100 protein-coding genes (1 of these 100 only partly in view) are annotated in these 114,204 nt (G+C 74.5%); 40 read left to right on the plus strand and 60 right to left on the minus strand.

What is annotated here, in order from left to right; genetic code table 11:
* The 5 genes from KC207_RS08970 to KC207_RS08990 all read left to right on the plus strand — a co-directional run.
* The coding region (locus KC207_RS08970; protein ID WP_211602683.1) for an IS30 family transposase at nt 1–486 on the plus strand (486 nt) is incomplete at its 5' end.
* A gap of 105 nt (nt 487–591) precedes the next feature.
* Entirely contained in the window at nt 592–1,266 is a 675-nt protein-coding gene (locus tag KC207_RS08975; protein ID WP_211602684.1) for an AIM24 family protein, read from the plus strand.
* 51 nt (nt 1,267–1,317) lie between these two features.
* A complete protein-coding gene (locus KC207_RS08980) occupies nt 1,318–1,560 on the plus strand; it encodes a hypothetical protein (protein WP_211602685.1) in 243 nt (80 codons plus the stop codon).
* A 156-nt stretch (nt 1,561–1,716) separates the two neighbouring features.
* Entirely contained in the window at nt 1,717–2,763 is a 1,047-nt protein-coding gene (locus tag KC207_RS08985) for a M14 family zinc carboxypeptidase (protein ID WP_211602686.1), read from the plus strand.
* Between the two features lie 164 nt (nt 2,764–2,927).
* On the plus strand, nt 2,928–3,317 hold the full coding sequence (locus tag KC207_RS08990; RefSeq protein WP_211602687.1) for an OsmC family protein: 390 nt from the start codon (nt 2,928–2,930) through the stop codon (nt 3,315–3,317).
* A 131-nt stretch (nt 3,318–3,448) separates the two neighbouring features.
* On the opposite strand, the gene KC207_RS08995 is transcribed toward KC207_RS08990, so the two are convergent.
* Both KC207_RS08995 and dxs read right to left on the minus strand, forming a co-directional pair.
* The gene (locus KC207_RS08995) at nt 3,449–4,096 is read right to left on the minus strand and encodes a class I SAM-dependent DNA methyltransferase (RefSeq protein ID WP_249138657.1); all 648 of its coding nucleotides are present in this window, start codon (nt 4,094–4,096) and stop codon (nt 3,449–3,451) included.
* Nucleotides 4,097–4,100: 4 nt separating this feature from the next.
* On the minus strand, nt 4,101–6,005 hold the full coding sequence (gene dxs / locus KC207_RS09000; RefSeq protein ID WP_211602688.1) for a 1-deoxy-D-xylulose-5-phosphate synthase: 1,905 nt from the start codon (nt 6,003–6,005) through the stop codon (nt 4,101–4,103).
* A 152-nt stretch (nt 6,006–6,157) separates the two neighbouring features.
* On the opposite strand from dxs, the gene KC207_RS09005 reads away from it, so the two are divergent.
* A complete protein-coding gene (locus KC207_RS09005) occupies nt 6,158–7,498 on the plus strand; it encodes an alpha/beta hydrolase family protein (RefSeq protein WP_211602689.1) in 1,341 nt (446 codons plus the stop codon).
* A 50-nt stretch (nt 7,499–7,548) separates the two neighbouring features.
* Here the strand turns inward: KC207_RS09005 and KC207_RS09010 are convergent, their stop codons facing one another.
* Nucleotides 7,549–7,881: a hypothetical protein gene (locus KC207_RS09010; RefSeq protein ID WP_211602690.1), complete on the minus strand. Its 333-nt coding sequence runs from the start codon at nt 7,879–7,881 to the stop codon at nt 7,549–7,551.
* 230 nt (nt 7,882–8,111) lie between these two features.
* On the opposite strand from KC207_RS09010, the gene KC207_RS09015 reads away from it, so the two are divergent.
* Nucleotides 8,112–9,818 carry a nitrite/sulfite reductase gene (locus KC207_RS09015; protein WP_211602691.1) on the plus strand — a complete coding sequence of 569 codons (1,707 nt, stop codon included), beginning with the start codon at nt 8,112–8,114 and terminating at the stop codon, nt 9,816–9,818.
* Nucleotides 9,815–10,531 carry a phosphoadenylyl-sulfate reductase gene (locus tag KC207_RS09020; protein WP_211602692.1) on the plus strand — a complete coding sequence of 239 codons (717 nt, stop codon included), beginning with the start codon at nt 9,815–9,817 and terminating at the stop codon, nt 10,529–10,531. Before KC207_RS09015 ends, KC207_RS09020 begins: the two co-directional genes overlap by 4 nt.
* Before the next feature lie 91 nt (nt 10,532–10,622).
* Here KC207_RS09020 and KC207_RS09025 read toward each other — a convergent pair whose 3' ends face one another.
* The 6 genes from KC207_RS09025 to KC207_RS09050 form a co-directional block, all read right to left on the minus strand.
* Nucleotides 10,623–11,894 (minus strand): NupC/NupG family nucleoside CNT transporter, encoded by a 1,272-nt coding sequence (locus tag KC207_RS09025; RefSeq protein WP_249138658.1) that lies wholly within the window; start codon nt 11,892–11,894, stop codon nt 10,623–10,625.
* A 129-nt stretch (nt 11,895–12,023) separates the two neighbouring features.
* Nucleotides 12,024–14,807 (minus strand): aconitate hydratase, encoded by a 2,784-nt coding sequence (locus KC207_RS09030; RefSeq protein ID WP_211602693.1) that lies wholly within the window; start codon nt 14,805–14,807, stop codon nt 12,024–12,026.
* Nucleotides 14,808–14,949: 142 nt separating this feature from the next.
* Nucleotides 14,950–15,798, minus strand: a complete 849-nt coding sequence (locus tag KC207_RS09035) for an alpha/beta hydrolase family protein (protein WP_211602694.1) — start codon at nt 15,796–15,798, stop codon at nt 14,950–14,952.
* A complete protein-coding gene (locus tag KC207_RS09040; protein WP_211602695.1) occupies nt 15,795–16,634 on the minus strand; it encodes a hypothetical protein in 840 nt (279 codons plus the stop codon). Before KC207_RS09040 ends, KC207_RS09035 begins: the two co-directional genes overlap by 4 nt.
* A complete protein-coding gene (locus KC207_RS09045) occupies nt 16,631–17,959 on the minus strand; it encodes a class I SAM-dependent RNA methyltransferase (RefSeq protein ID WP_211602696.1) in 1,329 nt (442 codons plus the stop codon). Before KC207_RS09045 ends, KC207_RS09040 begins: the two co-directional genes overlap by 4 nt.
* Nucleotides 17,956–19,977, minus strand: coding sequence for an APC family permease (locus tag KC207_RS09050; RefSeq protein ID WP_211602697.1), 2,022 nt, complete (start codon nt 19,975–19,977; stop codon nt 17,956–17,958). The genes KC207_RS09045 and KC207_RS09050 overlap by 4 nt, the downstream gene beginning before the upstream one ends.
* Before the next feature lie 71 nt (nt 19,978–20,048).
* Between KC207_RS09050 and KC207_RS09055 the strand changes: the two genes are divergently transcribed.
* Together KC207_RS09055 and KC207_RS09060 are read left to right on the plus strand one after the other, a co-directional pair.
* The gene (locus KC207_RS09055; RefSeq protein ID WP_211602698.1) at nt 20,049–20,711 is read left to right on the plus strand and encodes a potassium channel family protein; all 663 of its coding nucleotides are present in this window, start codon (nt 20,049–20,051) and stop codon (nt 20,709–20,711) included.
* Between the two features lie 19 nt (nt 20,712–20,730).
* Nucleotides 20,731–21,426 carry a potassium channel family protein gene (locus tag KC207_RS09060; protein WP_211602699.1) on the plus strand — a complete coding sequence of 232 codons (696 nt, stop codon included), beginning with the start codon at nt 20,731–20,733 and terminating at the stop codon, nt 21,424–21,426.
* A gap of 29 nt (nt 21,427–21,455) precedes the next feature.
* Here the strand turns inward: KC207_RS09060 and KC207_RS09065 are convergent, their stop codons facing one another.
* The 7 genes from KC207_RS09065 to KC207_RS09095 form a co-directional block, all read right to left on the minus strand.
* Nucleotides 21,456–22,169: a DUF3159 domain-containing protein gene (locus KC207_RS09065; protein WP_211602700.1), complete on the minus strand. Its 714-nt coding sequence runs from the start codon at nt 22,167–22,169 to the stop codon at nt 21,456–21,458.
* Entirely contained in the window at nt 22,166–22,525 is a 360-nt protein-coding gene (locus KC207_RS09070; protein ID WP_211602826.1) for an OB-fold nucleic acid binding domain-containing protein, read from the minus strand. The genes KC207_RS09065 and KC207_RS09070 overlap by 4 nt, the downstream gene beginning before the upstream one ends.
* Nucleotides 22,525–23,283 (minus strand): DUF3710 domain-containing protein, encoded by a 759-nt coding sequence (locus tag KC207_RS09075; protein ID WP_211602701.1) that lies wholly within the window; start codon nt 23,281–23,283, stop codon nt 22,525–22,527. Before KC207_RS09075 ends, KC207_RS09070 begins: the two co-directional genes overlap by 1 nt.
* Nucleotides 23,284–23,323: 40 nt before the next feature.
* The gene (dut, locus tag KC207_RS09080) at nt 23,324–23,794 is read right to left on the minus strand and encodes a dUTP diphosphatase (RefSeq protein ID WP_211602702.1); all 471 of its coding nucleotides are present in this window, start codon (nt 23,792–23,794) and stop codon (nt 23,324–23,326) included.
* A gap of 10 nt (nt 23,795–23,804) precedes the next feature.
* The gene (locus KC207_RS09085) at nt 23,805–24,104 is read right to left on the minus strand and encodes a DUF4193 domain-containing protein (RefSeq protein ID WP_211602703.1); all 300 of its coding nucleotides are present in this window, start codon (nt 24,102–24,104) and stop codon (nt 23,805–23,807) included.
* 158 nt (nt 24,105–24,262) lie between these two features.
* A complete protein-coding gene (locus KC207_RS09090; RefSeq protein WP_211602704.1) occupies nt 24,263–25,135 on the minus strand; it encodes an inositol monophosphatase family protein in 873 nt (290 codons plus the stop codon).
* Complete coding sequence (locus KC207_RS09095; protein WP_211602705.1) at nt 25,135–26,244, minus strand: ferrochelatase; 1,110 nt, start codon at nt 26,242–26,244, stop codon at nt 25,135–25,137. Before KC207_RS09095 ends, KC207_RS09090 begins: the two co-directional genes overlap by 1 nt.
* A gap of 110 nt (nt 26,245–26,354) precedes the next feature.
* Here KC207_RS09095 and sepH point away from each other — a divergent pair, with 110 nt between their 5' ends.
* The gene (sepH, locus tag KC207_RS09100; protein ID WP_211602706.1) at nt 26,355–27,383 is read left to right on the plus strand and encodes a septation protein SepH; all 1,029 of its coding nucleotides are present in this window, start codon (nt 26,355–26,357) and stop codon (nt 27,381–27,383) included.
* 15 nt (nt 27,384–27,398) lie between these two features.
* Here sepH and KC207_RS09105 read toward each other — a convergent pair whose 3' ends face one another.
* Genes KC207_RS09105 through KC207_RS09120 form a run of 4 tightly spaced genes read right to left on the minus strand, consistent with a single transcriptional unit; the run spans nt 27,399 to nt 32,528 of the window.
* Nucleotides 27,399–28,076 (minus strand): thymidine kinase, encoded by a 678-nt coding sequence (locus KC207_RS09105; RefSeq protein ID WP_211602707.1) that lies wholly within the window; start codon nt 28,074–28,076, stop codon nt 27,399–27,401.
* 10 nt (nt 28,077–28,086) lie between these two features.
* The gene (locus KC207_RS09110) at nt 28,087–29,232 is read right to left on the minus strand and encodes an alkaline phosphatase family protein (RefSeq protein ID WP_211602708.1); all 1,146 of its coding nucleotides are present in this window, start codon (nt 29,230–29,232) and stop codon (nt 28,087–28,089) included.
* 4 nt (nt 29,233–29,236) lie between these two features.
* Nucleotides 29,237–29,827, minus strand: coding sequence for a DUF5998 family protein (locus tag KC207_RS09115; protein WP_211602709.1), 591 nt, complete (start codon nt 29,825–29,827; stop codon nt 29,237–29,239).
* A 34-nt stretch (nt 29,828–29,861) separates the two neighbouring features.
* Nucleotides 29,862–32,528 carry a bifunctional acetate--CoA ligase family protein/GNAT family N-acetyltransferase gene (locus tag KC207_RS09120; RefSeq protein WP_211602710.1) on the minus strand — a complete coding sequence of 889 codons (2,667 nt, stop codon included), beginning with the start codon at nt 32,526–32,528 and terminating at the stop codon, nt 29,862–29,864.
* 53 nt (nt 32,529–32,581) lie between these two features.
* On the opposite strand from KC207_RS09120, the gene KC207_RS09125 reads away from it, so the two are divergent.
* From KC207_RS09125 to KC207_RS09135, 3 genes are all read left to right on the plus strand, one after another.
* Nucleotides 32,582–33,196 (plus strand): nitroreductase family protein, encoded by a 615-nt coding sequence (locus tag KC207_RS09125; RefSeq protein ID WP_249138659.1) that lies wholly within the window; start codon nt 32,582–32,584, stop codon nt 33,194–33,196.
* Nucleotides 33,197–33,274: 78 nt separating this feature from the next.
* On the plus strand, nt 33,275–35,716 hold the full coding sequence (locus KC207_RS09130) for a DNA gyrase/topoisomerase IV subunit A (RefSeq protein ID WP_211602711.1): 2,442 nt from the start codon (nt 33,275–33,277) through the stop codon (nt 35,714–35,716).
* Nucleotides 35,717–35,969: 253 nt separating this feature from the next.
* Complete coding sequence (locus KC207_RS09135) at nt 35,970–37,352, plus strand: ABC transporter substrate-binding protein (RefSeq protein WP_211602712.1); 1,383 nt, start codon at nt 35,970–35,972, stop codon at nt 37,350–37,352.
* Nucleotides 37,353–37,622: 270 nt separating this feature from the next.
* On the opposite strand, the gene KC207_RS09140 is transcribed toward KC207_RS09135, so the two are convergent.
* The 6 genes from KC207_RS09140 to KC207_RS09165 are packed head-to-tail and all read right to left on the minus strand — an operon-like array spanning nt 37,623 to nt 44,440.
* Nucleotides 37,623–38,588 carry a DNA-3-methyladenine glycosylase family protein gene (locus tag KC207_RS09140; RefSeq protein WP_249138660.1) on the minus strand — a complete coding sequence of 322 codons (966 nt, stop codon included), beginning with the start codon at nt 38,586–38,588 and terminating at the stop codon, nt 37,623–37,625.
* Between the two features lie 2 nt (nt 38,589–38,590).
* Nucleotides 38,591–39,469, minus strand: coding sequence for a class I SAM-dependent methyltransferase (locus KC207_RS09145; RefSeq protein WP_211602713.1), 879 nt, complete (start codon nt 39,467–39,469; stop codon nt 38,591–38,593).
* Nucleotides 39,466–40,401, minus strand: a complete 936-nt coding sequence (locus KC207_RS09150; protein ID WP_211602714.1) for a lysylphosphatidylglycerol synthase domain-containing protein — start codon at nt 40,399–40,401, stop codon at nt 39,466–39,468. Before KC207_RS09150 ends, KC207_RS09145 begins: the two co-directional genes overlap by 4 nt.
* 5 nt (nt 40,402–40,406) lie before the next feature.
* The gene (locus tag KC207_RS09155; protein ID WP_211602715.1) at nt 40,407–42,323 is read right to left on the minus strand and encodes a glycosyltransferase family 4 protein; all 1,917 of its coding nucleotides are present in this window, start codon (nt 42,321–42,323) and stop codon (nt 40,407–40,409) included.
* Complete coding sequence (locus KC207_RS09160) at nt 42,316–43,398, minus strand: glycosyltransferase family 2 protein (RefSeq protein WP_211602716.1); 1,083 nt, start codon at nt 43,396–43,398, stop codon at nt 42,316–42,318. The genes KC207_RS09155 and KC207_RS09160 overlap by 8 nt, the downstream gene beginning before the upstream one ends.
* A gap of 37 nt (nt 43,399–43,435) precedes the next feature.
* Complete coding sequence (locus KC207_RS09165; RefSeq protein WP_211602717.1) at nt 43,436–44,440, minus strand: DNA topoisomerase IB; 1,005 nt, start codon at nt 44,438–44,440, stop codon at nt 43,436–43,438.
* 102 nt (nt 44,441–44,542) lie between these two features.
* Here KC207_RS09165 and KC207_RS09170 point away from each other — a divergent pair, with 102 nt between their 5' ends.
* Nucleotides 44,543–45,340, plus strand: coding sequence for an inositol monophosphatase family protein (locus KC207_RS09170; protein ID WP_211602718.1), 798 nt, complete (start codon nt 44,543–44,545; stop codon nt 45,338–45,340).
* Between the two features lie 23 nt (nt 45,341–45,363).
* On the opposite strand, the gene KC207_RS09175 is transcribed toward KC207_RS09170, so the two are convergent.
* Entirely contained in the window at nt 45,364–47,412 is a 2,049-nt protein-coding gene (locus KC207_RS09175) for a hypothetical protein (RefSeq protein WP_211602719.1), read from the minus strand.
* 37 nt (nt 47,413–47,449) lie between these two features.
* On the opposite strand from KC207_RS09175, the gene KC207_RS09180 reads away from it, so the two are divergent.
* Nucleotides 47,450–48,163 (plus strand): TIGR03089 family protein, encoded by a 714-nt coding sequence (locus KC207_RS09180; protein ID WP_211602720.1) that lies wholly within the window; start codon nt 47,450–47,452, stop codon nt 48,161–48,163.
* Here KC207_RS09180 and KC207_RS09185 read toward each other — a convergent pair.
* Nucleotides 48,150–48,665 (minus strand): nuclear transport factor 2 family protein, encoded by a 516-nt coding sequence (locus tag KC207_RS09185; RefSeq protein WP_211602721.1) that lies wholly within the window; start codon nt 48,663–48,665, stop codon nt 48,150–48,152. The genes KC207_RS09180 and KC207_RS09185 overlap by 14 nt on opposite strands.
* A gap of 98 nt (nt 48,666–48,763) precedes the next feature.
* Between KC207_RS09185 and ftrA the strand changes: the two genes are divergently transcribed.
* On the plus strand, nt 48,764–49,744 hold the full coding sequence (gene ftrA / locus KC207_RS09190; RefSeq protein WP_211602722.1) for a transcriptional regulator FtrA: 981 nt from the start codon (nt 48,764–48,766) through the stop codon (nt 49,742–49,744).
* A 78-nt stretch (nt 49,745–49,822) separates the two neighbouring features.
* On the opposite strand, the gene KC207_RS16900 is transcribed toward ftrA, so the two are convergent.
* The 3 genes from KC207_RS16900 to KC207_RS09215 all read right to left on the minus strand — a co-directional run bounded on the left by KC207_RS16900 (nt 49,823) and on the right by KC207_RS09215 (nt 56,662).
* Complete coding sequence (locus tag KC207_RS16900) at nt 49,823–51,700, minus strand: peptidoglycan-binding domain-containing protein (RefSeq protein ID WP_249138661.1); 1,878 nt, start codon at nt 51,698–51,700, stop codon at nt 49,823–49,825.
* Between the two features lie 235 nt (nt 51,701–51,935).
* Nucleotides 51,936–54,164, minus strand: coding sequence for a cell wall-binding repeat-containing protein (locus KC207_RS09210; RefSeq protein ID WP_211602723.1), 2,229 nt, complete (start codon nt 54,162–54,164; stop codon nt 51,936–51,938).
* On the minus strand, nt 54,161–56,662 hold the full coding sequence (locus KC207_RS09215; RefSeq protein WP_211602724.1) for a cell wall-binding repeat-containing protein: 2,502 nt from the start codon (nt 56,660–56,662) through the stop codon (nt 54,161–54,163). Before KC207_RS09215 ends, KC207_RS09210 begins: the two co-directional genes overlap by 4 nt.
* Before the next feature lie 214 nt (nt 56,663–56,876).
* Here KC207_RS09215 and KC207_RS09220 point away from each other — a divergent pair, with 214 nt between their 5' ends.
* Nucleotides 56,877–57,656, plus strand: a complete 780-nt coding sequence (locus KC207_RS09220; RefSeq protein WP_211602725.1) for a CoA transferase subunit A — start codon at nt 56,877–56,879, stop codon at nt 57,654–57,656.
* 1 nt (nt 57,657) lies between these two features.
* The gene (locus KC207_RS09225) at nt 57,658–58,296 is read left to right on the plus strand and encodes a 3-oxoacid CoA-transferase subunit B (protein WP_211602726.1); all 639 of its coding nucleotides are present in this window, start codon (nt 57,658–57,660) and stop codon (nt 58,294–58,296) included.
* A 25-nt stretch (nt 58,297–58,321) separates the two neighbouring features.
* Here the strand turns inward: KC207_RS09225 and KC207_RS17080 are convergent, their stop codons facing one another.
* Genes KC207_RS17080 through KC207_RS09240 form a run of 3 tightly spaced genes read right to left on the minus strand, consistent with a single transcriptional unit; the run spans nt 58,322 to nt 62,179 of the window.
* On the minus strand, nt 58,322–60,046 hold the full coding sequence (locus KC207_RS17080; protein ID WP_211602727.1) for a cell wall-binding repeat-containing protein: 1,725 nt from the start codon (nt 60,044–60,046) through the stop codon (nt 58,322–58,324).
* Nucleotides 60,033–60,911, minus strand: a complete 879-nt coding sequence (locus KC207_RS09235; protein ID WP_249138662.1) for an ABC transporter permease — start codon at nt 60,909–60,911, stop codon at nt 60,033–60,035. The genes KC207_RS17080 and KC207_RS09235 overlap by 14 nt, the downstream gene beginning before the upstream one ends.
* A gap of 5 nt (nt 60,912–60,916) precedes the next feature.
* The gene (locus KC207_RS09240) at nt 60,917–62,179 is read right to left on the minus strand and encodes a nucleotide sugar dehydrogenase (RefSeq protein ID WP_211602729.1); all 1,263 of its coding nucleotides are present in this window, start codon (nt 62,177–62,179) and stop codon (nt 60,917–60,919) included.
* A 125-nt stretch (nt 62,180–62,304) separates the two neighbouring features.
* Here KC207_RS09240 and KC207_RS09245 point away from each other — a divergent pair, with 125 nt between their 5' ends.
* Complete coding sequence (locus tag KC207_RS09245) at nt 62,305–64,413, plus strand: glycosyltransferase family protein (protein WP_211602730.1); 2,109 nt, start codon at nt 62,305–62,307, stop codon at nt 64,411–64,413.
* Here the strand turns inward: KC207_RS09245 and KC207_RS09250 are convergent.
* Nucleotides 64,391–64,795: an FAD synthase family protein gene (locus KC207_RS09250; RefSeq protein ID WP_249138663.1), complete on the minus strand. Its 405-nt coding sequence runs from the start codon at nt 64,793–64,795 to the stop codon at nt 64,391–64,393. The two genes, KC207_RS09245 and KC207_RS09250, sit on opposite strands and share 23 nt — an antisense overlap.
* A 130-nt stretch (nt 64,796–64,925) precedes the next feature.
* Here KC207_RS09250 and KC207_RS09255 point away from each other — a divergent pair, with 130 nt between their 5' ends.
* The 5 genes from KC207_RS09255 (at nt 64,926) to KC207_RS09275 (ending at nt 71,409) form a co-directional block, all read left to right on the plus strand.
* A complete protein-coding gene (locus tag KC207_RS09255; protein ID WP_211602836.1) occupies nt 64,926–66,227 on the plus strand; it encodes a CDP-glycerol glycerophosphotransferase family protein in 1,302 nt (433 codons plus the stop codon).
* On the plus strand, nt 66,224–68,353 hold the full coding sequence (locus tag KC207_RS09260; protein WP_211602732.1) for an acyltransferase family protein: 2,130 nt from the start codon (nt 66,224–66,226) through the stop codon (nt 68,351–68,353). The genes KC207_RS09255 and KC207_RS09260 overlap by 4 nt, the downstream gene beginning before the upstream one ends.
* A gap of 85 nt (nt 68,354–68,438) precedes the next feature.
* Nucleotides 68,439–69,308 carry a coiled-coil domain-containing protein gene (locus tag KC207_RS09265; protein ID WP_211602733.1) on the plus strand — a complete coding sequence of 290 codons (870 nt, stop codon included), beginning with the start codon at nt 68,439–68,441 and terminating at the stop codon, nt 69,306–69,308.
* The gene (locus KC207_RS09270; RefSeq protein WP_211602734.1) at nt 69,305–70,363 is read left to right on the plus strand and encodes an ATP-grasp fold amidoligase family protein; all 1,059 of its coding nucleotides are present in this window, start codon (nt 69,305–69,307) and stop codon (nt 70,361–70,363) included. The genes KC207_RS09265 and KC207_RS09270 overlap by 4 nt, the downstream gene beginning before the upstream one ends.
* Nucleotides 70,360–71,409, plus strand: a complete 1,050-nt coding sequence (locus KC207_RS09275; protein WP_211602735.1) for an ATP-grasp fold amidoligase family protein — start codon at nt 70,360–70,362, stop codon at nt 71,407–71,409. Before KC207_RS09270 ends, KC207_RS09275 begins: the two co-directional genes overlap by 4 nt.
* Here KC207_RS09275 and KC207_RS09280 read toward each other — a convergent pair.
* From KC207_RS09280 to KC207_RS09310, 7 genes are all read right to left on the minus strand, one after another.
* Nucleotides 71,399–73,627 (minus strand): CDP-glycerol glycerophosphotransferase family protein, encoded by a 2,229-nt coding sequence (locus KC207_RS09280; protein ID WP_211602736.1) that lies wholly within the window; start codon nt 73,625–73,627, stop codon nt 71,399–71,401. The genes KC207_RS09275 and KC207_RS09280 overlap by 11 nt on opposite strands.
* Before the next feature lie 53 nt (nt 73,628–73,680).
* Nucleotides 73,681–75,390 (minus strand): CDP-glycerol glycerophosphotransferase family protein, encoded by a 1,710-nt coding sequence (locus tag KC207_RS09285; protein ID WP_211602737.1) that lies wholly within the window; start codon nt 75,388–75,390, stop codon nt 73,681–73,683.
* Nucleotides 75,391–75,411: 21 nt separating this feature from the next.
* A complete protein-coding gene (locus KC207_RS09290; protein WP_211602738.1) occupies nt 75,412–76,275 on the minus strand; it encodes a glycosyltransferase family 2 protein in 864 nt (287 codons plus the stop codon).
* Nucleotides 76,272–77,060, minus strand: coding sequence for a CDP-alcohol phosphatidyltransferase family protein (locus KC207_RS09295; protein ID WP_211602739.1), 789 nt, complete (start codon nt 77,058–77,060; stop codon nt 76,272–76,274). Before KC207_RS09295 ends, KC207_RS09290 begins: the two co-directional genes overlap by 4 nt.
* Nucleotides 77,057–78,253 (minus strand): CDP-glycerol glycerophosphotransferase family protein, encoded by a 1,197-nt coding sequence (locus KC207_RS09300; protein ID WP_211602740.1) that lies wholly within the window; start codon nt 78,251–78,253, stop codon nt 77,057–77,059. The genes KC207_RS09295 and KC207_RS09300 overlap by 4 nt, the downstream gene beginning before the upstream one ends.
* A 94-nt stretch (nt 78,254–78,347) precedes the next feature.
* On the minus strand, nt 78,348–79,352 hold the full coding sequence (locus KC207_RS09305) for a glycosyltransferase family 2 protein (protein WP_249138664.1): 1,005 nt from the start codon (nt 79,350–79,352) through the stop codon (nt 78,348–78,350).
* Between the two features lie 5 nt (nt 79,353–79,357).
* Nucleotides 79,358–80,899, minus strand: a complete 1,542-nt coding sequence (locus tag KC207_RS09310; RefSeq protein ID WP_211602741.1) for an LCP family protein — start codon at nt 80,897–80,899, stop codon at nt 79,358–79,360.
* Between the two features lie 120 nt (nt 80,900–81,019).
* Between KC207_RS09310 and KC207_RS09315 the strand changes: the two genes are divergently transcribed.
* Together KC207_RS09315 and KC207_RS09320 are read left to right on the plus strand one after the other, a co-directional pair.
* Entirely contained in the window at nt 81,020–82,276 is a 1,257-nt protein-coding gene (locus KC207_RS09315; RefSeq protein ID WP_211602742.1) for an LCP family protein, read from the plus strand.
* An 87-nt stretch (nt 82,277–82,363) separates the two neighbouring features.
* Nucleotides 82,364–83,878, plus strand: a complete 1,515-nt coding sequence (locus KC207_RS09320) for an LCP family protein (protein WP_211602743.1) — start codon at nt 82,364–82,366, stop codon at nt 83,876–83,878.
* A gap of 54 nt (nt 83,879–83,932) precedes the next feature.
* Here KC207_RS09320 and KC207_RS09325 read toward each other — a convergent pair whose 3' ends face one another.
* Nucleotides 83,933–85,099 carry an acyl-CoA dehydrogenase family protein gene (locus KC207_RS09325; protein WP_211602744.1) on the minus strand — a complete coding sequence of 389 codons (1,167 nt, stop codon included), beginning with the start codon at nt 85,097–85,099 and terminating at the stop codon, nt 83,933–83,935.
* Nucleotides 85,100–85,233: 134 nt separating this feature from the next.
* Between KC207_RS09325 and KC207_RS09330 the strand changes: the two genes are divergently transcribed.
* Nucleotides 85,234–85,716, plus strand: a complete 483-nt coding sequence (locus tag KC207_RS09330) for a hypothetical protein (RefSeq protein WP_211602745.1) — start codon at nt 85,234–85,236, stop codon at nt 85,714–85,716.
* 90 nt (nt 85,717–85,806) lie between these two features.
* On the opposite strand, the gene KC207_RS09335 is transcribed toward KC207_RS09330, so the two are convergent.
* The 3 genes from KC207_RS09335 to KC207_RS09345 all read right to left on the minus strand — a co-directional run bounded on the left by KC207_RS09335 (nt 85,807) and on the right by KC207_RS09345 (nt 88,817).
* Nucleotides 85,807–86,328, minus strand: coding sequence for a putative immunity protein (locus tag KC207_RS09335; protein ID WP_211602746.1), 522 nt, complete (start codon nt 86,326–86,328; stop codon nt 85,807–85,809).
* A 34-nt stretch (nt 86,329–86,362) separates the two neighbouring features.
* Nucleotides 86,363–87,424: an LLM class F420-dependent oxidoreductase gene (locus KC207_RS09340; protein ID WP_211602747.1), complete on the minus strand. Its 1,062-nt coding sequence runs from the start codon at nt 87,422–87,424 to the stop codon at nt 86,363–86,365.
* A 64-nt stretch (nt 87,425–87,488) separates the two neighbouring features.
* Nucleotides 87,489–88,817 carry an MFS transporter gene (locus tag KC207_RS09345; RefSeq protein ID WP_211602748.1) on the minus strand — a complete coding sequence of 443 codons (1,329 nt, stop codon included), beginning with the start codon at nt 88,815–88,817 and terminating at the stop codon, nt 87,489–87,491.
* Between the two features lie 63 nt (nt 88,818–88,880).
* Here KC207_RS09345 and KC207_RS09350 point away from each other — a divergent pair, with 63 nt between their 5' ends.
* Nucleotides 88,881–90,050 (plus strand): nucleotide sugar dehydrogenase, encoded by a 1,170-nt coding sequence (locus KC207_RS09350; RefSeq protein WP_211602749.1) that lies wholly within the window; start codon nt 88,881–88,883, stop codon nt 90,048–90,050.
* Between the two features lie 85 nt (nt 90,051–90,135).
* Nucleotides 90,136–90,591 carry a CoA-binding protein gene (locus tag KC207_RS09355; RefSeq protein WP_211602750.1) on the plus strand — a complete coding sequence of 152 codons (456 nt, stop codon included), beginning with the start codon at nt 90,136–90,138 and terminating at the stop codon, nt 90,589–90,591.
* Between the two features lie 20 nt (nt 90,592–90,611).
* On the opposite strand, the gene purE is transcribed toward KC207_RS09355, so the two are convergent.
* Complete coding sequence (gene purE, locus KC207_RS09360) at nt 90,612–91,133, minus strand: 5-(carboxyamino)imidazole ribonucleotide mutase (protein ID WP_211602751.1); 522 nt, start codon at nt 91,131–91,133, stop codon at nt 90,612–90,614.
* Complete coding sequence (locus KC207_RS09365; protein ID WP_211602752.1) at nt 91,130–92,341, minus strand: 5-(carboxyamino)imidazole ribonucleotide synthase; 1,212 nt, start codon at nt 92,339–92,341, stop codon at nt 91,130–91,132. Before KC207_RS09365 ends, purE begins: the two co-directional genes overlap by 4 nt.
* Nucleotides 92,342–92,380: 39 nt before the next feature.
* On the opposite strand from KC207_RS09365, the gene KC207_RS09370 reads away from it, so the two are divergent.
* Nucleotides 92,381–92,857: a GtrA family protein gene (locus KC207_RS09370; protein WP_249138665.1), complete on the plus strand. Its 477-nt coding sequence runs from the start codon at nt 92,381–92,383 to the stop codon at nt 92,855–92,857.
* 40 nt (nt 92,858–92,897) lie between these two features.
* Here KC207_RS09370 and KC207_RS09375 read toward each other — a convergent pair whose 3' ends face one another.
* From KC207_RS09375 to KC207_RS09390, 4 genes are read right to left on the minus strand one after another with little or no spacing between them, the layout of a single operon-like run.
* Nucleotides 92,898–93,887 (minus strand): sensor histidine kinase, encoded by a 990-nt coding sequence (locus tag KC207_RS09375; protein WP_249138666.1) that lies wholly within the window; start codon nt 93,885–93,887, stop codon nt 92,898–92,900.
* A gap of 3 nt (nt 93,888–93,890) precedes the next feature.
* On the minus strand, nt 93,891–94,571 hold the full coding sequence (locus tag KC207_RS09380) for a response regulator transcription factor (protein ID WP_211602753.1): 681 nt from the start codon (nt 94,569–94,571) through the stop codon (nt 93,891–93,893).
* A 13-nt stretch (nt 94,572–94,584) separates the two neighbouring features.
* Nucleotides 94,585–95,679 carry an adenylate/guanylate cyclase domain-containing protein gene (locus KC207_RS09385; protein ID WP_211602754.1) on the minus strand — a complete coding sequence of 365 codons (1,095 nt, stop codon included), beginning with the start codon at nt 95,677–95,679 and terminating at the stop codon, nt 94,585–94,587.
* Between the two features lie 17 nt (nt 95,680–95,696).
* Nucleotides 95,697–96,461, minus strand: coding sequence for a biotin--[acetyl-CoA-carboxylase] ligase (locus tag KC207_RS09390; protein WP_211602755.1), 765 nt, complete (start codon nt 96,459–96,461; stop codon nt 95,697–95,699).
* Between the two features lie 24 nt (nt 96,462–96,485).
* Here KC207_RS09390 and KC207_RS09395 point away from each other — a divergent pair, with 24 nt between their 5' ends.
* The gene (locus KC207_RS09395) at nt 96,486–98,114 is read left to right on the plus strand and encodes an acyl-CoA carboxylase subunit beta (RefSeq protein WP_211602756.1); all 1,629 of its coding nucleotides are present in this window, start codon (nt 96,486–96,488) and stop codon (nt 98,112–98,114) included.
* Between the two features lie 37 nt (nt 98,115–98,151).
* On the plus strand, nt 98,152–98,355 hold the full coding sequence (locus tag KC207_RS09400; RefSeq protein ID WP_211602757.1) for an acyl-CoA carboxylase epsilon subunit: 204 nt from the start codon (nt 98,152–98,154) through the stop codon (nt 98,353–98,355).
* 32 nt (nt 98,356–98,387) lie between these two features.
* On the opposite strand, the gene KC207_RS09405 is transcribed toward KC207_RS09400, so the two are convergent.
* The 3 genes from KC207_RS09405 to KC207_RS09415 all read right to left on the minus strand — a co-directional run bounded on the left by KC207_RS09405 (nt 98,388) and on the right by KC207_RS09415 (nt 102,047).
* Complete coding sequence (locus tag KC207_RS09405) at nt 98,388–99,749, minus strand: type III PLP-dependent enzyme domain-containing protein (RefSeq protein WP_211602758.1); 1,362 nt, start codon at nt 99,747–99,749, stop codon at nt 98,388–98,390.
* Entirely contained in the window at nt 99,746–101,317 is a 1,572-nt protein-coding gene (locus KC207_RS09410) for a hypothetical protein (RefSeq protein WP_211602759.1), read from the minus strand. Before KC207_RS09410 ends, KC207_RS09405 begins: the two co-directional genes overlap by 4 nt.
* Before the next feature lie 73 nt (nt 101,318–101,390).
* On the minus strand, nt 101,391–102,047 hold the full coding sequence (locus KC207_RS09415) for an MOSC domain-containing protein (protein WP_211602760.1): 657 nt from the start codon (nt 102,045–102,047) through the stop codon (nt 101,391–101,393).
* Between the two features lie 85 nt (nt 102,048–102,132).
* Here KC207_RS09415 and KC207_RS09420 point away from each other — a divergent pair, with 85 nt between their 5' ends.
* The 5 genes from KC207_RS09420 (at nt 102,133) to KC207_RS09440 (ending at nt 106,190) form a co-directional block, all read left to right on the plus strand.
* Complete coding sequence (locus KC207_RS09420) at nt 102,133–103,821, plus strand: DUF885 domain-containing protein (RefSeq protein ID WP_249138667.1); 1,689 nt, start codon at nt 102,133–102,135, stop codon at nt 103,819–103,821.
* A gap of 187 nt (nt 103,822–104,008) precedes the next feature.
* Complete coding sequence (locus KC207_RS09425) at nt 104,009–104,647, plus strand: TetR/AcrR family transcriptional regulator (protein WP_211602762.1); 639 nt, start codon at nt 104,009–104,011, stop codon at nt 104,645–104,647.
* Nucleotides 104,648–104,670: 23 nt separating this feature from the next.
* Nucleotides 104,671–105,330: a Maf family protein gene (locus tag KC207_RS09430; protein WP_211602763.1), complete on the plus strand. Its 660-nt coding sequence runs from the start codon at nt 104,671–104,673 to the stop codon at nt 105,328–105,330.
* A gap of 54 nt (nt 105,331–105,384) precedes the next feature.
* Nucleotides 105,385–105,876 carry a hypothetical protein gene (locus KC207_RS09435; RefSeq protein ID WP_211602764.1) on the plus strand — a complete coding sequence of 164 codons (492 nt, stop codon included), beginning with the start codon at nt 105,385–105,387 and terminating at the stop codon, nt 105,874–105,876.
* A complete protein-coding gene (locus KC207_RS09440; protein ID WP_211602765.1) occupies nt 105,873–106,190 on the plus strand; it encodes a winged helix-turn-helix domain-containing protein in 318 nt (105 codons plus the stop codon). Before KC207_RS09435 ends, KC207_RS09440 begins: the two co-directional genes overlap by 4 nt.
* Nucleotides 106,191–106,232: 42 nt before the next feature.
* Here the strand turns inward: KC207_RS09440 and KC207_RS09445 are convergent, their stop codons facing one another.
* On the minus strand, nt 106,233–107,789 hold the full coding sequence (locus KC207_RS09445) for an acyl-CoA carboxylase subunit beta (protein WP_211602766.1): 1,557 nt from the start codon (nt 107,787–107,789) through the stop codon (nt 106,233–106,235).
* Nucleotides 107,786–108,979: an acyl-CoA dehydrogenase family protein gene (locus KC207_RS09450; protein ID WP_211602767.1), complete on the minus strand. Its 1,194-nt coding sequence runs from the start codon at nt 108,977–108,979 to the stop codon at nt 107,786–107,788. Before KC207_RS09450 ends, KC207_RS09445 begins: the two co-directional genes overlap by 4 nt.
* Nucleotides 108,980–109,077: 98 nt before the next feature.
* Between KC207_RS09450 and KC207_RS09455 the strand changes: the two genes are divergently transcribed.
* Nucleotides 109,078–109,503, plus strand: coding sequence for a MerR family transcriptional regulator (locus KC207_RS09455; RefSeq protein ID WP_211602768.1), 426 nt, complete (start codon nt 109,078–109,080; stop codon nt 109,501–109,503).
* A gap of 148 nt (nt 109,504–109,651) precedes the next feature.
* Here KC207_RS09455 and KC207_RS09460 read toward each other — a convergent pair whose 3' ends face one another.
* Both KC207_RS09460 and KC207_RS09465 read right to left on the minus strand, forming a co-directional pair.
* The gene (locus KC207_RS09460; RefSeq protein WP_211602769.1) at nt 109,652–110,572 is read right to left on the minus strand and encodes a PfkB family carbohydrate kinase; all 921 of its coding nucleotides are present in this window, start codon (nt 110,570–110,572) and stop codon (nt 109,652–109,654) included.
* 63 nt (nt 110,573–110,635) lie between these two features.
* Nucleotides 110,636–111,496: a tryptophan 2,3-dioxygenase gene (locus KC207_RS09465; protein ID WP_211602770.1), complete on the minus strand. Its 861-nt coding sequence runs from the start codon at nt 111,494–111,496 to the stop codon at nt 110,636–110,638.
* Nucleotides 111,497–111,641: 145 nt separating this feature from the next.
* On the opposite strand from KC207_RS09465, the gene KC207_RS09470 reads away from it, so the two are divergent.
* Nucleotides 111,642–113,882: a putative bifunctional diguanylate cyclase/phosphodiesterase gene (locus tag KC207_RS09470; RefSeq protein ID WP_211602771.1), complete on the plus strand. Its 2,241-nt coding sequence runs from the start codon at nt 111,642–111,644 to the stop codon at nt 113,880–113,882.
* A 105-nt stretch (nt 113,883–113,987) separates the two neighbouring features.
* On the opposite strand, the gene KC207_RS09475 is transcribed toward KC207_RS09470, so the two are convergent.
* Nucleotides 113,988–114,204: the end of a GDYXXLXY domain-containing protein gene (locus KC207_RS09475; RefSeq protein ID WP_211602772.1), read on the minus strand. The gene runs 260 nt beyond the window's last position; only the last 217 of its 477 coding nucleotides appear in the window; its start codon lies beyond the right edge, outside the window; it ends in the stop codon at nt 113,988–113,990.

The following is a 114,204-nucleotide window of genomic DNA, read 5'->3' on the forward strand; positions in this document are numbered from 1 at the left end:
CCCAAGGACATCGACGGGCGCACCGTGCCCGGGCACTGGGAAGGAGACCTGGTCATCGGCAAGAACGGCCGCTCCGCCATCGGGACACTGGTCGAGCGCACCACCCGCTTCGTGATCCTGCTGCACCTGCCAGGCCGGCACGACGCCGAAGCCGTCGCCGACGCGATCGCCACACAGATCACCCGCCTTCCCGAGCACCTGGCCCGGTCCCTGACCTGGGACCAAGGCACCGAGCTGACCGCCTCCCACCGGCGCGTGCGCGCCGAAACAGGCCTGACCGTGTGGTTCTGTGACCCCGGCGCTCCCTGGCAGCGCGGGACCAACGAGAACACCAACGGCCTCCTGCGCCAGTACTTCCCCAAAGGCACCGACCTGTCCAAGCACACCCAGGAAGACCTCGACACCGTCGCCGACGGCCTCAACAACCGCCCCCGGATGACCCTCGGCTGGCACACCCCCGCCGAAGCCCTCGCCGACGTAGCCTGAAACCCCCCGTTGCACTCACCGATTGAATCCGCCCGCCGTTTCCCTGCGTGTCGCCCGATCTCGAGGGCGTGCGCCCGGCCCACCCGTCGGTCTACCCTCGGCGACATGCGCGGAGAGCTCCTCGACCGGTCCGAGCGCGAGGGCGAGCCCGGACGCTTCATGATGCAGAACCCCCGGATGCTCAAGGTGGACCTCGCCGGCACCGGCGGGTTCTTCTACGCCGTCCAGGGCTCGATGGTCGCCTACCAGGGCGACGTCGACTTCGCCTACGAGGGCTCCGGAGGGATGTCGCGCTTCCTCAAGAAGGCGTTCACCGGTGAGGGCATGTCCCTCATGAAGGTCTCCGGCAGCGGCGACGTCTTCCTCGCCCAGGACGCCGACGAGGTCTTCGTCCTCGAGCTCGAGGACGAGTCGGTCACCGTCGGCGGCAAGAACGTCCTCGCCTTCGAGAGCACGCTGACGTGGGACATCAACCGCGTCGAGGGCGCGTCGATGATGAGCGGCGGCCTCTTCAACACGACGTTCACCGGGTCCGGGATGATCGCCGTCCTCGCGTACGGCAACCCCGTCGTCCTGCGGGTCGACGTGCCCACCTTCGTCGACATGCAGTCGGCCGTGCTGTGGTCCGGCGGGCTGCGGTCCTCGGTGCGCCGTACGGCGAAGCTCGGCGCCGTCGTCGGCCGCGGGTCCGGCGAGGCCTTCCAGCTCGCCCTCGAGGGCGAGGGCGTCGTCGTCGTGCAGGCCTCCGAGGGTCACCCCCCGCCGGCCACCGCCGGCTGAGCGTCCGTCCCGGGTCTCGACAGCGGGGGTCCCCCGGCGCACACTGGGTCGATGGAGCGGCCCCGCGCGGTGGGTCGCCGCGGCGTCGTCACCGACGTCCGGGGCGACGGCCGGGCGCTGCGCGCGACGTGGCACGACGACGCGGGGGTCCTCGTCCTCTCGGTCTGGCGCGACAACGTGTGCGTCGCGACGACGCGGGTGGCGCCCGCGGACGTCCCGGCCCTCGTCGAGGTCCTCGTCGGCGGGCTCGCGGACGTCGCCACCGCGTCCGGCGCGGAGCGCGACGCCGGCTGAGTCCGCCGGGAGCGCCCCCGGAGACCGGCCCCGGTCAAGGGCTACCGATGCGTAGCCCGGGGCCGGGTCAAGTGCCGGTCAGGATTGCCCCAGAACCGGCGTCCCCCGCGTGCCGGAGCCCCCGTCCGAGGGCGCCCGTCCCTACGGTCGAGCCGCATGGGACACCTCCGACGCACCGCCATCGCCGCCCTCGCGGCCGCCCCGCTCGTCCTCGCCCCGGCGCTACCCGCCGCGCAGGCCGTGGGCAACGGGCCGAACTACGACGGCCACGGCCAGATCACGACGAGCAGCCTCACGACGTACGACGAGCTCGCCGACTTCCTCCGGAAGCAGGACGCCAGGCAGGACGCCATGGAGCTCGACGTCATCGGGCAGAGCGTCAAGGGCCGCGACCTCTACCTCGCCTCCTGGGTCAGCGACCCGGACAACCCGACGATCCTCTACCTCACCCAGCAGCACGGCAACGAGCAGCTGACGACCGAGGGCGCGATGCAGTTCATCAAGCACCTGGGGACGGGCAAGGGCTCCGGCGTCCTGGACGGCGTCAACGTCCTCGTCGTGCCGATGCTCAACCCCGACGGCGCGATGGGCGACGTCGACTTCGACCTGTCGGGCTACATCGCCAAGGGCGACCGCCACCTCACCCGGTACAACGCCAACGAGGTCGACCTCAACCGCGACCACGTCGTCCGTGAGCAGCCGGAGACCCAGGCGCTGCACGAGAACGTCCTGCAGGCCTACGACATCGACTACATGATCGACCTGCACCACCAGGGCGCGTACAGCGCGATCGACGAGGGCTTCGTGTCCGGCTCGATCCTGCACCCGACGACCCCGAACGTCGACGCCGACGTCCTCGAGGGCTCCAAGCGGCTCGGCTCGGTCGTGTACGACGCGGTCGACAGCAAGGGCTGGGGCCTGCTCGGCAAGTACAGCGGCGGCAGCGCCGAGACCATCAGCCGCAACGGACTGGCCGTCGAGTACGGCATCTCCACCCTGCTGTTCGAGATGCGCGGGATGGCCGACCACGCCGCCGAGAACGGCGACTACGTCCTCGGTGCCCGCAGCAGCGGCTACCTCGTCCAGCAGACCGTCGTCACGCTGTCCGAGACCGCGGCGGCCATCGCCGACGGATCGATCGAGACCGCCGACACCTCGTTCTGGGACACCCTGCAGACCCAGTACTGGAACGAGCCGAACTGACCGCAGGCTCCGTCGTCCTCCCCGGCGCGGCCCCCCCCCCCCCCCGGGGGGGGGGGCGGCCCCCCCGGCCCCCCCCCCCCGCCCCCCCCCCCCCCCCGCCGGCCCCGCCCCCCCCCGGCGCGGCGGCACTGGTGGCGCGCCGGCCTCGGCGGCACACTCCCTCCATGCAGCTCTCCCCGCTCGGTGTGCGCGCCACTGCAGGCACGCTTCTTGCGCCCTCGGGCATCGTGCTCCGACACCAGTGGACCGACGACGGCCTGACCGTCTCCCAGGTGTCCAACGGGGCGCACGTCCTCCACCTCGCGGTTGCGGTGTGCGTCCTGAACGACACCTACCGTGAGGCGGAACGGCTCGGCATCGTCGTGGAGGGGGTCGCGGTCGACGCGGACGGTGGCTTCGACGATGACTGGAGGTCAACCGGCGTCGAGTACTCCGTGACGGTCGACTCCTCGGCCTCGCCGGACTCGTTGGCGCTTCTCGCGTCGGTCGTCGACGACGCGGCGGAGATCCCGCGTGCCCTCAGGGCCGGCGTCCCCGTGGCACGAGCGACCTGACCCAGAACGTCGAGCCCTCGGCAACGAGCCTCCTGTGGGCGCACGAGCCTGCTGAAGGAGGCTCGCCGCTCGGAAGGAGGCTCGTGCGCGAGGTGCCTCCTCCGGGCAGGAGACCACGGGTCGCCGGGGGCTCAGGCGCGGCGGGCGAGGACGAAGGCCTGGCCGTGCTGCTCCCGTCCGAGCGGGTCGCGGACGAGGCGGGCCTCCCGCTCGAGCCCAGCGGCGGCCAGCGCGTCCATCATCTGCTTCGGGCCACGGTGGTACCGGACGAGGCGGACGTCGTGCCCGCGCTCGCGTAGCCGCCGACCGACGTCCCACTCCCCCGTGCCCGTCTGGAACGCGACGAGGACGAGCCCACCGGGGCGGAGCACCCGGGACACCTCCGCGAGGGCGCCCGGGAGCTCGTGGTCGGGCAGGTGGATGAGCGAGTACCACGCGAGGACCCCGTCGACGCAGGCGCCCGGCAGCGGGAGGGCCGTGAGGTCACCCTCCAGCACCTCGAGGTCCGGGTGGTCCCGACGGGCCGTCGCGAGCATCCCGGGCGAGAGGTCGACGCCGACGACGGAGCACCCCCGGTCGGTGAGGTAGCGGCCCATCCGACCCGTGCCGCAGCCCGCGTCGAGCACCCGCGTCCCCGGACCCGACCGGAGCCGGTCGACGAGGTGGTCGACCATCGCGAGGTCGACGGCCGCCTCGGGCTCGGTCGTCGGGAAGGCGGCGGCATAGTCCTCGGCGGTCGCGTCGTAGGCGTGCCGGACCTCGTCGCGCCCGCCGTCCACGGGGTCAGGCCAGGCGGGCGCGGAGGCGGTCGGCGACGGCGTCCGGCGTGAGCCCGACGGCGTCGAGCACCTGCCCCCGCGAGGCGTGGTCGAGGAAGCGTTTCGGCAGACCCATCGTGTCGACGGGCACCTCGACGTCGGCCTCCCGCAGCGCGGCCGTGACCTGCGAGCCGATGCCCCCGGCGACGACGTTGTCCTCGACGACGGCGACCCGCGACGCCGCCCGCGCCATCGTCACGACGGCGTCCGGCACCGGCAGCGCCCACACCGGGTCGACGACCCGGACCCGGTGACCCTCGGCGGCGAGCTTCTCGGCCGCCGTGAGGGCGGTCGCGGCCATGGAGCCGACGCCGACGAGGAGGACGTCGACGTCGCCCTCGTCCGGCTCGGCGAGGACGTCGACGCCGCCCTCGACCCGCACGGCCTCGATCGGCTCGGCGACGCTGCCCTTCGGGAAGCGGACGACCGACGGGGCGTCGTCGATCGCGACGGCCTCCCGGACCGCACGCGAGACCTGCTGTCCGTCCCGCGGGGCCGCGAGGTGCAGCCCGGGGACGACCCCGGTGATCGTCATGTCCCACATGCCGTGGTGCGACGCACCGTCCGGGCCGGTGACCCCGGACCGGTCGAGGACGATCGTCACGCCGGCCCCGTGCAGGGCGCAGTCCATGAGCAGCTGGTCGAAGGCGCGGTTGAGGAACGTCGCGTAGACGGCGACGACGGGGTGCAGCCCGGAGAACGCGAGCCCGGCGGCCATCGTCATCGCGTGCTGCTCGGCGATGCCGACGTCGAACGTGCGCTCCGGGTAGTTCGTGCAGAACGGCTGGAGCCCGACGGGGATCATCATCGCCGCGGTGATCGCGACGACGTCCTCCCGCTCGCGGCCGATGTCGACCATCGTGTCGGCGAACTCGTCGGTCCAGGACCGGCCGGCGATCTCGAGCGGCAGACCGGTCTCGGGGTTGATGACGCCGACGGCGTGGAACTGGTCGCCCTCGTCGTTGACGGCGTGCTCGTACCCCCGGCCCTTCTGGGTGAGGACGTGGACCAGGACCGGTCCGCCGTACGAGCGGGCCCGGCGCAGCGCCACCTCGACCGCCTGCTCGTCGTGGCCGTCGACCGGCCCGACGTACTTGAGGCCGAGGTCCTCGAACATCCCCTGCGGCGCGACGATGTCCTTCAGGCCCTTCTTCATGCCGTGGAGCGTCTCGTACATCGCGCCACCGAAGACCGGGGCGCGCGACACCGTCGACTTGCCCCAGCCGAGGAAGCGCTCGTAGCCGCGGGTCGTGCGCAGGGTCGTGAGGTGGTCGGCGAGCCCGCCGCGGGTCGGGGCGTAGGAGCGCTCGTTGTCGTTGACGACGAGGACGAGCGGCAGGTCGTCCTCGGCGGCGATGTTGTTCAGGGCCTCCCAGGCCATCCCGCCGGTGAGTGCCCCGTCGCCGATGACGGCGACGGTGTGCCGGTCCCGCTCACCGCGCACGACCCGCCCGGCGGCGATGCCGTGCGCCCAGGACAGCGACGTCGAGGCGTGCGAGTTCTCGACGACGTCGTGCACGGACTCGGCGCGGCTGGGGTAGCCGGACAGGCCGCCCTCCTTGCGCAGGGCGGAGAAGTCGTGACGCCCGGTGAGCAGCTTGTGCACGTAGGACTGGTGACCGGTGTCGAAGACGATCGCGTCGCGCGGGCTGTCGAACACGCGGTGCAGTGCGATTGTCAGCTCGACGACGCCGAGGTTCGGCCCGAGGTGCCCGCCGGTCCGGGAGACCTCGTCGACGAGGAACCCGCGGATCTCCTCGGCGAGCTCCGGCAGCCGCGCCGCGGGCAGCGCCTTGAGGTCCGCGGGACCGCCGATCCCGTGCAGCAGGCCCACGCGGCCCTCCTCGTCGTCGTCTCCGGCAGCGTGCATCCCACCGATTCTAGGCGCCGCCCCACGGGTCGCGGCACTCCCCCGGCCCCCGGCAGGGCGATCTGCACAACACCTTCAGGGCGCTCTCACCCGTCGACCTGGAGGCCCCGCCCTGGCAGACTCCGTCCATCCACCCGGTCGAAGGAGCTCGGATGCGACGGTCGATCCTGGCGGCGTGCGCCGCGACGGCACTGGTCCTCACGACGGCGGGCTCGGCGGTCTCCGCCCCCCGACCGACGTACGAGGTCGACGAGGAGGACCTCGCGGCGACCGTCGCCGAGGTCGAGCAGGCCACCGGCGAGGACGCGACGTCCGGTGTCATCGCGGGCGCCGCCTGGGTGGCACAGGTGCCGGAAAACTGGAACGGCGACCTCGTCGTCTACGCCCACGGCTACCGCGGCACCGGCACCGACCTCACCGTCGACCCGCCGCCCGCCTACCAGGCGCTCGTCGCCCAGGGGTACGCCTGGGCCGCGTCGAGCTACCGGCGCAACGACTACGACCCCGGTGTGGGGATGCTCGACACGAAGAACCTCACCCAGCACATGCGCTCGGTGCTGGGGCGCCGGCTCGACAAGACCTACCTCGTCGGGTTCTCGATGGGCGGGCACGTCACGGCGGCCGCGATCGAGAAGTACCCCTCGCTCTACGACGGCGCGCTGCCGGCGTGCGGGGTGCTCGGCGACGTCGAGCTCTTCGACTACTTCCTCGACTACAACCTCGGCGCGGCGGACTTCGCCGGGCTCGACGCCGTCGACGTCGACTACCCGAGCGAGGACTGGCTGCAGGACACGGTCCCGGACATCCAGGCGGGGCTGTCCGTCGCCCCCGGGCCGACGTGGGCCTACGCCCTCACCCCGCAGGGGCAGGACTTCAAGGACTTCGTCGAGGTCGGCTCCGGCGGGGAGCGGGTCACCTTCGACACCGCGTGGCAGTACTGGCACGCCCCGCAGAACGAGGCCGGGAACTTCCTCTTCGGGCTCGGTGCGGGCGACGGGACGATCGCGAACCGGTCCGGCGGCGTCGGGCAGAACAGCGACACCGACTACGGGCAGGAGTACGGCCCGCGGTTCGCCGGCCTCGACGACTCGGTCCTGCGGGTCGAGGCCGCGAACCGGGTGCGCCGCTCCCAGGGCGTGCAGCCCGCGCCGATCGTCGACGGCACGCCGTCGGTCCCGGTGCTGACCCTCCACACGACGGGCGACCTCTTCGTCCCCATCGAGATGGAGCAGATCTACGCGGACGAGGTCCGGGCCAACGGGCTCGGGGACCTGCTCGTCCAGCGCGCCGTCCGCGACGTCGGGCACTGCACCTTCACCGGCGAGGAGATCGTCACCGCGTACACCGACCTCTTCCGCTGGGTCGAGACCGGCGTCCGGCCGGCCGGCGAGGACCTCGTCGCCGACATCTCCTCCCCGACCCTCGGCTGCGCCTTCACCCGCGGCACCGGCGGTAGCGGGCTACGGGCGGCCCTGGAGCCCTGCCCCCGGTGACACCGCCGCCGGCGACGTCGCGCTGAGCACGTCCCGCTGACGACGCCCCGTCACAGTCGTGGGACGAACTCGAGCCCGCGGAGGGCGTCGAGCAGCAGCCCCGCGCCCCGGCGTGCCGCGACGAGCCGGACGCCCTCGCACTCGAGGTCGGCGAGGACCTGCGCGACCCCCTCGGGGCCGATGTCGTCGACGAGGGCGACCCGGATCTCGCGGTAGGAACCGCGCATCCCCTCGAGCTGGGCGTCGAGGTGGCGCACGGTGAGCCACGCGAGGGCGACGGGGTGGCGCCGCCACGCCGGGTAGAGCCGGTAGTCGGGCGGGCAGTGGTCGAGCAGCCAGCCGCTCGCCCGGTGCTCCCAGCCGCGCACCCCGGGGGGCGGCACGCCTTGCGGCCACCCGGGCGGACCCCCGGCCCCGGTGGCCCCCGCGCTCGACCGACGCCGGGCCGGCGCCGCCGGGGTGGGCCGCCGGAGCGGAGGCTCCACCGGGGCCGGATCGTCGAACACGTGTTCGATCATAGGGGGTCGGATCACATCGTGGACCGCGCCTCGGGGAATAACCAGGAGTTATACATTGCAGAATGTTCCGTGACTCCCAACGGAAGGCAGCACGCATGACGACCTCCACCGCGTCCTCGCGGACCCTCCGCGCCCCACGAGGCGGCCGACCCAACGGCCAGTGGGCCGTGGACGGCCGCGCGCCGCTCAACGGCAACGAGGAGATGAAGCAGGCCGGCGACGGCCTCGAGGTCCGCGAGCGGATCGAGCAGGTGTACGCCAAGGAGGGCTTCGCCTCCATCCCGGACGACGACCTGCACGGGCGGATGCGGTGGTGGGGCCTGTACACCCAGCGCCGCCCCGGCATCGACGGCGGCCGCACGGCGACGCTCGAGCCGCACGAGCTGTCCGACGAGTACTTCATGCTCCGGGTCCGGCTCGACGGCGGGGCCCTGTCCCTCGCCCAGCTGCGCGTCCTCGCCGACATCTCGACCGAGTTCGCCCGCGGCACCGCCGACATCAGTGACCGGCAGAACATCCAGTACCACTGGATCCGCATCGAGGACGTCCCGGAGATCTGGCGCCGCCTGGAGTCCGTCGGGCTGCAGACGACGGACGCGTGCGGCGACACCCCGCGCGTCGTCCTCGGCAGCCCGCTCGCGGGCATCGCCGCCGACGAGGTCATCGACCCCACCCCCGTCATCGACGAGATCGTCTCCCGCTTCGTCGGCGACCCCGAGCTGCAGAACCTGCCGCGCAAGTTCAAGTCGGCCGTCACCGGCCACCCGAGCCTCGACGTCGTCCACGAGATCAACGACATCTCCCTCGTCGGCGTCGTCCACCCCGAGCACGGCCCCGGGTACGACCTGTGGGTCGGCGGCGGGCTGTCGACCGCCCCCCGGCTCGCGGAGCGGCTCGGCACCTTCGTGTCCGAGGAGCGCGCCGCCGAGGTGTGGCACGCCGTCGTGCGGATCTTCCGCGACTACGGCTACCGCCGGCTGCGGACGAAGGCGCGGCTGAAGTTCCTCCTCTCCGAGTGGGGTGCCGCCGAGTTCCGCCGGGTCCTCGAGGAGGACTACCTCGGCTACGCACTGCCGGACGGCCCTCCCCCGCCGCGGGCGACCTCGCCCGGCGACCACGTCGGCGTCCACGCCCAGAAGGACGGCCACCGCTACGTCGGCGCCGCGCCGGTCGTCGGCCGGGTCAGCGGTGACGTCCTCACCGGGCTCGCCGACCTCATGGCCGCCGCCGGCAGCGACCGGATGCGCCTCACCCCGCACCAGAAGCTCGTCGTCCTCGACGTGCCGCAGGACCGGGTCGACACGCTCGTCGCCGGGCTCGAGGACCTCGACCTCTCGGTCACCCCGAGCCTCTTCCGGCGGCACACGATGGCGTGCACCGGCATCGAGTACTGCAAGCTCGCCATCGTCGAGACGAAGGTGACCGCGGCCGAGGCCGTCGCCGAGCTCGAGCGCCGGCTCGCGGACGTCGCCCCGCAGCTGGACACCCCGATCAGTCTCCACGTCAACGGGTGCCCGAACTCCTGCGCCCGCATCCAGGTCGCCGACATCGGCCTCAAGGGCCAGATCATCACCGTCGACGGCGAGCAGCAGCCGGGCTTCCAGGTCCACCTCGGCGGTGGCCTGGCGTCCGCCGACCGCGACGAGGCCGGGCTGGGCCGGACCGTCCGCGGGCTCAAGGTCACCGCGGCGGACCTCCCGGACTTCGTCGAGCGACTCGTGCGTCGGTTTATGGAATCCAGAACTCCCGGTGATACGTTCTCCAGTTGGGTCCACCGTGCCGACGAGGAGGAGCTGCGATGACCGCCGTGGCCACACGGACGCGCCGCACGCCCGACCAGCTGCGTGCGCTCGCCGAGGAGGGCGAGCGTCTCGTCGGCGACGGCACCGCCGACGAGATCGTCGCCTGGGTCGCCGAGACCTTCCCCGAGCGGATCGCCGTCGCGAGCAGCATGGAGACCGGCGTCCTCTGCCACCTCGTCTCCCAGCACGTGCCCGGCGTCGACGTCCTCTTCCTCGACACGGGATACCACTTCGCCGAGACCCTCGAGGCCCGCGCCGACGTCGAGGACCGGATCGACGTGAACGTCGTCGACGTCAGGGCCCGGATGTCCGTCGCCGAGCAGGACGCCGCCTACGGGCCCCGCCTGCACGACCGCGACCCCGAGGCCTGCTGCCGGATGCGCAAGGTCGAGCCCCTGCGCGAGGCGCTCACCGGCTACGAGGTGTGGATGTCCGGCGTCCGCCGCGACGAGTCCCCCGACCGGGCCGACACCCCGGCGGTGACGTTCGACGAGACGAACGGCATCGTCAAGGTCAACCCACTCGTCTCCTGGTCCCAGGACACGATGACCGGGTACGGACTGCGCCACCGGGTCCCGACGAACCTGCTCCTGTCGCCGATGTACCCCTCGATCGGCTGCGAGCCGTGCACCTCCCCCGTCGCCCCGGGCGACGACCCGCGCTCGGGCCGCTGGGCCGGCCGCGGCAAGACGGAGTGCGGTATCCACCGCTGACGACGTCCCACCCGGCGTCGGCACCCGACGTCACGTCCGCACGGGCGGCCGGCTGCGCGCCGGCCGCCCGTGACGTGGTTCCGGGGGTCGGTCAGCCGACGAGGATGCCGGCGATGGCCGCGCTCATGAGGTTCGCCAGCGTCGCCGCGGCGATGGCCCGCACGCCGTAGCGCGCGATCTCGGGACGCCGCTCCGGGGCCAGCCCGCCGAGGCCGCCGAGGAGGATCGCGAGCGAGCCGAGGTTGGCGAAGCCGGTGAGGGCGAACGTCACGACGGCCTGGGTCTTGGCGCTGAACTGGTCGGCGACCGGACCGAAGTTGCTGAAGGCGACGAACTCGTTGACGACCGTCTTCTGCCCGACGAAGCTGCCGGCCTGCACCGCCTCGGCCCACGGCACGCCGATGACGAACATCACCGGGGCGAAGACGTAGCCGAGGATCCGCTCGAAGGTGAGGTCCTCGAGCCCGACCCAGCCTCCGGCGGTGCCGAGCAGCAGGTTGAGCAGGGCGATGAGCGAGATGAACGCGAGGAGCATCGCGCCGATGTTGGCGGCGAGCTTCAGGCCCTGCGCGGCGCCGTTCGCGGCGGCGTCGATGACGTTGACGTGCTGCTCCTCGTCGGGGACCTCGTCGCGCTCGTCGTCGGACGCCTCCTCGCCCTCCGTCGAGCCCTCGACCGCGGCGACCGGCACCCCGTCGGCGTCCACCTCGTCGGTCTCGGGCACGACGATCTTCGCCATGAGCAGCGCCCCCGGCGCGGCCATGAACGCCGCGGCGATGAGCTGGTCGAGCTCGGCGCCGAGCAGGGAGTAGCCGACGAGGACCGACCCGGCGACGGTCGCCAGGCCCCCGGTCATCACGGCGAAGAGGCTCGAGGTCGAGATCCGCCGCACGAACGGCTTGATGACGAGGGGGGACTCGGTCTGCCCGAGGAAGATGTTCGTCGCCGCGTTGACCGACTCCGCCCGGGAGGTGCCGAGCAGCACGTGCAGCCCGGCACCCAGGACGGCGACGACCCGCTGGAGCACCTTCCAGTGGTAGAGCACCGAGGTGAGCGCCGCGAAGAAGACGATGATCGGCAGGACCTGGAGGGCGAAGATCACCCCGTCCTCGGGGACGAGGGAGCCGAAGAGGAACGAGATGCCCTCGGTCGAGGAGTCGATGACCGCCTGGACGCCCTCGGTCGCGGCACTCAGCGCGGCGCGCCCGGGCGGGACGTAGAGGACGAGCACCCCGAAGACGACCTGGAGCGCCAGCGCCGCCCCCACGGTGCGCAGCGCGATGGCCCGCCGGTCGGTGGAGATCGCCACCGCCGCGGCGAGCAGCACCGCCATGCCGCCGATGCCCCACAGGACGTCCAGCACGTGAGCCTCCTCGCTCGGGAGGCGGCCGACCCTGACGTCGCCCGCCGGACCCGTCACGCTATCGGACGGGCGGGGGGGCGGCCCCCCCCCGGGGGGGGGGGGCCCCCCCGCCGGCGCCTCGTGCGCGGGTCAGCGCACGAGCGAGCGGAGCACGTACTGGAGGATGCCGCCGTTGCGGTAGTAGTCCGCCTCGCCGGGGGTGTCGATCCGCACCACCGCGTCGAACGTCGTCTCCGAGCCGTCCTCGGACGTCGCGACGACGGCGACGGTCGACGGCACGGCGCCGCCGTCGTTCATCGCCTCGACCCCGGTGACGGAGAAGGTCTCCGTCCCGTCCAGCCCCAGCGAGTCGGCCGACTCGCCCTCGGGGAACTGCAGCGGCAGCACGCCCATCCCGATGAGGTTGCTGCGGTGGATCCGCTCGTAGGACTCGGCGATCACGGCGCGCACGCCGAGCAGCGCGGTGCCCTTGGCGGCCCAGTCCCGCGAGGACCCCGAGCCGTACTCCTTGCCGGCGAGGACGACGAGCGGGACGCCCGCCTCCTGGTAGGCGGCGGACGCGTCGAAGATCGTCGTCTGCTCACCCCCGTCGAGGAAGTTGCGGGTGAAGCCGCCCTCGACCCCGTCGAGGAGGAGGTTCCGCAGCCGGATGTTGGCGAAAGTACCCCGGATCATCACCTCGTGGTTGCCGCGCCGCGAGCCGTAGGAGTTGAAGTCCTTGCGCTCGACGCCGTGCTCGGCGAGGTAGGTGCCGGCCGGGCTGTCGCCCTTGATCGAGCCCGCGGGGCTGATGTGGTCGGTCGTCACCGAGTCACCGAGCAGCGCGAGCACCCGGGCGCCCGAGATGTCCGAGACCGGCTCCGGCTCGGCGCCCATCCCGTCGAAGTACGGGGGCTTGCGGACGTAGGTCGACCCGCCGTCCCAGTCGAAGGTGTCGCCCTCGGGGGTCGGCAGGCCCTTCCACCGCTCGTCGCCGGCGAAGACGTCGGCGTAGTCATCGGTGAACATGTCCTGGCTGATCGCCTGCTGGATCGTCGCCTCGACGTCCGCGGGGGCGGGCCAGATGTCCTTGAGGAAGACGTCGGCACCGGACTCGTCCTGGCCGAGCGGCTCGCTGTCGAAGTCGTGGTCCATCGTCCCGGCGAGGGCGTACGCGATGACGAGCGGCGGCGAGGCGAGGTAGTTCATCTTCACGTCCGGGTTGATCCGGCCCTCGAAGTTGCGGTTGCCCGACAGGACGGAGACGACGGCGAGGTCGTTGTCCTGGATCGCCTGGCTGATCTCGTCGTTGAGCGGACCGGAGTTGCCGATGCACGTCGTGCAGCCGTACCCGACGAGGTGGAAGCCGAGCTTCTCGAGGTAGGGCCACATGCCGGCCTTCTCGTAGTAGCCGGTGACGACCTTGCTGCCCGGCGCCATCGAGGTCTTGACCCACGGCGGGACCGTGAGGCCCTTCTCGACGGCGTTCTTCGCGAGCATCGCGGCCGCCATCATGACCGACGGGTTCGAGGTGTTCGTGCACGAGGTGATCGAGGCGATCGAGACGATGCCGTGGTCGATCTCGAACGACGCACCGTCCGGGGTGGTCACGGTGACCTTCGTCGACGGGCGCCCGGAGCCGTTCCCCGAGTGCGCGGGGGCGGACCCGCCCTCGAAGCCCTCGGGGGTGCCCTGGGGGCTGGGGTCGGAGGCCGGGAAGTCGGAGGCGTTGCCGTCCTCGCCCTCCTCGTGGCCGACGTAGGTCGGCAGGACCTGGCGGAAGGCGCGCTTGGCGTCGGTGACCTCGATGCGGTCCTGCGGGCGCTTCGGGCCCGCGATGGACGGCACGACGGTCGACAGGTCGAGCTCGAGGTACTCGCTGTAGCGGGCCTCGGTCGAGGCGTCGAGCCACATGCCCTGCTCCTTGGCGTAGGCCTCGACGAGCGCGACCTGCTCGTCGGACCGGCCGGTGAGGCGCAGGTAGTCGAGGGTGACGTCGTCGATCGGGAAGATCGCGCACGTCGAGCCGAACTCGGGGCTCATGTTGCCGATCGTCGCGCGGTTGGCGAGCGGGACGGCGGCGACGCCCTCGCCGTAGAACTCGACGAACTTGCCGACGACCCCGTGCTCGCGGAGCATCTCGGTGATCGTGAGGACGACGTCGGTGGCCGTCGCGCCGTCCGGGATGGACCCGGAGAGCTTGAAGCCGACGACCCGCGGGATGAGCATCGAGACCGGCTGGCCGAGCATCGCGGCCTCGGCCTCGATGCCGCCGACGCCCCAGCCGAGGACGCCGAGGCCGTTGACCATCGTCGTGTGGCTGTCGGTGCCGACGCAGGTGTCGGGGTAGGCGACGCCGTCGCGGACCATGACGGCCCGGGCCAGGTGCTCGATGTTGACCTGGTGGACGATGCCGGTGCCCGGCGGGACGACCTTGAAGTCGTCGAAGGCCGTCTGGCCCCAGCGGAGGAACTTGTACCGCTCGCCGTTGCGCTCGTACTCGATCTCGACGTTGCGCTCGAAGGCGTCGGAGCGGCCGAAGACGTCGATCTGCACGGAGTGGTCGATGACGAGCTCGGCGGGGGCGAGCGGGTTAATCTTCGTCGGGTCGCCGCCGAGGTCGGCCATCGCCTCGCGCATCGTCGCGAGGTCGACGATGCACGGCACTCCGGTGAAGTCCTGCATGATGACCCGCGCCGGGGTGAACTGGATCTCGGTGTCGGGGGCGGCGTTCTCGTCCCACCCGCCGAGGGCGCGGATGTGGTCGGCGGTGATGTTCGCGCCGTCCTCGGTGCGCAGGAGGTTCTCGAGCAGCACCTTGAGGCTGTACGGGAGGGTCTGGCTCCCCTCGACCGCACCGAGCCGGTAGATGTCGTAGGACGCCTCCTCCACCTCGAGCGTGCCGTGGGCGTCGAAGCTGTTCGTGCTGGCCACCGGGTCTCCTTCGTGTCTCGGGCGTCGTCGCGCCGATGTCCGGTCGATATATCTTGATGTCAAGATATCTAACCACACCGGCCGTTGCACCGTCGAGCCTATGCCCGTCGTCCGCGCGTCGCGAGGGGCCGGCGCCGTCCCGTCAGGAGGGGACCGGAGCGATCGCCTCGAGCACCTCGACGGTGCGTGTCCATGCCGGGGTGTCGACGTCGACGAGGTCGAGGTGTCCGCCGTCGACCTCGACGAGGGTCGCCCGACCGCCGGCCGCGCCCGCCGCGTCGACGTACCGGACCGACTGCTCGAACGGGACGAGGTCGTCGCCGCTGCCGTGGACGCACCACACCGGCTGGTCCAGCGGGACGGCGGCGAGCGGGTCGGCCGCCGCGTAGGCGTCCGGGACCTCCTCGGGCGAGCCCCCGAGGAACTCCGTCGTGGCCCCGGCCCCGAGGCCCTCCTCGGCCGCGGCGACGAGGTCCAGGACGCCCGCCTGGGCGACGACGTGGGTCGGCAGGACCCGGGCCGCGGACCAGCGCTCGAGGCGGTCCCGGCCGGCCGCCCAGGCCGCGAGCTGCCCGCCGGCGGAGTGCCCGAGGGCGACGACCGGCCCCTCGAGGAGGTCGGTGCCGTCGAGGAGGTCGAAGGCCGCGGACACGTCGTCGAGGGTCGCGGGGAACCCGCCCCCGCCGCCGACCCGCCGGTACTCGACGGTGAGGGCGGCGAAGCCGCGGCCGACGAGGTCCTCGGCGAGCGGTCGCCCGAGCGACAGGTCGTAGGTCTCCAGCCAGAAGCCGCCGTGCAGCACGACGACGACGCCGCGCGGGGTGCCCGCCGGCCGGGTCAGCTCCGCGAAGCGGCTCGGTCCCTCGCCGTACTCCAGGCGTCGGGCGCCCTCGGGTGGGTCGGGATCCCGTCCGGGTGTGCCGCACGCGGCGAGGAGCGGCAGCCCGGCGAGGCCGAGCACCGCTCGGCGGGCAGGTCGGCCGGCGGTCATCGGGACATCCGGTAGTGCAGCCGCATCGCGCGGGCCGGACCGATCCGCAGGTCGTGGTCGGTGCGCAGGACTCCCTCGTCGTCGACGAAGACGAAGAAGCGCTCGTGGACGGGAACCCGGGCGACGTGGTGCCCACCGCCCTCGTGGACGAGGACGTAGGCACCGGGAGCGCCGAACGGGCCCGGTCCGCTGTCGAGGACGAGCGCCCCGTCGGCGCGGGCGCTCGGGGCGAGGAACACCTGGACGTTGCCCTCCTCGAGCGGGAAGGCGACGTGGACGCTCGGCCGCCCCTCACCGGGCAGGGCCGTCGCCCGGTAGGCACCGCTGAAGACCGTGTCACCCGTGCTCCGGAGGCGACGCAGCCAGCCCGCCCAGCGCTGCTCCCCCGCGCCGTCCCTGACGGGCAGCACCCGGCTGTCGATGCCGCGGGAGACCTCGAGGGGACGGACCGGCAGGGCCAGCTGCTGCACCCGCCGGCCGAAGGCCCAAGCGATCGCCGCCCCGCCCGGGGCGAAGACCGGGGACCACTGCGACCAGGCGTCCATCCGCCAGCCCGCGGTGTGCTCGTAGAAGTCGCGGACGAGCGGGTGGAGGTCGGCGGCCACGAACCCGGGTCCGTCGAGCACCGACAGGTCCGGCAGCAGCCCGGCGTCCGGGTCGTCCCGCACGACGACACCGTCCAGTCGCCCGGCGACCGCCTCGAGCCACCCCTCGCCGACGGGTCCCGCGGTGTGCATGGGGGCATCGAGCCACGAGTCGACCGCGAGGTCGACCGGCCGTCCGAGCGCCCGCCACCCCACCCGGGTGCCGCGGTCGACGAGCGGCCAGAGCCTCATGCGTCGGTCCGCTCGAACACGGCCACGCACTCGACGTGGTGGGTCATCGGGAAGACGTCGAACGCCCGGAGCGACGCGAGCCGGTAGCCCTGCTCGACGAGGGTCCGGGTGTCCCGGGCGAGGGCCGCGGGGTCGCACGCGACGTAGGCGACCGCTCGCGGCCGCAGGTCGGCGACGGCCCGCACGACCCCGGCCCCGGCGCCCGTACGGGGCGGGTCGAGGACGACGACGTCGGCGCTCGTCGGGACGAGCGGGGAGCGCGCCGGGCGGCGGGGTCGCCCCCGTCCGCGCCGGCCGCCCTTCGTGGGGCGGGCGACCCCGAAGGCGTCGTCGACGCGGGCCGCGACCGGCAGCACCCACGGCAGGTCGGCGAGGTTGTCGCGGGCGTGCTCGACGGCCCGGGCGTCGGCCTCGACGGCGACGACCTGCCCGCCCGGCCCGACCGCCTCGCCGAGTGCCGCGGCGAACACCCCGACCCCGGCGTAGAGGTCGAGGGCCCGCTCGCCCGGCCGGACCGCGAGCCCGGCCATCGTCGCGCCGACGAGGGCGGCGACGGCCCCCGGGTGGACCTGCCAGAAGCCCCGGGCGGCGACCGTCATGTCCCGGGCGAGCGTGTGCGTCCCGTGGTCGTCGGACCACGTGGCCTCCAGCCGCTCCCGGACGTCGGGGTCGTCCTCGACGGAGCCCCGCTCCCCCACGGCGAGCGCGACCGGGTCCGACGCCGACGGGGTGACGGCGTCGACGGCCCGGGCACCGGGCCAGGTCGCGTCGGTGACGGCGAGGTCGCGCACCCCGGGGGCCGCGATCCGGCAGTCGTCGACGGGGACGACGTCGTGCGAGCGGTGCCGCCGCAGGCCGGGACGACCCGCGTCGTCGAGGGCGTACTCGACCCGGGTGCGCCAGCGCAGGCCGTCGTCGTCGCCGGGGACGGCCTCGACCTCGACGGCGACGTCGAGCCCGGCGAGCCGCCGGAGCTGCTCGCGGACGACCTCGGCCTTGAGCGAGCGCTGGCGCGGTGGGGCGACGTGCTGCAGGTCGCAGCCGCCGCACATTCCCGGGCCGCTCCACGGGCACGGCGCGGTGACCCGGTCCGGGGACGCCTCGAGCACCTCGACGGCGTCGGCCCGCAGGAAGCGGCCTCCGGACCCGATCTCGGTGACCCGCACGAGCGCCCGCTCCCCCGGGATCGCGTGGCGGACGAAGAGCACCCGGCCGTCGGAGCGGGCGACGCAGTGCCCGCCGTGCGCGACCGGTCCGACGTCGACGACGACCTCGGAGCCGACGTCGAGCGCGTCCCCGTCGGGGCCTGCCGGGACGTCGGTCATCCGCGTCGCACGTCGCCGGCGACCGGCCCCTCGAACCGCTCCTCGGTCCCTGCCGACGACGCGAGCTGCCACGGCACCGACGCCACCATGACGCCGGGGGTGAAGAGCAGCCGGGTGCGCAGCCGCAGCGCGCTCTGGTTGTGCAGGACCTGCTCCCACCAGTGCCCGACGACGTACTGCGGGATGTAGACGACGACGAGGTCGCGGGGGCTGTCGGTGCGGATCGAGCGGACGTAGTCCAGGACCGGCCGGGTGATCTCGCGGTACGGGCTGTCGAGCGCCTTGAGCGGCACGGGGATGTCGCGGCGGTCCCACTCGTCCTGCAGGGCGCGGGTCTCGTCCGCGTCGACCGCCACGGTGACCGCCTCGAGGACCGAGGGCCGGGTGGCCCGCGCGTACGCGAGCGCCCGCAGGGTGGGCTTGTGGACCTTGGCGACGAGGATGATGGCGTGCACCCGCGAGGGGAGCATCGAGGACCTGGTGTCGCCGGGCGCGACGTCGAGCTCGTCGCTCACGTGGTCGTAGTGCTTGCGGATCCCCGTCATGAGGAAGAACAGCAGGAGCATCGCGGCGACGGCGAAGCCGGCCCCGTGGACGAACTTCGTGACGAGCACGACGACGAGGACGAGCCCCGACATCGCGGCGCCGATGGCGTTGATGACCCGGCTGCGCATCATCCGGCCCCGCTCGGCCTGGTTCCGCTCGACCCGCAGGTGCCGGTTCCAGTGCCGGACCATTCCGATCTGGGAGAGCGTGAACGACACGAACACCCCGACGATGTACAGCTGGATGAGGCTCGTGACCTTCGCGTCGTAGACGACGACGAGGAAGGCGGCGCCGCCGGCGAGGATGAGGATGCCGTTGGAGAAGGCGAGCCGGTCCCCGCGGGTGTGCAGCTGGCGGGGCAGGAAGCCGTCGCGGGCGAGGATCGAGCCGAGGACGGGGAAGCCGTTGAAGGCGGTGTTCGCGGCGAGGACGAGGATGAGGCCGGTGACGATCGAGACGAGGACGACGCCGGGGTGGAACCCGTCGAAGACCGACTTCGCGACCTGTCCCATGACGGTGTCCTGGACGTAGTCCTCCGGGACGAGCACCCCGTCACGGGCCAGCTGGAGGTGCGGGTCCTCGGCGTACTTCACGCCCGTCCACTGCGCGAGGGCGATCATCGACAGGAGCATCGTCACCGAGATCGTGCCCATGAGCAGCAGCGTCGTCGCGGCGTTCTGGCCCTTCGGCTTGCGGAAGGCGGGGACGCCGTTGCTGATCGCCTCGACCCCGGTGAGCGCCGCGCAGCCGGAGGAGAAGGCCCGCAGGAGGAGGAAGACCATCGCGAAGGAGCCGATCGCCTCGTAGCCGGCCTCCGGCAGCAGCTCGAGCTCGGCGCTCTCGGCCTGCGGCAGCGTGCCGGTGATCTCGCGGAAGAAGCCGACGGCGGCCATCCCGATGATCGTCAGCATGAAGAGGTAGGTCGGGACCGCGAAGGCGCGTCCGGACTCGCGGACGCCCCGCAGGTTCATCGCGGTGAGCAGGACGATGATGCCGACCGCCCACACGGCCTCGTGGCCGCGGACGAAGGAGAAGGCGTTGGCGGCGTTCTGGACGCCCGCCGACACCGACACCGCGACCGTGAGGACGTAGTCGACGAGCAGCGCGCTCGCGACGCCGAGCCCGGCCCTGGGCCCGATGTTGACGCTCGCGACCTCGTAGTCGCCGCCCCCGGACGGGTAGGCCCGGACGTTCTGGCGGTAGCTCGCGATGACGACGGCCATGACGACGACGACGGCGAGCGCGATCTCCCACGAGTGGGTCATCGCGAGCGCACCCCCGGCGAAGCCGAGGGTCAGGAGGATCTCGTCGGGTGCGTAGGCGACGGAGGACAGCGCGTCGCTGGCGAACACCGGGAGCGCGATCTTCTTGGGCAGCAACGTCTCACCGAGACGGTCGCTGCGCATCGCACGCCCCAGGAGCACGCGCTTGGCGAGACGACCCGGACTGGACACGGGGAACACTGTAGGCATGCGCGGCACCCCCGCGGTGCACCTTCCGGGCAGCGGCCCCCGCGGCCGCGCCGCGTAGTACCGTCGGCGCCGTGCACTTCGTGATCATGGGCTGCGGCCGCGTCGGTGCGTCGCTCGCCCGTGCCATCGAGGCCGCGGGCCACGAGGTCGCCGTCATCGACCAGGACGAGGGGTCCTTCCGCCGGCTCGGGGCCTCGTTCGACGGCCGGACCGTCCAGGGCGTCGGCTTCGACCGCGACACCCTGCGCCGGGCGGGCATCGAGGACGCCTACGCCTTCGCCGCGGTGTCCAGCGGCGACAACTCGAACATCCTCGCCGCGCGGGTGGCCCGCGAGAAGTACGGCATCGAGAACGTCGTGGCCCGGATCTACGACCCGGGCCGCGCGGAAATCTACCAGCGGCTCGGCATCCCCACCGTGGCGACGGTGAAGTGGACGAGCGACCAGATGCTGCGCCGGCTGCTGCCCCAGGGTCACGTCCCCGAGTTCACCGACCCGTCCGGACGCGTCGTCATCGCCGAGATGCCGGTGTCCTCCGGGTGGATCGGGCACCGGATCACCGACCTCGAGGCCGCCGTCGACGGCCGGGTCGCGTACCTCACCCGGCTCGGTGAGGGCCTGCTGCCCGGACGGGACACCGTCTACCAGGACGGCGACCTCGTCCACGTCGCCCTCGAGCGCGACCACCTCGCCACCGCGGAGCGGGTCCTCGACGCCCCGCCCCCGTCCTCCTGACCGAAAGGCCGCCGACCTCATGCGCGTCGTCATCGCCGGAGCCGGCAGCGTGGGCCGTTCCATCGCCCGCGAGCTGCTGCGCAACGGGCACTCCGTGCTCCTCGTCGACCGCGAGGCCGACGGCGAGCGCGTCTCGAAGGTCCCCGACGCGAGCTGGCTGCAGGCCGACGCGTGCGAGATCGAGGCGCTGTCCGAGGCCGGGCTCGCGGACTGCGACGTCGTCGTCGCCGCCACCGGGGACGACAAGGTCAACCTCGTCCTGTCGCTCCTGGCCAAGACCGAGTTCGGCGTGCCGCGCACGGTCGCCCGGGTCAACAACCCCAAGAACGAGTGGATGTTCGACGAGGCGTGGGGCGTCGACGTCGCCGTGTCGACGCCGCGCCTGATGACGGCGCTCGTCGAGGAGGCCGTGAGCGTCGGCGACCTCGTGCGGATCTTCGAGTTCCAGCAGGGGCGGGCGATGATGGTCGAGATGACCCTGCCGGTCGGCAGCCCGCTGTCCGGGTCGCGGGTCGGCGACATCCCCTTCCCCGGTGACACCGTGCTCACGGGCATCATCCGCGACGGCTCCCCCATCGCCCCGAGCCGCGACGACGCGCTCGAGCCGCTCGACGAGCTGCTCTTCATCACGACGCCCGAGGCGGAGGCCGAGCTGGAGTCGATGCTCAGCCCCGGCCACCGCAGCCCCCGCGAGGACGACCTCGACGAGGGCTGAGACCTCCGGCGAGGGCCCGGACGCCCGGGTCAGCGCGAGGGCGGCACCGGCAGGTCGTCGACGTCGGCGCCCGGACCCTCCCCCGGCTCGACGGGCGTGCGTCCCGAGACGAGCATCCAGCCCATGACGGCGATGCCGCCCACCCAGAGCGGCCAGCCGAGGGCGATCTTCGCCACCCCCAGCCACGTGACCTCCGCGGCGAGGTAGAGCGGCACCATGACGACGAGCCGGACGGCGAAGACGGCGACGACGACCCACGTGAGCCGCGCGCAGACCCGCACCATGCCCCGGTCCCGCCGCCAGGCGAACGGGTCCTCGGCGGCTCGCGGGTCGCCCGCCCCGACGAGGAACCCGACGAACGGCCACCGCGAGGCGATGGAGACGAGCGCGACGACGAGGTAGGCCCCGCTCGTGAGGATGCCCGGGAGGAACGCGTCCTCGGCACGCCCGGAGCGCAGCGCGAAGAACGCGGCGACCCCGGTCGCGAGGACGGCGCCGAGCACGTGCTGGAGCGAGGAGCGCTGCACGACACGGACGGCGGCGAGGACGAGCGCCACGGCGATCGCGGCGATCGCGGCCGGCTGCACGTCGTTGCCGTTCGCCGTCCACACGACGACGAAGACGACGGTGGGGACGGCGGTCTCGAGCGAGCCGCGCCAGCCCCCGAGGGCCCGGGAGAGCCGCTCACGGATGAGGGCCTCGACCGTGCGGGCGGCCGGGGCCGCGGTCTGCTCGGCGCTCACTGCTTCGGGATGATCTCGTAGGAGGGGTTGAAGATCGTCGGGACGCCCTTGGTCACCGCGACCCGGCCCCGGGCCCGCACGAAGGTGCCGGGCTCGATGCCGCCGATCGCCCGCCGCCCGACCCACACGAGGTTGACGGTGCCCTTGCCGTCCCACACCTCGGCGACGAGCGCGGGGACGCTGCGCCGGGGCGGGAGGGTGACGGTCCGCACGGTGCCGCACACGCAGGCGGGGTGCCGGGGCGCCAGCGCCGTGAGGTCGTCGCCGCCCTCGTCGTGGGACTGCTCGCGCAGGTCGTCGGCCTGCTCCTCGATGGGGGTCCGCGCGAAGTCACGCAGCCGCTCGCGCAGCCCCATCACCGGACCTCGGTGATCTCGGGGCCGCGCTCGAAGGGGTCGAGGTCGTCGCGGCGCTCGCCCGCGTCGTCACCCTCGGCGTCGTCCCCGCCGGGGCCGGAGCCCTCGGCCGCCCGGGCGTCCTGGGGCAGCTGCAGCGGGAGGAGCTCGCGGGGCGCCATCGGCTCGACGCCGCGGACGACGACGGTGCGCGCGAGGACGTCGAGCAGCGGTGCGGCCGCGTCGGCGTCGATCGCCCCGCGGCCGGAGAGGACGGCGCGCAGGAACCAGCGCGGCCCGTCGACGCCGACGAAGACGGCCGGGGCGAAGACGGTGCGGCCGTCCGGGCCGGCCGAGGGCATCCGCGTCCGCAGCTCGGGGCCGAAGCGGCCCTCGGCCTCCTCGACGGTCCCGCCCTGCTTCTCGACGGACGCGGAGATCTCCTCGCGGATGCCCTCCCACAGCCCGGAGGAGCGGGGGGCGGCGAAGGGCTGCACCTGCAGCGCCGAGTCGCCGATGATCATCGTCACGGCCGTCACCTGCTGGGTGGACTGCTGGACCTCGAGACGCAGCTCCATCCCCGCGACCGGCGTGACCCACAGGGCCCCGAGGTCGACCCGGCCGTCCCTGCCCTCGACGTCGGCGACGTCGTGCGGGCCGCCGTCCCGCGCGGTCGCGGGGGCGTCGTCGGCGGCCTGGTCCTGCTGCTCGGCCTCGGTGTCGGGGGTCGTCCCGGAGGGCTCGGTGGAGGCGTTCTGGCGCCTGCGGAAGATGCTCACTACGGCTCGGTCCTGACGTGTCGGAGGAAGGGGCAGCGTCTCACACCGGGTCGGGAGCGCCGAAGCCCCCGGTGGACCCGTGCCCGCCGGTGCCCCGGACGCTGCCGGGGAGCTCGCCGACCTCGGTGAAGTCGCCGTGGAGGTACTCCTGGACGACGAGCTGGGCGATGCGCTCCCCCACCCGCACCGTGTACGTGGCCGCCGGGTCGAGGTTCACGAGGTTGACGAGCACCTCGCCGCGGTAGCCCGAGTCGACGGTGCCGGGGGCGTTGACGACGCTGATCCCGTGCCGGGCCGCCAGGCCCGAGCGGGGGTGCACGAGCCCGACGGTGCCGGGCGGCAGGGCCAGGGCGACCCCGGTGGGCACGAGGGCCCGCTCGCCGGGCCCGAGGACGACCTCGGCCACGGCCGTGAGGTCGGCCCCCGCGTCACCGTCGGTGCTGTAGGCCGGCAGCACCGCGTCGGGGTGCAGTCGGCGCACGGCCACGGCGACGCGGGCGGGGACGCTCACCGGCCGGGGCTCAGGCCGCGCACTCGGTGCAGACGTAGACGCCGCCCTTGTCGCTGGCCAGCTGGCTCACGTGATGCACGAGGAAGCAGCGCGAGCACGTGAACTCGTCCTGCTGCCGGGGCAGCACGCGGACCGACAGCTCCTCGCCGGAGAGGTCCGCACCGGGGAGCTCGAAGCCCTCGGCCTGCTCGGTCTCGTCGACGTCGACGCTCGACGCCCGCGAGTCCACGCGCCGCGTCTTCAGCTCCTCGATCGAGTCCTCGGAGGACTCGTCGTCGGTCTTGCGCGGTGCGTCGTAGTCGGTTGCCATGTGGTGTCCACCCTTCGTCGTGCTGGTCGGCCCGTGACAACGCACGACAACCCGAGAACATGCCCCGCTGCCGATCGTGCGAGGCATCGTGCGCGGCAGATTGTGCACCATCGCCGGACCCCCTCGCCACGCGGGTCCACGAGGCGGTGCCGGCGAGGTCAGGCGCGGCCGCTCGCGGGGATCCCGTGACGGGTCGTGAGGTCCCGGACGAGGTCGCCGAAGGCCCCGGCGACGCCGGGCGCGGCGGCCCACGCGAGGTCGCCGTCCGGCACGTCGGCGAGGCCGCCGAGCACGGCCCCCGCCTCCGCGGCGACGAGCTGACCGGCGGCCCGGTCCCACGGGTTGAGCCCCGTCTCGTAGTACGCGTCGAGCCGCCCGCACGCGACGGCGCACAGGTCGAGCGCCGCGCTGCCCATCCGGCGGATGTCGCGGACGTGCCCGAGGAGGTCCGCGACCGCCCGGCCCTGCCGGGTGCGGCGCTCGGCGACGTAGCCGAAGCCGGTGCCGACGAGGGTGAGGCCGAGGTCGTCGACGTCGGTGGTGCGTAGCGTCCGCGTCCCGTCGGCGGTCGTCAGCCGCGCGCCGCCGCCCTCGTGGGCGTGGAAGAGCTCGCCCCGGGCGGGCCCGAGAACGGCGCCGGCGACCGGACGCCCGTCGGGCCCGGCGGGGTCCCCGACGACCGCGGCGACCGACACGGAGTACTCGGGGATGCCGTAGAGGTAGTTGACCGTGCCGTCGATGGGGTCGACGACCCACGTGATGCCGCTCGTCCCGCTCGTGCCGCCCTCCTCCTCGCCGAGCACGGCGTCGTCCGGGCGCAGGGCCGCGAGCCGCTCGAGGATGAGCTCCTGGCTGCGCTGGTCCATCTCGGTGACGACGTCGGTGCGGCTCGACTTCACCGTCGTGCCGAGCTCCGCGGGACGCTCGTCGAGGACGAGCCGGCCGGCCGTCCCGGCGACCTCGCAGGCGACCCGCTCGAGGGCCGCGAGGTCGACGCCGTCGGGGACCGGGACGTGGGGGGTGCCCGCCATCAGTCGCTCCCGCAGAGCGCGGGCTTGGCGACGCGCAGGTTGGGGCAGCAGCCGGGGGCGCACACCGACGGGCGGACGTCCCCGGGCAGCCAGGTCTCGGGGGCGACGACCTCACCCCGGGCCTCCGCCGCCCGCTCGAGGAGCAGGTCGACGAGCCCCTCGACGAACCGGTCGGCGGCGTGCGGCGTCGGGACGCGCACGAACGGGACGCCGACCCGGGCGGCGGTCTCGGCCGCCTCGGTGTCGAGGTCGTGGACGACCTCCATGTGGTCGGAGACGAAGCCGATCGGGGCGACGACGACGGGGTCGGTGCTCGACGCGCGGGCCAGCTCCTCGATCCGGTCGTTCACGTCCGGCTCGAGCCACGGCACCGACGGCGGACCGGACCGGGAGCAGAAGACGAGCTCACCCTCGACCGAGGTGCCGAGCGCGGCGTTCACCTCGTCGGTGAGCCGCCGGCCGAGCCGCAGGTGCTGGTCGACGTAGAGGTTGCCCTCGCCGTCCCCGGGGCCCGAGGTGTCGTCCATCGCGTCGGGGATCGAGTGCGTGACGTAGAGGATGCGCGCCCGCCCTGGGTCCGGCAGGCCGCGCAGCGCCGCGAGCAGCGCGTCCCGCCAGGCGAGGCCGAGCGAGGGGTGGTGGACGTACTGGCGCACCTTGTCGACGACGAGCCCGTCGGCGGCCGGGCCGACCTCCTCGTACGCGGCGGCGAGGTCCTCGCGGTACTGCCGGCACGAGGAGTAGCAGGAGTAGGCGCTCGTGAGGAGGGCGACGACCCGGGTCGCGCCCGCGTCGAGGCACTCGTGCAGGGCGCCCGCGAAGAAGGGCTCCGAGTTGCGGTTGCCCCACACGACCGGGACGTCGAGGTCGCGGCGTGCGAGCTCGGCCCGCAGCCGCTCGAGGAGGTCGCGGTTGAGGTCGTTGATGGGGCTGCGCCCGCTGCGGGCGTAGTAGTGCTCACCGACCTCGACGAGACGCTCGTCGGGGATGTCGCGCCCGGCGGTGACCCGGCGCAGGAAGGGCATGACCTCGTCCTCGGTCTCCGGGCCGCCGAAGGACCCGAGGAGGACGGCGTCGTAGGGGGCGAGGTCCGCCGACGGGGTGCTCATGCGCCCACGGTATCCGGGCAATCCGGCGCGTCCCGGCGTGGGCTGCACGGTGCGGGGCCCGGACGGTGGCATCGTCGTGGGACGACAGGACCGCGACCCGGGAGCCCACCATGCAGGACCTGCGCCTCATCGGCGTCCACGAGGACGGCCGGCACCTCCTACTCGCGGACGCCGAGGGCGGGCGCTTCCGCCTCCCCCTCGACGAGCCGCTGCGCGCCGCCGCCCGGCGGGACCGGCCCCGGCTGGGCCAGCTGCAGATCGAGATCGACGGCGCGATGCGCCCGCGCGAGGTCCAGGCGCTCATCCGCCGCGGGATGAGCGCCGAGGAGGTCGCCGACCGTGCCGGATGGACCGTCGAGAAGGTCCGCCGCTTCGAGGGCCCGATCCTCGCCGAGCGCGAGCACGTCGCCCGCAAGGCCCGTGCGTGCGCGGTCGGCACCCGGGGCAGCGGCCCGCTCACCCTCGAGACCCGGGCCACCGAGCGCCTGCGGGACCGGGGCGTCGAGGCCGACGCGATCGAGTGGGACTCCTCGCGCGACGCCGACGGTGTCTGGCAGCTGACGCTCGTCTTCGCCGCCGGGGGCCGCCAGCGCACCGCGGCCTGGACGTACGAGCCGCTCGGCGGGTCGGTGTCCGCGACGAACGACGAGGCGCGGTGGCTCGGCGACGAGTCCTCCCCCGGTCTCCTCGAGGCACCGCACCGGGCCCCGTCCCCCGAGGACCACGACGTCTACGACGTCGACGCCGACGGGGGAATCGAGCGGCCCGCCGCGCGCGGGGCCACCGAGCCGATCGACCTCATGGCGGCGATGCGCCAGCAGAGCGCCCGCGGCCGCCGCAGCCGGCGCCGGGTCTCCCCCACCGGCGTCCCCGGGGACGACAGCCCGCGCGAGGACGCGCTGCCCATCGAGGAGCTCGCCCTCGACCCCACGACGGTGCCCCCGCCGCCGGCCTCGCGCACCTGGCCGCAGGAGCAGCGGTCCGACGACGACTCCGGGACGGCGACGCCGGACGAGGGGTCGGACGACGGACCCGCCGAGGGCACCCGCCGGCGCTCCGGCGCGGCGCGCAAGGGGCGCCCGAGCGTGCCGAGCTGGGACGACATCGTCTTCGGCACCAAGGGCGGCGGCTCCGCCTGACGGCTCGCGCCGGGCTCAGAGGGGCGGCGGGACCGGGCAGGCGTCGAGGTCGAACGGCAGCGTGTCGGGCGTCGGTGACGCCGCCCGCGCCGCCGCGCTGTTCATCCGGCGCATGTGGTGGCGACGGCAGAGCACCTCGTACTCGACGAGCCCCTCGCGGGCGCTCGCGGTGTCCCCGACGACGACCTGCTCGCCCTCCACGACCATGACGCCGTCGACGATCCGGGCGTTGTGGGTGGCCCGGCGGCCGCACCAGCACAGGGCCTCGACCTGCAGCACCTCGACCCGGTCGGCGAGCTCGATGAGCCGCCGGGAGCCGGGGAAGAGCGCGGTACGGAAGTCGGCGGTGATCCCGAAGGCGGTGACGTCGATGCGCAGCTCGTCGACGACCCGGGCGAGCTGCTCGACCTGGACCGGGGTGTAGAACTGCGCCTCGTCGCAGATGACGTAGTCGACCCGGGCGCCCTGGACGAGGCTGCCGGCGACGACGTCCCAGAAGTCGAGCGCGTCGTCGACCTCGACGGCGCGCGTCTCGAGACCGAGCCGCGAGGAGAGGACCGACTGCCCGGCGCGGTCGAGCTTGGTGAAGATGAGCCCGTGCCGGCCGCGGGCCCGCTGGTTGTGGTCGATCTGGAGCGCGAGGGTCGACTTCCCGCAGTCCATCGTGCCCGAGAAGAAGACCAGATCCGCCACGGCGGACACCCTAGGCGACGACCCGGGCGGGGACGTGGAGGACCGGCACCTCGAGCTCCTCGGCGGTGAGCGCGCCGTGCATCCCGAGGAGGGCGAGCAGCTGCGGGCGCATCCGGCGCGAGTCGACGATCGTGAAGTCCCCGCCCGCGACCGCGACGACGTCGCCGACCCGGGCGAGGTGCTCGGGGGCCACGCGGCCGAAGAGGCCCGCGCGCACCGCCTCGTCGCGGCCGACGACGTGGGCCCGGTCGCCGAGGACCTCGCGCCAGGCGTCCGCGACGTCGCCGGCGGCCCCCGGCTCGCAGTAGACGTGGGTGACCCGGGGCTCGCCGCCGAGGTGGCGCACGCCAGCGCGCAGGGCCGGCTCGTCGGCCACGTCGACCCGGCCGTCGTGCGGGCACGCGAGCATCCCGTGGTCGGCCGTCATCGTGAGCGAGGCGTCGTCCGGCAGGCCGGCCGCGAGCCGCGCGAGCTCGCGGTCGACGGCCTCGAGCTCGGCGGTCCACTCCAGCGACTCCGGGCCGTGGACGTGGCCGAGCTTGTCGACCTCGCCCCAGTAGAGGTAGACGAGGGTGCGCGGACCGGAGCGGACGGCGCGCAGGGCGGCGTCGACCCGGGCGGCGAGGAGGTCGGCGGCGAGGAAGCGCCCGCCGCGCAGTGCCGCCTGGGTCAGCCCGGAACCGTCGAAGAAGCCGGGCCCGATGCGGGCGACGTCGACGCCTTCGGCCTCGGCCCGCTCAAACCACGTCGGGCGGGGCTGCCAGCGCTCGGGGTCGGGGCCGCCCTCCCAGGACAGCTCGTTGAAGACCCGGTCCTCGTCCGGGACGAGGACCTCGTAGCCGAGCATCCCGTGCTGCCCCGGCGTGAGGCCGGTGCCGAAGGTCCCCATCGACGTCGCCGTCGTCGACGGGAACCCGGCCGGGACCGTGCGGGTGCGCTCGCGGTGGGCCCGCAGGAACGGGGCATGGCCGTAGCGGCGGGACAGCTGCCGGGCGCCGAGGCCGTCGACGAGGACGACGACCCCCCGCCGGGCGGGCGGCATCGCGAACGGCCCGTCGCCACCGGGACGTCCGGGCACCCCGAGGCTCGCCGCGACCGACGGGAGGACGTCGGCGAGGCTGCCGTCGGCGTAGCCCGGCGGACTCGGCAGGGGCACGGGGTCAGCCCTGGCCGATGGCGGTGGAGACGTCGTGGGCGAAGGCGAGGGCCCGGGCGAGCTTGTCGTCACCGTCGGCCGTGGCCGAGATCCGCAGCGCGATGTCGTCGCCGGTGATCGTGCCCTCGTAGCCGTGGTCGGCGTCGCAGTCCGGGTCGCTGCACGACGCCGGCAGCAGGTCGACCCGGGCGACGGTCCCCCAGCCGAGGGTGAGGGTGACCTCGCGGCCGAGGCTGCCCGGCACGTAGCGGTCCGGGGACTCCACGACGTGGGTGAGCATCACGCCGCGGACGGCGGACAGGGGGATGGCCTCGGTCGTGGCCGTCGCGACCTCCTGCGGGGCCGGCGGGTCGTCGGCGTGATCGTCGGCGTGCGCGATGACCAGGCGGCTCCCCGTGAGGACGAGGACGGTGATGTGCCGCTTCACGGCGTCGTGGTCGAAGGTCGTCTCGAGGTGGACGAGGTGGTTCTCGACCCGCTCCCGGCCGAGGGCCGCCGCGACGACGTCCGCAACGAGGGCCGGGTAGTAGCCCGCCTGCTCGATCGAGGCGGTGAGGTCGTGCGGCAGCGGGGGTGCCTGGTGGGCGCGGGTCATGGGGACATCATGCCGCGCGCCGGGGGCTCCCCGGTCACGGGAGGGCGCGGCGGCCCGGGTCCATCCGGCGGGACGCCGGGGCAACGGTCACCTCGACGCCGAGGACCTCGACCCCGCTCGGGTGCGCGTTCACGGGGTTGAGGACGAGCGAGACGACCTCGGGCATGTCGTCGGCGAGGACCGAGACCCGGCCGACGAGGTCGGCGAGCGCCGCGCGGTGCACCGGGGTCCGCCCCCGGTAGCCGTGGAGGACCGGGGCGGCCTTGACCGACGACAGCAGCTCGGAGACGGTGACGTCGGTGAGCGGCGGGATGCGGTGCGAGACGTCGCCGAGCAGCTCGGTCGGCAGACCGGCGACGGAGAAGCCGATGACCGGCCCGAAGAGCGGGTCCTCGGTGCTCGTCACGACGCAGGCGACCCCCGTCGTCGCCATCCGCTGCACGACGAACCGGTCGGCGTGCAGCGGGGCGAGCACGGCGCTCAGCGAGTCCCACGCGCGCCGAAGGGCGTCGGCGTCGCCGAGGTCGAGGCGGATGCCGCCGCTGCCGGACTGGTGGCGCACCATCGGGGCCGTGGACTTCAGGACGACGGGGTAGCCGAGCTCCTCGGCGGCGGCCACCGCGTCCTCGACGTCGGTCACCGACCGCGAGGGCCAGACCTCCACCCCGTAGGCCGCGAGCAGCGAGCGCGCCTCGTCGTGGGTGAGCCGGCGGCCGTCCGGCGACTCCCCGAGCACCGTCTGGACGACGTCCTCGGCGACCCGCCGGTTGATGCCGGCCGGGGCGACGGGGACGCCGTGGTCCCGCGAGCGCCACCGGCCGTACTTCGTCGCGGCCGCGAGGGCCCGCACGGCGTCCTCCGGCATCGCGTACACCGGGATGGGCCGGGTCGCTCCCCCGGTCCCCGTCATCGCCCCGTGCCCGTCGTCGACCCCCCGCAGCTCGAGGAAGGTCGCGACGCACGGCTTGTCCGAGGCCGCCGCGGCGGCACGGACGGCGTCGGCCACCTCGGCGTCCCCCGTCGCGAGGGGCGGGATGAAGCACACGACGACGGAGTCGACGTCGTCGTCGGCGAAGGCGCGGTCGAGAGCGCCGCGGAAGTCCTCGGCGCTCGCCTCGCTCGGCAGGCTCACCGGTCCGTGGGTCACGGTGAGGTCCCACGAGGAGCACGCGTCGGCGGTGAGGGCCCCGAGGGCCCCGGAGTTCGCGACGACCGCCACCCGCGGCCCGCGAGGCAGCGGCTGGTGGACGACGAGCTGGGCGACGTCGAAGAGCTGGTGGACGTTCTCGACGCGGATGACGCCCGCCTGGCGCAGCATCGCCGAGAACACCTCGGGCCGCGCGTGGGTCTCCCGGACGGTGTGGCCGGGGACCGCCGCCTCGCTGGACACCCCGGACTTGACGACGATGACCGGCTTGGTGAGGGCGAGCTTGCGGGCGATCCGGGAGAACTTGCGCGGGTTGCCCATCGACTCGAGGTAGAGCCCGACGGCGTCGGTGTCGTCGTCGTCGATCCAGTACTGCATGAAGTCGTTGCCCGAGACGTCGGCCCGGTTGCCGGCGGACCCGAAGGTGGAGATGCCGAGGTTGCGGCGGGCCGCGGAGGCGAGGACGGCGATGGCCAGCGCCCCGGACTGGGAGAACAGCCCGAGCCGGCCGCTCGGCGGCAGCGTCGGGGCGACCGAGGCGTTGAGCCGGACCTGCGGGTCGTTGTTGATGAGCCCGAAGGAGTTCGGCCCGACGACCCGCATCCCCGCCGCGCGCGCCCGGCGGACGAGCTCGGCCTGCCGTTCGGCGCCCTCGGGCCCCTCCTCGGCGAACCCGGCGGAGACGACGAGCAGGCCGCGCACCCCGGCCTCGGCGCACTCGTCGACGACGTCGAGGACGGCGGCCGCCGGGACGGCGACGATCGCGAGGTCGACCCGGTCCGGGACGTCCCGCACCGAGTCGTGGGCCTTCAGCCCCCGGATCTTTGAGACGTTCGGGTTGACCGGGTGCACGGTGCCGGTGAAGCCGGCGTCGAGGAGGCGGGCGAGGAGACGTCCGCCGAAGGAGTCCTCGTCCCGGCTCGCCCCGACGACGGCGACGACGGACGGGTGGAGGAGCGCCCGCAGGCTGAGCGACTCGGCCCGGTGCTCGCGGGCGAGCTCGACGGCGCGGGAGCGGTCGGTGGGCTCGATGTCGAAGCCGACCTCGACGACCCCGTCCTCGACCCGGCGGGCCACCTCGTAGCCGGCGTCGGCGAAGACGGCGAGCATCTTGCGGTTCTGCGGCAGGACCTCGGCGGTGAACCGGGTGATCCCGAGGTCGCGGGCGATCGCGGCGAGGTGCTCGAGCAGCACCGACCCGATGCCCTTGCCCTGGTAGCCGTCGGCGATGTTGAAGGCGACCTCCGCGGAGTGCCGCTCGATCCGGTCGAAGCGGCCGATGCCGATGATCTCGTCCCGGGAGACGACGACGAGGGCGACCCGGTCGGTGTAGTCGACGTGCGTGAAGCGGTGCACGTCGGAGTCGCTGAGCCGGCGGAGGAAGGCGAAGAATCGCAGGTAGATGGACTCCTCGGACTGCGCCGCGTGGAAGCGGTGGATGCCCTCGGCGTCGTCCGGGCGGATCGGACGGACCCCCGCCACCGTGCCGTCGCGCAGGACGACGTCGGCCTCCCACTGCACCGGGTAGCCGGGCGGTCGTCCCTCGTCCACCATGCGCCCCATCATCCCACCGCCGGGTGAACGGCAGGTGACGGCACACTGGGCCCGTGGAGCTACGCGACGCCGTGCGGCGCAGACGGATGGTCCGACGCTTCGACGCCGGCCGGCCGGTCCCGGAGGAGGTCGTCCGCGACCTCGTCGGCCTGGCCGTGCGCGCCCCGAGCGCGGGCTTCAGCCAGGGGTGGGACTTCGTCGCCCTCCTCGACGATGCCGAGCGCGACCGTTTCTGGGCCGCGGCGGCCGAGCCGGGACCGCCGGACGCCTGGCTCCGCGGGGTGTCGGCCGCGCCGGCGCTGCTCGTCTGCTGCTCGGACCCCGGCGCCTACCTCGACCGGTACGCCCGCCCGGACAAGGGCTGGACCGACCGCGACCCCGCCCGCTGGCCGGTGCCGTACTGGGACACCGACGTCGCGATGGCCGCGATGCTCGTGCTGCTGGGCGCCGAGGACGCGGGCCTCGGCGCGCTCTTCTTCGGGGTGCCCGCACCGCGGCACGACGACGTCGTGGCCGCCCTCGGCCTCCCCGACGGGCGGCGCGTCGTCGGCGTCGTCGCCCTCGGGCACGAGGCGCGGCGGGTGTCCGGGTCGGCCGCGACCCGGCGTCGCCGCCCGCTCGAGGAGGTCCTGCACCTCGGCCGGTACGGAGTGTCGGTTCGGCCCTGACGGGGTCCCTGTGGAGGATGGAGGCCGCCGGACGCCTGCCCGGCCCCGTCGACCGACCCGAGGACAGTCCCCGCCCCCATGGCCACGCGCAACAGCCCCACCCCGCCCGAGGACGTCGCCGAGCGGATCGTCGACATCGACGTCGAGGACGAGATGCGCACGGCCTTCCTCGAGTACTCCTACAGCGTCATCTACTCGCGGGCGCTGCCGGACGCCCGGGACGGGCTGAAGCCGGTGCAGCGGCGGATCCTCTACGGGATGTCCGAGCTCGGGCTGCGCCCGGACCGCCCGCACGTGAAGTCCAGCCGTGTCGTCGGCGAGGTCATGGGCAAGTACCACCCGCACGGCGACGGCGCGATCTACGACGCCCTGGTCCGCCTCGCCCAGCCGTTCACGATGCGCCTGCCGCTCGTCGACGGGCACGGCAACTTCGGCTCCCTCGACGACGGCCCCGCCGCCTCCCGGTACACCGAGGCCCGGATGGCCCCGGCGGCGATCCCGATGGTGACGAGCCTCGACGAGGACACCGTCGACTTCGTCCCGAACTACGACGACTCCCTCACCCAGCCGGGCGTGCTGCCCGCGGCCTTCCCGAACCTCCTCGTCAACGGGGCGAGCGGCATCGCCGTCGGGATGGCGACGAACATGGCCCCGCACAACCTCGTCGAGGTCGTCGGCGCCGCCCGCCACCTCATCGACCACCCGGACTGCTCCCTCGACGAGCTCATGCGCTTCGTCCCCGGGCCCGACCTGCCCGGCGGCGGGCGGATCGTCGGCCTCGAGGGCATCCGCGACGCCTACCTCACCGGCCGCGGCTCGTTCAGGACGCGCGCGACCGCCCGGGTCGAGAAGGTCACCGCCCGCAAGCAGGGCATCGTCGTCACCGAGATGCCCTACCTCGTCGGCCCCGAGAAGGTCATCGAGCGGATCAAGACGCTCGTCCAGGGCAAGAAGCTGCAGGGCATCTCCGACGTCAAGGACCTCACCGACCGCAAGAACGGCATGCGCCTGGTCATCGAGGTCAAGAACGGGTTCAACCCCGAGGCCGTCCTCGAACGGCTCTACAAGCTGACCCCGCTCGAGGACTCCTTCGGCATCAACGCCGTCGCCCTCGTCGACGGCCAGCCGCAGACCCTCGGCCTCGAGGACCTCCTGCGGGTCTTCGTCGACTTCCGGATCGACGTGGTCCGCCGCCGCACCGAGCACCGGCTGGCCAAGCGCAAGGACCGCCTCCACCTCGTCGAGGGCCTGCTCGTCGCGATCCTCGACATCGACGAGGTCATCCAGCTCATCCGCTCCAGCGACGACGCCGCCGCCGCCAAGGAGCGCCTCACGACGGTCTTCGACCTCTCCAGCGCCCAGGCCGACTACATCCTCGAGCTCCAGCTGCGCCGCCTCACGAGGTTCTCCCGCATCGAGCTCGAGGGAGAGCGCGACGAGCTGCAGCGGATCATCGAGGAGCTCGAGGCGATCCTCGCCGACGAGGCCCTCCTGCGGAAGACGGTCTCCACCGAGCTCGCCGACGTCGCCAAGGCCCACGGCACGCCCCGGCGCACCGTCCTCCTGGAGTCCTCGGGCAGCCCGGCCACCCAGACCACCCCCCTCGAGGTCGCCGACGACCCGTGCTGGGTCCTGCTGTCCTCGACGGGCCTGCTCGCCCGCACCTCCGGCGACGAGCCGGTCCCCGCCGAGGGGCCCCGGGCCCGGCACGACGCCGTCGTCGGCGCCGTGCGCACGACGGCCCGCGGCGAGTTCGCGCTCGTCACCTCCCGCGGCCGGATGGTGCGGATGTCGGCGCTCGACCTGCCGGCCCTCCCTCCGCTCGGGGGTGCGCCGAGCCTGTCCGGGGGCGCCCCGCTCGCGGTGTTCGTCGACCTGCCCCGCGGCGAGGAGCCGCTGACGATCGTCCCGCTCGATGCGGACGGTCCGGGCGTCGCGCTCGGCACCGCCAAGGGGGTCGTGAAGCGCGTGGCCACGGACTACCCGAACCGGCCCGAGTGGGAGGCGATCTCGCTCAAGGACGGCGACGAGGTCGTCGGGGCCGCGCTCGTGCGCGACGGCGGCGAGGACCTCGTCTTCGTCACGAGCGACGCCCGGCTGCTGCGCTTCCCCGCGTCCTCGGTCCGGCCCCAGGGCCGTGCGGCCGGCGGCATGGCGGGCGTGCGGCTCTCGGACGGGGCCCGGGTCACCTTCTTCGGTGCCGTCGACCCCGGCACCGACGCCGTCGTCGTCACCGCGTCGGGTTCTTCGCAGGCCCTTCCCGGGACGGAGGCCGGCTCGCTCAAGGTGACGCCGTACGCGGAGTACCCCGCCAAGGGCCGGGGCACCGGCGGGGTCCGCGCCCACCGCTTCCTCCGGGGCGAAGACGCCCTCGTCCTCGCGTGGGTCGGGGCCACCCCGGCGCGTGCCTCCGGGGCGGGCGGTGTCGCCCTCGACCTGCCGGAGGCCACCGGGCGCCGAGACGGGTCCGGCCAGCCGCACGGCGCCGTCGTCGCCGGGATCGGCGCCCCCGTCCGCTGACCCGGGCCCCCGGTGGCCGGGTGGCCCGGCGCCCAGGGGCGGAGCCCGGTGGACCGGTGGTCCCGGCGTCAGCGAGTGACCGCCAACAGCCCACGGACGGGACCGAGTTCCCGCCGCGACCTGCGTGTTACGCAATCGTTACGGCTTCGTGGCGCGGGGGTGTTGTGCCGGTGCGTAAACGCTTTTACCTTGAGACGCACCTCATCGCCGAGGCTCTCCCGCCTCGGCCGACCCAGGACTAGGAGGCGGGCACATGGCCCTCAGGAACTCGCGCCGCATGGCGGCGGTCGGCGGCGCACTCGCGGTGGTTCTCACCGCCGCGGCGTGCGGTTCGTCGGACGACGGCAGCGGTGGTGGCGGCGGCGGCGAAGACGTCGAGGCCAGCTCCATCGACTGCGCTCCCTACGAGGCCTTCGGGGACCTCGAGGGCACCGAGGTGTCGGTGTACACCTCGATCATCGCGCCCGAGGACGGGCCGCACATCGCGTCGTACCGCCCCTTCGAGGAGTGCACCGGCGTCACGATCAACTACGAGGGCTCGCGCGAGTTCGAGGCGCAGCTGCCGGTCCGCGTCCAGGGTGGCAACGCCCCCGACATCGCGTACCTCCCGCAGCCGGGTCTGCTCCGGACGATGGTCGACACCGGCCAGGTCGTCGAGGCGCCGCCGGAGGTCGAGGCGAACGTCGACGAGAACATGCCCGACTTCAAGGAGTACGGCACCGTCGACGGCACCTTCTACGCCGCCCCGCTCGGTGCGAACGTCAAGTCGTTCGTGTGGTACTCCCCCACGTACTTCTCCGAGGGCGGCTACGAGATCCCGACGACGCTCGACGAGCTCAAGGCGCTCTCGGACCAGATCGTCGCGGACTACCCCGACGGCAGTGTCACCCCGTGGTGCGCCGGCATCGAGTCCGGTGACGCCACCGGCTGGACGGCGACGGACTGGATGGAGGACTTCATGCTCCGCACCGCGGGGCCGGAGGTCTACGACCAGTGGGTCAACCACGAGATCCCGTTCAACGACCCGCAGGTCGCCGAGGCCCTCGCCGCGGTCGGCGAGTACCTCAAAAACGACGACTACGTGAACGCGACGTTCGGTGACGTCCGCTCCATCGCGACGACGTCCTTCCAGGACGCCGGCCAGCCCGTCGTCGACGGCTCGTGCATGATGCACCGCCAGGCCTCGTTCTACGCGGCCAACTGGCCCGAGGGCACGAACGTCGCCGAGGACGGCGACGTCTGGGCCTTCTACCTCCCCGCGGAGACCGCGGACGAGCGTCCGGTGCTCGGCGCCGGCGAGTTCACCGCCGCCTTCGCGGACCGTCCCGAGGTCAAGGCCTTCCAGACCTACCTCTCCTCGGTCGAGTGGGCGAACGAGCGGGCGAAGACCTGCGGCACCGGTGGCTGCGTCACGGCGAACACGAACGCCGACCCGGAGCTGCTGACGAACCCGATCGACAAGCTCTCCGCCGAGCAGCTGACCGACGAGAACGTCACCTTCCGCTTCGACGCCTCGGACCTCATGCCGGGTGCCGTCGGTGCCGGGACGTTCTGGCGGGGCATGACCGACTGGATCATCGGCCAGGGCGACCAGGAGACCCTCGACTTCATCGAGAACTCCTGGCCCACCTCCTGACCTGACCCCAGGTCCACCGAGCCGGGGGGGGGGGGGGGGGCCCCCCCCCCCCCCCCCCCCCCCGGGCACCCCCCCCCCAAAGTGGCGCCAATAAGGCCCGCGGCGCCCGGGCCGGCTGGGGCGGGGGCGGGCGGGCCGCCGGCGGGGCGGGCGGGGGGGGCCCCCCCCCGGGGGGGGGGGGGGGGGCCCCCCCACGGAGCAGGGCAAGCGCGCAGAGCGGGCGACGTGCGCAGGCGGGCGAGCGGGTGGACGGGTGTGGCGGTCGGGTGGTCAGCGGCCGCGGGTGGGCAGGTGCGTCGGCGTCGACATCCGCGGCCCGCGCCGGGGCCGGTGGTGGCCGCCGAGCTCGAGGAGCCGCTGCACCCGGTACCGGTGCCCCACCCACGGCTCGAGCAGCGCGGCGAGGGCGTCGTCGTCGGCCGGGGTCCCGGTGAGGGCCCACGTCATGTCCTTCGCCACGTGGTAGTCCCCGAAGCTCACCTCGTCGGCGAGCCCCAGGGCCCGCTGCGCGACCTCCGCCCACGTCCAGCGCCCGACGCCCGGCAGCGCCGTGAGCCGAGCACGCGCGGCGTCCGCGGACATCGAGACGCACTCCTCGAGCCGGCCGGCCCGCCGCACCGCCTGGACGACCGTGCGCGACCGCGCGCCGTCGACCCCCGCCGCGAGCCACTCCCACGACGGCACGGCCGCCCATCCCGCCGGGCTCGGCGGGACGGCGAGGTGCAGCGCCTCGCCCGGCCCGGGCGCCGGCTCTCCGAACCGCCGCACGAGCCGCCGGTAGCCCGCGAAGGCCTCCTTGCCGGTGACCTTCTGCTCGATGACCGACGCGACGAGCGCCTGCGTCACGAGACCGGTCCGCGGCACCCGCCAGCCGGGCCGGCGCCGCCACTCGTCCCGGACGAGCGGGTGCAGCGCGGGCTCGAACCCCGACGGGTCGTCGTGCTCACCGAGCAGGCCCGGCACCTGCTCGAGCGCCCACCCGGCCCCCACGCCCCACGCGCTCGCGCGGACGACCTCGGACACCCCGCCGGGCGCCTCGAGCCGCAGCGTCGCCGGTCCGTCGGGGGTGCGCCACCCGAACCACCAGCCGCGCTCGTCACGGCGGCTCGTCGGGTCGCCCGCGCCCCGGCGGAGGATGCCGACGACGGCACCGAGCGGCACCGGCCGGGAGCAGCGCACCTCCCGGACCCGCGGCTCCCCCGCTCCCGTGCCCGCGCCCGCGCCCGCGCTCGCCATCGTCAGACGAGGTGCCGCGGGGCGACCTTCAACGGCGGACCGGCCGGGGTCGACGCGCCCTTGAAGGCGGCCCACACGTACGTCGGGACGAGGGGCAGCGCGGCCGCGAGCACCCGCTCGGGCACCCGCTCGGCCCACGCGGGCACGGTGTCGCCCGCCGCGAACGCTCCCGGGTCGGCCAGCACCGGCAGCGTGTAGTCCCACACGTCGTAGGCCGCGAAGAGCCGGCGCAGACCGCCGGGGGTGTAGTACCGCTCGTAGTACTCCTCGCCCTTGCGGGTGAGCCGCATGTACCGGTCGGCCGCCGGCCGCGGCAGCCAGGACAGGAACGGCAGCCGGTGGTGCGGCTCGACGACCTGCCAGCGGTGCCCCACCCCGAGGTAGAGCAGGCCGCCCGGCCGCAGCACCCGGTGGATGTCGGCGACGACGGCCTCGGGGTCGACGACGTGCTCGTAGATGTGGTTGAGGACGACGACGTCGGCCGAGCCGTCCGGCAGCGGCAGGTCCTCGCCGCGGGCGACCCGGAAGTCGACCCGCTCGCCGAACCGGGCGCGGGCCTTCTCGAGGCCCGGCTCGTCGATGTCGACCCCGGTCGTGCGCGCCCCGGCGAGGGCGAGCTCGTCGGCGATGAACCCCGCCGAGCACCCGACGTCGACGGCGGCGAGCCCGGAGAGGTCGTCGACCCCGAGCGCGTGCCGCACGACGGCGACGATCTTCGCCGCCTTCTGCCGGCGCCCGGTCTCGTCGAGCATCTTCGCCATCGAGTCGGAGTACGCGAGCTGCTCGGCCCGGCCGCTCGCCGGAGCGGCGTCCTCGGGCCGCACGGGCTCGTCAGGTTGCACGGGATGGCCCGGCTGCACCGGCTCGCTCGGGTCGCTCATCCCCCGGATCCTAGGAGGTGGTGCCGACGACCCCACAGCCATCCGCCCCCGGCGACGAGCAGGTCCGCCACGACGGCGAGGAACCGGGCGACGACGACGACCGCCGTCGCGGCGCCGAACGGCATGAACGTCACGAGCAGCAGGGCGAGCACCCCGTCGCGCACCCCCACCCCCGCGGGGACGAGCACGGACAGCTGGCCGACCGCCGACGCGAGCGCGAACCCGCACACCGCCGCGACGGCGAGGTCGGCGACGGGGGCGTCGGGCTGCACGGAGCGGACGAGGACGGCGACCCCGAGCCCCGCCGACACCCAGGCGCCGGTGAACCAGGCGCAGGTGAGCGCCACGGCGCGGCCGCCGAGGGCGTGCTCGAGCGGCTCGCGGCGCAGCACCCGCAGGCCGAGGCCGACGAGCCGGTTGAGCAGCGGCGGCCACAGCAGCACCGCCCCGACGGCGAGCGCCGCGACCACGGCCCACGCCGTGACGGGCGAGCTGCCGCGGGCGAGCAGCCGGGGCAGGGCGACGACGCCGAGCAGCCCCCCGCAGAGGATCGCGAGACCGATCGACAGCAGACCGGTGACCGCCATCCGGCGCCGGGGGACCCCGAGCCGCGCCCCCATCTCGGCCTGCGCGAACACCGTCCACACCGACCCGGGGACGTACTTGCCGAGCTGGCCGACGAAGAAGACGCTCGCCGCCGGGGGCAGGGCGAGCGGGCTGCCGAGGTCGGCGAGCAGGACCCGCCAGCCGCCGAGGGTCAGCAGCGGCGCCCCCGCCGTGAGGACGAGACCGACGACGACGGCGACGGGGCTGATCCGGCCGAGCTCGCTCGAGACCTCCGACCAGTTCCGCGCGAGCGCCCACCCGACCGCGGCGAGGATGACGACGAGCAGCCCGAAGCGGACGACGTCGACGACGCGGGAGCGGGACACCGGCGTCACTTCCGCCGGAAGGTGAGCCGCAGCACCGCGTACGCCGGGGACCCGCTGCCACCGAACGAGGACCGGGCCTGCGCCATCCGCCCGAGGACGTCGCCGTCGACGTCGCCGACGAGGGTCAGCCCGAGGTCGTCGGCCCGCGCGAGGATGCCGCGGACGTCGGCCGGGCGGACGGCGAACTCCGGGTCGTCGTCGCCGATCGGGACGGTGAGCAGCAGCAGCCCGCCGGTGCGCAGCGTCCACGACGCCTGCCCGACGACGAGGTCGACGTCGGACGCCGTGCACCCGCCGGGGTGCAGCCGGGCGACGACGTCGAGGCTCGCGGTGTCGACGTCGAGCACCTCGACGGCGGCGCGGCGGCCGGTGAGCTCGAGCTCGACGGGGGCGAAGCCGAGCGCGCGCGTCCAGCGCGAGAAGGGGCTGCCCGACCCGGACTCGTCGACGACGACGGCGGTCCGCGACCGGTCGTCGAGGACCCGCACGAGGGCCGCGACCGCCCCGAGGGCAGCCCACGCGGCGACGGGGTCCTTGGCGCGCGGCAGCCCGAGGAGACGGGCGACCTCCTGGGCGTCGACGGCCTCGGCGTCGACGGTGAGCAGGTCGGTGGCCCGCAGCTCGTCGGGCAGGTCGACCGGGGACAGCTCGAGCACGGGGCCGCGACGGGCCCGCAGGCCGGCGACCGCGGCCCGCACCCGCGCCACCCGGCCGAGGGGCACGGCGGCCGGCTCGTCGTCGTCCCAGACGGTCGGCGCCGCGGCGAGGGCCTCGACGGCACCGACGTAGTTGGCCCAGGCCCGGTCGAGGTCGGGCTCGCGCACCCCGTCCGCGAGCGCCGCGACGGCACCCGGTCCCGTGAGACGGCGCAGCGCCGTGACGAGGGCGTCCCGGTCCCCCGGCGCCGCGAGCACCCCGTCGACGCCGTCGCGCACCTGGTCCGCGAAGGTCCCGACGCTCGTCGCGAGCACGGGCAACCCGTGCCGCTGCGCGAGGAGGACGTTCTGCGACGCGGTCGCCGAGCGGTACGGCAGGGCGAGGACGTCGTGGCGGGCCATGAGCCCGGCGATCCGGTCGGCCGGCACGTAGCCGCCGTGCACCTCGACCCGGCCCCGCAGCCGAGGGTCGGCGGCGAGGTCGCGGACGCGGCGACCGGCCTCCCCCCACAGCTCTCCGGCGACGGTGAGGGTCACGCCCTCGACCTCGCGGACCGCCTCGACGAGCAGGTCGAGCCCCTTGTAGTCGCGGACGATGCCGAGCGCGAGGAGGCGGACCGGGCCGTCGTGCGCGGGCCGGTCCACACGTGGGCCTCCCGGCAGGTGCGGCGGCAGGTCGACCTCGCGCACCCGGCGCGCCCCGAGCTCCGCGGCCAGCCGGGCCTGCTCGCCCGAGTGGACGACGACGGCGTCGGCCGCGGCGAGGAGCGCCCCCACGAGGCGCCGGTCCCCCGGGTGCGGCTCGTGCGGCAGGACGTTGTGCGCGACGACGACGACGGCGGGCCCGCGGCGGCCGTCCCGTCGACCGGCGCCGGCGGCCCGCAGCAGCGCGAGGTGCGCCGGGACGACGGCCGGGACGACGTGGACGAGGACGACGACGTCGACGTCCCGCAGCCGGCGTCCGGTGCGGACCCAGGTGTCCGGGCGGGCCCAGGACAGCACCCGCATGCTCCGCGGGTAGGGGGTGACGTCGGGGCTGCCGCCGGGGACCGCCTGCTCGCCCGGGTAGAGGCGGGCCGGGTACAGGTGGCTCCAGGAGACGAGCGCGACGTCGTGGCCGGCCTCGGACAGCTCGTGGGCGAGGGTCGTCGTGTGGGCCGCGACCCCGCCCTTGTAGGGGTGGGTCGGGCCGACGAGCGCGACGGAGAGCGCGGCGTCGGACCCGGGGAGGTCGGACCCGGGGCCGTCCGGCCGGTCCTCAGACACCGTCGCGGGACCGGACGACGAGGTCGGAGAGCAGGGCGAGCGAGGCGATCATGATGCCGCTGACGACGAGCAGGACGGTGCTCGCCGGGAAGTAGAACGGGTGGCGCACCATGTCGACGACCGCCTTGACGACGCCGATCGCGAGCATCCACAGCGCCGGCGGCATGAGCACCTTGAGCGGCTCGAAGTACATGACCATCCGCAGCACCTGGAGGATGTAGCGGTAGGCGTCGCGGACGAAGTGGAACTTGCTGACCCCGGCGCGCTTGGCGTAGGTCGTCTCGACGTACTTGATGTCGTGCTGGTTGGACAGGAACGCGATCGTGATCGTCGTGACGCAGGAGAACCCCGCGGGCAGCAGCCGCAGGTAGGGCAGCGAGACGTCGCGCCGGAAGGCCCGTAGCCCGGAGTTCAGGTCGGGGATGCGGGTCTTGGTCAGCCACTCGGCGATCTTGCGGATGAGCCACTTCGCCGGGACGCGGGCCCACTTGTGGGTGCCCTCCTCGGTCGTGCGGGCGCCGACGACCTGGTCGTACGTCGGGTCGTCGCGCAGGGTCCGGACGAGCTCGGGGATGCGCTCGTTCTCGTACGTCATGTCGGCGTCGGTCCACACGACGATCTCGCCGCGGGCCTGCTGGGTGCCGATCCGCCGGGCCGTCCCGGACCCCCCGTTGCGCCGGAAGGGCAGCACGCGCACGTGCGGGTAGCGGTCCTGGGCGGCGCGCAGGACGGCGAGCGTGTCGTCGGTCGAGGCGTCGTCGATGCACAGCAGCTCGTAGGTGAGCTCGCTGTCGTCGAGGACCGCCGAGATGCGGTCGATCTCCTCGAGGACGTGGGCACCCTCGTTGAAGCACGGCAGGACGACCGTGACGTACGGGACGGGTCCGGGGCCCTCGGGGCCGTCCTCGACGACGTAGCCGCCGCTCGTACGCGTCCGCTCGTTCGACGGCCGCGCCGAGGGGTCGTACCCGCGTCCGGCGAGCTCGCCGACGCGGACGTCGATGCGCTCGGTGGACGCGGCGTGGAGGGCGTCGTGGTCGGCGCCGGTGTCGCCGGCCTCGGGGTGCTCGTTCATCGCCCGCGAGCCTACCGGCGCGCCCCCGGGCCGGGGCTCAGGCGCCGTCGACGAGCCGGGCGACGGCCTTCTCGACCGCGGCCTGCCGGCGGGTCTCGTCCGGGTACCGGCGCCGCAGGGTGCCGGCGATGGTCACCCCGTCCTCGTACCGGTCGAGCACCCGCGGGTCGATGTACGACGAGCGGGCGATCGTCGGGGTGTTGCCGAGGTATGCGGCGACCTCCTCGACCGCCGCCTTCTCCGCCTGCTTGCGCGAGGCCTTCGTGTCCCCCGGCTCGTCGGACTCCGCGAGCGCGACGGCGGCGAGGACGGTCGCGTGCCACGTCCGGAAGTCCTTCGCCGTGAGGTCCTCGGCGACCATCTGCGAGATGTAGTCGTTGACGGCGGCGGCGTCGAGGTCGGCCCAGCGGGCCGTGCCGCGGTAGGCGAGCAGCCGCTTGGAGCCCCCGCGGCGGCGGCGCATGTAGTTGAGCGACTCGATGACCGCCGGGTCGCTGATCGTGATCGAGTGCTCGACCCCGGACTTGCCGACGAACGAGAAGACGAGGTCCTCACCCCGACGCCGCACGTGGCGACGCTCGAGGGTCGTGAGGCCGAAGGAGCCGTTGGAGTCGGCGTAGGCGTCGGACCCGATCCGGAAGTAGCCGAGGTCGAGCAGCCGGGTCGCGGTCGCGGCGGCCCGGGCGAGCGGCATGCCCTCTCCCGCGAGGTCGGTGACGATGCGCTCGCGCGCCCGCGCCAGCCGGGCCCCCGCGAGGACGACCCGGTCGAACTTCAGCTCGTCCCGCTTGGCCCGCCACTCGGGGTGGTAGAGGTACTGGCGCCGGCCCGCGGCGTCGGTGCCGACCGCCTGGATGTGACCGGTGGGGTACGGGCAGATCCACACGTCCTCCCAGGCCGGGGGGATCGCGAGCGCCTTGACCCGGGCGACGTCCTCCGCCGGCAGCCGCTCCCCGCCCGCGTCCCGGTACGAGAAGTGCCTGCCGGCCCGGCGCCGGGTCCACCCGGCCGACCGCGGGGACACCCGTCGCAACCTCGCCATGCCCGCACTCTAGACAGTGACCGGCGCCGTGACCTGCACGGACGCCGACCCTCGACGACCAGCGGGTTTGGTGCTGCTCGCCGCGTGTGGAAGCGTTGAGGCATGTCCGGGCTCTCGACCGACACCGTCTCCGACCTGCTCCGCGAGGTCGCCGCCGCGGTCATCACCCCTCGATTCCGCTCGCTCGACGACGACGAGGTGATGGAGAAGAACCCCGGCGACCTCGTCACCGTCGCCGACCGCGAGGCCGAGGAGCTCATCACCGGCCGCCTCCTCGCGGCCTACCCCGACGCCGTCGTCCTCGGCGAGGAGGCCTACGCCGCGGACCGCGGACTCATGGACCGCTACCTCGCGGCCGAGCACGCGTTCACCGTCGACCCCGTCGACGGGACGAAGAACTTCGTCAACGGCTCCCCCGACCACGCCGTCATGGTCGCCGAGGTCGTCGGCGGCGAGACCGTCCGCTCCTGGATCCACCAGCCCGCGCACGGGGTGACCTGGACCGCCGAGCGCGGCGCCGGCACCCGGCGGGACGGCGAGCCGGTGACGACTACCCCGGTCGACGCGGGCACCACCCCGCGCGGGGTCACCTCGGCCTGGGCCCTCAAGGGCCACACCCTCGACGGGCTCGCCCCGATGGGCCTGTCCTGGGTGTGCTGCGGGGTCGACTACCCCCGCCTGCTCGAGGGGGCGACCGACTACATCGTGTACTCCCGCTCCAACCCGTGGGACCACGCGCCGGGCACGCTCATGGTCACCGAGGCCGGCGGCTGCGTCGCGCACCCCGACGGCACGCGCTACTCGCCGCGCTCGCTGCGGCCCGGGCTCGTCGTCGGGGTCGACCCGCACACGTGCGGGGCGGTCCAGCGCCGCGTCGAGGAGCACTTCACCCGCGACTGACCCGGCCGGGTCGGCACCGTCGCTCAGCCGGCGGGGACGTCGGCGACCGACACCCGGATGCCGCCGACGTCGAACCGCCGCGGCGGCCGGTCGAGGGCGTGCTCCTCCTCGGGGAAGCGGATGTCGACGACCTCGCGCGGGTCGAGGCCGATCTCCTCGACCGCCTCCGGACCGTCGGCGGCGAGGACGACGAGCGAGCGGCCCTGCGCCGCCGCCCCGCGCGCCACCTCGTCGACGACGGCGCGCAGCCGCTCGGGGTCCTCGCGCACCGGGGTCGTCGCGACCGCGAAGGGGGTCCCGCACATGCCGCGGACGACCTGCGGCCACTCCGAGGACGCCCGTCCGTCGATCCCGAGGACGACGTCGTCCGGGTCGAGCACGGCGCAGACCTCGTCGACGGCGGCGAGCGAGCCGCGCTCGACCCCGACGCCGCGGAACGGCCACGACGCGAGCCCGGCCGGCACCCCGAGCCCGAGGACGACGACCGCGGCGACGAGCGGACGGGCCCACGGCCGGCCCTCGCGGGCGACCCGGTCGCCTGCCCACCGCCCGGCGACGACGACGAGGAGGACGACGAACGGCAGCGCGACGAGCAGCCGCCGGTCCGCCCACGGGTGGTCGGGGGTGATGCCCGGGCGCAGCAGGGTGAGCAGAGTCGAGCCCGCGGCGAGCACGAGCGGCGCCGCCCACGGGACGAGGTCGCCGTCCGCGAGCCGCGTGAGCATCGCCCGCAGGACGAGGGCGAGCGCGAGCAGCGCGACGACGAGGGCCGCCCAGCCGACGTACCACGACAGCCAGTCGACGGTGTGCTCGGCGTAGGTGCGTCCGCCGTCGACCGGCAGGCCCTGGCGCCGCTGCATGCCGGCCACGTACCGCGCCCCGGGGTCGTCCGGGTCCTGCCGGACGGTGAGCCACCACGGCCGGGACCACAGGACGAGGCCCGCGAGCACGGTGAGCCCGGCGACGACGTCGGGGGCCCGGCGGACGAGCCCCGCGGGCAGGCGGCGGCCCCGCCGCCAGAGCCGCACCCCGGCCCCGGACACGGCCGCGACGACGACCACCATCGCGACGAGCGGCAGGAGGCTCGCGTGGATGTCGCCGAGGTAGCGGAAGGACAGGCCCCAGCCCAGCCCGTACGCGACGACCGTGGAGGCCACGAGCCCGGCGAGGGCGGGCCGGGCCCACGCCCGGCCGAGCGCGACGGCGACCGCGAGGACCGGCAGCAGGAGCATCACCTCGCGCAGCGCGTCGACCCGCGCGACGCCGGTCCCGCCGACGAGCAGGCCGCCCACGAGGGCGAGCCGTCCGGCCGTCCGGTCGCCGCCGTCCCGCCCGGCGGCGAGGACGAGCGCGAGGAGACCCCCGACGAGCGTGAGCAGCGCCAGCTGCTCGGAGTACGTGCCGCGGGCGACGTTGAGGACCGGGAAGAGCAGCCCCGTGAGGCCTGCCGCGGCCACCCCCCACCACGGCCGGGTGAGGTGGGCCGCGAGCAGCCCGAGGAGCATGAGGACGAGGGCCATCGCCACGGCCGGCAGCAGCATCGCGGCCTCGGGGCCCCCGGCGAGGACGCCGTAGCCGTACACCGTCGCCGGCGCCATGAGGAACTGCGGCTGGATCGCCGGGTCCGCGGCCGACCCGACCTGGTAGAACGCGGCGCTCGCGAGGGTGAGGTCGCCCGAGCGCAGCAGGTCCGGGCCCCCGAACACCGAGACGTCGACCGGGACGACGCGCTCTCCGGTCGCCGCGAGGGACACCGCGGCCTGGAGGTTGCTCGCGGCGTCCCGCCGGGGCATCACGTGCTCGGAGTGGGTCGCCGCGGCGTACCCCGCGAACCCGAGGCAGACGACGACGAGGCCCGCGGCCGGCCCCCGACCGAGTGCGACCCCGGGCAGGCCGCGGACGGCGACGGCGGCCGCGACGAGGACGAGCAGGCCCACCGGCCAGGCCACCCACGGCGTCCACCAGCCCACCCACGCCAGCAGCCCGGCGGCGACGCTCGTGCCGGCGAGCCAGAGCCCGGCAGCCAGACCCGTCCGGGTCAGCGGGGCGCCGACGCTCACGGACCGGGTCATGGCGGCGAGCCTAGCCAGCCGGGGTACGGTGCGGACGATGAGCCCCGAGACCCCCGCCGCCCTGCTCGCCCGTCTCGTCGAGTCCGACCCGGGACGCCCGCGGATCACGACGTACGACGACACCGAGGGCCCCACCCGGGGCGAGCGCATCGAGCTGTCGGCGCGGGTCGTCGCGAACTGGGTCTCCAAGGCCGGCAACCTCCTGCAGGAGGACCTCGACGCCGCCCCCGGCACCCGGGTCCTCCTCGACCTGCCGGCGCACTGGCGCTCGGTCTACTGGGCGTTCGCCGTGTGGTCCGTCGGGGCCGAGGTCGTCCTGCCCGGAGCGGACGCCGACACCCCGGTCGACGTCGTCGTCACCGACGACCCCGAGCGCTGCGAGCAGGGCGAGGTCGCCGTGCTCGTGACGCTCGCCGCGCTCGCCCGGTCGGCGGACGGTCCCGTCCCGCCGGGCGCCGTCGACGAGGCGAAGGACCTCGCGACGCACGGCGACGTCTTCACCGCGTGGGACGAGCCGGACGCGGACGCCGTCGCGCTGCGGACCCCGGAGGGCGCCCTCACCTACGCGGGTCTCGTCCCGACCGGTGCCGGACCGGTCCGTGAGCACGTCGCGACCGGGGAGACCGCCACGCTGCTCGAGGTCGTCCTGCGCGCCTGGGCGGGCGACGGGTCGGTCGTGCTGACCCGCGGGGCCCCCGACGCGGACGTCCTCGCGGCCCGGCTCGCCACCGAGGGGGTCACCGGGGTCTGACGCCCGGCCCCGACCCGTCACCGCCGACCGACCCCGACCCGTCACCGCCGGCCGGCTCGGACCGCTCCTTGCGGAAGGCGTCCTTGCGCCGGATGAGGTCGCCCTCGAACGCGAGGACGTCGACCCCCCGGTAGCTCGACGGCACGCCGCCGTGCGGGGTCCCGTGGAAGGTCCACGTCGCGAGGCCCCACGAGCCGCCGACCCGGACGTCGACGTCCCGGTACGACGCGTCCGCGTACCCGCCGAGGAAGGCCGCCATCCCGGCGCGGACCGCCTCGCGCCCCTCGAAGACGACGCCGTCGTCCGCGGGACCGCGTGAGCCGAGGTAGACGGCGTCGGCGGTGAAGAACGCCGCGATCGCGTCCGGGTCGCCGGCGGAGCACGCGTCGAAGAAGGCGAGCAGGCGCTCCTCGGTCATGAACAGGCGCTCCTCGGTCATCGGGCCGGGACCCGGCGTCGCGGGGCGGGTGGCGGTCGTCGGCGTCGTGACGCTGCTCGGCACGGGAGGGTCCTTCCGGGGAGGGGCGGGGCCCCCAGCCTCGCCCGGTCGTGACCTCGACGACCAGTGGCACGGGTGACCAGTGCCCGTAAGATCGCGCCATGACCGCACCGGAGCGTCCCCGGGTCGTCGCCGTCGCCTACGACGGCCTCTGCACCTTCGAGTTCGGCATCGTCGCGGAGGTCTTCGGCCTGCCCCGCCCGGAGCTCTCCCTCCCCTGGTACTCCTTCGAGGTCGCCGCCGCGGAGCCCGGGCCGCTGCGGGGGCTCGGCGGGCTCGTGCTCGACGGCGCCCGCGGTCTCGACGCCCTGGCCGGAGCGCACACGGTCGTCGTCCCGGGCTGGCGGGACCCCGACGAGACCCCGCCCGCCGCCCTGCTCGAGGCGCTGCGGGCGGCGCACCGCGACGGCTCCCGGGTCGTGTCGGTCTGCTCCGGGGCGTTCGTGCTGGCCGCGGCCGGGCTGCTCGACGGCCGCCGGGCGACGACGCACTGGCGCTACGTCGAGCGCCTGGCCCGCGCCCGACCCGCGGTCACCGTCACCCCCGACGTCCTCTACGTCGACGAGGGCGACGTCGTCACCTCCGCGGGCAGCGCCGCCGGCATCGACATGTGCCTGCACCTCGTGCGGACCGACCACGGCGCCGACGTCGCCGCGTCCGTCGCGCGGCGGCTCGTCGTCCCCCCGCACCGCTCCGGTGGGCAGGCGCAGTACGTCCCGCGGCCGATGGGTCCGGCGCGGCCGGACCGGGTCGGCGCCTCGGCGGTCATGGACTGGGCGCTCTCGCGGCTCGAGCAGCCGCTCGGGGTCGACGACCTCGCCCGGCACGCGGGGATGGCCCGGCGGACCTTCCTGCGCCGGTTCCGGGACGAGACCGGTGAGACCCCGCACCGGTGGCTCGTCCGGCAGCGCGTGCACGCGGCGCAGCACCTGCTCGAGACGACGACCCTGCCGGTCGAGGCGGTCGGCCCACGGGTCGGCTTCGGGTCCGTCGAGACCTTCCGGCACCACTTCCGCGGGGTCGCCGGGACGACGCCGTCGGCCTACCGGGCGCAGTTCCGCACGGCGCCGTCGGACCGCTGAGGGCACCGGACGGGCGCCGGACGGACGCCGTGGGAGGGTCCACCCCGTCAGGGCGTGGTCGACCCTCCCACGGAGGCGTCACATCTGGCGCTCGATCGCCTTCCACGTGACCCGGGCGACGACGCCCGTCTGCGCGATCCTCGCCCGCTTCTGGGCGGCCTTGACCGCGGCCTGGGTCTGCGGCCCGAAGGAGCCGTCCGCCGTGATGCCGAGCGCCCGCTGGAGCACCCGGACGGTCTCCCCGCGCGCCCCGCGCTTCAGGACGGTGTCGTAGTGCGCCGACAGCGGCGCGCTCCTGGCGAGCACGACCGTCCAGGTCCTGGCGTCGACGACACCGGTGACCCGCAGCCCGTTCGCCCGCTGGATGCTCTCGACACGGGTCTCGGTCCGGGGCCCGAAGCGGCCGTCGACGGTGAGCCCGCCGGCGGCCTGCTGGAACGCCCGCACGGCAGCGCCGGCCGAACCGCGACGCAGCGTCGTCGAGGCGTAGGACGAGGTCGAGGACCCCGTCCCGGAGCCCACCGAGCCCGCGGAGCCCGAGGAGGCGGACGACGCACCCGACGACGCGCCGCCACCGGACCCGCCGGCCATGAGGGCCTTCCAGTCCTTGGCGTCGACGACACCGTCGGCGGCCAGGCCGACGCTCTTCTGCCACGCGACGACCCGCGACTGCGTCCGCGGTCCGAAGGAGCCGTCGACCGCGAGCCCGCCGACGGCCTTCTGCAGCGCCTTCACGGCCTCGCCGCGGCTCCAGAGCCGCAGGGTGACCCCGGAGTACTTCGCGAGGGGGTGCGCCGAGGACGAGGCCCCGGACCCGCCGGAGGACCGGCCCGCGAGGGCGTCCCACACGGCGCGGTCGACGACACCGGTCCGCGGCAGACCCTTCGAGCCCTGGTAGCTCTTGACCCGCGCCTCGGTCGCCGGGCCGAACGAGCCGTCGACGGCGATCCCGCCGACCGCGCGCTGGAGGACGCGGACGGCCTCGCCGCGGGCGCCGCGTCGCAGGGTCGTCGAGGCGTAGCGGTCGATGTCGGCGGCCGAGGCCGACCCGGAGGAGCCGGAGGCCGACCCGGAGCCCGAGCCGGATCCGGACCCGGACGAGCCCGAGGACGCCCCGCGCAGCGCGTCCCACACGGCGCGGTCGGCGACACCGGTGCGCGGCAGACCCTTCGAGCCCTGGTAGGTCTTGACCCGTGCCTCGGTCGCCGGGCCGAAGGAGCCGTCGACGGAGAGCCCGCCGATGGCGCCCTGGAGCGCGCGCACGGCGGCCCCGGTCGAGCCGCGGCGCAGCGTCGTCGAGACGTAGCGGTCGAGGGACTCGGTGCCGCCGGTCTTCATCGGTCCGGTGAGGTAGTCCGTGCGGGCCCGGCCGGTCCACCACGAGTTGAGCGCGTACGCGCCGTCCCAGGTGAAGGAGATGTGGATGTGGTCGGTGTGCGGGGAGGAGCCGCTGTAGGCGGCCCATCCCTTGTCCGGGGCCCACGCCTTCCAGATCTTCCGGTTCCAGATCATGTAGTTGATCCCGAACCGGCGAGCCATGGCGCCGGGCCGGCCCTGGCTGTCCTTGGCGCTCAGCCAGCGGGTCAGGGTGTTGCCGACCTCGAGCTCGTCGGCCTTGCGCGCGTCGAGCATCCAGTCGAGCGCGCGGCCCTCCCCGTGCTCCTGGTCGCAGCCGCGCAGGATGCCGTAGGCGTGCTTGCCGTACGTCTGCTCGAGCAGCTTGGCGAAGGCGACCGGACCGGGCTGGTTCTCGCTGAGGCAGCGGAACCCGCCCTGGTACGGCGGGGCGACGTCGAGCGCGGAGGGCAGGGACCGGCTCGGCTGCGGCACCGGGACCGAGGCGGCCTGGGCCGCGGCGGCCCCGAGGGGCAGGGCGATGACGGAGGCCGAGACGGCGCCGATCGTGCGGGTGGGGACCCGACGCAGCGCCGGTCGGGCAGGGCGGGGCAGGGACACGCGATGCTCCAAACGAGGCGAGACCTGCGTCCGGGGCAGGGGGTCCGGACGCACTCGGTCATCCGGTCCCATGAGTCACACGAGGCACATCGGATGTACGAGCACCACATTTGTTTCATGCGGTACCACACGCCGCAAGCAGATCGTGGGAATTACACGCCTGTTCTTCTCCGGCGCCGCGTCCGCGGGACCCGACCGGCTCGGCGCCGCCCCGCGTCCGCCCGAGCCGACCGGCTCAGCGTCGCGCCGCGCCGGTGCGCACGCCGCCGGAGACCGAGGCGGTCCCGCCCATGACGACGACCCGCTCGAGGTCCCCGGACTCCTGGAGGACCCGGGTGCTCGCCTCGGGCAGCCGGGCCCGGGTCGTGAGGAGGGTCATCCGCGGCACGCTGCCGGCGGTGAGGGCGTCGGCGAGGGCCGCGTCGGCGCCGCTGGCGAGCGAGACGTGCGTCGCCGCCGCGAGCCGCGGACGGTAGAACGACGCGACGGCCGCCGCCACCTCGTACCGGTCGGCGCCGCCGATGCGGTCGGTCCGCGCGCCGGTGCCCTCCAGGGCACGGACGACCGCGCCGGACACCGACGCCTCGCCGCCGAGCACCCGGACCGAGGTCGCGCCCGTCGAGCGGAGCGCCGAGGCCGTCGCCCCGGGCAGGACGTCGGCGCGGGTGAGCAGCACCGGCTCGTGCTCCGCCCCCGCGGGCCCTCCGGCCCCGAGGGCGTCGGCGAGCGCCGTGCCGGAGGCGACGACGGCCGCCGTCACGCGGCCCCGCCCGGCGACGTCGAGGGCGACGTTGGCCGCGACCCGGTAGCGGTCGGCGCCGCTGATCCGGCGCACCGTGAGCCCGCGGGCCTCGAGCTGCTCGACGACGTCCTGGGACACCGTGGCCTCGCCCCCGACGACGACGGCCTCGCGCAGCGTCCCGGCCCGCCGGGCCAGCTCGGTGCGGGTCGCGCCCGGGAGCGCCGTCCCCGTCGAGAGCAGCAGCGGCGCGTCGAGCGACTGGGCGAGGGGGCCGGCGACGGCGGCGTCGGCCCGCTTCTCGGTGGCGCCGCTCGCGACGACGACGGTGCGCGCGGACGAGGAGTGCGTCCGGGCGAGGGCGGCGGCCACGGCGTAGCGGGTGGAGCCGCCGAGCCGCGTCGTCGGCCGCTCGACGTACGTCGAGTTCAGCCGCAGCCGGGAGCGCAGGCTCTCGCCCGACAGGGTCCGGGTGGCGCCGGTCGACGAGGTGGCCGTCGCCGACGCGACGGCACCGGAGACGTAGCGCTCGGACAGGTCGAGGCGCACGACGTCGCGCAGGTCGAAGGCCGAGGCGAGACCGCTGCGGCTCGGGGCCGCGGTCCAGTGCGCGCGTGGGTTGCTCGAGCGCTGGGCCCACCGGTCGTCGACGCTGCGCAGGTACGGCAGCTCGGCGGTCCAGACGTCCTCGCTGTTCTGGGTGCGCCCCCCGCTGGAGGAGGAGTAGTAGGCCTCGATGATCGAGCCGCGGTACGTCGCGACGTACCCCTGGTCCGAGGACCCCGCCGCCCGCACGGCGTCGGTCCAGCCGGGCCAGTACCGCCGGTCGCCCGACGACGTCGGGTACCCGCCGAAGACCTGGCTGCGGGTGTCGTCGTAGACGTGGCAGTTGCACGAGGAGCTCACCCCGGCGGCGATGTTCCGCAGGACGTACCCGCGGGCCGCGGCGGCCTGGGCCTGCAGCGTCGCGGCCGGCCAGGACCACGGCACCTCGCGAATGTAGTCGAGGTACTCGTCGTGGACGCGGACGTACATCGCGGCCTCGAGGGTGGAGCCGCCGGGTGTGCGCGTGACGCGGAGCAGCCCGTCCCGGTAGGACCCGGCGCCGTCGACGACGAGCAGGGTGCGGTCGTCGTCGAAGCGGACCGTCGGCCGGGCCCCGGTCGCGCTGCGCGTCCCCGAGCACCCGGAGCACGACACCGCCATCGACCCGCCGGACGGCCGGACGGTGACGACGTCGCCCGCCCCGCCCCGGATGTCGACGTCGCCGTCGCCCGTCGCGACGGTGACCCGGAAGGACCCTCCGCCGCTCGACAGGGCGCTCGTGCGAAGCGTCACCGAGGCCGCCCGGTTGCGGACGTTGACCCGGGCCGTGGCGTCGTCGTCGCGGCGCTCGTAGTCGGTCCCGGTGTAGTAGTGACCGAGGATGTCGGCCGCCGAGTACCCGTCCCGCGCCATCTCGTACGCGCCGTACTGGCTCATCCCGACGCCGTGACCCCACCCCGAGCCGGACAGGGTCCACGACGAGGACTCCGCGGCGGCCACGTCGGGCGCGGCCGCGAGCCCCTCCGCGACCTCCGCGGCCTCGGCAGGGTCCGCCCCCGGGACCGGACGCGGCAGGTCCACCCCCCACGTGCCGTCGTCGGCCGTGGCGGCCGGCGCGGCGAGGGCGAGCACCACCGCCGCGCCGACGGCGGCCCGGACCCAGCGACCGGACGAGGTCATCGGGTCACCGTGGCGAGGACCGCCCCACCGGTGACCATCGACACGCTCGAGGTCCCGCCGAGGACGGTCACCTCGTCGGTCGCCGCACCGGCGAGCCACGTCCGCACCGCGCGGGGGTAGGCGTCGGCCCGGACGTAGAGGATGGGCCGGGCGAGCTGGCCGCCGCTGAGGGTGTCCGCGAGCGCGGCGTCGACCCCGGAGGAGACGAGGACGCCGGAGACGTCGACGCCCTGGCCGCGGGCCCACGACGCGACGGTCGCGCTCACCGCGTACCGAGAGGTCCCCGACAGCCGGGTGGCCCGGGGCAGGTCGGCGAGCACCTCGGCGGAGACGGTGGCGGTGCCACCGGCCACGACCGTGCGCCGGACGCCGAGCTCGGCGACGGCGGCGGCGGTGGCCTCGGGCACCTCGCCGCTGCGCAGCAGCAGGATGGGGCGCCCGAGCGCGGCCGCGGGGCCGGACAGGACGAGACCGTCGGCCATCCTGCCCTCCTGCCCGCTCGCGGCGACGACGTCGGTGACGGGGGCGCCACCGGCCATCCGACGGGCGACGTTCGCGGCCACCTCGTACCGGCTCTCGCCCTCGACCCGCTCGACCCGGGAGACCCCGGCCGAGCGCAGCTCGCGGACGACGGTCGAGGAGACCGACGCGGTCCCGCCGACGACGGTGACGTCGGTGACGCCACGACGCACGATCTCGCTGCGGGTCACCGCGGGCAGCGACCCCGCCCGGGTGAGGAGGAGGACGGCGTCGTCGGACCGGGCCAGGGGCCCGGCGACGAGCGCGTCGGCCATCTTCCCCGAGGCCCCGTTGACGAGGACGACCCGACGGGTGCGGGAGTCCTTCTCGACGGCCGCGGAGACGGCGACGGCGTAGCGGTCCCTCCCGGACAGCCGCGGTGGGCACAGGCTCGGCGGCGAGTCGCTGCGGGCGACGACGTCGAGCGTCCAGCTGCTCGACAGGGCCGTCGCGCGTGTCCCGGTCCCGCTCGCTCCGGTGAGGGTCACGGTGTAGCGGCCCGGCGGGACGAAGGAGCCGTCGGCCCGTCGCCCGTTCCACGAGGCGGTGAAGGCGCCCGCGCCGGAGCGCTTGCCCGAGGACTCCGCGACCGGGCCGTCGGAGCAGGGGCTCGTGACGGTCAGCCGCCAGGTGAGGGCGCGGCTCGCGGCCGTCGCGACCGTCACCCCCGCGCTGCCGTACCCGTACCGCGTCCGGTTGATCGACGGCTGGTAGAGCATCGTGCCCTGGGCGGCGCGGGCGTCGGTGCGGATGCTCGGCAGCATCGCGTGGAGCCGGGCGCCCGGGCACGAGGTCTGGTTGACGTCACGGTGCCCGATGACCGTCGGCGAGGTGCCCTCCCCCTCGAGGTAGGTCGTCCCCGCGGGGTCGATGCCCTTGAGGCCGAGGCGCCAGCCGATGACCCCGTCCAGCGCCGCCGGCACCGCCGCCGGGGGCGTGTACGACGTGAAGTCGCCGAGCACGCTGATGCCGAAGGAGCTGCTGTTGAACGGGGCGGCGTGCGCGCCGGAGATGTCCCGGGTCGTCCCGCCGTAGCGGCCCTCCCACACACCACCGAACTTGTCGACGAGGTAGTTGTAGCCGATGTCGTTCCAGCCGTTGCCCTTGACGTGGAAGGAGTAGATGCCGCGCAGGATCCCGGGGACCTGCGACTGCGAGTAGTTGTTCGAGCCCGCCGTGTGGTGGACGATCGCCGCCTTCACCTCGCCGGTCGACGGCGAGCCCCTCCGGATGCTCTCGTCGGCCCCCCACGCCGCACGGGAGTGGATCGTCGGACGCGACGCCGCCGCGGCGGCCCCGCCGCGCACGTCCGCCGTCACGGCCTCGTCGGCCGCGGTGACCGTGGTGTCGACGACGTCGAGCCGCGCCGCCTCCCCGTCGCTCTCGTCGTCCCCGACGACCCGCACCTGGAGCGCGTCCGCGGTGGAGACCCACGGCATCGTGCCGGCCCGGGCCTGCTCGGCCTCCTCGGTGCCCGGGTCCGGGCCCTCCTCGGCCTCGACGTGGATCTCCTGCCAGGCCCCCCACTCGCCCTCGCGCTCCTCGCGGAGCTCGACGGTCGCGGTCTCGGAGACCTCGCCCTCGGGCCAGGTGACGCCGACGACGTGCGGGCGACCCTCGAGGTCGACGACGTCGGAGCGCACCTCCTCGTCGGAGCCGGACGCGTCCGACCCCTCGGGGTCGGACGGCCCGTGGTCGTGCCCGGCGTGGTCGTCGGACGCGTGCTCCTCGGAGTCGTGGTCGGCGGACGCGTCGTCCGGCGCCTCGTCGGCGTCGTCGGGCGCGGTCGCCGCGTCGGGCTCGGCGGCGAGGGCGGAGACCTCGTCGACGGGCTCGAGCGGGTAGGACTCCAGGGCCGCGTCGACCGGGCGGGGCTCGGCGGCGGCACGGTCCGGACCGCTGAGCGCGACGGGCGTCGCGACGGCGAGGACGAGGGCGAGGAGGACGGCGGGAGCGCGCCGCAGGGCAAGCGAGGTCATGGGATGTCCAAGCAGGCAGGGATACAGGGACGCGAACAGGGTGACACAGAAGCCACGTGAGGGCACTGGAGTCACACGAGAACCTCGACGATCCTGAGGTCGTCTCAGCGACGACGGCCGCGCCGGACGATGGCGCCGGCGCACGGCTCGGCGGCGCAACGGTGTGGTCCGACCACCCCGGGTCCGCCCGACCGGCGGCACTAGAGTGCCCGCCATGGACAAAGTCGTCGCCACCGCTGCCGAGGCCGTGGCCGGGATCTCCGACGGGGCCACCCTCGCCGTCGGCGGGTTCGGGCTGTGCGGCATCCCCTCGGTCCTCATCGCCGAGCTCCATCGGGCCGGGGTGAGCGACCTCGAGGTCGTCTCCAACAACTGCGGGGTCGACGCGTGGGGCCTGGGGATCCTCCTCGGGGACCACCGCATCCGCCGCATCGTCGCGAGCTACGTCGGGGAGAACAAGGAGTTCGCCCGCCAGTACCTCGAGGGCGAGCTCGAGGTCGAGCTCACCCCGCAGGGCACCCTCGCCGAGCGGCTGCGCGCCGGCGGCGCCGGCATCCCCGCCTTCTTCACCCCGACCGGGGTCGGGTCCCAGGTCGCCGACGGCGGGCTGCCGTGGAGGTACGACGGCTCCGGCGGCGTCGCCCTCGCCTCCCCCGCGAAGGAGGTCCGGGTCTTCGAGAGAGACGGCGCCCGCCGCGAGTACGTCCTCGAGGAGGCGATCGTCGCCGACTACGGGCTCGTCCGGGCGTGGAAGGGCGACCGGCACGGCAACCTCGTCTTCAACAAGTCCAGCCGCAACTTCAACCCGCTCTGCGCGATGGCCGGCCGGGTCGGCGTCGCGGAGGTCGAGGAGCTCGTCGAGCCGGGCGAGATCGACCCCGACGAGGTGCACCTGCCCGGCATCTACGTCCAGCGGGTCCTGCCGCTCACCCCCGAGCAGGCCGCCGACAAGCACATCGAGAAGCGCACGGTCCGCTCGACCGAGGAGGCCTGACATGCCGCTCACCCGCCAGCAGATGGCCGCCCGCGCCGCCGCCGAGCTCGAGGACGGCTCCTACGTCAACCTCGGCATCGGCCTGCCCACCCTCGTGCCCAACTACGTCCCGGACGACGTCGAGATCGTCCTGCAGTCCGAGAACGGCGTCCTCGGCGTCGGGGCCTACCCCGCCGAGGAGGACGTCGACCCCGACCTCATCAACGCCGGCAAGGAGACCGTCACCGTCCGCCGCGGCGCCTCCTACTTCGACTCCGCGACCTCCTTCGGGATGATCCGCGGTGGCAAGGTCGACGCCGCGATCCTCGGCGCCATGCAGGTCTCCGCGACCGGCGACATCGCGAACTGGATGATCCCCGGGAAGATGGTCAAGGGCATGGGCGGCGCGATGGACCTCGTCCACGGCGCGAAGAAGGTCGTCGTCCTGATGGAGCACGTCGCCAAGGACGGCTCCCACAAGATCGTCCAGGAGTGCTCGTTGCCCCTGACCGGGAAGGCCGTCGTCCAGCGCATCATCACCGACCTCGCCGTCATCGACGTCACCGACAGCGGCCTCGTCCTGCGCGAGCTCGCCCCCGACGTCACCGAGGAGCAGGTCCGCGAGGCCACCGGCGCCCCGCTCACGGTCGACCTGGCATGAGACCGCTCGCGGCCACGCCGGCCCGCTAGAGGTCGACGTCCCCCTCGGACTCGCCCCGTCCCGGGCCGCCCTGCCGCAGGTAGCCGGCGAGGCTCTGCCGGACGGCGGGGGCGACCGCCATCTCGCCGCCGAGCAGCACGACGTGGCTCGGCGCGAGCCGTTCCAGCTGGGCGTGCGTCGCCGAGGGCACCTCGTCCCGGTCGACGAGGAGGATCGGCGCGTTCGCGAGCGCCGCGACCGCCGCACCCGTCACCGCGTCGCCGACCGACTCCGGCTGCGAGGACGCGACGAAGACGACCCCGACGGCCTCGGCGGCGAGACCGTCGGCGGCCTCCGCGGCCGCCTGCACCGGCGTCGGCGACAGCCAGCGCTCCACGCCCTCCGTCGCGAGCTCCCGCAGCGGTGCGAGGTCGGCCTCCGCGACGTCCTCGGCGTCGGCGACGACGACGACCCGTGCCGGCGCGATCCGGCGCAGGGCCTCGACGTGGGCGTCGCGCACCCCCTCGGGGCCGACGAGCAGCACCCGGTCCCGGCCCGGCCGCGCCGTGAGGACCGCGCTCAGGGCGGCCATCGGGTCCTCGCCCGGGACGAGGTAGACGGTGTCGACGCCGGAGGAGGCGTCGAGGTCGTCGAGCAGCGCGACGCTCACGGACTCGGCGTCGCCCTCCTCGACCCGCTCGACGGCGACCCCGCTCTCGCGCAGGGCGTCCGCGACGTCCTCGTCGACGACCCCGGCGTCCCCGAGGAGGACGACGCGGCGGGCGCCGAGCCGCTCGACCTCGGCGGCGGTGACCTTCATGAGGCGCTTCGAGGAGGTGAGCAGGACCGGGGCGCCGACCGTCGTCGCGGCCGGGACCGCGGACAGCGCGAGCGCGAGGTCGGCCCCCGAGGCGAGGACGACGGTGTCGCAGCGGTCCGGGGTTCCCTGGCGCGAGACGAGCGCCGAGGTGTGGAAGCGCGTCCGCCCCTTCCAGCGCTCGACGCCGGGCACCTCGGGCTCGACCGGCCCCCCGGCCCCGAGCGACCTCTCCGCGGCGGCGGCGTACGCGTCGACGACCTCGTCGACCGGACCGTCCATGACGAGCTCGCCCTGGTCGAGCCACAGCGCGCGGTCGCACATCGCGCGGATCGTCGCCGCGGAGTGCGAGACGAGGAAGACCGTGCCCGCCTGCCCGCGCAGCTTCTCGATCCGCTCCTGGCTGCGGGCGCGGAAGTGCGCGTCGCCGGTCGCGAGCGCCTCGTCGATGACGAGGACGGGTGGGGTCGCGGCGGTCGAGATCGCGAACCGCAGCCGGGCCGCCATGCCCGAGGAGTACGTCGACATCGGCAGGTGGATCGCGTCACCGATCTCGGAGAACTCGACGATCTCGTCGTAGATCTCGTCCACCTCGGCCTTGCTCAGCCCGAGGGCCTGCGCCCCGATGTAGATGTTCCGGGCGCCGGAGAGCTGCTTGACGAGCACCGCGTTGACCCCGAGCAGCGACGGCGTGCCGTCGGCCCACACCTCGCCGGACGTCGGGGGGACGAGGCCGGCGACCGTGCGCAGGAGGGTCGACTTGCCGGAGCCGTTGCGCCCGATGACCCCGATGGACTCGCCGTGGTGGGCGACGAACGAGACGTCCTTGACAGCGTGCACCGTCCGCACGCCCCGCCGCTCGCCCGAGCCCCCGGAGCGCCCGCCCGCGTAGACCCGGTAGACGATGTCGACGTGCGAGACGACGACGGAGGGCCGGGGGTCAGCCGCGCCCATAGGTCCCCTCCCCCCGCCAGAAGACGACGGTCCCCACGACGAGCAGCAGGACGGCCCAGCCGAGCGAGACGAGCCAGGACAGCGGGGTCACCGGGTGCTCCTCGAGCAACGCCTGCCGGCCGAGCTCCAGCTGGAGGGCGAACGGCTGGTAGGTGAGCACCTGCCCGACGAGCTCGGGGAAGCGGTCGGCGAACACGCTGATGCTGAAGAAGACGCCCGAGGTGTAGCGCATGAGGCGCACCGCGAGCGGGATGAAGTTCGCGAGGTCGCGGCTGGCGTTGACGAGCCGGGCGAGGACGAGGGCCAGCCCGGTGAGCTGGAGCATCTGCAGGAGCACGGCGACGGGGAAGAGCAGCCAGTGCCAGGAGAGCGCCTCGCCCGTCAACGGGGTGAGCAGGAGCAGCAGGGCGAACGCGGGCCACGAGGTGTAGAGCTCGGTGAGCGAGACCGACACCGGCAGCGCCGCCCGCGGGAAGCGCAACGCCCGCACGAGCCCGAGGTTGTTCGAGATCGCCTTGGCCCCGCTCGTGAGCACCGACGCCGTCACCCCGAAGAGGACGACGCCGATGGACAGGAAGGCGATGAAGTTGTCGACGCCGCGGTCGGTGCGCAGGAGCAGCCCGAAGACGAGGAAGTAGCTGACGATGAGCAGCGCCGGGTTGAAGACCGCCCAGAGGTGGCCGAGCCGGTTCTTCTCGTACTGGGCGGCGCCCTGGGCCGCGGACAGCGTGAGGACGAACTGGCGACGACGCCACAGCTCGGCGAGGTAGCGGCCGAGACCCGGGCGGGCCGACAGCGAGGTGAGCCCGTGCCGGCGCGCGAGGGCCCGTGCCTCCTCGACCGAGAGCGCCGGCCCCGGGGACACCGGCCTCACAAGCGGTGGACCCCGTCCCCGTCCGCGGCCTTGCCGCGGGTGTCGAAGAAGCGGGAGGCCTTCGCGGCGAGCGCGTCGACGTCGTAGGACCGGTGGTTCTGGAGCAGGACGACGAGGTCGGCGTCGGCGATCGCGGCGTCGAGGTCGTCGACGCGCGGCACCCGGTCCCCGACCGCGGTCCACGTCTGCACGTGCGGGTCGTGGAAGACGAGGTCGGCGCCCTTGTCGAGCATGTGCTTGGCGACCGGCACGGCCGGCGACTCGCGCTGGTCGGCGATGTTCGGCTTGTACGTGACGCCGAGGAGGAGGACCCGAGCCCCGCGCAGCGCCTTGCCGTCCTCGTTGAGGATGTCCTGGGCGCGGGACACGACGTACGCCGGCATCGTCGAGTTGATCTCCTGGGCCAGCTCGACGAACCGGAACGGGTACCCGAGCTTGGCCCGGACGTTGTAGCTGAGGTAGTTCGGGTCGATCGGGATGCAGTGCCCGCCGACGCCCGGACCGGGGTAGAACGCCTGGAACCCGAACGGCTTCGTCGCCGCGGCGTCGATGACGTCCCAGAGGTCGATGTCGAGGTCGTGGCAGAACCGCGCCATCTCGTTGACCAGCGCGATGTTGATGTGCCGGTAGGTGTTCTCGAGCAGCTTGGCCGTCTCGGCCTCGCGGGTGCCCTTGGCGCGCACGACGGTGTCGACGAAGCGGCCGTAGAAGGCGGCGGCGCGGTCCCCGCACGCAGGGGTGAACCCGCCGACGACCTTCGGGGTGTTCTTCGCGCCGAACTGCGCGTTCCCCGGGTCGATGCGCTCGGGCGAGAAGGCGAGGTGGAAGTCGGTCCCGGCGGTGAGCCCGCCCGCCTCGAGGATCGGGCGGACGACCTCGTCCGTCGTGCCCGGGTAGGTCGTCGACTCGAGGATGACGAGGGTGCCGGCGGTGAGGTTGCGGGCGATGGCCGCGACGGCGCCCTCGACGGCGCCGAGGTCGGGACCGCCGTCCTCGCCGAGCGGGGTGGGGACGCAGATGACGACGGTCTCGGCGTCGCGGATGACGTCCTCGCTCGTCGAGGCCTCGAAGCCGGCGTCGAGCAGCTCGCGCAGCTCGGCGTCGTCGATGTCGTCGATGTGCGACGTCCCTCCGTTGAGCCCGGCCACGACCCGCTCGCTGATGTCGAAGCCGCGCACCGTGAGACCGGCGCGGGTGGCTTCCTGGACCAGGGGCAGTCCGACGTAGCCGAGACCGATGACGGTGACGTCCACAGCCATCTGACACTCCTTCGGGGTGGTGGCGTTGGGCCCGTCCAGGGCCTCGCGGAGTCTATCCCAGCGCCGCCGGACCCCCCGGGACGGACCCGCCCGGCGCCGGCCCCCGGGTCTGCTTGACTGGCGCCATGTCCGCCCCAGACCGGCAGCCGGCGCCCGCCCGGGTCGTCGTGCTCGACACGCCGGGGTCCGCGGACGACCGGACGTGGGGCGCGGCGACGACGGAGACGGTGCGGGTGACATCCGGCGAGGGGTCCGGCGGGGCCGGGTCCCGGCTGCGGCGGGCGCTCGGGGGCGCCGTCCCCGCGCTCCGCTCGGCCCTGCGGGCCCGCTCCCACCCCGCCGCGACCGGCCGCTACCTCGCGGCCGGTGGCCCGTCCGGGCCCGTCGACGTCGTCGTGTCGACGACCGCCGCGACCGACGCGCTCGCCGCCGTCGCCGCCCGGATCACGGGTGCACCCGACGTCCTCGTCGGGACCGCGGCCCGGCGGGCCGTCGGCGCGCTCGAGGACTGGGAGCGGGCGCTCGACCGGGTGACGGCCGGCGTCGAGGACGGCCCGCGGGACCGGTTCCCCGAGGGGGCGGTCGTCGCCGACCTGCGCGCCCGGGCCGGGGACCTCCTCACCGCGTGCCCGGACCTCCTCGTCCCCGTCGACGAGGTCGCCCGGCACGCCCGCGCCTGGGTGGCCCGGCTCGACCACGAGGTCGCCGCCCGGCTCGTCGACGACGCGCTCGGCGGCCTCCCGTGGCCCGTGGGTCCGGCGGGGCGCAGCGGCCTCACGGCGCGGCTGCTGTGGGCGCGCACCTCGACCGACGCCGAGGGGGACCTCACCGGCCCGGACCTGCCGGCCGCCGCGCGGTCCGCGGTCGCGGGCTCGGAGGAGGCGTGGGCGGCCGGCGCGACCGACGTCGCGCTCGACCGCTGGTGCGACGCCTGGGAGCTGCTCTACCACCGCGACCTGCACGCCGACGTCGAGCGCTCCCCCCTCGTCGAGGACCCGGCCGGCTGGCTCGCGCCGCTCACCGGGTCGAGCGTCCTCGCCGCCCTCACCGGCGCCGCCACCCCGGCGGCCGGGCGCCCCGTCCCGCCCCCGCGCGAGGACGGGCGCCGGCCGCGGGTGCTCGTCGGCACCGGGATGCTCGGCTCGTTCCACGCCGAGGTCGTCGGGGCCCTCGAGCCCGCGGCCGACGTCGAGGTGCTCGACGTCGTCGCCGAGTTCCCCCGGCTGCGCCGCCAGCGCCGCGCGAGCCGGGCCGCCCTCGGGGACGTCGCGGCGACGCGCGGGGTGACGAGCGACCGACGCCAGGACCGCCGCGCGGACCGTCTCCGGGCCCGGTGCGAGGGCCGCGACGTCGTCTTCTCCGACTGGGCCGACGCCTCGACCGTGTGGCTGGCGGCCGTCCTGCCACCGGGCCCCCGGTTCGTCGTGCGCGTCCACAGCGTCGACGCGCTCACCGCCTGGTTCCCCCTCGTCGACTGGCGGCGGGTCGACGAGGTCGTCGTCATCGCCCCCGCGCTGCGCTCCCTCGTCACCGACCTCCTCGCCGCCCTCGGGGTCACCGACCTGCCCGTCTCCTACCTCCCCGGGCTCGTCGCCGTCCACGCGATGCCGGCGGAGAAGGAGGACGGGGCCCGGCACACCCTCGGCATGATCGGCTGGGCCCGCCGTGTCAAGGACGTCGCCTGGGCGCTCGACCTGCTCGAGCGGGACCCCGCGTGGCGGCTCGTCCTCGTGGGCCCGCCGCTGGAGGCCTCTTCCGGGACCGCCCGGGCGCGGGCCTACGCCACCGCGGTGCTCGAGCGCCTCGACCGGCCCGACGTCCGCGACCGGGTCGAGGTCGTCGGCTGGTGCGACGACGTCTCGGTCCCACTCCGGCGGGTCGGCGTCATGCTCTCGACGAGCCGCCGGGAGGGCAACCACCACGGGCTCGTCGAGGGCGCGGCGTCCGGCGCCGTGCCCGTGGTGCGCGACTGGCCGCTCTTCGCCCGCCGCGGCGGCGCCCGCGCGGTGTTCCCCCCGGAGTGGGTCGTCGGCTCGCTCGAGGAGGCGGCCGACCGGGTCCGCGCCACGACCGCCGACCCCGCGACGTGGGAGCGCGAGCGGCGTCGCGCCCGGGACGCGGCGGTGCGGATGTTCGACCCGGAGCGGGCCGCGGCGCGCTACCGCGCGGCGGTCCTCGGCGTCGGGGCCGGGGACGACGCCGGCGAGGAGGTCAGTCCTCGAGGCGGTTCTTGATCTCGTGGATGATGTCGGTCGTCGAGATGTCGGCCGTCCGCGGCAGGTAGACGACCTCGACGACGTCGCGGAACTCGTCGAAGCGGCCCTCCCAGTCCTGGCCCATGACGAGGACGTCCGCCCGGTGCTCGAGGAGGTACTCGCGCTTGGCCTCGAGGGAGTGCTCGTAGAACACCGCGTCGACGCAGTCGAGGCTCGCGACGATCTGCGACCGGTGCTCCTGGCGGTAGACCGGGTAGCGCCCCTTCTTCGCGTGGTTCAGCTCGTCGGTGGAGATGCCGACCGTGAGGTGGTCCCCCAGGTCGTGGGCGCGCGTGAGGATGTTGACGTGCCCGACGTGGAACACGTCGAAGGTGCCGAAGGTGATGACGCGGGTGCTCACAGACCTCTCCCGGGGACGACTGGGTGTGAGGGTACCCGGCCGCGGCGGGTACCCTGGGCGGGCCGTTTCCGCGCGCCCCCACCCCTGCCCGCGCCGCCCGTCCGGCGCCCGCGTCCGTCCGAGGAGACCCGTGTCGCTGCTCCACGACCTGAGGTCGGCGCGCATCGTCGTGGGGCGCTCCCTCCGACGGCGCCGGGCACGCGCCGCCTGGGCCGCCTCGCCCGCGCGGTCCGCGGAGCACCCGGGCGTCGAGGCCCTCGTCTTCTTCCCCGACCCGCCGGTCAACGCCTACCAGGTGCGCCAGTGGTACGAGCCGATGCGGGCCCTGTCGCAGCGGCACCGGGTGGCCGTCGTGACGACCGACCCGGAGACCGCCGTCGCGCTCGAGGCCGAGTCGCCGCTGCCGGTGCTGTGGCACCGCTCGGTCGGCGAGACCGAGGAGTGGATGGACCGGCGTCGCGTCGGCGTCGTCTTCTACGTCAACCAGAACGTCACGAACTTCCGGATGATGCGCCACCGCCGGCCGGCCCACGTCTTCGTGAGCCACGGCGAGTCCGACAAGGACTACATGGCCTCCAACCAGCTCAAGGCCTACGACCACACCTTCGTCGCCGGCCGGGCCGCCGAGGAGCGGATCGCGGGCCGGCTCGTCGACTTCGACGTCGAGCGCCACCTCGTGCGCGTCGGCCGTCCCCAGGTCGACGTCCCCGGCACCGGCCCGGACCTGCCGGACGACGGGCGCACCGTCGTCCTCTACGCCCCGACGTGGGAGGGCGACCGGCCGTCGATGGCCTACTCCTCCCTCGCCAGCCACGGCCCCGCGCTCGTCGACGCCCTCCTCGCGACCGGACGGCACCGGCTCGTCTACCGCCCGCACCCGCGCACCGGCGTCTCCGACCCCGCGTACGCCGCGGCGCACCGGGCGGTCCTCGCCCGGGTCGAGCGCGCCGGCGAGCAGGACCCCGGGGCGGGCCACGTCGTCGACACCGGGTCGGCCTACGGCTGGCAGCTCGCCGCCGCCGACGCCTGCGTCACCGACGTCTCGGCCGTCGCCTTCGACTTCCTGGCGACCGGCAAACCGCTGGTCGTCACGGCCCCCGCCTCCCCGGCGGCCGTCATGGACCCGGGCGGGCTCACCTCCTTGCTGCCGCCGCTGCCCGCCGAGCGGGCCGGCGAGGTCGTCGAGCGGATCGAGGCCGAGACCTCCGCCGACGCCGGCCGGGCCCGCGCCGCCGTCGTCGAGCGCTACTTCGGGGACACCACCCCCGGCGCCGCGACCGCCCGCTTCGTCGAGGCGAGCAGCCGGATCATCGAGGCCCGTCTGGCCCTCTACCCCGCCGAGGCGACGCCGGCCCCCGACCCCACCGACGGCCCGGACCCCGCCGACGCCGGGTCCGACGCCGGACCCGCGACGCCCGGAGGACCGCGATGACGAGCACCGACACCGCGACCCGGGAGGAGACGCCGAGCGCCCACGTCGGCCCGCGCTTCCGCCCCGACATCGAGGGCATGCGCGCCATCGCCATCGGCCTCGTCGTCGTCTACCACGCCGGGGTGAGCCGGCTGCCCGGCGGCTTCGTCGGCGTCGACGTCTTCTTCGTCATCTCCGGCTTCCTCATCACCGGGCTCCTCGTCCGGGAGGTAACGACGACCGGGCGCGTCTCGCTCGCCCGGTTCTACGCCCGCCGGGCCAAGCGCCTGCTGCCCGCGACCGGGCTCGTGCTCATCGTCACGGTGCTGCTCACGTGGCTCACCGTCTCGGCCGTCCGGTGGCGCGAGTTCGGCGTCGACGTCGTGAGCGCCGCGACGTACGTCGTGAACTGGCGCCTCGCGGCCCGCTCCGTCGACTACCTCGCGGAGGACGTCGGCGCCTCGCCGGTCCAGCACTTCTGGTCCCTCGCCGTCGAGGAGCAGTTCTACATCGTCTGGCCGCTCCTGCTCGTCGCCATCGCCTGGCTGCTGCGCCGCCGGCCCGGGCTGCGGCCCCGCCGGGTCATGGCCGTCGGCATCGCCGCGGTCATCGTCCCGTCCTTCGCCTACTCGGTGTACCTCACCTCGGCGAACCCGGCGACCGCCTTCTTCGTCACGCCGACCCGGCTCTGGGAGCTCGGCATCGGCGCCTTCGTCGCCATCGGCGCGACGCTGTGGACCCGGGTGCCCCGGGTGGCGGCGATCGTCCTCGGCTGGGCCGGCTTCGTCGCCGTCGTCGGGAGCGGCTTCCTCCTCACGACGGAGGTCGCGTGGCCGGGGTACGCGGCCCTCGTCCCGACGCTCGGCACGGCGGCGATGATCGTCGCCGGGTACACCTCCGGGCGAGCCGGGGTCGCGGGGCTGCTGTCCTGGCGCCCGGCCGTCTGGGTCGGCGGGATCTCCTACTCCCTCTACCTCTGGCACTGGCCGCTCATCGTCGCCGCGACCGCCTACTGGGGCGAGCTGAGCGGCTGGTGGGGACTGGTCGTCATGGCCGTCGCCGTCGTCCCGTCGTGGCTGTCGCTCAAGCTCATCGAGAACCCGATCCGGTTCGCCCCGGCGCTCTCGCGCTCGAACCGGCTCGCCCTCTCGGTCGGCGGCAACTTCACCGCCGTCGGGGTCGTCGCGGGCCTCGTCCTCGTCCTCCTCGTGCCCTCGACGTCCGCGCCCGCCGTCACCGGCGGGGCGTCGGGGTCCGGGGTGTCCGGCGCGGGCGCCCTGTCCGGGACCTCGGCGCCGGCAGGGACCGTCGACAGCCTCGCCGAGGTCGAGGGCTACGTCCCGAGCGTCGTCGACGCCGAGGACGACGTCCCGCCGTACCCCGAGGAGTGCCAGGTCGACCAGGTCTCCCCGGACCCCGTCGTCTGCGAGTGGGGGGACACCGAGGGCGACCTCACCGTCGCGCTCGTCGGCGACTCCAAGGCGATGCAGTACTACTCCCCGCTCGACGCCATCGCCAAGGACGAGGGCTGGCGGATCGTGTCGATGACGAAGTCGGCGTGCGGGTTCCACGACGGCATGCAGGTCGCGAGCGGCGAGCCCTACACCTCGTGCGCGGAGTGGAACGACGCCGTCGTCGAGAACCTCCTCGACCTCTCCCCGGACGTCCTCGTCACCTCCGAGCGGATCAACGACGCGCTCACCGACCCGACCGACGTCACGACCCGGTCCGTCGACGCGATGGTCGAGGCCATGACGCGGCAGTGGACGACGGTGACCGAGGCCGGCATCCCGATGGTCGTCATCGCCGACAACCCGAGCCCCGGCGACGTCTCCCCCGTCTACGAGTGCATCGCCGACAACGACGGCGACCTCGCGGCCTGCACCTTCGACCGCGAGCGGGGCACGGCCGACAGCGGGGCCGCCGCCCAGCTGCCCGCGGCGCGGGCGGTCGAGGGGGTCCGGGTGGTCGACGTCCGGGACGCGATCTGCCCCCGATCGCGGTGCGTCCCGGTCATCGGCGGGGTCCTCGTCTACCGCCAGACCTCGCACATCACCGACACCTACGCCCGCTCGATGCAGGCCACCCTGGCCGCTGCCCTCGTCCCCCAGGTGGAGGCCGCGACCGAGGACGCCGAGGGGTCCTGAGGAGCCTTCGGCGCGAGGCCACCGTGCAGTAGCGTGAGCCCCCGACCAGACCGGCCCGCCGGACCCCGACGTCACGAGGAACACCGTGCTCGACCGCATCCGAGACCTGCAGGGGTCGCTGTCCCGGTTCCGCCAACGGCAGCGCGCCTCCACCACGAGGGACCCGCAGGCCAAGGAGGTCGAGCGCCGGGTCGCCGACCTCCGGCGCGAGCTCGCCGACCTCGACGCCGAGAAGGCCGACCTGCTGCGGCGGCGCCGCGAGATCCAACGCGAGCTCGGCCCGTCGATCGGACGGAAGGTCATGCCGCTCGCCCGGGTCGAGAAGACGAACGGCACGGCGAGCTTCGTCGCCGGGGTGCGGATGATGCAGCGGATCCACCGCCGCGCGGAGAACCCCGCCCACGGGTTCGACGGGGCCGGCGCCGTCTTCGCCGACCGCGGGACCACCGAGCGGTTCGTCCTGTCCCACGACGTCCCCCTGCGCACCACCCCCGACGAGGGTCCGACGGACCGCACCGTCGTCGTCCACGCCTTCCACGGGCAGGTGGGCCTGCTCGAGGTGGCCGTCGGCGGCGCCGCCCGCCACCTCGACGGCGACCTCGCCGACCTCGGCGACGTGCGCGAGGCGGTGCCGCACGACGGCGACATCCCCCTGCCGGCGTCGCTCGGCGAGGTCGCGGCGTGGTCGGCCCGTCTCTCCGACCACGTGAGCCGCCCCTACGTCCAGGTCGTGTGGCGCCAGGACGGGGACCACCTCGCGCTCGACCGCCTCGACGTCGACCCGGACCGGCTGCCGGTGCTCACCGAGGAGCAGGACGAGCGGCTCGGCCATCTCTTCGACACCGGGCACGCCCGGATGCTCAAGCAGCCCTACCTCGCGGGCGCCCTGGAGAACCGGGTCCCCGGCGGGGTCTTCGACCCGAACGAGCCCGTCGACCCGGCGGACGCCCCGTGAGCCCGTCGGGAGCGCCCGCGCCGTCGGCGAAGGCGGCCAAGCGGCTGCGCCGCGTCGAGCGACAGCTCGCCCGCCGTCGCGACCAGGTCGAGCGGGCCCGGGCCCAGGTCGCGATCCTCGAGGACGAGCGGCTGAGCCCGATGCGGCGCACCGTGCGCGACGCCGAGGACCCCGAGCGCGCGCTCGGCGACCCCTCGTACACCCTGTCCGCGCGGCTGCACCGCAGGGCGAACACGACCCGGGTCTACACCCGCGAGCGGATGCGCGAGCCGATCCTCCAGCTCTACGCCAAGCTGCCGGCCCAGCGCTACGCCGCGCTGCACGGCGTCCGGGTGCCGCAGGTCCTCGGCCGTTGGCCCGACCCGGGCGCCGTCGTCTGGGACGACCTGCCGGACCGGTTCGTCCTCAAGAGCAACATCGGCGGCGGCGGGATGAACGTCTTCCCCCTCGTGCGCGACCCGGGCACCGGGGAGTGGACCGACGTCCTCGCCCAGGAGCGCACGACCCCCGAGGCCGTGACGGCCAAGCTGTGGGACAAGCACGAGAAGCGCTCGACGTACTTCGCCGAGGAGTTCCTCGTCGGCCGCGGCGGTGACCCCCGGTCGGTGCCGGACGACATCAAGGTCTTCTGCTTCTACGGCGAGCCGGTCTACATGGAGGTCCGCCGGGGCGACCAGTCCCGGGCGAGCCACATCACCCAGCAGGTGCGCGCCTTCGCCGTCGACGGCACCGAGCTGCACCACGTCCGCGCGCTCATGGACGCCAGCGACGGCGACGTCACCGCCCCCTCCGACTTCCCGGCGATCGCCGAGGCCTGCCGTCGCCTGTCCGGCGGGATCCGCCGTCCCCTGGAGCGGCTGGACTTCTTCGACACCGACGACGGGCTCGTCTTCGGCGAGCTCACCCAGAACCCCGGCCGCCCGCCCGCCCTCGTCCCGGAGTGGGACCGCCGCATGGGCGAGGCCTACGAGGCCGCGTACGCCCGGCTGCTCGCCGACCTCGCCGCCGAGGGGGCCCTGCACGTCGACCACGGCGACCGACCCGACGCGCCGTGAGCGCCACCTCCCGCAGCGCGGGCGCCGACCTCCGCGGCACCCTGCGACGACTCGAACGGGCCGTCGCCCGGCGCGGGCGGCTCGTGGCGCGGCTCACCGCCCAGGTCGCCATCCTCACCGAGGAGACCCGCTCCCCGATGGAGCGCACCCTCGGGACGGGCCCGGACCGCGAGCAGGACCTCGGGGTGGCCTCGTACGTCCTCGCGGCGCGCATGCACCGGCGTCACCACGTCCACGTCAACGCCAGGGAGGGACTGCGCGAGCCGATCCTCGACCTCGCCCCCAAGCTCCCCGGGCGAGCCTGGGCCGTGCGCAACGGGGTGCGGGTCGCCCGCGAGCTCGGCCGGTGGCCGGACCCGGACGCGGTCGACTGGGACGCCCTGCCCGACCGGTTCGTCCTCAAGAGCAGCATCGGCGCCGGCGGCGTCAACGTCTTCCCGCTCGTCCGGCGGCCGGACGGCGGGTGGACGGACATGCTCACCGGCGAACCGACGACGCGCGCGGAGGTGACGCAGGCCCTGTGGTCGCGGCACGGCGACCGCTCGACGTACTTCGCCGAGGAGTTCCTCGTCGGCCGCGGCGGCCGACCCGGGGACGTCCCCGACGACGTCAAGGTCTTCTGCTTCTACGGCCGGCCCTTCTACGTCGAGGTCCGCCGGGGTGACCAGTCGCGCGCCCGCGACGTGACCCCACGGGTCCGCACGTTCACCGCCGACGGCACCGAGCTGCACCACGTCCGCGCGCTGCTGGACCCGGGCGACGGCGACGTCGGGGAGCCCTCGGACCTCGCCACCGTCGTCGAGGTCGCGGGCCGGCTGTCCGCGACGATCCGGCGCCCGCTGCAGCGGCTCGACTTCTTCGAGACGGGCGACGGCCTCGTCTTCGGCGAGGTGACCCTGAGCCCCGGTCACCCGCCGGCCCTCGGGACGACGTGGGACCGCCGGATGGGCGAGGCCTACGAGGACGCCTACGGGCGGCTGCTCGCCGATCTCGCCGCCGAGGGCGCGCTCGGCGTGACCTTCGGGGACGGCCCGGTCAGCGCCTGATCCGGGCGAGCTGCTCCTCGACGACGGCGACCGTGCGGGCGCAGTTGCCCTGGTCGCGGTAGGGGAAGGCCGCCTCGACCCGGGCGGCGTACACCGGGTCCTGCGCGCAGTCCCGGGCCAGCAGCGCCTCGAGCTCGTCGAGCGAGGCGTCGAGGCCCTCGACGACCGGCCCGAACCCCTCGGTGCGGTGGTCGAACCACGACGGCGAGGCGTGCAGGGTGTCGTACTCGTCCTCGTCGAAGCGCACGTAGACGACGGGGGTGCCCATGTACGCGACGTCGAAGTGCACCGACGAGTAGTCGGTGACGAGTGCGTCGCACGCGCGGATCGCGTCCTGGATGGCGACGGTGTTCGCGTCGGCGACCGCGACCCGGTCCCCCGCGACGGGGGCGCCCACGAACTTCGAGGCCATGTTGTAGTGCGGCAGGAAGGTGAGGCGGTAGTCGTACCGCTCGAGCATCTGCTGCAGGCGCGGGCTCTCGAGGAAGCCCGACATGAAGCGCTGGTAGCGCGAGCCCTCGTAGGCCCGCTCGCCCTCCTGCGCCCCGTCGAGCACCTTCGTCACGAGGTACTTGCGCCACGTCGGCATGAAGAGCACCGTCCGGCTCGGGGGCGTCGGCACGAGCGCGTCGTAGCGCGGCATCCCGATCTCGACGAGTTGCTCGTCGTACCCGGACGACGCCTTGAGGGCCTCGGTCTCCCCCGGGGTGACGGTGAGGCAGACGTCGTACCCGGTCGTGCCCCGCTTCACGGCCGTCGGGCTGAGGTGCACGCCGTGCTTGAGGTACACCCGCAGCGCCCCGACGCGCCACACGAGGTGGCGGGTGTACGTCGCCGCCGCCCAGTGGCTCGGGATGAGGTACCGGACGGAGTAGGCGTTGGCGAGCACCGACGCGTGCAGCATGAGCAGCTGGTGGCGCACGGAGGAGTGCTGGACGACGTTGCCGAGGTCGCGCACCCGCGCGTACTGCGGGCTCTCCCGGTCGATGACGTAGTAGACCTTCTTCTCCGGGTGGGTCGTCCGGAGGTGACGGAAGAGGTGGAGCCCGTTGTCCTGCGCGGTGTCCGCCCGCTCCCCGACGATCCAGATCTCCTGCCGGGCGAAGAGCGGCAGCGTGGCGAGCCGGACGGCGCGGAGCAGCCTGGCCCGGCGGTTCCCCCTGCCGCGCAGGACGAAGCTCGCGTCCTTCTTGAGCATCGTCGCGTGCCAGCGGGCGGCCGCGCGCCGACCGGAGCCGACCTGGAGGGTGAGGAAGGAGCGGCGGCCCCGCCGGGTCGTGTGCAGCAGGTAGCGCAGGGTGCGGGCGGACCCGCCGGACGTCGGCAGGTCCATCCGGACGGTGCGGGCGCTGATGAGCGCGCCGCGCCGCGGTCGCAGGTTCCGGCGGCGGGCGAGGACCTCGCGCTCGCTCACGACCTCGACGACGAGGCGGTAGTGGCCGTCGCGGACGCCGGCGAGGTCGATGCCCGCCCGGAACGCCTCCCAGCGGACGACGCCCTTGGAGTCGATGCGGTGCTCGAGCCGGGTCTCCGGCGAGGACGACACGTCCCCGGCCGGTCCGGTGAGGACGACCCGGTAGCGCCACGGGGGCTCCGGGAGGTCCGGCAGCGTCTTGGCGGCGAGGAACATGAGGACGTCGATGCGGGTGCCGTGCGGGTCGACCGACTCCAGGAGCGGCTGGGCCGCGGCGAGGGACAGCTGCCCGAGGTAGGCCCCCTCGTCGCCGTCCCGGGCGACCTCGCGCTCGGTGAGCCGGTCCCGGACGTAGCGCGCGACGAGCGGCCGGGCCGCGTGCTTGCCCGCGACGAGGAGGGGCGCGCCCGGCAGCAGGTCGAGCGGCTCGAGGGCGACCACCTCCACGGCGAGCTCGGTCGCCCAGCCCTGGTCCGGGGCCGTCGTCAGCCACCACGAGGCCGCGACGTACCGCGTCCCGAGGGAGCCGAGCAGGTCGTACACCGTGTCGCTGAGGTCCTGCTCGCTGCCCGAGCGCGCGAGGACCCGCCGGACCCGGTCCTCGAGCGGCCAGTCAGCGGTGTCGACCTCGCGGCCGTGGACGAGCGTCACGGGGACGCCGGCGAGGTCGGGGTTGGCCTGCAGGGCGGCGAGCGCCTCGGGCACCCGCTCGAGGGTGTCGTCGCTCGCGACGAGGACGACCGAGAGGTCGAGCGAGCCGGGGTCGGGGAGGACCTCCTGGGTGGCCGGGTGCCGCAGCGTCATCGGGCGTCCCGCCTCGTCCGTCCCATGCGTCCCATCCGTCGTCGCTCCACGTCTCACGTCGTCGCCGCCCGCACCCGGGCCCGGACCCGCCGGGCCGTGGCCCGCAGCCCCGCGGCACCGCGGTCCACGAGCCGCCACCACTGGACGGCGGGGCCTCCGGCGGTCGCCACCGAGTGCGCGACCCGTTCGCAGTTCCGTCGGTCATGGTAGCGAACGAGGCGGTGGGCCCGGTCGGCGTACCCGGGGGCCACGGGGTACCCCCGGCGCGCCGTGTCGAGCACGTGCTCGACGAGCGCGTCGACGTCCCGGACGATGGGGCCGGGCAGGTCGGCGTTGAGGTCGAGGTGGGACCCCTGCGCCCCGAAGAAGCGCTCCTGGTCGAACTGGAAGTAGGCGACCGGGCGGCCGAGGAGCGCGACGTCGAAGCCCACCGAGGAGTAGTCGGTGACGAGCATCTCGTGCTCGCGCAGCAGCGTCTGCAGCTCGGCCTCGCCCTGGGTGAGCACCCGCACGCCGGGGGCCGCGAACGCCTCGGCGAACCCGCGCATGTTCGGGTGCAGGATGAAGGTCACCCGCAGCCCTCCCGCGACCGCGTCGGCGAGCGCCGGGTGCCCGAGCACCGCCTGCCACGCCTGCCGGTACTCGCTGGCGATGAACGCCTCGTGGTTGCTGATCCACTCGCGCCACGTGGGGACGACGAGCACGCCCGACGGCGGCCGCTCCGGCGGCCGGAGCAGGGCGTCGAAGCGCGGGAGCCCGGTGACCCGCACCTGGGCCGGTCGGTAGCGGAACTCCCGCACCGCGGTGTCCCGCTCCCGGTCGGAGCTGACGTGCAGCCGGTCGGTGCGGAAGCCGGGGGCGAAGCGGCCGTAGTTGCCGACCATGTTCTTCGTGCCGGAGACCCCGTGGCGGATGAAGACCCGCACCCCCCGGACGGCCCGCACGACGCGGGGGTCGCGGGAGGGCAGCAGGTACTCGGCGTGGTGGGTGCCGACGAGACGCGTCGCGAGGAAGGCCACCCGCACGTGCTCCGGCGAGTGCCGGAGGACGACGTGGCCGAGGCCCTCGAGCCGGGGCAGGTCCGGCGAGGTCGCGTCGATGACGTAGTAGGCCGGGAGGTCGGGCCGGTGCTCGCGCAGCCAGCGGAAGAGGTGGTAGCCGTTGTCCTGCGCCCGGTGGGGCTGCTCCCCGACGAGCCACGTCCCGCGGACGGCCCGCACGGGCGGAAGCAGCCACGCGACCCGGCGCCACCGGTGCAGCGCGGCGAGCGCCTCGGGGGTCATCCGCTCGACGAGCAGCGAGCGGTGCCCCGCCCGGAAGGTCGTGTACGGGACGAGCTGGACGACCTCGTCGCCGCGGGTGACGACGCCCCAGGGGCGCGCCCGGGCGCCGAGCGGCCGGCGGACCCGGCGCAGGGTCGTCGTGCCCCGCGCGTCGTCGGTCGCGACGAGGACGTCGAGCATCTCGTCGGCGGGGGCGAGCCGACCGACGAGCGCGGCGAGGTCGAGGGTCACCTCGCCCTCCTGGACCCGCCCCCCGCCGCGGCGCGCCCGGGTGGGGGCGGCGAGGGTGCCGGGGACCTCGTGCCGCATCCGGGTCTGACGCGAGAGGACGACCGCGCGCAGGGCCTGCGCCGGGGCGTCGTCGCGGACCGGGAGCCGCACCCGGAGGCGGACGGCTCCCCCACGCCGGACGTGCTCGTGGAAGACGACCGCCGGGTCGGGCGGGGCCGTCGTCACCGGCGCAGGGGTGGTGGTGTCCATCGCGACCGAGGCTAGTGCGGCTCAGACGAGCGGCGGACGGCCGTGCCGGGTCATCGCCCACACCGTCCGCCAGGACATCGGGCGGCGCCGGCCCGCGTCCGACGTGAGACCCGCACGGAAGCCCCGGGCCCAGGCCGCCGCCGCGGCGGGGTGGCGTGCGTTGCGTCCGAGCGACATCAGGGCCCGGTCCGCGAGGTAGAGCACGGCGACCGGCGCGGGCAGGTTGCGCCGGGCGAGCCACACCCGGTTGCGGGCGTCGAGCCACAGGTGGTCGGCGTGCCGGCTCGGATGCATCCGGGGGTGCACGGCCTCGAGCTCGGGGTGGTACTCGACCCGGAAGCCGGCGTCCCAGGTCCGCCAGGCGAGCTCGATCCCCTCGTGGGCGTAGAAGAACCGCCCCGCCCAGTTCCCGGTCCGCTCCAGGACGGTGCGCCGGGCCGCGACCGAGCCCTCGAGGACGTAGAACGCGGCCGAGCCCCGCTCGGCGTCCTTGTCCCGCATCCGGGGGACCCACCGGGCGAGGGTGTCCCCCTCGGGGGTGCGGATCCGGGTCTGGACGACCCCGAGCCCCGGGTCGGCCTCGAAGAGGGCCTGGACCCGCGCGAGGGTGTCGGCGTGCGGCAGGTGCGCGTCGTCGTCGAGGAAGAAGACGTACGGCGCGTCGACGACCCCGAGCCCGAGGTTGCGTCCGCCCGGTGCGCCGACGTTCTCGGCGGAGTGCACCGTGCGCACCGTCCCCGGCAGCCCGGTGGGCTCCCAGCCGTTGCCGACGACGACGACCTCGAGGTCGACGCCGGTCTGGGCCTCGAGCGAGGCGACGGCGCGCGCGAGCTCCACCGGACGGGTGCCCTGGCTCACGACGACGGCCGCCCACCGGGAGGTCACTCGGGGTTCCTCAGGCTGGCGGAGGTGAGGATGGCGGTGAGGTGCCCGACGACGACGAACGGCAGGACGGCGCCGAGGACGACGAGCGCCGCGGCCGGGCCGTCGAAGCCCGCGGCGGCGCCGACGACGGCGAGCACCGCGATGACGATCGTCTGCTCGACGGAGTGGTACATCCGGTAGAGCGGGACGAAGTCCGCGACCCGGCGCAGGGTGCGGACGAGGCCGGGGCGCGGCTCCCCGATCCCCGGGGTGTCGCGCGGCAGGCCGAGCCCGGCCTCGACGCGGGAGAGCCGGACGAAGTCGCTCAGCGCCTTGTTGAGCAGGACGAGCACGGCGACGACACCGCCGGCGAACGCCCAGCGCCAGTCCTCACCCTGCTCCGCGGTGAGCCGCAGCCCGAGCGCCAGCGGGATGAACGACTCGGCCGTCGCGTGCGCGATCCGGTCGAGGAAGACCCCGCGCGGGCCGGTCGTGCGGTTCCACCGGGCGATCTCGCCATCGATGGAGTCCAGGACCATCTGGAGCAGCGCGAGGACGAGGGCCAGGACCGGGCCCCACACCCCGGGCACGAGCAGCGCGGCGGCCGCCGCCCAGCCGCAGAGGATGACCAGGACCGTCGCCGTGTTCGCGCTCACCCCCGCCCAGACGGCGAGCCGGGTGAGGTAGACGGAGATCGACCGGGTGAACAGGTGCGCCGTCCAGTGCTCGGCCTGGGCCCGGCTGCGGATGTGCTCGGGCTGGCCCACCCGGCGCAGCTCCTCGATCGGCGGCCACGGTCGGCTCATCGGGTCCCGGTCCTCTCCACGGCGGCGTCGCGCAGGTGGAGGACCTCGCGGCAGGCGGCGACGAACGCCCGGAGCGAGGCCTCGGCGTCGAGCCCGCCGAGGTAGTGCTCGAACAGCTCGGCGACGGTCGCGCGGGCGCCCTCGTCGGCGAGCGCGGCGTCGACGATCTCGCCCGCGCGGTGCGCGGTGTGCGCGGCGACGTGCGGGGTCCGCTCGTAGAGCCGGGCCGGCCGGGCGACCCGGGCCCGCGGGTCGGCGGGCTCGGTCGAGACGAGCGGGCGACCCTGGCCCAGCCAGTCCGTCGCGATCGCCGAGGTGTCGGCGACCATGACGTGGGCCGAGCGCATCGCGGCGGCGGCGGGTCCGGTGTCGACGCGGGCGCGGTCCGGGGCGGCCCGGACCGCCTCGCGGATCCGCCGGTCGGCCGCGGCGTAGGTGTGGTCCGAGGCGCCGGTCCGCGGGTGCGGGCGGTAGACGACGTGGTGGGTCGTGTCCCGCAGCAGCGACTCGACGAGGGTCAGCCCGTAGGCCCGCACCGAGGAGTAGGCGTTGACGGCCATCGTCCCCTCCCACGTCGGGGCGTAGAGCACGGTCGTCGGCCCGGTGGGCTCGCCCGGTGCGGGGACCTGCGGACGGCCGACGACGCGCAGCCGGGCGTCGGCGTCGAAGAGCAGCAGGCCCTCGCGGTGCCGCTCGACCCCGGCGCGCCCCCCGACGAAGACGAAGTCGAAGGCCTTGGCCTGGTTGGAGACGGAGACGACCTTGTCGGATTCGCCGTGGTTGAGGAAGACGTGGGCGACGTCCGCCGAGCGGAGCGCGACGGCGTTGGCGTTCGCCTGTCCGACGTAGAGGACCAGCCCCACCTCGCCCGTGGACAGCAGCCGCCCGACGGTCCGGGTCAGGGCGGTGACGTGCACCGGGAGGGTGGTCTCGCGGCGGACGGCCGCGGCGGTCCGGGAGTCCTGGAGGAGGACCGTGACCCCGAGCTCGGCGTGCAGCGCCTCGAGGGGGCCGTACCACTCACGCAGCTGGTAGAGGTTCTCCGGCGGGTCGGGGAAGAAGAGCACGACCCGGGTCGCGAGCACGAGGTCGTCCAGCCGGTCGTCCTCCCCGAGGCCGTCGGCGACCCCGCCCGGCAGCAGCCCCGCCCGGCGGACGAGCCGTCCGGCGCGCGAGCGCAGCGGCGCGAGCATCGGGCGAAGACCTCCGGGGGTGACGTCGGTGGACCGTGGTCCGGGAACGGCCCGACCGGCGTCGGGCACCGGCCAGCGTACCGGGGTGCGGTCCTCAGCCCCTGTCCGCCAGGAGCCGAGCCGGCCGCGACGTGAGGAACCCCCAGCCCCAGGACCAGTGCATCGTCGCGAGCGCCGGGCCGGCGAGCAGCCGGGTGCGCCATCCCTCCCCCCGGGTGATCGCGACACCGCCGAGGACGACGGCCGCGAGGTAGCCGCCGGGCACGACGAGCGCCGGCCACCACACGAGCCCGAGCACGGTCGCGGCGCTCGTCCCGAGGACCATGGCCGGGGCCGCGAGGTAGCGGAGCGAGACCGTGCCCCGGTGGGTCGTCGCGACGACGCGCCGCCACCGGCCGTACTCGCGGTACTGCCGCGCCAGCGCCCGCACGCTCGCCCGGGGGCGGTAGGTCACGACGAGGTCGGGGGTGAACCACACCGTGCCGCCGGTGCTACGGATGCGGTGGTTCAGCTCCCAGTCCTGGGTGCGGGTGAACCGGGGGTCGTAGCCGCCGACCCGCTCCAGCGCCGAGCGTCGGAACACCCCGAGGTAGACGGTGTCGACCGACCCCGCACCCCCGCCGGTGTGGAAGCGCGACGCACCGACCCCGAGCGGGCTGCGCATCGCGGCGGCGACGGCCCGCTCGAACGGCGTCGTGCCGCGGGCGTCCATCGTGCCGCCGACGTTGTCGGCGCCGGTCTCCTCCAGCGCGGCCACGGCGGTCGAGACGTAGTCGGCCGGGATCTCGGCGTGCCCGTCGACCCGCACCACGACCGAGCCCCGCGCGGCCCCGATGGCCGCGTTGAGCGCGTCCGGCGTGCGGCCCGAGGGGTTGCGGACGAGGCGGACCCGGGGGTCGTCGGCGGCGAGCCGCTCCGCGACCTCGTCGGTCCGGTCCGTCGACGGTCCGAGCGCGAGGACGACCTCGAGCGGGCCCGCCCAGTCCTGGCCGAGCACCATCGCGACGGCGTCGGCGAGGTGGCGCTCCTCGTCGAGGATCGGCATGACGACGCTGACGAGCGCTCGCGCGTCCGCCGGGGGGTGGTGGGGGTCGGGCATCGGCCTCAGCCGGCGGAGCAGACGCTCGCGAGGTCGCCGGTGTCCGCGTCCGGGTCGGTGCCGGGGCGTTCCATGACGGCCGGGAGGGACGGGCTCGGCGTGCTCGACGGCGTGGGCTCCGCCACCGGTGCGGCGGCCCCGTCGGCCTCCGCCTCCGCCGCCGCCTCGGCCTCCGCCTGCCGGCGCTCGGCGATCTCCTCGGCGGTCGGGAGGTCCTCGCTGCGCTCGATCGCCGACGCCACGGTGCTGCGCACGACCGCGGGGTCGTAGTCCCAGGGGTCGATGAGCGGCGGGACGAAGTTCACCGAGGTGATCTTCTCCTGCTTCGTGTGGACCGCCAGCTCCGCCAGTTCCGCGAGCGCGTCCTGCGGCACGTCGGTGCGCACGAGCCCCTTCGTCGCCGTCATGAGGTCGCCCATGTTGAGCAGGACCGTCCGCGGGTCGAGCTGCTGGACCAGGGCGGTGACGACGCAGCGCTGCCGGGCCATCCGCTCGTAGTTCGTCGAGCCCTCGCGGCTGCGGGCGTACCAGAGCGCGTGGTACCCGTCGAGGTGCTGGCGTCCCGGCTCGACGTACCCGACGACCGGCCAGGAGCCGCCGCCGATCGGGGTGCGGCGCTGGACGGTGATGTCGAGCCCGCCCACGGCGTCGACGACGCCGGAGAAGCCCTTGAGGTCGACCATGACGTAGTAGGCGATGTCGAGCCCGGACAGCGACTCGACCGCCTCCCGGGTGGCGACGACGCCCGGGTCCTGCGTGCCGGCCGGGAACTCGTCCGCGTGGTCGACCGCCCAGGTGTAGAGGCCGTTGAGGAGGCACTCGTCGCCGCAGGTCCACCCCTGCGGCATGAGGCCGGCCATGACCGAACCGGGTCGGAAGGTGATGTGCTCGGTCTCGCGGCTGAACCCGAAGAGCACGGCCCGCCCGGTCTGCGCGTCGACGCTGGCGAGCTGGATGCTGTCCGGCCGCAGGCCGGTCCGGCCCGCGCCGCTGTCACCCCCGAGCAGGAGGATGTTGTAGCGCCCGGCCGCGGCGTCCGCCGCCTCCCCGGACCCGAAGACCGAGGCCATCGCCCCCCGTGCGTTGCCGACGGTGAGACCGACCCAGCCGACGAGGCCGGGGACGAGGAGGAAGGCGACGAGGGCGAGGACGACGCCGCGCCGGTCCCGCTGGGGCAGGCGGTCGGGGCGGCCGAGCCGCCAGGCGTCGACGAAGAGGGCGGCCCAGCCGAGCGCGAGCGCGAAGAGGAGGACCTGCGCGAGGAGGAGGAACCAGCCCCGGGTGCCGAGCCACAGCACCGCGGACCGGCTCACGAGGCCGAGCAGCCCCAGGAGCAGGACGGCGCCGACCACCCCGAGCAGGACCCGCAGCGCGAGCCGGCCGAGGGCCCTGCTGCCCGCGACGAGCTGGGCGGAGCCGGGTACGAGGAGGGTCATCGCGAGCAGTGCCACCACCCGGCGCCGTCCACGCCGGGGGTCGACCCGGGGGCGCGGGTGCACGGTGTCGTCGGCGCGCTCGAGCACGGCGGATCCCCGGTCAGCTCCCATGACCACCGAGTATCGGCACGGACGAGGGCCGCGGCGACGAGGCGCGCCGACGGGGTGGGCCCGGGTTGACGACGTCGCGCAGCGGTCCTTGGCACACTGGGGCCCGACGAGAGGAGCGTGATGTCCGACGACCACGCCCGGCCCATCCCGCGCCGTCCGGCGGCCTCCGACGACGACGTCGAGGTGGTCGACACCCGGCGCCGCCGCGCCGCAGGCCGGAAGGACTCCCGGGCGAGCGCCGCACCGCCCCCTCCCCCGCCCCCGTCGTCGGGCCGCCGCTCCACCCCGCCTCCCCCGCCACCGCCCGGCGGCACCCGCTACGACGAGCTGGGCCGTCCGGTCCGGTCCTCGCCCCCGCCACCCGGTGGGGGCCGCGGCGGTCGGGGGGGCCGGCGCCGGCGACGGGTCGGACCGGTGCGCTGGGTGCTGCTGCTGCTCCTCGCGTGGGTCGCCTTCGTCCTCGTCACCCCCGTGCACGCGTGGACGACCGTCGTGCGGGCCGACACCGCGCCCGCCGGGGAGCGCCCGGCCGACGGCGACGGGCACACCTACCTCCTCGTGGGCTCCGACAGCCGCGAGGGCCTCACCGACGAGGAGCGCAGCGAGCTCGGCACCGGCAGCGCCGAGGGGCGCCGGACGGACACGATCATCCTCGTCCACGTCCCGTCCGGCGCCGGCAAGGCCGTGCTCCTGTCGGTCCCCCGCGACAGCTACCTGCCGATCCCCGGGAACGGGTCGAACAAGGTCAACGCCGCCTTCGCCATCGGCGGCCCGCAGCTGCTCGTGCAGACGCTGGAGCAGTCGACGGGGCTGCGGATCGACGGCTACGCCGAGATCGGCTTCGGAGGCTTCGCCCGCGTCGTCGACAGCCTCGGCGGGGTCGAGATCTGCGTCGAGACACCGATCGACGACGACAAGGCCCACATCACCCTCGACGCCGGGTGCCAGACGCTCGACGGCCGGACCTCCCTCGGCTACGTACGGGCCCGGTACTCCGACCCGCGCGGCGACATCGGGCGCGCCGAGCGGCAGCGGCAGTTCCTCGGCGCGGTGATGTCGCAGGCGGCCCGGCCGTCGACGGTCCTCCCGCCGTGGCGGTGGTGGGGCTTCACCCACGCCGGGGCGTCGAGCGTCGTCGTCGGTGAGGACACCGGCCTCGTCGACTCGGCCCGGCTCCTCCAGGCGCTGCGCGGGGTGTCCGGCGGCGACACCCTGAGCCTCGTCGTCCCGATCGCCGACGCGAACGCGACGACGGCCGCGGGCAGCTCGGTGATCTGGGACGAGGAGCAGGCGCGGTCCCTCTTCACGATGCTGCGCGACGGGACACCGGTCGACGCCCCGCCCCCGGGGACGACGCAGGACGACGCCACCGGCTGACCGGGACGTCCAGGGCACGCCCAGGAACGGTCGCTAGGGTGTGGCGGCCGGTGACCCGGCCGAGCGAGCGTGGACGAGGAGTGATCAGTGGACGACGCGGACCCCCGGGGCGGCACCCCGGACCGGGACGACACCCCCCTCCGACGCCGGGACCTCCACCGCCCCACCGCGACCCACCCCCGGCGCCGCCGGGTCCTCCTCGCCGTCCTCGCGTTCGCCGTCGTCCTCGGGCTCGTGGCCGGCGTCGCCTTCTGGCGGCTCAGCGGCAACATCAACAGGGTCGACGTGTCCGGCGCCCTCGGCACGGACCGCCCCACGCGCGCCCCCCAGGCCGCCGAGGCGGTCAACCTCCTCCTCGTCGGGTCCGACACCCGCGAGGGCGAGGGCAACGACGAGTACGGGATGCCGGAGGCCGACCCGGGCCAGCACTCCGACACCAACCTCCTCGTCCACCTCTCGGCGGACCGCGAGTGGGCGATGGTCGTGTCCATCCCCCGCGACTCGATGGTCCCGGCGCCGCCGGACTGCTCGCCGACCGCCCCGCAGGAGGAGTGGACGGTCAAGCAGTGGAACTGGAACTACCGCGACGGGGGCACCGGCTGCCTCATCCGCACCCTCGAGGGCAACACGGGGGTGTTCGTCGACCACTTCGCCGTCGTCGACTTCCGCGGCTTCCAGGACATGGTCGACGCGCTCGGCGGGGTCGAGGTGTGCACGACGCAGCCGATCACCGACCAGGACTCCGGCCTGCAGCTGGCCGCCGGCACTCATGTCCTGGAGGGCGAGCAGGCCCTCGCCTACGTGCGGACCCGCAAGTCCCTCGGGGACGGGTCCGACCTCGGGCGCATCGAGCGTCAGCAGGCGTTCCTGTCCTCCGTGGCCCAGGAGGCGACCTCGAGCGAGCTGCTCTTCCAGCCGACCCGGCTCTACGGCTTCCTCGACGCCGCGACGCGGTCCCTGACGACCGACCCCGAGTTCGGGCTGGGCACGATGCGCGACCTCGCCGAGAGCGTCCGCGGCATCGGCCTGGACAACGTCGAGTTCCTCACCGTGCCGAACGAGCCCTACCCGGCCGACACCAACCGCGTCCAGTGGCAGGAGTCCGCGGACGTCATCTGGGAGGCGATCCGCGAGGACCGGCGCATCGGGGAGGAGCCGGACCCGGCCGCGAGCCCGACCCCGTCCGAGGAGCCCCTCACCGTCTCCCCCGACGAGGTCACCGTCGAGGTCCTCAACGGCACCGGGGCCCCCGGCCTGGCCGGGCAGACGGGGGACTTCCTCGCGGCCCAGGGCTTCACGGTGGCCTCGACGGGCAACGCCGTCGACGCCGCGGACGGGACCCTCGTCGAGTACTCGGTCGGGCAGGAGGAGGCCGCGCGCACCGTCGCCGCCGCCTTCCCCGGCGCGACGCTCGAGGAGGCGGACGGTCTCGGTGAGAACGTCCGGGTCACCCTCGGCCCCGGCTCCGCCACCCCGGTCGAGGTGCCGAACCGGGTCGGCGACGAGCCGCTGCCGACCCCCACGGCCGTGGCCCCGAGCCCGGGACCCAGCGCGTCGCCGACGATCGAGGCCCGGGCGGCCGACGAGGACATCTGCTCCTGAGGAGCGGGCCCGTCGTCCCGGGACCGGGCGACCCCCCTGGTCGCCGGTGCCCGCTCAGCCCTTGAGCAGCTGTCGGGCCATGACGAGACGTTGGACCTGGTTCGTCCCCTCGTAGATCTGGGTGATCTTGGCGTCGCGCATCATCCGCTCGAGGGGGAAGTCGCGGGTGTAGCCGGACCCGCCGAGGAGCTGGACGGCGTCGGTCGTCACCTGCATCGCGACGTCCGAGGCGTACGCCTTGGCGGCGGCACCGAAGAACGGCAGGTCGTCGTCGGCCCGTTCGGACTTCGCGGCGGCCACGTAGACGAGCTGGCGGGCCGCCTCGAGCGTCATCGCCATGTCGGCGAGCATGAACTGCACCCCCTGGAACTCCGCGACGGCCTTGCCGAACTGTTTGCGCTCCTTGACGTAGGCGACGGCCTCGTCGAGGGCGCCCTGGGCGATGCCCACGGCCTGCGCACCGATGGTCACCCGGGTGTGGTCCAGGGTCCGCAGCGCGAGCGGCAGCCCGGCGCCGACCTCTCCGACGACCCGGTCACCGGGGATGCGGCACGCGTCGAAGTGCAGCTCACGGGTCGGGGACCCCTTGATCCCCAGCTTGCGCTCCTTCTCGCCGAAGGAGAACCCCTCGTCGCCCTTCTCGACGACGAACGCGGTGATGTTGCGCCCCCGCGGGCCGTCCGGGTCGGTGACGGCCAGGACGGTGTAGAACCCGCTGACCCCGGCGTTCGTGATCCACGACTTCTGCCCGGACAGCACCCAGTCGTCGCCGTCCCGGACGGCCTTGCACCGCATCGAGGCCGTGTCGGACCCGGCCTCGCGCTCGGAGAGCCCGTAGGAGAACGTCGTCTCCCCTGCGGCCAGCGGGGCGAGGTAGCGCTTCTTGACGTCCTCGCTCGCCGCGAGGACGAGCGGCATCGAGCCGAGCTTGTTGACCGCCGGGATGAGGCTCGAGGACGCGCACACCCGGGCGACCTCCTCGATGACGATGCACGTGGCGAGGGCGTCCGCGCCGACGCCGCCGTACTCCTCGGCGACGTGCGGGGCGAAGAAGTCGCTCGCGACGAGCGCGTCGTGCGCCTCCTGCGGGTAGCGCGACTCCTCGTCCACCGCGGCCGCGTGCGGCTTGATCTTGTCCTCCGCGACCGCGCGCACCGCCTCGCGGATGGCCTCGTGGTCCTCGGGGAGCCGGTAGGTGTCGAAGTCCGGGTTGCCGCTCATCCCGCCAGTCTACTCGCCGGTAACGACGGCGGGTCGACGCCGTCACGCCCTGCGGGACGACGGTCGGGTCCGTCGACGTCGCCCTCGCCTAGGGTGGGCCGGGCGGGCCGCGGGGCCCGCCGGAGGGGGATCGGATGAGCGACGCCAGGACCGACGGCCACGACCGGGACGCCGGGCATGACGGCCCCGACCGGGCCGACGGACGCGAGAGGCCCGACCGCCTCGAGACGTCCCTGGGGTTCCCGTGGCGCTTCTACCGCTGGCTGTTCGTGGCCATGGCCGCGCTGCTCGGCGCGCAGGTGCTCATCGCGGTCCTCACCGACGCACCCCTGCGGCCGGGCTTCCTCCTGGCGCAGGTCCTGCCCCTCGTCCTCTCCCTCCCGCCGGCACTGGTCCTCCGGCGCCGGCCGCAGGTCGTCGACCGCGACGGGGTCGCGCCGGGCGCGTTCCGTCGGAGGATCCCGTGGTCCGACGTCGACCACGTCAGGCGACCGACCCGCTGGCAGCCGTACGTCACGCTCGTCCTGCGCGACGGCCGGGAGCGCGCGCTGTCGGTCGAGGGCGAGGAGGGCGCGCGGGACGTCGCGCGGATCGGGGACGTCCCGCTCCAGGACTGAGCCCCTCCGCGGCCCCTCGGGTGGAGCATCGTCGGGGCCATCGCCCCGACGATCCTCCAATCGAGCCCGGCGCCGGGGTCGGCCACGGGCTCAGTCGCGGAAGGCCCACCAGCAGATCGGGTTCCGCCGCTCCTGGTCCTCCAGGACGAGGGCGCGGACCTCGTGGGGCAGCCGGCCGCGCTGCCACCGGCACTCCGCGCGGCCCGCGGCGTCCTGCGCCGCCGCGTCCGGTCCCGCCGCCGCCCGGGCCGCCTTGACCGCGTAGGCGGCGGCGCCGAGGTCGTGCTCCGCGACATGGGCCACGACCCCGGCCTGACCGGCGGCGTACGCGGCCCACCGGGGAGCGCCGGTGAGCGGCCGGGCTGCGCCCATCGCGTGCCCGCCCGCCGCGCGGCTCACCGTCATCCCGGCCGCGCCGCGTACCCACGACCGGACCTGCTCCAGCGCCGCGCGAGGCCGCGGGTCGTCCGGGCGGACCTGCTCGAAGAGCGGCAGCACGTGCTCGGCGACCTCCGCCGCCCACAGCGCGAGGAGGTGGTGGTGGTCCTCGCTCAGCGACCCGCCGCGCCGCACCGTGACGAGCCTCTGGTCCCGCACCTCCGGGAGGATCACCGGGGGCTCGCGTCGTCCCGCCGGCCGGGACCGGTCACTCGCCCCGCAGCAGGTGCCACAGGTGGCCGTGCTGCTCGACGTCGCCGAGCTCCGGGAGCACCTCGCGCTCGAAGAGCTGGACGCCGGACAGGTCGTAGGCCTGCTCGACGAAGTACGTGATGGCGTACGTCATCCCGCGCGACTCCAGGTCGCGGAGCGTCTCGACGATCTGCTCCGGGGTGCCGACGAGCGGACCGTCCTCGAACGAGCACACCGTCTCGTCGACGACGTCCTGCGGCAGGCCCGCCGACTCGTAGTGCGACCGGATCCAGGCGAGCCGCTCGGCGACCTCCTTCTCGTCCCGCCCGATGACGACGTTGTAGTTCGCGCTGCGGACGATCTGGCCGTAGTCGCGGCCGACGTCGGCACAGTGCCGCTCGAGGACCTGGGACTTGTGGGTGAACTCGTCCGGCATCCCGGAGAAGTTCGTGTAGTCCGCGTACTCGGCGGCGATCCGCAGGGTCTTGCGCTCGCCGCCACCGGCCACCCACATCGGGATGCCGTTGGCCTGCGACCCCGGGTAGGTCGTGCCCTGGAGCGGCCGCGGGAAGCACATCGCCCCGTCGACCTGGTAGTGCTCGCCGTCGAGGGTCGCCGACCCCGTCGTCCACATCTGGCGCATGACGTCGACGCCCTCGCGCAGCCGGCCCAGGCGCTCGCCCGCGCCGGGGAAGCCGTAGCCGTAGGCCCGCCACTCGTGCTCGTACCAGCCGGCACCGATGCCCATCTCGAGCCGGCCCTCCGAGATCGCGTCGACGGTCGCGGCGACCTTCGCGAGGTACGTCGGCTCGCGGTAGGACAGGCACGTGCACATCTGGCCGAGCCGCACCCGTCCCGTGACGCCCGCGAAGGCGGCCATGAGGGACCAGGCCTCGTGGACGCCCTCCTCGGTGGGTCGCGGCACCGGGTGGAAGTGGTCGTAGACCCAGATCGAGCTCCACCCCTCGATGCCGTCCGCCCGGCGGGCGAGGCCGGCCATCACCCCCCAGTGCTGCGCGGGGTCGATGCCGACGAGGTCGTGTCGCCAGCCCTGCGGGACGAACAGTCCGAACTTCATGCGCTCTCCTGGGGTCGAGGGGCTCCGTCCCCGATCATGCCCGACGCCCGGCCGGCCGCCGCGCTCACCGCCTCGAGGAGACCTCGGGCAGGCTGCGGCCGAGGACCGCCCCGACGAGACCGAGCCCCCCGAGGAAGAGGAGCGCCACGGTGACGCCGAGGGTCGCGAGGGCGGCCGTGAGCGCCCCCACGCCGAGCAGCAGCACCCCCATCGTCGTGTTCGCGACGGCCACGTACTCGGTCCGCCGGTCGCCGTCGGCCATGTCGACGACGTACGTCTTCCGCCCGACCCGCACCCCGACGTGGACGAGCGAGACGACGAAGAACGCCCCGGCGAGCAGCCACCCCGGTGCCTGGCCACCGCCGGCCGCGAGCGCCGCGGCCACCCCGAGGACGACGAGCGAGGCGACCGCCGCCCCGACCGCCATGAGCAGCCGGGACGACCGGTCGGCGGCGGCGCCGAAGACCCGGCCGCCGAGGACGGAGGCGAGCCCGCTCGCGACGACGAAGGCGCCGAGCCCGGAGAGCGGGGTGTCCCCGGAGGACGCCGAGGACTGGACGAAGAACGGAGGCGCGAGGGCCGAGACGAGCAGCAGCGCCCGGACGACGACGAACCGGCGGAACGGCGCGTCGGCCCGTAGCAGCGACCAGGCGGCCGCCGCCCAGCCGGGCCCGTCGTCCCGGGGCTCGTCGTTCCCGGGCCCCTCCTCGCGTGCGCCCTCGGCCTCGTCCACCCCCGGCTCGCGGACCCGGGAGTACACGAGCGCGGCGCCGGTCCAGGCGAGCGCGGCGGCGACGAGGAGCACCGCGATGACGGACGCGCCGACGTCGCCGACGAGCCGCAGGCCGAGCCCGAGGGTCAGGGCGACGACGCCGGCGACGACGGTCGCGACGCCGTTGATGCGGCCGCGCTCGCCCTTCGGCACCGTCCGGCCGAGCACGTCCTTGCCGGCGAGGGAGCACAGGGACCGGGCGACGGCGAAGACCGCGAGGAGCAGCACGACGAGGACCCCGGCGACCGCGCCCTCCGCGAGCGCGGCCGTGGCCGCCAGGCCGGCCGTCGCGCCGGCCTGGCCCGTCGCCCCGAGGACCCAGACGGTCGTCCGGCGCGGGCGGGAGGTGACCCACGGGGTGAGCGCGGCCTGCGGGAGCATCGACCCGGACTCACGGACGGGCACGAGGAGACCGGTGAACGCGGCCGGTGTGCCCAGGGCCGCGAGGAGCCACGGCAGCACGGTCTTGGCGTTGACGACCTGGTCGCCGACGCTCTGCAGCGAGCTCGCGGCGACCTGGCGCAGGCCGTTGGCCGCGACGCCGCGCTCGGCGTCCGCGCCGACGAGCCGCCGGTACCAGCGCTGGGGAGGGGAGACCGCCCGGGTCGTCGTGTCGCTCACGGCACCACGGTAGGGCGCCCGGCCGACATCGGGTCCCGGCTCCCGCTCCGTAGGCTGTCGCCCATGTCACCCTCGATCTGCGTCGTCGGCACCTCGTACGTCGGGCTGTCGATCGCGGTCCTCCTCGCCCGCCACCACGAGGTCGTCGCCTACGACATCGACGAGACCCGGGTGGCCGCCCTCCGCGAGGGCCGCAGCCCCGTCGCCGACCCGGACATCGAGCGCTTCCTCGCCTCGGGCGAGCTCTCCCTCGTCGCGACGACCGACAAGCACGCGGCGTACACCGGTGCCGACGTCGTCGTCGTCGCCGCCCCGACGAACTACGACGAGCGGACGAACTTCTTCGACACCAGCGCCGTCGAGCAGGTCGTCGGGGACGTCCGCCAGATCGCCCCGGACGCGACGATCGTCGTGAAGTCGACCGTCCCCGTCGGGTTCACCGCCGGCCTGCGCGCACGGCTCGACACCGACACGCTCGTCTTCTCCCCCGAGTTCCTCCGCGAGGGACGGGCCCTGCACGACAACCTCCACCCCTCCCGCATCGTCGTCGGCGACCGGGGGGAGCGCGGCGCCGCCTTCGCCCGCCTGCTCGTCGAGGGCGCCCTCGACGACGACGTGCCCGTCCTGCTCACGGACAGCACCGAGGCCGAGGCCATCAAGCTCTTCGCCAACACCTACCTCGCGATGCGGGTGGCCTTCTTCAACGAGCTCGACACCTACGCCGCGACCCACGGCCTCGACACCCGGCAGATCATCGAGGGCGTCGGGCTCGACCCGCGGATCGGGTCGCACTACAACAACCCGAGCTTCGGCTACGGCGGGTACTGCCTGCCGAAGGACACCAAGCAGCTCCTCGCGAACTACGCCGACGTCCCGCAGACCCTCATCGGCGCGATCGTCGACGCCAACGCGACGCGCAAGGACTTCGTCGCGTTCGACGTCCTCGCCCGCTCGCCGAAGGTCGTCGGGGTGCACCGGCTCGTCATGAAGTCAGGCTCGGACAACTTCCGCAGCAGCAGCGTCCAAGGCGTGATGAAGCGGATCAAGGCCAAGGGGGTCCAGGTCCTCGTCCACGAGCCCGAGCTGCACGACAGCCACTTCTTCGGATCCGAGGTCGTCTCGCTCGAGGACCTCAAGTCCCGGGCGGACGTCATCATCGCCAACCGCCTCGTCCCCGAGCTCGAGGACGTCGCCGACCGGGTCTACACCCGCGACCTCTTCGGCGGTGACTGACCGCGGTCCCGTCGCAGGTCACGAAGGCGTACCGGTCACCCGCAGGGGTGGGTTGAGCAGCGCCCGGACCGGGCATAGTGGGCCCATGGGCGCACTGCACCACCAGAACGACCAGGCACTGATCCGCGAGCTGCTCATGGACCCGGGCATCTGGGTCGTCGTGGGCCTGTCGTCCAACGAGAGCCGGCCCGCGTGGTCGGTCTCCCGGTGGATGACCGTCGAGCTCGGGATCCCGATCATCCCGGTCCACCCGAAGGCCGAGACGGTCCACGGCGCGCAGGGCTACGCCTCGCTCGCCGACATCCCGGACCAGGACATCAAGGTCGTCGACTGCTTCGTGAACTCCGACCGGGTGGGTGCGGTCGTCGACGAGGCCGTCGAGCACAAGGACCGGCTGCAGATCGACGCGGTGTGGATGCAGCTCGGCGTCGTCGACGAGGACGCCGCGGAGCGGGCCCGCGCCGCGGGGCTCGACGTCGTCATGGACACCTGCCCGAAGATCGAGTGGCCCCGCATCCGTCGGGACGGCATGCAGCGCTGACCCGGGGACGGACCCGCCGGTCAGCCGCCGCGCCGCTCCCGCAGGGCCGCACCCTTGGCGTGGGCCTGGTCCCTCAGCGTCGCGCGGAAGGCGGTCATCGCGGCCCGTAGCCGCTCGGCCTCCGCGCCCTCGCCCGCACCGAGGATCCTCGCCGCGAGCAGCCCGGCGTTGCGGGCCCCGCCGACCGACACCGTCGCGACCGGCACCCCGGCCGGCATCTGGACGATCGAGAGCAGCGAGTCCATCCCGTCGAGGTGCTTCAGGGGCACCGGCACCCCGACGACCGGCAGGGACGTCACCGACGCCAGCATCCCGGGCAGGTGGGCCGCTCCCCCGGCCCCGGCGACGAGGACGCGCAGGCCCCGCTCCTCCGCCGAGCGCCCGTACTCGAGCATCTCCTCGGGCATCCGGTGCGCCGACACGACGTCGACCTCGCAGGTCACCCCCATCTCCTCGAGCGCGACGACGGCGGCCTCCATGACCGGCCAGTCGCTGTCGGAGCCCATGACGACGCCGACGACCGGCGGGGTGGACGTGCTCATTCGGTGATCGCTCCCTCGAGGTAGCCCGCGGCGTGCCCGGCCCGGCGGCGCAGGTCGGCGAGGTCGTCGCCGGAGACGTTGACGTGCCCGATCTTGCGGCCGGGGCGCACCCCCTTGCCGTAGAGGTGGACCTTGGCGCCGGGGTCGCGCGCCATGACGTGCCGGTACGCGGAGTACAGCTCGGGATGGTCGCCGCCGAGGACGTTGCCCATGACCGTCCAGGGCGCCCGGGGCGACGGCGTGCCGAGCGGCAGGTCGAGCACGGCCCGCAGGTGCTGCTCGAACTGGCCGGTCACCGCGCCGTCCATCGACCAGTGCCCGGAGTTGTGCGGACGCATCGCGAGCTCGTTGACGACGAAGGACGGCCCGTCATCGCCCTCCAGCTCGACGCCGCGTGGAGACTTCCGGTCGAGTTCGAAGAGCTCGACGGCGAGCACCCCGGTCACCCCGAGCTCGCCCGCGACCCGCAGCCCGGCCCCGACGGCCGCGCCGGCGAGGTCGTCGTCGAGGTCCGGCGCCGGCGCGAGCACCTCGGTGCACACCCCGTCGGTCTGGACGGTCTCGACGACCGGCCACGCGGCGGCCTGACCCGACGGGCTGCGGGCGAGGAGCACGGCGAGCTCGCGCCGGAAGGGCACCTTCTCCTCCAGGAGCAGCCCGGTGCCCTCCTCCGCGGCGCGCTCGAGCCAGTCGGCGACCTCGTCCGCGGACGACACGACGCGCACCCCCTTGCCGTCGTACCCGCCGCGCGGGGTCTTGGCGACGACCGGCCACCCGACGTCGGCGGCGAAGGCCTCGACGTCGGCCGCCGAGTCGGCCCGGGTCCAGCGGGGACACGGAACCCCGAGGGCGGACAGCCGCTCGCGCATCGCGAGCTTGTCCTGGGCGAAACGGAGGGCGTCCGGCGAGGGGTGGACCACGACCCCGTCCGCGACGAGGAGCGCGAGGACCTCCTGCGGGACGTGCTCGTGGTCGAAGGTCACGACGTCGCAGTCGGCGGCGAACCGCCGGACCGCGTCGGCGTCGAGGTGCGAGCCGACCGGGGCCGACGGCACGACGAGAGCGGCGCTGGAGTCCTCGGCCTCGGCGAGCACGCTGAGGGTGACACCGAGCTCGGCGGCGGGGCCGGCGCACATCCGCGCGAGCTGTCCCCCTCCGACGATGCCGACGACGGGGAAGCCTCCGGGGGCACGGCGGGGACGGGTCACCCGAGGAGGATAACGACCGGCGGTCGTTAGGCTGCCGGGGTGACCTCCCAGAACACGACCAGCCGCTCCCCCGTGGGCCGCGGGCTCGACGCCCTCCGGGGCGCGATGGACGTGCTCTACCGCGAGATGATCAAGTTCGGCGTCGTCGGCGCCGTCGCGTTCGTCGTCGACCTCGGCGGCGCCAACCTCCTGTGGCACACCGTCCTCGAGGACAAGGTGACGACCGCGAAGGTCATCTCCGGGGCGGCCGCGACCCTCGTCGCGTGGATCGGCAACCGGCAGTGGACCTTCCGGCACCGCCGCAGCCGTCCGGTGCACCACGAGGTCGCCCTCTTCTTCGGGGTCAACCTGCTCGCGCTCGGCATCTCCGCCGCGACGCTCGCGCTCTCGCACTACGGGCTGGGCTTCCAGACCCGGGTCGCCGACAACGTCGCGACCGTCATCGGCATCGGCCTCGGGACGTTGTTCCGCTTCTGGGCCTACCGCCAGTTCGTCTTCAAGCGCGAGCCGCTCTGAGGGACCGCGCCGGCCGTGCCTCGGCCCGCCGCTCCGCGGGTCAGTCCGTGCTCACCGAGAGGAAGAGCGCGAACACCGGCGGTACCGCCCGGGCCAGCTCGAGCCGGCCCCCGACGGCCTCGGCGAGGTCGCGGGCGAGCGAGAGGCCGAGCCCGGACCCGGACGAGGACACCGACCGCTCGAAGATGTGCGGGGCGATGCCGGCCGCCACGCCCTCCCCGGAGTCGCTCACCTCGATGACGACCGAGGGCCCCGCGCGCCGGGCGTTGACCTCGACCGTCCCCGCCCCGTAGGCGAGGGAGTTCTCGAGGAGCGTCGTGAGGATCTGCCCGAGGGCGACCGGCGTGGCCCGCACCGACAGGCCCCGCTCACCGCTCACGTGGATGCTCCTCCGGGCCTGGGCGAAGGCCGGCTGCCACTCCCGCTGGAGCCCGGCGAGCACCGAGTCGAGCGAGACGGACGGGTTCGCCTCGACGCCGCTGCGGGTGCGGCTCATGAGGTCGTCGACGACCTTGCTCAGCCGTTCGACCTGCGCGATCGCGATGCTCGACTCCTCGGCGACGACGTCGAGGTCGTCGGTCATCGAGATCTCCTCGAGGCGCATGAGGAGCGCGGTGAGCGGGGTGCGCAGCTGGTGCGAGGCGTCGGCGGCGAAGTCCCGCTCGGAGGCGAGCCGCCGGGCCCCCTGCTGGGCGCCGCGGACGAGCGCCGCGTCGAGGCGGTCGAGCTCGGGCACGCCCGACCCGAGCGGGACCGGGCGGGTGTCGCCGGCGGCGAGGCGCTCGGCCCGCTCGCGCAGCAGCCCGAGCAGGCCGGTCATCCGGGCGGCCGTGCGCTCCGCGGCCCACAGGGACGCTGCGACCGAGACCCCGAGGGCGACGAGCACCACACCGACCGGCACCCACCAGCGGGTGAGCACGGGGCCGAGGTCGACGTCACCCTGGACGGCCAGGAGGACGACGGTCGCGACGAGCAGGACCGCGGTGACCCCGACGGCCTGGGCGGCGACCCCCAGGACGAGTCGACGCACCGGTCACTCGTCCGGGGCGTCGAAGCGGAAGCCGAGCCCCCGGATGGTCGTGATGTAGCGCGGGTGCGCCGCGTCGTCGCCGAGCTTGCGGCGCAGCACCGAGATGTGCATGTCGAGCGTCTTCGTCGACCCGTACCAGGCGCTGTCCCAGACGTCGCGCATGAGCTTCTCGCGCGAGACGACCTTGCCCTCGTTCGCGACGAGGACCCGGAGCAGCTCGAACTCCTTGCCGGTGAGCTGCACCTCGTCCCCGCGCAGGAACACCCGGCGGCCCTCGGGGTCGATCGAGAGCAGCGGGTCCTCCTCGGCCTCCCCGGCGTCGGTGACCCCGCGGCGCAGCAGCGCCCGGGCGCGGGCCAGGAGCTCGGCGAGGCGGAACGGCTTCGTCACGTAGTCGTCCGCGCCGGCGTCGAGCCCGACGACGGTGTCGACCTCGTCGGCGCGGGCGGTGAGCACGAGGACCGGGATCGTGCTGCCCTCCTGGCGCAGCCGGCGGCAGACCTCGAGACCGTCCATCTTCGGCAGCCCGAGGTCCAGGACGACCAGGTCGGGCTGGCGCAGCGCCTCCTCGAGGGCGGACTCGCCGTCGGTGCAGACGGTGACCTCGTACCCCTCGCGCCGGAGCGCACGGGCGAGCGGGTCGGAGATCGCCGGGTCGTCCTCGGCCAGCAGCACGGTGGTCATGCGCCGATGGTAGTCACGCAGAGCCGTCGTCGGCGGTCGGGCGGCGCCCTCCCGGCGCGCGTCGCAGCTCGTGGAGGGTGACGACCCCGATCCCGCGGAGCATCCGACGGCGTCGCTCGATGGCGGTGAAGCCGGAGACCGAGCCGAGCGCCCGCGCCATGTCCTCGTCGACGAACACGGCGCCGGAGGGCGTGACGGCGGTGATCCGGCTCGCCTTGTTCACCGTCATCCCGAAGACGTCGCCGAGCCGGGAGACCACCCGGCCGTGCGCGAGGCCGACCCGGACCGGCGGCAGCAGCTCGTCCTCGGCCATCGCGTCGACGAGGTCGAGGGCGATCGCGGACGCCGCCGCCGCCTCGGTGTGGACGAAGAGGACCTCGTCCCCCACGGTCTTGATGACCCGCCCGCCGTGCTCGGCGACGACGTCGCTCGCGAGCAGCTCGAAGCGCTGGACGAGCCGGGCCAGCTGCCGCTCGCTCATCCGGCGCACGAACGAGGTGAAGGAGACCAGGTCGGCGAACCCGACCGCCCGCACGGGCGCGGAGGGGTCGGACCGGATCGCGGGGTCGGCGTCGGCGAGCATGCGCTGGATGGCGTTCGTCAGGTGCCGTCGCCACACGTAGACCAGGAGCGGTTCGACGTCGTCGATGGTCCGGGCCAGCAGGGCGGCGGCGTCGGCCGCGACTCCCGGCGCCGGCACGGACCGGCTGTCCTTGCCCTCGAGCTCCTCGGAGAAGGGTGGGGCGAGCGACTCCGCGACGAGCTGGGTCTGCCACACCGCGAGCCGGTCGGCGGTCCGGGCGAAGGCCCGGGTCATCCCGAGGGCGAGCTCTTCGGAGACGGCGCCGTCGCGGACCATCGCGGTGATCCGTTGGAGGGCCTCGCGGTCGGCGTCGGTGAACATCGCCTCGTCGTCCTCGACGACCTGGAAGCCCATCGCGTGCCAGAACCGCCGCGCCTCGACGGGGTCGACCCCCGCCCCCTCGCTGACCTCGGTGCGCCGCATCGACGCCGACCGGCCGAGGAGGGAGCGCTCGACCCGTTCGGGCAGGTCGTCGACAGAGGAGTCCGCGGGCAGGCCGGGGCCGGTCGCGGGCTCGTCGGGCATCGGCGCCACCTTCCGTCTCAGGGCTGACGCACGTGGACGACGTCGCCCGCGGTGACCTGGGCCGTCCCGCCGTCGGTGCGCAGGACCAGTCTGCCCTCCGCGTCGACCCCTGTCGCCCTCCCCCGTCGGACGGTTCCCCCGGGCAGGTGGACCTCGACGTCCCGCCCGAGCGTCGAGCAGACGGCACGGTAGGCGTCGGCCGTCGGTCCCGCCGGGCCGGTGTCCGCCGCGAGGAGGTCGGCGAGCCGGCGCAGGTAGGCCTCGAGCAGGTCGGTCCGCGGGGCGTCGTGGCCGGCGGCGCGCAGCGACGTCGCGGTGTCGAGCGGCAGGTCCTCGCGGGCGGTCCCCACGTTGAGGCCGAGCCCGGCGACGACACCGACGTCGGTCCACTCGCAGAGGACGCCGGCGAGCTTGCGGTCGCCGTCCGAGGGCACGAGGACGTCGTTCGGCCACTTGAGGTCGACGACGAGCCCGGAGACCTCGGCGACCGCCTCGCGCACCGCGAGCCCGACGAGGAGCGGGACCCACAACGCCCCCGACGGCGGGACCGGGACGAGGACGGACACCGCGAGGCTCGTGCCGGGCGTCGTCGTCCAGGACCGGGCCAGCCGCCCCCGCCCGGCCTCCTGCACGTCGGCGACGACGACCCGGCCCGGTCGGGGGTCGGCCCGGAGCACGTCGTTCGTCGAGCCGACGCGGTCGTGGTACTCCACCGGCGACCACGGTCCACCGGGTGTGACGGACGCCGCGTCCAGCGGCCGCTCGAGGGGGTTGTCCTGCATGCGCCCAAGGCTAGGCTCGGCGACATGTCGACCAGCGACCTGCACTCGATCGGTGGGACCGACGTCCCGGAGGACATCGACGTCTCCACGACGGCCGGCAAGCTCGCCGACCTCAAGCGGCGGGTCGCGGAGGTCGCGCACGCCGGCTCCGAGCGAGCCGTGGAGAAGCAGCACGCCCGGGGCAAGCGCACCGCCCGCGAGCGGCTCGAGATGCTCCTCGACGAGGGCTCGTTCGTCGAGATGGACAAGTACGCGCGGCACCGCTCCGTCGCCTTCGGCCAGGACGCGAACCGGCCCTACGGCGACGGCGTCGTCACCGGCTACGGCACGGTCGACGGCCGGACGGTCGCCGTCTTCGCCCAGGACTTCACGGTCTTCGGCGGCTCCCTCGGCGAGGTGTTCGGCGAGAAGATCTGCAAGGTCATGGACTTCGCGATGAAGGTCGGCTGCCCGGTCGTCGGGCTCAACGACTCCGGCGGCGCCCGCATCCAGGAGGGCGTCGTCTCGCTCGGCCTCTACGGCGAGATCTTCCGGCGCAACGTCCACGCCTCGGGGGTCGTCCCGCAGATCTCCCTCGTCATGGGCCCGTGCGCCGGCGGGGCGGTCTACTCCCCCGCCGTCACCGACTTCACCGTCATGGTCGACCAGACCTCGCACATGTTCATCACCGGACCCGACGTCATCAAGACCGTGACCGGCGAGGACGTCGGGTTCGAGGAGCTCGGCGGCGCCCGCACCCACAACACCACGTCCGGCGTCGCCCACTACATGGGGACCGACGAGGAGGACGCCGTCGAGTACGTCAAGGCGCTGCTGTCCTACCTGCCGAGCAACAACATGGAGGACCCGCCGGTCTTCGGGGACGAGCTCGACCTCGAGGTCACCGACGACGACCGCTTCCTCGACACGATCGTCCCGGACAGCCCGAACGTCCCGTACGACATGCACGACGTCATCACCCGCGTCCTCGACGGCGGCGAGTTCCTCGAGGTCCAGCCCCTCTTCGCGCCGAACATCGTCGTCGGCTTCGGCCGGGTCGAGGGCCGTGCCGTCGGCGTCGTCGCGAACAACCCGGTGCAGCTCGCCGGGACCCTCGACATCGACGCGTCCGAGAAGGCCGCCCGGTTCGTGCGCACGTGCGACGCCTTCAACGTCCCCGTGCTCACCTTCGTCGACGTCCCCGGCTTCCTCCCCGGCACCGACCAGGAGTGGGACGGCATCATCCGCCGCGGCGCGAAGCTCATCTTCGCCTACGCCGAGGCGACCGTGCCGCTCGTCACCGTCATCACCCGCAAGGCCTACGGCGGCGCCTACGACGTCATGGGGTCCAAGCACCTCGGCGCCGACATCAACCTCGCGTGGCCCACCGCCCAGATCGCCGTCATGGGGGCCCAGGGCGCGGTGAACATCCTCTACCGCAAGCAGCTCGCCGAGGCGCAGGAGAAGGGCGAGTCCGTCGACGAGGCCCGCGCGGCGTTCGTCGCCCAGTACGAGGAGGCGCTGGCCAACCCGTACGTCGCCGCCGAGCGCGGGTACGTCGACACCGTCATCACCCCGTCGAACACCCGGATGAACGTCAGCAAGGCGCTGCGCGCGCTGCGGACCAAGCGCGAGTCGCTGCCGCCGAAGAAGCACGGGAACATTCCCCTATGACCTCTTCGCAGGCTCAGAGCTCAGGGGGCCCGGCGCTATGACGGCGCACGACGAGGTCCGGGTCCACGGACCCGCCACGGCCGAGGAGGTCGCGGCGGTCGTCGCCGTGCTCGCCGCCGCCGGCGGGGCCGGGGACGAGGCGCCCGAGCCGCGCGGCTCGCGCTGGGCGGCCCACGACGTCCGGCTGCACCGCGGCCTGCGGCACGGCCCGGACGGCTGGCGCTCGACCTACCGCCGCTGACCCCCCGTGGCCCGCGCCGACCGAGCGTGCCCTCAGTCGAGCGCGCCGGCCCCCCGGGACCACTGCCGGACGACGGTGTCGGCGCTCTCGGCCTCGCGCAGCACCTCGAGCCGGGGCCCGTCGGCGCCGTCGCGGTAGCCGATGACCACGGGCATGCCGCGGTTGCAGTGCCGCGACCACATGCTCATCGTGTAGGCGCCGACGTCGTGGATGACGAGCCAGTCGCCCGCCTCGAGGCCCGGCAGGTGGATGTCGCGCGAGATGACGTCACCGGCGAAGCACAGCGGCCCGCTGACGATCCAGGACTCCGACGGCGGCGTCCCGGGGGCGTCGACCGCCGAGCCCGCGGCGTCCTGCTCCACGGTCGCGAGACGGGAGATCCGGTGGCGCCAGTGCCCCGGCTGGTAGGCGGTGCGCATGAGGAAGTCGGCTCCGAGGTGGGTCACGGCGACCGGCTGGGCGAGGGCGCGGTTGACGTACTCGACCCGGTTCAGGGCCCACCCGCAGTTGGCCTGGACGGCCCGACCGAACTCGGTGACGAGCATGACGTCGTCGGTGAAGAGCGACGGCGCGGCCTCCTCGAGGCGGGCGGCCAGCTCCCGCGGGTCGACCGCGCGCTCGCCGGTGTAGTTCGTCGTCGCACCCCCGCCGAGGTCGACGATGTCGAGCTGCTCGTGCCCGAGGCGGGCGTGGACCGCGTCGCGGAACCCGGCGACGACCCCGGCGGCGGCGACGAGGGTCTCGACCGGCATGCCCTGGGACCCGACGTGCGAGTGCAGTCCCCGGAGCCAGGGCCGGCCCGCGGCCCGCTCGGCGAGGGCGTCGGCGAGCCGGTCCCCGACGCGCTCGCCGAAGCGGGAGGACGGTGAGGCGACGCTCGTCGCGGGGATCGAGCCGCTGCCGACGGCCGGGTTGACCCGCAGGCCCACGGTCGCGGAGGAGGTCGCGAGGGTCGCGTGGATCTCGATGATCCGGTCGAGCTCGTCGAGGCTGTCGGCGTTGACGTGGATGCCGGCCTCGAGCGCCCATCGGATCTCGGTCCGGGTCTTGGCCGGGGAGTCGTAGACGATGCGGTCCGCGGCGCAGCCCGCGGCGAACGCGAGCGCGACCTCCTCCCACGACGCGGCCTCGAGCCCGGCGCCCTGGTCGACGCAGGCCCGGAGGATCTCGACGACCGGGTTGGCCTTGACGGCGACCGTGTGGACGGCGTGCGCGGGGAAGGCCCCGGTGAGCTCCTGGAGACGGGTGTCGAGCAGGTCGAGGTCGTGGAGCACCACGGCCCCGTCGTCCTCGCCGACGAGACCCTCGGCGAGCGCGGCCTCGGCGACCCGTCGGATGCTCTCCCCCGAGGGGCGCTCGAGCCAGCTGCTCGTCCTCGTGCTCGTCGTCGTCATCGGGCTCCCTCCAGGGCGTCGGTGTGGGCGAGGGCGACGAGGGCGTCCACCTTCTCGAGGGTCAGCGCCACGTCCCGGGCCAGGTGTTCCCGGCGCTCGGCGAACGTCGAGCCCAGGGACGGCGTGACGCACGCGCGGATGATGTCGCGGCCGCCGAGGGCGACGCGCAGCACGGCGAAGCTCTCGCCACCGCCGGCGAGCTCGACGGGCTGGCCGAGCTCGCAGCGCAGCGCAGCGAGGTCCGGGCGCAGGCGCTCGTCGTCGACCGAGCCGTAGCGCACGGCCCGGGCGAGCGCCCGCAGCGGCTCCATCCCGAGCAGGTGCCCGTCGTCGGTGCGGCAGGTGAACGGGAAGACCGTCGTGTTCGACTCCAGGAGCCGGGTCGCGTCGCGGCACCGGTTGGGCGGCGGGACGGTCGAGAGGTCGAGGTGCCGGGTGCCCGCGACGATCTCGGGGACGACGGACTGGAAGGTGCGCAGCACCTCGAGGCGCAGGGTCGCCGGGACGCTGTAGTAGTCGCGGATCTCGGCGAGGGCGGCCCACCAGCGCATGAGCACGCCGAGCGCCAGTCCCGGGGCGACCGAGGCCCGGGCCCCGGTCCACGTGCGGGGCAGCATCGCCCGCACGAGGTAGTCGCCGAACGGCTCGGGGACCTCGGCCGGCACGGCCCGGCCGCCGGCGCGCTCGTGCGGGACGAGGACCGCCCCGGCGAACGGGGGGCCCCCGAAGAACTTCGACCCGGTGACCATGACCATGTAGCCGCGCTGCAGCGACCGGAGCAGCCCCTGGCGGCTGAAGCGGCCCTGGGCGGCGTCGATGACGACGTCGACCTGACCCGGGTGGGCGTGCACGAGGGCGTCGACGAGCTCGAGGGACGGCGCGTGCACCCCCGTCTTGCTGTGGGCGATGATGTGGAGCAGGACGTGCTCGCCGCGGGCCGCCGCGGCCCCGACGATCGCGCGGACCTCGTCGTCGATCTCCTTCTCCTCGCGGGGGACGCCGGCGCCGTCCCGGATCGTCACCCGCTCCAGGCCGACCCGATCGGCGACGTCGCCGTCGACCGGCGTCCCGGGCTCGACCCCCCGTCCCGACGGGGTGACCGCGTCGAAGTGGTGGCCCCGGGCCGCGTGGGCCGTGCCGGACCCCGCCTCGGAGGCCCCGACGAGGACCGTGGTGACCCGTCGGCCCTCGGCGAGCGCCACGAGGAGGGGGACGAGCTCGGCGTCGGTGCCCGACGGGCAGACGACGACGTCGAGCGCGGACGCGCTGGTCATCGCGATGTTCGCCACGAGCTCGGTGCGCACACGCTCGTAGAGGTCGTCGACCGACTGCTCCACCGCCTCGGGGTCCAGCGCCCGGACCCAGCCGTGCAGCCGGTCGGCCGCCTCGAAGGCGACGTCGGAGATCGTCGAGGAGGTGCACGAGCCGAAGGACAGCAGTCCCGGCTCGGGGGCGTACCGGTTGCCGTAGCGGTTCGTGCCGTCGGGGCCGACGGTGTGCCGGGAGTCACCGCACGAGGAGAGGATCTGCTCCGTGGTCATCGACCAGTCGTGCGCGTCGAGCATCATCGGCTCCGCTCGGTGGAGGACAGCATGACCGACACCGTAGCGTCGGGGCCCGGCGCCGCCCGCATCCTCGCTCTCAGGCTCGGACGACTCGCTGCTCCAGCTCGCGGTGCTCGGCCTCGCCGAGGACCCGGGCGGCCAGGACCCGCCCCGCCTCGTCGCGGTCGCCGAACCAGGCCCGCAGCACCGTGGGGACGGTGATGCCGTGGTCCGGCCGTCCGAGCACCTCGACCGGCGTCCCCGGCGTGACGGCCCCGGGCTCGACGACGGCGAGGTACGCGCCCGGGCGTCCGCGCTCGACGAAGCGCCGCACCCAGGCCCGCTCGCCCATCCACGCAGCGAAGTTCGCGCACGGGACCCGCGGGCCGGTCACCTCGAGCACGACGTCGCCGACCCGCCACCGCTCGCCGACGATCGCGCCGTCGACGTCGAGCCCCTCGGTCGTGAGGTTCTCGCCGAAGGTGCCGTCCGGCAGGTCCCGTCCGATCTCGCGGCCCCAGTGGTCGAGCTCCTCGCGGGCCACGGCGTAGACCGCCTGGCGCGACCCGCCGTGGTGCCGGCGGGCGACGACCTCGTCACCGACGACGCCGCTGCCGAGGCCGCCCTTCTTCGGGCCGGGGTCGCGCACCTCGACCCGGGCGGCGGGTCGCTTGTCGATGGCGGTCGTGCGTCCCTTGGACCCGATGCCCTCCCGGGCCGACCCGACGTTGACCGACCGCACCCGTGCCTGCATGCCCGGCACGCTACGCCGCCGCGGGCCGCCGTGCGCTCGGATATCCGCACGACCGCCGGAGAGCGCCTCCGGTAGGTTCCGGCGCGTGAGCGAACCCACCCCCTCCCGCCGTCCCACCGCCGTCGACGCCGTCGCGGAGGACCACTTCGACGCCGTCGTCGCCGCGAGCCCCGTCGAGGCCACCTACCTCGGGGTCCCGGGCCACGACACCGAGCTCGACGACCTGTCCCCGGAGGGCTACGCCCACCACGCCGACCTCGCGCGCACGACGCTCGCCCGGCTCGACGCCGTCGAGCCCGTGGACGCCGTCGACCGGGTCACCGTCGCCGCGATGCGCGAGCGCCTCGGGCTCGTGCTCGAGACCCACGAGGCCGGCTACGACCGGATGGAGCTCAACGTCATCGCCTCCCCACTGCAGTCCTGCCGGGACGTCGTCGACCTCATGCCGACGTCCACCCAGGAGGACTGGGCGACGATCGCCACCCGGCTGCGGCAGGTTCCGCGGGCCCTGGACCAGTACTGCCGGACCCTCGCCGAGTCCGCGGACCGCGGCCTGGTCACGCCGCGGCGCCAGGTGACCGCCTGCGTGCAGCAGTGCGAGGACCTCACGGCGGCGGACGGCTACTTCGCCGGGCTGCTCGCCGGCGCCTCCGCCGACGGCGAGCCCCTGTCGCCGGCGGTCCGGTCCGACCTCGAGACCGCCGTCCGGGAGGCCGCGGACGCCTACGCCGACACCGGTCGACGCCTCGCGGCGACCCTCCTCGACCGGGCGCCGGAGTCCGACGCCGCCGGGCGCGAGCGCTACGCCCTCGCCTCGCGGCTGTACCTCGGCGCCACCGTCGACCTCGAGGAGACGTACGCCTGGGGCCAGGAGGAGCTCGCGCGGATCACGGCCGACATGACCGCGACGGCCGACCGCATCGTGCCGGGCGGCTCGGTCGCCGACGCCATCGCCCACCTCGACGCCGACCCCTCCTACCGGCTGCACGGGACCGAGGCGCTGCGGGAGTGGATGCAGGGTCGCGCCGACGCCGTGATCGCCGACCTGGCGGGGGTGCACTTCGACGTCCCGGACGCGGTGCGCACCATCGAGTGCCGCATCGCGCCGACCCAGACCGGGGGCATCTACTACACGGGTCCGAGCGAGGACTTCTCGCGGCCGGGCCGGATGTGGTGGTCGGTGCCGAAGGGCGTCACCGAGTTCCGCACGTGGAGCGAGCTGACGACCGTGTACCACGAGGGCGTGCCGGGTCACCACCTCCAGGTCGCCCAGACCGTCGTGCGCAGCGAGCTGCTCAACCGCTGGCGCCGGATGATGTGCTGGGTCAGCGGGCACGGCGAGGGCTGGGCGCTCTACGCCGAGCGGCTCATGGCCGACCTGGGGTACCTCGACGACCCGGGCACCTACCTCGGGATGCTCGACGCCCAGTCGCTGCGGGCGGCGCGCGTCGTCATCGACATCGGCGTCCACTGCGGCTTCGAGGCGCCGGCGGAGGTCGGCGGCGGGGCCTGGACCTACGACAAGGCCTGGGCCTTCCTCACTGCCCACTCGAACGAGTCCGAGGGGATGCTGCGCTTCGAGCTGGACCGGTACCTCGGCTGGCCGGGCCAGGCGCCCAGCTACAAGATCGGCGAGCGGCTCTGGCTGCAGATGCGCGACGAGGTGCGGGCGCGCGAGGGCGACTCGTTCTCGCTCAAGGACTTCCACCGGCGCTCCCTCGACCTCGGGTCGCTCGGCCTCGACGTGCTGCGGGAGGCCGTCCTCGCGGGATGACCCGGACCCGCCCGCGGGTCCCCGCAGGTGACGGCCCTCGGAGATACCCGTACCCGTACGGGCCTGTCATTTCTGCCGGCGCAGAATAACTGGACCTTTTGTCTTCCTGTGTGACATAAACACCTCGTTCAAGGTTAACGACGGCCTTCACGGTGCTCTCGCCGCGCGGCATAATCGGCCGCACGTCGTGACCACCCTGCCGGTCTACGGAGGAGGACAGGTGCCGCGAGCACGAGGGCGTCGCCCGGCGGGAAGCAACACACGCGAGACGATCGCCGCTGCGGCGGCGCGACAGTTCGCGGAGCTGGGCTACCCGCACACGACCCTGCGAGGGATCGCCCGCGAGGCGGACGTCGACACGCGCCTCGTGACCCATTACTTCGGCACGAAGCAGAACCTCTTCGTCTCCGTCGTCGAGTTCCCACTCGAGCCGTCCGCCGTCGTCGACGGCCTGCTGTCAGAGGGGCCCGGCCGGGTGGGGCACCGGCTCGCCCGCCTCGTCATCGAGACCCTCGAGACCCCCTCGGCGCGGCAGACGATGACCGGCATGCTGCGGGCGGCGGCCTCCGAGGACGACGCCGCGACCCTCGTCCGCGGACTGCTCACGGACCGCCTCGTCACCCCACTGGCGCGGATGCTCAGCGGCGACCGACCCGACCTGCGCGCCGCGCTCATCGGCACCCAGCTGACCGGCTACGTGTTCGCCCGGTACGTCGTCGAGCTCCCCGGGATGACCGAGACCTCCGCCGAGGAGCTGGCGACCGTCGTCGGACCGGTGCTCCAGCACTACCTCACCGGCGACCTCGGGTCCGCCCCCGGCGCCTGAGCGGGCCGTCTAGCGTGGCCGCCATGGCCACCCTCCACCTGCTCCTCGCCTCCGCCTCCCCCGCCCGGCTCTCGACCCTGCGCGCGGCCGGGCTGGACCCGCTCGTGCGCGTCTCGACCGTCGACGAGCCCGCGGCCGTCTCGGCCGCCGAGGAGCGGCACGGGTCGCTCGCCGCGCCCGACGTCGCGCTCCTGCTCGCGCGGGCCAAGGCGGAGGACGTCGCCGGGACCCTCACCGCCGAGGGGGGCACGGACGCCGACCTGCTCCTCGGCTGCGACTCCGTCCTCGAGCTCGACGACGAGGTGCACGGCAAGCCGGCCGACGCCGCCGAGGCGGTCGCCCGTTGGCGTCGGATGCGGGGCCGGTCCGGCGTCCTGCACACCGGCCACTGGCTGCTCGACCTGCGTGGCCGGGACGTGGGCGGTACCGGGGGCATGGTCGGGGGGACCGCGTCGACGACCGTGCACTTCGCCGACCTCGACGACGACGAGCTCGAGGCGTACGTCGCGACCGGGGAGCCGCTCCGGGTCGCGGGGGCCTTCACCCTCGACGGCCTGGGCGGCCCGTACGTCACGGGCATCGAGGGCGACCCGAGCAGCGTCGTCGGGGTGTCCCTGCCCCTGCTGCGCGACCTGGTCCGTGACCTCGGTGTCGCCTGGCACGACCTCCGCCGGGTGACGTGACGCCCGACCTGCAAGTACTTGACACATTGGAAAGTACTTTCGTAGCGTCGAGTCATGTCCACACCGACGAGCGGAGAAGACGTCATGCACGAGATCACCCCACGCGAAGCGCGCCGACGGCTCGACCACCTCGAGGCCGCCACCGCCAACCGTGACGCCGAGCGGCGCATCCACGCGCTGGCCACGGCCGGCTTCGGTGTCCTCATGGGCGGTTACCTCACGATCTCCCGCGTCGTCGAGGAGACCCGGTTCGAGACGGTCGCCCTCGTCCTCTACGTGGTGCTGCTCGGAGCCCTCGCCGCATGGCAGACCCGGGGCGCACTCGCCTGGCCCCGGCACGCCCGTCGGACGTCCTGGCTCGGGCTCGGCGGCACCTTCGTGCTCTTCATGGGCGCGGTCGTGCTCTTCAACGTCCGTGAGGTCGCCCGCGAGGACGGCGGGGCACCCGGCCCCGAGAACGTCGTCCTGCTCGTCGCAGCCGGCGTCCTCACCGCGACCCCGATGCTCGTCGCCGCCGTGCGGATCCGTCGCGGCGGCGGGGTGTGAGCACCGAGGAGAAGGCCGGCGCCGGCCATGCTCGGCATCGGCTCGACGACGTCATCCACGCCCCCGTCCGGTTCAGCATCGTCGCCACCCTCGCCGGGGTCGACGAGGCGGAGTTCGCCATGGTCCGCGACGAGGTCGAGGTCTCCGACTCGGCTCTGTCCAAGCAGGTCTCGACCCTGGAGCAGGCGGGGTACGTCCGCGTCCGCAAGGGCTACATCGGCAAGCGTCCGCGGACGTGGCTGTCGCTGACGGCTCACGGCCGGCGCGCGTTCTCGGACCACCTCGCCGCGCTGCGCGAGATCGCGGGCGGCTGATGCCGACCGTCGGCCCGCGCCGACGGTCGGGCCGGGTGCCGGTCAGACCGGGGGGACGCCCCGGCGCTTGTCGGCGAAGTGCCGGTCGCGACGGGCGGCGTAGCGCAGCCGGAGCAGCAGCTCGGCCCGGAGCGCGTCCGGCTCGACGACCTGGTCGACGACGAGGTCGGCGGCGAGCCGCTCGAGGTCGACGTCGGCGAGGTACTCCGCCCGCCGCTCGGCGACGAAGGCCTCGCGGGCGTCGGCGCCCTCGGTCGCCTCGATCTCGGCGATCCGGTTCGCGTACACGGCGTTGACGGCGGCCTCGGGGCCCATGACGGCGATCCGCGCCGTCGGCAGGGCGATCGTCGCGTCCGGGCCGAAGCCCGGCCCGCCCATGGCGTAGAGGCCGGCGCCGTACGCCTTGCGGACGACGACGCACACCTGGGGGACGGTCGCCGAGGAGACGGCCGAGACCATCTTCGCGCCGTGCCGGATGATGCCACCGCGCTCGACCTCCGAGCCGATCATGAAGCCGGGGACGTCGGCGAGGTAGACGAGCGGGACGTTGAAGGCGTCGCACAGCCAGATGAACCGGGCCGCCTTGTCGGCGGAGTCGCTGAAGAGCACCCCGCCCTTGACGGCCGAGTTGTTCGCGACGACGCCCACGCTCTCGCCGCCCAGCCGGGCGAACCCGACGACGAGCTCGGGGGCGAAGAGGGGCTTGATCTCGAAGAAGCTGTCGTCGTCGACGAGACCGTCGAGCAGGTCGTGGACGTCGAACGGCTGGCTCTCGCGCTCCGGGACGGCGTCGCGCGCGAGCGGGGCCACCGGCTCCTCGGCCGTGTACGACGGCGGGGCGGCGCGCCAGCTGTCCGGGAGGTAGGACAGGTACAGGCGGGCGAGCTCGATGGCCTCGGCGTCGTCGGCGGCGAGCAGGTCCCCGACGCCGGAGACGGTGCAGTGCATCCGCGCCCCGCCCATCTCCTCGAGCGAGACCTTCTCGCCGACGACCATCTCGGCCATCCGCGGGCTGCCGAGGTACATCGACGCGTTGCCCTCGACCATGACGATGACGTCGCAGAAGCTCGGGATGTACGCGCCCCCCGCCGCCGACGGCCCGAAGAGGCAGCAGACCTGTGGGACCTTCCCGGACAGGGCGACCTGGTTGTGGAAGATCCGGCCCGCGCCCCGACGGCCCGGGAACATCTCGACCTGGTCGGTGATCCGGGCACCGGCGGAGTCGACGAGCCAGAAGACCGGCAGCTCCTCGCGCAGCGCCGTCTCGGTGGCGCGGACGATCTTCTCCACGGTCCGGGCGCCCCAGGACCCGGCCTTGACCGTCGGGTCGTTGGCGATGACGACGACCGGGCGGTCCTCGACGGTCCCGCGGCCGGTGACGACGCCGTCGGCGGGCAGCCCGCCCGCGAGGGCGTTGGCGTAGCGGCCGTCCTCGACGAAGGAGCCCTCGTCGACGAGCAGGGCGATCCGGTCGCGGACGTAGAGCTTGTCCTGCGCGGCGAGCTTGGCCGCGGCCTTCTCCGACGGGGCGGCCGACGCGGCGTGGGCGCGCTCGAGCCGGGCCCGGACGTCGGCGACGCGGGGGTCGCGCTCGGTCACAGCGGCAGACCCATCGCCTTGGCGAGCACCATCCGCTGGACCTCGGAGGTGCCCTCGCCGATCTCGAGGATCTTGGCGTCGCGGTAGAACCGCGCGACGGGGTACTCCTCCATGAAGCCGTTGCCGCCGAACACCTGGGTCGCGATGCGGGTGGCGGTCACGGCCGCCTCGGAGGTGTACAGCTTGGCCTTGGACGCCGCCTGCGCGACCTCCTGGGCCGAGCGCCGCCCCGCCTCGTGCTCGTCCTTGAGCCACGCGGCGCGGTAGGTGAGCAGCCGGGCCGCCTCCTCCATGACGGACAGGTCGGCGACGGGGAAGGCGACGCCCTGGTTGCTCCCGATGGGCCGGCCGAAGGCGGTGCGCTGGGTGGCGTACGCCGTCGCCTCCTCGCGCATCCGCACGACGAGCCCGAGGGCGAGGGCGCTGATCGCGATGCGACCGTCGTCGAGGGTCTTCAGGAACTGGCGGAAGCCCTGGCCCCGCTCCCCGAGCAGGTGGTCTGCGGGCACCCGGCAGCCGTCGAAGGACAGCCCGTGGGTGTCGGAGATGTTCCAGCCGAGCTTGTCGTACGGGGGCTCGACGGTGAAGCCGGCCGTCCCCGAGGGGACCATGACCGCGGAGATCTCCGGGCGGCCCTCGGCCGTGGTGCCGGTGCGCGCGGTGACGGTGACGACCGAGGTGATGTCCGTGCCCGAGTTGGTGATGAACGACTTGGCCCCGTCGACGACCCACTCCCCCGCGTCCTCGTCGAGGACGGCCTTGGTGCGGGTGGCGCCCGCGTCGGACCCCGCGTCCGGCTCCGTGAGCCCGAAGCCCGCGAGGGCGCGCCCGGCGACGAGGTCAGGGAGGAAGCGCTCCTTCTGGGCGTCGGTGCCGTACGTGAGGATCGGGTTGATCCCGAGCCCCACCCCGGCGGACAGGGTGATCCCGATCGACTGGTCGACCCGGCCGAGCTCCTCGATCGCGAGGCAGAGGCTCGTGAAGGCCCCGCCCTCGGAGTGCTCCAGCGAGCCGCCGTAGGCCTCGGGGACGACGAGCCCGAAGAGGCCCAGCTCACCCATCCGGGGTACGAGGTCGGCCGGGAAGTGGTGGTCGCGGTCCCACTGCGCGACGTGCGGCTCGACGGCCTCGGTCGCGAACTCCCGCACGACGGCGCGGAAGTCCTCGTGGTCCTTGCTCAGCTCGTACATGGCGCCCCTTCGCGTCGGGTCCGGCCCCGGGTCGCGGTGGCCGGCGGGTGGGTCAACGTTCTTGACGTTGACGTCAACGTAAAGCAATACTCGGTCCCGTGACAACCCGGACCACCGCGACCACGCCGCCAGCGCCCTCGGACGAGGGCGGGCGCACGTGGACCATCGCCGAGGTCGCCGAGGAGTTCGGCGTCACCCACCGCACGGTCCGCCACTACGAGGCCCTGGGCCTGCTCTCCCCCGAGCGGCGCGGGACGACCCGCGTCTACCACCGGCGGGACCGCACCCGCCTCGGTCTCGTCCTGCGCGGGCGTCGGCTCGGGTTCCCCCTCGAGGAGATCCGCACGATCATCGACCTCTACGACGCGCCCCGCGGCCGCCGCAGCCAGCTCGAGTACGTCCTCGCCCAGATCGACGCGCGTCGGGCCGACCTCGAGCAGCGCCGCGCGGACCTCGAGGCGGCGCTCACCGAGCTCGACGGCTTCGAGCGCCGCTGCCGGGAGGACCTCGACCGCATCGGCTGAGCCGGCACGGAGTCGCCCGGACCTCCCGCCGCGCCCCCTGCTGACGCCGCGGGAAGGTCCGGGCACGCCGATCATCCCGGACCGTGGCGCCGTCCGTCCATGACCCGATGTGACCAGATCCCGCGGGTCGGGCCGAGGTGTCCCGGCGTCAGCGCGACGCGAGGAAGGCGTCGATCTCCTCCCGCGTGGGGCAGCTGTCCGGGCCACGCCGGGTCACCGTGAGCGCACCGGCGGCGTTGCCCCTGGCGGCAGCCTCGGACCACGTCGCGCCGGCGAGCCGCTCGGCGAGCAGGACGCCGGTGTGGGTGTCACCCGCGCCGTTGGTGTCCACCGGCCGCTGCGGGTGGCCGGGCACGAACACCCCGTCCCCGTCGGCCCGCACCAGACACCCCCGGGGGCCGTCCCGCACGACGACGACGGCCCCGCGGGGCAGCATCGTCGCGAGGACCTCGGCGGACTCCCGGATGCCGCCCACCCCCGCGAGGGCCGAGGCCTCGTCCGCGTTGCCGGACCACACGGTCGTCCGGGAGAGCACGGCCTCGCGGGCCTCGTCGTCCGCGTGCACGAAGGTCGCGCCCGGGTCGAGGACGACGTCGACGCCGCCGTCGAGGGTGCCGAGCCACTCGACGAGCGGGTCACGGGTCCGCCCGACGAGCGAGTAGCCGCTCACGCACACGAGGTCGCCGGGCCGGGGGGCGCTCGTCGCCAGGGACGCGGCGGTGATGCACCGCTCGGCGGCCTGGGTGGTGACGAACGTGCGCTCGGCCGTCGGCTCGACGAGGACGACGCAGATCCCGGTGTCGAGGTCCTCGACCGGCGGCGCCGACAGGGCGACGCCCGCGGTGCGCAGCGTCTCGCGGACGAGGTCACCGTTCGGCCCGGTCCCCACCGCCCCGGCGTGCACGGCGCTGGCCCCCGAGCGGGCCGCGGCCAGCAGGGTCGTCGTCGCACCGCCGGCGTACCGGCGCTGGCTCCCGGCCATGACGTTGCCGCCCCGGGCCGGGATCTCCGGGACCTCCAGGACGACGTCGACGAGGGCCTGCGCGGTGTGGATCACCCGGGGTGCCATGCCGCGACCCTAGCGATGTGGGCGGGCCCGCCGCGCCGCGGTGGACGGCCGGGTCCCCCGTCGTCAGCCGACGCGGGCGCGGACCTCGTAGAGCTCGGGGAAGAAGGTGAGGTCGAGGGCGCGGCGGAGGAAGTCGACGCCGCTCGAGCCACCGGTACCGACCTTGTGGCCGATGGTCCGGGTCACGACCTGCAGGTGACGGAAGCGCCACTGCTGGAAGAGGTCCTCGACGTCGACGAGCTCCTCGCACGTCTCGTACACGCCCCAGTGCTCGTCCGGCGCGGCGTACACGGCGGCGAACACCTCGACGAGCGCCGGGACGAGGCGGTACGGCGCGGTGACGTCCCGGTCCAGCACCTCCCGCGGGACGGGGTACCCGCGCCGCGCGAGCAGCCGGAGGAACTCGTCGTACACCGTCGGCTCGGCGAGGAGCTCCTCGAGCCCCGCGCGGGCCCGCGCGTCGTGCTCGAAGACCCGCACCATGTCGGCGTTCTTGTTGCCGAGCAGGAACTCGACGGCGCGGTACTGGTCGCTCTGGAAGCCCGAGCTTGTCGCGAGGAAGGGGCGGATCTGGGCGTACTCGCTCGGGGTGAGGGTGGCGAGGACGTCCCACATCTCGACGAGCTGTCGCTGGACGTGCTTGACCCGGGCGAGGCGCTTGAGGGCCGGAGCGAGCTCGTCGGCGGCGAGGAGGGAGCGGGCGGAACGCAGCTCGTGGAGCAGGAGCTTCAGCCACAGCTCGGACACCTGGTGCTGGACGATGAACAGCAGCTCGTCGTGCTGCGGCGGCTCGCTCCGGGGGTGCTGTGCCGACAAGAGGGTGTCGAGGTCGAGGTAGGCGCCGTACGACATCGCCCGACCGAAGTCGGTGCGGATGCCCTCCTCGAGGGTCCGCCGGGCCCGGTCCACCACGTCGTCGCTCATGGCGTCATCGTGCCACCGCCGGCGCTCCGCCGACCGCGGGGAGCCCCTCGTCCGAACGGCCCCCGCGGGCGCCGAACCGCGCCGGGTCGCGCCCGGGTCTGGCTACGGTGCGCGAGCATCGCCATCCGTGGAAAAGGAGCCCCCGGTGTCCCGAACCGGACGCACCCGCCTGACGACGACGGCCACCGTCCTCGGGACGCTGCTCGTCGTCGTCGCCGAGATGGCCCTGCTCACGGGCATCTGGCACCTCGGTGACGACGTCGAGCACCGCCGGGAGGCCCGAGCGGCCCTGTCGGGGACCCTCGCACCCCTGACGCCCGGCACCGCGGCGGACGCCACCGCCGCCGTCCGCGCGGCGACGGACTCCCTCGTCGCGAGCGGTGTCGACACCGGGCCCGGGACCCCGGGAGCCGCGGTCGTCGCCGGCACCGACGCCCTCCTCGCCGACCCGCGCGACCCGGCGGCGCTCTCGCGTCTGCGCGCCGCCGACGCCGCGCTCGGCGACGCGCTCGACGACGCCTCCCGGGACCGCTCCCTCCTCGCCGCCGGGATCCACGCGGCGCTGCTGGCCCTGGTCTCGGTCGGTTGGTTCGTGTGGTTCCGTCGCCTCGTCGACCGCCACCGTGCCCTCGAGCGCCGCCTCACCGCCCAGCAGGTCGTCGACCAGCGCGAGCGGCGGCTGCTCGCGCTCGTCCAGAACAGCGCGGACCTCATCGTCGTCCTGGAGAAGGACGGGACCGTCTCGTTCGTCAGCCCCTCCTCCCGGAGCGTGCTCGGCCGCTCGCCCGAGGACCTCCTCGGTCGCACCCCGGCGGAGGTCTTCGGGCAGGACGCCCAGGCCGTCGTGCGCACGCTCGCCGACGCCCGCTCGGGGGACCGGCCGGTCCGGATGCGGGTGCCCCACGCGGACGGCCGGACGCTCGTCACCGAGGGGACGATGACCAACCTCCTCCACGAGCCCTCCGTGGCCGCCTGGGTCCTCACCCTGCGCGACGTCACCGAGCAGACCCGGCTCGCCGAGCAGCTCTCGCACCAGGCCTTCCACGACTCGCTCACCGGGCTCGCCAACCGCGCACTCTTCGGCGACCGGCTCGACCACGCGCTCGCCCGCCGCCGCCAGGACGCCCCGTGCGCCGTCCTCTTCCTCGACCTCGACGACTTCAAGGAGGTCAACGACGCCCACGGCCACTCGGTCGGCGACCTGCTGCTCGTCGCGGCGACCGACCGGATCCGCGGCGCCCTGCGCCCGGGCGACACCGCGGCGCGGCTCGGCGGGGACGAGTTCGCGGTCCTCCTGGAGGACACGACCCGGGAGACGGCCGAAGCCGTCGCGCGCCGCCTCCTCGAGGTCCTGGCCGAGCCGGTCGACATCGGCGAGCGCGCGTGGTCGGTGCGCGCGAGCATCGGCGTCGCCGTGACCGGCGCCGAGGAGGTCGCCGGCGAGGAGGTCCTGCGGGACGCCGACGTCGCCATGTACTGGGCCAAGGACCAGGGCAAGGGCTCGGTCGCGGTCTACGACCCGACCCGGCACGCCGCGTCGCTCGAGCGGCTCGCGCTCCAGAACGAGCTGACCCGCGCCGTCGAGGAGGACGAGCTGGTCCTGCACTTCCAGCCGACGATCACCCTGGCCTCGGGCCGGATCACCGGCTTCGAGGCGCTCGTGCGCTGGCAGCACCCCGAGCGGGGCCTGCTGCCGCCGTCGGAGTTCGTGCCCGCCGCGGAGCGCTCCGGCCAGATCGTCGCCCTCGGCGGGTGGGTCCTGCGCGCCGCCTGCCGCGCCGCCACCGACCTCCAGCGCCCGGACGGTCCGGTGTCGATGGCCGTCAACGTCTCCGCCGACCAGCTCGCGAGCCCCCTGTTCCTCGACGAGGTCCGCGGCGCGCTCGAGGACAGCGGCCTGCCCGGGCACCTGCTGACGCTCGAGGTCACCGAGTCCGTCGTCCTCGGGGACGTCACCGCCGCGGCCGAGGCGCTGTCCGCGCTGCGGGCCCTCGGGGTGTCGGTCGCGATCGACGACTTCGGCACCGGCTACAGCTCGCTGTCCTACCTCTCGCGGCTGCCGGTCGACATCCTCAAGGTCGACAAGTCCTTCATCGACAAGATCGGCGCCGAGGGACACGCCGACACGGTCACCCTCGCGATCCTCGAGATGAGCCGGACGATGCGGATGGTCACCGTCGCCGAGGGCGTCGAGACCGTCGAGCAGGCATCCTGGCTCAGCGAGCGGGCGTGCGGTGTCGGCCAGGGCTACTACTGGTCCCGGCCGGTCCCCCTGGACCAGGCCCGTGGGCTGCTCGGCCCGCCCTCCGAGCCCACCGCTGCGGCTGAGCCGGAGCCGGTCACCGCCGCCACGACGTCGGACACCGAGGCCTCCGTCCCCGCCTGACCCCGAGGGCACCGACAGGCAGAAGGGTCCGGAGCGGCGCCGCGAGCCCCGTTCGACCGCCTTCTGCCTGTCCGAGCGTCCGCCCGTCGGTCCGGGTTCTCCGGCTCAGTCCGGCTCGACCCCGAGGAGGGCCGCGTGGCCCCGCCCGTCGACCCGGAGCACCGCGACCGCCGTCCCGCCGCGGACGGCGTCCTCCATCGCGCGGGCCTCGTCCTGGGGCAGGAACAGGCTCTCGATGCCGCACGACAGCCGCCACGACGCGTCGTCGCACGCGAGGTAGGGGCCACCCTCCGGCCGGGTCCGGGTCACCGGCCCGCCGACC

Origin of the sequence: Phycicoccus avicenniae, from assembly GCF_018139485.1 — a bacterium.
Lineage (GTDB): Bacteria > Actinomycetota > Actinomycetes > Actinomycetales > Dermatophilaceae > Phycicoccus > Phycicoccus avicenniae.

Excerpts from the sequence above, each read along its gene's own strand:
- KC207_RS09220 (WP_211602725.1), top strand. The coding sequence starts at position 56,877 with ATGGACAAAGTCGTCGCCACCGCTGCCGAGGCCGTGGCCGGGATCTCC.
- KC207_RS09240 (WP_211602729.1), bottom strand. The coding sequence starts at position 62,179 with ATGGCTGTGGACGTCACCGTCATCGGTCTCGGCTACGTCGGACTGCCC.
- KC207_RS08980 (WP_211602685.1), top strand. The coding sequence starts at position 1,318 with ATGGAGCGGCCCCGCGCGGTGGGTCGCCGCGGCGTCGTCACCGACGTC.
- KC207_RS09310 (WP_211602741.1), bottom strand. The coding sequence starts at position 80,899 with ATGGGAGCTGACCGGGGATCCGCCGTGCTCGAGCGCGCCGACGACACC.
- KC207_RS09035 (WP_211602694.1), bottom strand. The coding sequence starts at position 15,798 with ATGACCGCCGGCCGACCTGCCCGCCGAGCGGTGCTCGGCCTCGCCGGG.
- KC207_RS08985 (WP_211602686.1), top strand. The coding sequence starts at position 1,717 with ATGGGACACCTCCGACGCACCGCCATCGCCGCCCTCGCGGCCGCCCCG.
- KC207_RS08990 (WP_211602687.1), top strand. The coding sequence starts at position 2,928 with ATGCAGCTCTCCCCGCTCGGTGTGCGCGCCACTGCAGGCACGCTTCTT.
- KC207_RS09085 (WP_211602703.1), bottom strand. The coding sequence starts at position 24,104 with ATGGCAACCGACTACGACGCACCGCGCAAGACCGACGACGAGTCCTCC.
- KC207_RS09350 (WP_211602749.1), top strand. The coding sequence starts at position 88,881 with ATGTCACCCTCGATCTGCGTCGTCGGCACCTCGTACGTCGGGCTGTCG.
- KC207_RS09135 (WP_211602712.1), top strand. The coding sequence starts at position 35,970 with ATGGCCCTCAGGAACTCGCGCCGCATGGCGGCGGTCGGCGGCGCACTC.
- KC207_RS09330 (WP_211602745.1), top strand. The coding sequence starts at position 85,234 with ATGAGCGACGCCAGGACCGACGGCCACGACCGGGACGCCGGGCATGAC.
- KC207_RS09280 (WP_211602736.1), bottom strand. The coding sequence starts at position 73,627 with ATGACGCTGCGGCACCCGGCCACCCAGGAGGTCCTCCCCGACCCCGGC.
- KC207_RS09245 (WP_211602730.1), top strand. The coding sequence starts at position 62,305 with ATGTCCGCCCCAGACCGGCAGCCGGCGCCCGCCCGGGTCGTCGTGCTC.
- KC207_RS09340 (WP_211602747.1), bottom strand. The coding sequence starts at position 87,424 with ATGAAGTTCGGACTGTTCGTCCCGCAGGGCTGGCGACACGACCTCGTC.
- KC207_RS09285 (WP_211602737.1), bottom strand. The coding sequence starts at position 75,390 with ATGGACACCACCACCCCTGCGCCGGTGACGACGGCCCCGCCCGACCCG.
- KC207_RS09040 (WP_211602695.1), bottom strand. The coding sequence starts at position 16,634 with ATGAGGCTCTGGCCGCTCGTCGACCGCGGCACCCGGGTGGGGTGGCGG.
- KC207_RS09380 (WP_211602753.1), bottom strand. The coding sequence starts at position 94,571 with ATGACCACCGTGCTGCTGGCCGAGGACGACCCGGCGATCTCCGACCCG.
- KC207_RS09165 (WP_211602717.1), bottom strand. The coding sequence starts at position 44,440 with ATGGCGAGGTTGCGACGGGTGTCCCCGCGGTCGGCCGGGTGGACCCGG.
- KC207_RS09315 (WP_211602742.1), top strand. The coding sequence starts at position 81,020 with ATGTCCGACGACCACGCCCGGCCCATCCCGCGCCGTCCGGCGGCCTCC.
- KC207_RS09060 (WP_211602699.1), top strand. The coding sequence starts at position 20,731 with ATGCGCGTCGTCATCGCCGGAGCCGGCAGCGTGGGCCGTTCCATCGCC.
- KC207_RS09050 (WP_211602697.1), bottom strand. The coding sequence starts at position 19,977 with ATGCCTACAGTGTTCCCCGTGTCCAGTCCGGGTCGTCTCGCCAAGCGC.
- KC207_RS09020 (WP_211602692.1), top strand. The coding sequence starts at position 9,815 with ATGACCGCCGTGGCCACACGGACGCGCCGCACGCCCGACCAGCTGCGT.
- KC207_RS09465 (WP_211602770.1), bottom strand. The coding sequence starts at position 111,496 with ATGAGCGACGACGTGGTGGACCGGGCCCGGCGGACCCTCGAGGAGGGC.
- KC207_RS09145 (WP_211602713.1), bottom strand. The coding sequence starts at position 39,469 with ATGAGCGACCCGAGCGAGCCGGTGCAGCCGGGCCATCCCGTGCAACCT.
- KC207_RS09395 (WP_211602756.1), top strand. The coding sequence starts at position 96,486 with ATGTCGACCAGCGACCTGCACTCGATCGGTGGGACCGACGTCCCGGAG.
- KC207_RS08975 (WP_211602684.1), top strand. The coding sequence starts at position 592 with ATGCGCGGAGAGCTCCTCGACCGGTCCGAGCGCGAGGGCGAGCCCGGA.
- KC207_RS09015 (WP_211602691.1), top strand. The coding sequence starts at position 8,112 with ATGACGACCTCCACCGCGTCCTCGCGGACCCTCCGCGCCCCACGAGGC.
- KC207_RS09170 (WP_211602718.1), top strand. The coding sequence starts at position 44,543 with ATGTCCGGGCTCTCGACCGACACCGTCTCCGACCTGCTCCGCGAGGTC.
- KC207_RS09460 (WP_211602769.1), bottom strand. The coding sequence starts at position 110,572 with ATGGCACCCCGGGTGATCCACACCGCGCAGGCCCTCGTCGACGTCGTC.
- KC207_RS09450 (WP_211602767.1), bottom strand. The coding sequence starts at position 108,979 with ATGTACGAGCTGAGCAAGGACCACGAGGACTTCCGCGCCGTCGTGCGG.
- KC207_RS09180 (WP_211602720.1), top strand. The coding sequence starts at position 47,450 with ATGAGCCCCGAGACCCCCGCCGCCCTGCTCGCCCGTCTCGTCGAGTCC.
- KC207_RS17080 (WP_211602727.1), bottom strand. The coding sequence starts at position 60,046 with ATGGGCGCGGCTGACCCCCGGCCCTCCGTCGTCGTCTCGCACGTCGAC.
- KC207_RS09355 (WP_211602750.1), top strand. The coding sequence starts at position 90,136 with ATGGGCGCACTGCACCACCAGAACGACCAGGCACTGATCCGCGAGCTG.
- KC207_RS09130 (WP_211602711.1), top strand. The coding sequence starts at position 33,275 with ATGGCCACGCGCAACAGCCCCACCCCGCCCGAGGACGTCGCCGAGCGG.
- KC207_RS09090 (WP_211602704.1), bottom strand. The coding sequence starts at position 25,135 with ATGGCGGGCACCCCCCACGTCCCGGTCCCCGACGGCGTCGACCTCGCG.
- KC207_RS09385 (WP_211602754.1), bottom strand. The coding sequence starts at position 95,679 with ATGCCCGACGAGCCCGCGACCGGCCCCGGCCTGCCCGCGGACTCCTCT.
- KC207_RS09045 (WP_211602696.1), bottom strand. The coding sequence starts at position 17,959 with ATGACCGACGTCCCGGCAGGCCCCGACGGGGACGCGCTCGACGTCGGC.
- KC207_RS09225 (WP_211602726.1), top strand. The coding sequence starts at position 57,658 with ATGCCGCTCACCCGCCAGCAGATGGCCGCCCGCGCCGCCGCCGAGCTC.
- KC207_RS09095 (WP_211602705.1), bottom strand. The coding sequence starts at position 26,244 with ATGAGCACCCCGTCGGCGGACCTCGCCCCCTACGACGCCGTCCTCCTC.
- KC207_RS09120 (WP_211602710.1), bottom strand. The coding sequence starts at position 32,528 with ATGGTGGACGAGGGACGACCGCCCGGCTACCCGGTGCAGTGGGAGGCC.
- KC207_RS09140 (WP_249138660.1), bottom strand. The coding sequence starts at position 38,588 with ATGGCGAGCGCGGGCGCGGGCGCGGGCACGGGAGCGGGGGAGCCGCGG.
- KC207_RS09305 (WP_249138664.1), bottom strand. The coding sequence starts at position 79,352 with ATGCCCGACCCCCACCACCCCCCGGCGGACGCGCGAGCGCTCGTCAGC.
- KC207_RS09005 (WP_211602689.1), top strand. The coding sequence starts at position 6,158 with ATGCGACGGTCGATCCTGGCGGCGTGCGCCGCGACGGCACTGGTCCTC.
- KC207_RS09410 (WP_211602759.1), bottom strand. The coding sequence starts at position 101,317 with ATGATGCTCGACGCGCACGACTGGTCGATGACCACGGAGCAGATCCTC.
- KC207_RS09115 (WP_211602709.1), bottom strand. The coding sequence starts at position 29,827 with ATGACCCGCGCCCACCAGGCACCCCCGCTGCCGCACGACCTCACCGCC.
- KC207_RS09435 (WP_211602764.1), top strand. The coding sequence starts at position 105,385 with ATGTCCACACCGACGAGCGGAGAAGACGTCATGCACGAGATCACCCCA.
- KC207_RS09215 (WP_211602724.1), bottom strand. The coding sequence starts at position 56,662 with ATGACCTCGCTTGCCCTGCGGCGCGCTCCCGCCGTCCTCCTCGCCCTC.
- KC207_RS09160 (WP_211602716.1), bottom strand. The coding sequence starts at position 43,398 with ATGAACGAGCACCCCGAGGCCGGCGACACCGGCGCCGACCACGACGCC.
- purE (WP_211602751.1), bottom strand. The coding sequence starts at position 91,133 with ATGAGCACGTCCACCCCGCCGGTCGTCGGCGTCGTCATGGGCTCCGAC.
- KC207_RS09070 (WP_211602826.1), bottom strand. The coding sequence starts at position 22,525 with ATGGGGCTGCGCGAGCGGCTGCGTGACTTCGCGCGGACCCCCATCGAG.
- KC207_RS09430 (WP_211602763.1), top strand. The coding sequence starts at position 104,671 with ATGGCCACCCTCCACCTGCTCCTCGCCTCCGCCTCCCCCGCCCGGCTC.
- KC207_RS09300 (WP_211602740.1), bottom strand. The coding sequence starts at position 78,253 with ATGCTCGCGCCGCTGCGCTCGCGCGCCGGACGGCTCGTCCGCCGGGCG.
- KC207_RS09260 (WP_211602732.1), top strand. The coding sequence starts at position 66,224 with ATGACGAGCACCGACACCGCGACCCGGGAGGAGACGCCGAGCGCCCAC.
- KC207_RS09325 (WP_211602744.1), bottom strand. The coding sequence starts at position 85,099 with ATGAGCGGCAACCCGGACTTCGACACCTACCGGCTCCCCGAGGACCAC.
- sepH (WP_211602706.1), top strand. The coding sequence starts at position 26,355 with ATGCAGGACCTGCGCCTCATCGGCGTCCACGAGGACGGCCGGCACCTC.
- KC207_RS09405 (WP_211602758.1), bottom strand. The coding sequence starts at position 99,749 with ATGACGACGACGAGCACGAGGACGAGCAGCTGGCTCGAGCGCCCCTCG.
- KC207_RS09400 (WP_211602757.1), top strand. The coding sequence starts at position 98,152 with ATGACGGCGCACGACGAGGTCCGGGTCCACGGACCCGCCACGGCCGAG.
- dxs (WP_211602688.1), bottom strand. The coding sequence starts at position 6,005 with ATGCACGCTGCCGGAGACGACGACGAGGAGGGCCGCGTGGGCCTGCTG.
- KC207_RS09210 (WP_211602723.1), bottom strand. The coding sequence starts at position 54,164 with ATGACCTCGTCCGGTCGCTGGGTCCGGGCCGCCGTCGGCGCGGCGGTG.
- KC207_RS09415 (WP_211602760.1), bottom strand. The coding sequence starts at position 102,047 with ATGCAGGCACGGGTGCGGTCGGTCAACGTCGGGTCGGCCCGGGAGGGC.
- KC207_RS09295 (WP_211602739.1), bottom strand. The coding sequence starts at position 77,060 with ATGAGCCGACCGTGGCCGCCGATCGAGGAGCTGCGCCGGGTGGGCCAG.
- KC207_RS09175 (WP_211602719.1), bottom strand. The coding sequence starts at position 47,412 with ATGACCCGGTCCGTGAGCGTCGGCGCCCCGCTGACCCGGACGGGTCTG.
- ftrA (WP_211602722.1), top strand. The coding sequence starts at position 48,764 with ATGACCGCACCGGAGCGTCCCCGGGTCGTCGCCGTCGCCTACGACGGC.
- KC207_RS09390 (WP_211602755.1), bottom strand. The coding sequence starts at position 96,461 with ATGCAGGACAACCCCCTCGAGCGGCCGCTGGACGCGGCGTCCGTCACA.